This window comes from Rhizobium sp. YTUHZ044, assembly GCF_051123975.1.
Taxonomy (GTDB): domain Bacteria; phylum Pseudomonadota; class Alphaproteobacteria; order Rhizobiales; family Rhizobiaceae; genus Rhizobium.
The window spans coordinates 173,015-288,357 of sequence record NZ_CP101429.1 but is presented as its reverse complement, the minus strand read 5'-3'; the positions used below and the strand labels follow the sequence as shown (position 1 = coordinate 288,357).

The following is a 115,343-nucleotide window of genomic DNA, read 5'->3' as shown; positions in this document are numbered from 1 at the left end:
GCGCAAGCAGCTGCGTTGGCACCGAAGGCAGGCTTTGAACTTGCTTAATGATATCCAACCTATCGTGGAGCACAAGATCGAGGCCCATCTCAGGGCAAGCGATGCCGAGCGGAACCGGGGGCCGAACTCGACACGCCGTCCCGCGCTGTCGATTTATCAAGTGCTCAAGGCCCGTGCGAACCTGGCAACATTGCTGCGGCGGCCGTATGTTGAGGGCAGCAAGTCTGATTTGCGTGTGAGGCGCGACGAGCTGCAGTCCAAGACCAAGGAAATCCTGGACAGCACGCGCGAGCTCATCGAAAGCGACCTTTCCAGCATGAGTTGGAACTTGATCGCGCAAATCGAGGCTGAACGTCCGATCGATGCGCTCGACACGTTCGTGGCGCAGAATGCCGCAACGGTCCAAGCCCAACATTCGGCGTCCGTCTTCGACGTCCATCAGGTTCTGCGAGCCATGGACCATGAACCCAGAGCGCCGCAGGGTGAGGCGGGATTGATGCGATTGCCGGTAGTCGACATGCAGGGCCGGCAACTGGCCACGGACCCCGAGACGCGCTATTCGATCTTTTATCGCCTGACCTCGGGGGCAGTGAAGATGGTTGCGGTGCAACTGCCAGGAAAGCCGAGCCCGTTTATGCTGGCACGCACGTTAACCGTCGAGGGCGTGCCATACCGCATGGATCTGTTCGGCGGAAGCAAGTTAAAGCCGCCGCGAAAAACCCTTTCCCAGATCGCGGCCAAACTTCCAGGTCGGGGGGAACCAGAGCCTTCCGGCGGGAAGCTGCTGGCGATTCCCTATGCCGAAACCGCACCAGGCACTTCCTTTGAGAAGCTGTCGCGCGCCTGGGCACCTTTCAAAGAGGCATATTATTACACTCAGCGTCGGGGTTTTGCCGCGCCGCCGGCTCTCAAGGACTTAGGTCCTCACGATTATGCGCTGGAAGGCGCATTCAAACTGTCGTTGCTGCCGGACCGCCCTGCCAGTGAACATCCCTTCAAGCTAACTGGGCGGGAAGGTCCGATTGCGTTGCGACCGCATGACGGCTGCGGCTTCATCAAGGCTTCGCTGGCCACTCGTATGAAGGCTGTTCGCCTGGCCGGTGGGCAGGAAGGTGCTGCTCGGGTGCCTGCGTTTGGTGAAGGAAGGAGATCGTCCCTGCCTGCCACGGCGCTGCAACATTATCCGCGAAGCGAGATGGTGGCAAATGAGGTGCGAGAGAAAGCTAAGATTTGGCTCGATAGTCGACAGGGGCAACGACTGACGGCCGAGGAGTTGTTTCGAACCCTGACTAGCGGACATATCGACGGTCCAGGCGCGGTTGCGGTACCGTCCGGTGATGAATGTCTCCATGTGCCGACGCTCAAAAGCGAGACCTTAACGGGGACGAACGGCGTGCTGATCGGGCGCTCGCCGTACGATAAGCCCAACCTGCGGCCAATCGCCACCGACCTGGTCAGGTCAGCCGCTGGTGGGGACCCGACAGCAGTGTTCCTAGGCGCGTGTGTGGCCATGCAATACAGCTTTAATGTCGCCCAGAAATCGGGCGAGGAACTCGCGGCCGACGATCCGACTTTCTTTGCTAAAGGCATTCTGATCGTCGTGCCGGACGAGATGTGGCCGGCGAACTACGCCGATCGTGCGCTGGTGATGTCTGCGGAGGACGTCAAGTGCCATTCGCAGTGGACGACAGGCAAGGACCGCGTCAAGGAGGATACGGCACTCGACTGCCTCGGCGTCCTGCAGGCCACCGAGGTGTTTGCCCCGGGGTCGTTGATCGCCGTGCCGACCGGTGAACAGAAAAAACTTGACGGCGACTTCGACGGCGACACCGTCATCATCATCGGCGACCGGCCGCAGCTTTATGAGCATGTGCGTGAATTCGATGAAAAGGAGCAAGCTCTCGGACTTCCATCCCTTAAGCCGCCAAAGTCGCATACCCCAGCACTTGACGGCGACACCTACCAGTTTGGTCGCGCCAGCCAGATTCTCGCTGCCACCCAGGATGTCTTGGAAACTTACAGCGGTCTACAGCGAAACTTTCTGGCTCAGTCTCATGAATCACGGCGCTGGTTTGCGGAGCGCGCCATCTTTGGCACCTACGAGGGCGTCCACCATGAACTCCGACGCGACATTGGTCAGTTGCTAGGCCGGGAAGAGGTGAGCGGCCAGGATATCGAGAACCTGTTTGCGAGAGCGAGGCGCGAGATCGAGATCGCTCAACATCCGGTTGCTCGCGAAATGGCCGAGTTGCTCGTTGCCGACCTTGAAGCATGGGCAGAGGGGCATGAGGTGGAGCCAGCGCCCGAGACAGTCGAACACGCGGAGGGCACCGAAAGCACGACGCTCAGCGCAGCTGTCTCAGATCTTCTCCCGGATTTGGCGGATTCCTATCCGGCAACTTCTCAACCAAGAGACCGCATTCGGGCTTTGATCGACAACTATCCGGCGCGGATCGAACCTCGCCCGGACGGTTACAATCCGGATGACCTGGTGCAAAGCGCAAACAACCTCCTGAGCCTCGGCATCAAGGTCGGCACCGACGCCTACAAATCCAATACTGGCGCTCAGCTGTTTTCGAAGAAGAGCGGGGACCTTCAGCGGCTGCTGCATACAACGCCTGGCTTGAGGTCCGTGCCATACGTCAAGGGCTTGGCAGCGTCTCTCAACCATGGAAGGTTTGACTTCAGGGCAGCCTTGGAGGATCTGGAGGACAATCCCACGCTGACGGCTTCAGTCATGCAAACCTCGATCAGTCTCGCTGTGGACGAACGCATCTTGCGCGAGTCCTCGGGCTTGCCGTCCGCAGCAGCGAATTCCGATGAGACGATTACGCTGACCCGCGAGGAGGCCTCGGAGCGTGCTAGAACTGAGGCTGCCCGCGCAATGAAAGAAGAGGGCAAAATCACCGCAGCGGCACTCAACGTCGCTGCAAGCCTCAGAAAAATGGGCATTCAGGTGAAAATGCCTCATTTGGAGCGCCGGCTGAGGTCGGAACGCTCCATAGGAGAGCAGCTCGCCGGAACGAGCGTTTCATCCGACAGCACCCAACAGCTGATCAGCAGTGCGGTACGTCACGTCTTCGAGATTCCTGACAAGGATTTTACACGTGCCTTCAAGGCAGCCATTCTGGCGTTCGAGGAGCAGGATTACACCGAAATTGAGGTGACCAACTGGTTCAAGTTCGAGCGTCCCACTTATCTCGGCATCCACGCGGTACTTGCCACAGCAGCAGGCTATCGCTTCCAGATGGAATTCCACACCCCGGCCAGCTACAGCGCCAAAGTTGACAACCACGATACTTATAAAGAGCTGCAGCAGCTGAAGCGCCGCGATGCTCCTGAGAAGACAGAGGAACTCGAGCAGAAGGTGACAGAGAGCTACAAGGCCGTTAGCAGACCCCATGACGTGCTGAGCATAACACACTGGAGCGATGGTAAGGGTAGCGTCGCAGTCGCTGGATTGCGAGCTGCGGGACAATCAAGAAAGGCGGAGATCGCCAGGCCACCGGAGGCTACGTACGACGATATTCGTTCTGCGCCGACGCCGACGCCCCCCACCTTCGATGCTCGGATCGGGAGGTCCGATGCGCCAGCTTCGAAACGCCCTGAGGCGTCGGTGCTCGGTACCACCGAGTGGCTGAGCGATGCCCATATTCAGACGGATTACGATTTCCTCGAGCAGCAGCTGCAGGGGATCGATCCAACGCTTGCCGCCAGCATAAGGCTGGTGGATCCGTCGGTATCCCATCTGCTGCGCCACATGGAGCTGCAACACGCGCGAGGCATGCTGCAGTCGATCTATAATCGAAACGCCGCCCCGGCCGACTTCCTGTTCCTTCCAGTGAACAATGGCACCTTTGATGGCCGCGGCACCCATTGGTCGCTGCTGCTCGTCGATCGCCGCGATCCGGAGCGGCAGGTCGCCTATCATTACGATTCCCTCCAGCAAAGAAGATATAACGACGAAGCCGCAACACAGCTGGCAGAACGGCTGGACGCCACCTTGGTGCCAGCCCGCATGGCCGCACAGCCGAACGACTACGATTGCGGCGTCTTTGTCGTGGACGGCACGCGGGCGTTGGTCAAGCGATTGGTGGACGGGGAGCGGCCAGCCCACGAGCCACTGCACCTCCACACCCTCATCGCCGATCGACAGGCGCTGCAAAGCAGACTGACGATGTATTGATACGCATGCTGGAAACAGCACGCCAAGCCAGTCGAATTTGCCAAATCTAGTCTTTGCGACAGGATTGAACGAAGCAGCCGCTGGCGCGCCAGTCGCGCCGAGCTAAGAGCAGTCGAGTGAGCCAAGACCTACCAGGCGACCATGCGGTGTTTCGTTCACAGCACCAGAGCAAGAGAACCAGTGCAGTAGCGAGCGGTACATCGACTGAGCTAGTCGGCGAAGGCCCCTTCCCGCGCCGGGCTTGTTCGTATCCGCAATACGCGCGGCCATCAGGTTGCGGGGGTCTCAGATCCCGCAGCTCCCCGTTTGATCCGTACCCCTCCGGTGATGCTTGCAATTACCCACATCTGAGTGTCGCTGCTATTTCGGTTCCGAGGCGAATGTCTGTCAGCCGGCTGAGGCCGCGCCAGTCGACTGTATTTCCCGGTGGCGGATCTGATGTTCTTGCAAGGTAACCACCTAAACGAGCGAGTTTGGTGAGATAGAAATTTAACGATCCCGGCGTCGCCTGCCGGTTACCTGCGTTGCTGACCATTTGATCGAGGATTTCAATTTCCTGTTCGGTGAGTGCCGCAGTTGGCGGTGTTTCGGGTGCAGTGCGCGCGAGCATTGTCAACCAGAGCACTCTCCAGCTCATAATGCAGAACACGGCGACGAGGTTTGCCAGTCGATCGGCCGTTCGTAATCTTGCGTCTTCAGCCCGACAACCAGACTTGAGGATCTTATGGAAGACCTCGATCTTCCAGCGCATCGCATACCATTTGATCTTTTCGACGGCCTCCTCGCAGCTATTCACCTCAAGATCGGTCAGCAGCTTCCATTCGATGCGCTTGCGGCCGGCCGGAGGGTTGGGCTCTACCGCGTGAATGACGGTAAGATCCAATGCAGGGTATCGCTTCTTCTTGCCGATGGGCGGCAGCACCCGGATCCGTTTGAAGCGGATATCCAGGTGGACTTTGGTGACCTCGTCGGTATCGGCGCGAACTTCGATAAGGTGCTGTCCGGCAGTTTCAACATCGCGCATTTCAGCCGATATTGTGTGATCCCCGTTGCCAGCCAGCCGGTCGACGACGGTCCGCACGACGAAGTGCGTGCCAAGCTCCTTGGTCAGGCAGTAGAGCTCGTAGATATCACTTTCGCGGTCGCCGACATGAATACATCGGTCTGGCTGGCCGAGAAGGTCGACGGATTGACGCAGATTTTCAAGCCAACGGATGCTTTCCTTGGTTTCGATCGGAACACGTGTCGGGTTGATCTTGCGTTTGAGCTGGGCGGTCCCCTTGAACTTGTCGCGGCTCCAGAACTTGACGGCCGCCAACCCTAAGGGCAGCCCATCCAAGGTCACCGCAAGGCTCGAATGCATCAATATCCCGCAGACCGTATGGTGGCGCAGCCGCTCCTGTTTGTCTCGGCCACTGTTGACGCTCTTGGTAAAGCCAACGGCATGCGGATTGCGGCGCTGATAGGTAAACTCGGTCGTGTCCTGCAGCACCAAGATCGGACCATTGCAAGCATCGTAGCGTTGGGCGGTCGCGGCAAAGTGGCCGTTGAGGATATCGCCTTCCTCAACATTCGGATTGGAGAAAAAGCGATACGCCGCTTTGGTACTGGCCCAGTCCTGGCAGGCAAAAGGAATAGAGCCGCCCATATGCTCTCCAAGCTGTCGTAAAAGCTCCGAGCAGCGTCGTCCAAGACGCGCATCTTTGAAAGACCCGGCGTCTATTTCCTGCTTGCTCCAATGGCCGTCATTATCAGCCATCAGATCGTCTCGAACCGACATAAAGCACCGCCTTAAACGAATCAGGTGCTCGACACAGAATCACAAGCGATTCTTTCGATTCAAGATTTCACTGAAAACTTTCCGTAAACGAGTCAGCTACTTATCCCTTATGGGTAATTGCAAGCCGGTGATGGCCGCCTTGCCGAGGTAGGCTGAAGATTGCAAGTCCTAGTGCAAGCACTAGGAGTAGTCCTATGACGAAGCATCAGATTGAGGTGATTACGTCGGTCGAGCGGCGTCGGCGTTGGTCTCGCGAGGAGAAGTAGCGGCTGGTCGCGGCGACGCTTGAGCCAAGCGCAAGTGTTTCGGAGATTGCGCACTCGGCCGGCATCCATGTGAGCCAGCTCTTCCGCTGGCGCAAGGAGCTCTGCCAGATCTCCGCGCCGTCCGTCCCGCAACTCGTTCCGGTGGAGGTCATCGAAGCGCTGCCAGCGCCAGCGACCCCGGCCGAGCCGCCGCCGGTCTCCCGGCCGCGCAAAAAAGCAAGCATGGTGATGATCGAGCTTGGCGGCGGCCGTCGCCTTCGGGTCGAGAGCGACATCGATACCGAAGCCATGGCACGGATCCTCGATGTTCTGGAGCGGCGATGATCCCCGTCCCGAGCGGTGTGAAGGTGTGGCTGGCCACTGGCTATACCGATATGCGCAGGGGCTTTCCCGGCCTGTCGCTGATGGTGCAGGAGACGTTGAAGCGCGATCCCATGAGCGGCCATCTCTTCGTCTTCCGCGGTCGGAGCGGCGGGCTGATCAAGGTGATCTGGCACTATGGCCAGGGTGCCTGCCTGTTCACGAAGAAGCTCGAGCGCGGCCGCTTCATCTGGCCGTCGGCGGCCGACGGCACGGTGGTGATCACGCCGGCGCAGCTCGGCTATTTGCTCGAAGGCATCGACTGGCGAATGCCGCAAAAAACTTGGCGTCCGACGTCGGCGGGATGAGCAAAACCGCTGGCACGGCGGGAGCGAATATGATTCCATCCCACCATGACCGATGCGGCTGATCAGCTTCCCGACGACCTTGCCAGTGCACATGCGATGATCCTCGCCGAGCGCGCTGCCCGCCGCGAAGCCGAGGCGCTCGCCGCTCGCGCCCAGGCAGTGAACTCGCATTCGGATAAACTGATTGCCCGGCTCCGGCTGGAGATCGAGAAGCTGACGCGCGACATCCATGGCAGCCGCTCGGAGCGCAAGGCCCGGCTTCTCGAACAGATGGAGCTGCAGCTCGAGGAGTTGGAGGCCGACGCTGGAGAAGACGAACTGGCGGCGGAGATGGCGGCGCGCTCCTCGGCGGTCCGGGCCTTCGAGCGCAAGCGTCCATCGCGCAAGCCTTTCCCCGAGCATCTGCCGCGCGAGCGCGTCGTCCTTGCCGCTCCATCAAACTGCCCGTGCTGCGGCTCTGCCAAGCTGGCGAAGCTGGGCGAAGACATCACCGAGACGCTGGAGGTGTCCCCCGCGCCAGTGGAAGGTGATCCAGACTGTACGCGAGAAGTTCTCTTGCCGCGAATGCGAGAAGATCACCCAGCCGCCGGCACCCTTCCACGTGACGTCGCGCGGCTTTGCCGGACCGAACCTCTTGGCGATGATCCTGTTCGAGAAGTTTGGTCAGCACCAGCCGCTGAACCGGCAGAGCGAACGCTATGCCCGCGAGGGCATCGACCTCAGCCTGTCGACGCTCGCCGATCAGGTCGGGGCCTGCGCCGCGGCATTAAAGCCGGTGCATGCGCTGATCGAAGCGCATGTGCTGGCCGCCGAACGGCTGCATGGCGACGACACCACCGTGCCGATCCTGGCGAAGGGGAAGACCGATACGGGTCGCATCTGGACTTATGTCAGAGATGACCGGCCGTTCGGCGGGCAATCGCCACCGGCGGCGCTCTATTATGCCTCGCGCGACCGGCGGCAGGAGCATCCCGAGCGTCATTTGAAGAACTTCACCGGCATTCTGCAGGCCGACGCCTATGGCGGCTACAATCCATTGTTCAAGGTGGATCGCGATCCCGTTCCGCTGACGCAGGCGCTGTGCTGGGCCCATTCTCGGCGCAAGTTCTTCGTGCTCGCCGACATCGCCAGCAACGCCAAACGCGGCAAGAATGCTGCCGCGATCTCGCCGGTTGCACTGGAGGCGGTCAAGCGCATCGACGCTCTCTTCGACATCGAGCGCGACATTAACGGTCTTTCGGCCAACGAGCGGCTGCAACGACGTCAGAAGGACAGCCGTCCGCTCGTTGATGCGCTTCAGGCCTGGCTTCGATCTGAGCGAACAAAGCTGTCGCGCAGTTCACCGGTCACCGAGCCGATCGATTACATGCTGAAGCGCTGGGACGGCTTCACGACCTTCCTCGGTGACGGCCGGATCTGCCTCACCAACAACGCCGCCGAACGGGCGCTGCGCGGCTTTGCCCTCGGCAGAAAGTCGTGGCTCTTTGCCGGCTCCGATCGTGGTGCCGATCGCGCCGGCTTCATGGCGACGCTAATCATGACCGCCAAGCTCAACGATGTCGATCCGCAGGCGTGGCTCGCCGATGTGCTCGCGCGCATCGCCGACATGCCGATCGCACAGCTCGAACAGTTGTTGCCGTGGAACTGGTCTTCTTCGAAAGTGGCTGCCGACAAGGCTGCCTGACCGAAAATTGGACCGACAATGGGATACCGCAACACTTCTCTCTACACGCTCAAATACGTGGCCGAAATGCTCGAGGAGGACGAGGACTTTCTCCACGACTGCTCCATCGGAATGTTCTCCGAGGACGGGCGACTCAGCGCCTACGACAGCTTCCCAGCCTCAGAATTGAGCGAGCCCATCGTTGTCTTCACGGAAGATGGCATCGATAATCTTCGGCACATCATCAACGTCCGCAGAGAGATGGGTGACGCACCGCCCAAGGCTGTCACAAAGGCCAAAGGTTCGGAGCAGTAATACCCGCGGTCCTCACCGGACGGATACTTTGATCCGGCACAGGTTAACGAAGCAGGAAGAAGACAATATTGGGTGAGGACACGCCGCCGGCGGCTTAAGTAGCGGAAACTCTCCCTAACGCACGGCGCGTCCAACGACAGCAATGTTCGCCGTCGCGCTTCAGCCAGTCTGTCAGCACTGCGCGGCGAGACTATGCTGGGGCCGAGCATGCTGAGCACGCCTGTGAGCTGCTGGTCCGCCGATGGCGACCAAGAAGACCGAAGCGGAGCACGGACCCGACAAGGTGGAACGGCTGCAAAGCCTATGATGGCACTTTCAATCTCAGCGCGGCTCTATGCAACGTGGTGGTCGGTGTCAATATAGCACCTAAGCGACAAAGCGCTTGGTCGATGTTATGGATTCACCAGCATGCATTCGGCATGCGGCGACTTCTCACCGAGGCTGCCGCTCGCCCGCATATTCCGATGAAGCCGGCCATTTTTGAAGCTTTTAAAGATCACGACATTTGATCCGGTGTCTGCAGTAGAAGCGCACGCCCTCACCACACTTCCGCGAGAAAGTGACGTTAGATCGAAATCTGCTTCAACAGGAGACGTCAGATCGCCCGCAGCCGTGATCTATCACGGCGCTATTTTTTTAAAGCTCGTCAGCTTGTCGAAAGGTGACGACTTTAGTTTGAGGAGGTGGATGCAGAAGACAGCATCGCCGCCCATTGACAAATAAAGATAAACGCCGGAGTACCTGATGGTCGCAGTAAATGGAAGTAGTAGCTTCGGTGCTCTCTTGGCCCGTACAGGAGGTCATGAACGTTCGAACCGACAACCGTCGCACGCACCTGATCATAAAAAACCGGCCGATCCTAGCGCGCAGCCAGACCCCAAGAGGTCCGAAAGGGCGCACGATCGCACGGACATTCCGCCCAATTCTGGCGACGGCGGGGCTGCATCTCAACAAGAAGCCTTTCAGCTGGCTCTCAACGCCGTAGCGTTAACTATCATGAACGATGTCATGGCTGATGCCGAGGAGGCTATGGCAGAGACAGAAGAGGATACCTGATGCTGGATAGATGGTCCTCGTCAGGAACCGGCGTGTCGTTGATGACGGCACAATTGAAGAAAGGAAAGCAATATGTCAAGTAAAATTGGGTCTAATAGTAGCAAAGGTAGTTCAGGCGCCGCGGGCTCTACAAATACAAAGGCCAAGAATGATGGGGCTGATGCGTTCAAAGCTCAAATGGAGGAGCTGGCGGCGGTTAGCACCGAGGCTACGAATAGGAGTATGTTGCTGCGCACTGTTACAACGCAACTCTCGACGGTCAAGAAGGTCGCCGACGAGCGCGTTCAATAATGTTTGAAGCGTGACTTACGTAGTCTCGATCGCACCATTTGGTAACGCGATGTGGAACTGAAATGAGTCGCACGGCAATTGCCGTGCGGCTTCTATCCTTGTCTGGAAGAATATCCTTGAGTGACGCGATTTCTCTTCATTTCGAAGTCCTGTCAGGCCTCTATTGCGGGCTGACCGGTGTACTGTATCCAGAAGCGAAAGTAATCGGTAGTGGCCTCGACGCCGACATAATCTTTATCGAGCAAGGATTAGCGCCTCAACATCTTCGCATCACTTTTCTTGCAGATTCGATCGATGTCGAAACCCTCGCAGCCGGAATTAGCGTTCAGGGCAAAGGGGATATTGCCGCCGGCGAGCGTGTTGTGCTTCCTCTTCCGGTCGTGATCGACGTAGGCGCGATGTCCATGCTCTGGTCGGCAGAGGGTGCAGCGCCCGCTGAATCAGTCGACACACCACGCCTCTCGATCCGCATACTGGCCTTCGTACTATTGGGCTCCGTCGGGATCGGCGCGCTCTCAATGATTTTCTCCTACTACGTTAGCGCCGATGTATCGAGCGCCAATTCACCTGCTGCTATCCCTAAACCCAAGCTGACTGAAAACGCTGACAATCAGATGGCTGTTGCAGCGGCCAGAGATCTGCAACTGGAAGCGGCTAGAGCGGGCCTGCTCAATATTAAGGTCGACTGGGCCAAGGGGGTTGTTACAGCTGAAGGCACCGTCTCGTCTGCATCGGCTACCAGTTGGCAGAAGGTTCAGGAGTGGTTCGATCATCGCACGAATGGAGCTCTAACACTGGTCAATAAAGTGATCACCAAAGAGGAGAAGGCGCCGTCGGCAATCGCGATTGAAGCGGTTTGGCGCGGGTCCTCGCCGTATGTTGTTATTGACGGAGAGAAGTACTTCGTCGGCGCCCTTTTGGATGGTGGATGGACAATCGATCGGATCGAAGACAGCCGCGTGCTGCTGAGCCGGAATGGCCACGTTGCTTCTCTCCCCTATTAAGTGCTTTCCGGTTCGCAGGCTTAGGAGAACTCCAATGCTCAAGCTGCCCCACCTGCCCTGTTGCACTCGGTATCATCCGGAAATGCAGGAATAAATTGTTGTCCCGTTACGGCGGGTGCTCCAGCTCCAGCAGATCGGGCCCCAGCTTGATCAAGGGCGAGACGATAGCGGCGCAGGACCCAGCGTGAACGACGAAGGTCTCCGAAGCAGGTGGTGTCGCGCGCTTATCCCCAGGCAAGGCGCGATTTCCTGTGCTCCCTCTTTTACGTCTGCCTCGCATGTGGAAAGAGCGCAGGAAACTTGCCCCGGTTGCGGCACCTACATCCGATCATTTTCGGGATGTTCAACTGCTGCGACTTCTCGCCTCTGCGCTCGTAACGGCCGATGTTGGCGGTGGAGCCTGACGGGCCTGGACACGCTGTATACACCCGGGGCCACCGCTTTCGCAGTCTCAGTCTCGAGCGTCGCCATGCGCTGGTGGACCTTCGAAAGCTGCGTAAAAGCAGAGCAATTCTCAAACGATAACAAGGGGCCTCCATGGGTAATATCATTCGTAACCTCATCGAGCGCGCGCCGGCCAGCCCGGACTTAATGGTTGCGCTGATGCTGCTTGTGGCAGTGGCTATGATGGTGATGCCAGTACCAACCGCAGTGATCGACACACTGATTGGCTTCAATATGGGTTTGGCCATACTGCTGCTAATGGTTGCTTTGTATATCAGCACACCCCTTGAATTCTCTTCTTTGCCAGGCGTCATCTTGATTTCCACGGTCTTCCGTCTGGCGCTCACCATCGCAACGACGCGATTGATCCTGGCCGAAGGCGAGGCGGGCAGCATCATCCACACGTTCGGCGATTTCGTAATCTCAGGCAATATCGTCGTAGGTATCGTCATATTCCTAGTCGTGACCATGGTGCAGTTCATGGTCCTCGCGAAGGGCGCTGAACGCGTAGCAGAAGTGGCCGCCCGCTTCACGCTCGACGCCCTGCCGGGCAAGCAAATGGCGGTCGACGCAGAGTTAAGGAACGGCGATATAGATGCCAGCGAATCTCGCAGGCGGCGCGGCGCATTGGAGAAGGAAAGCCAACTTTACGGCGCTATGGACGGCGCGATGAAGTTCGTGAAGGGTGACGCGATCGCCGGGCTCGTCGTTATTTTCATCAACATGCTGGGTGGGATTTCGATCGGTTTGCTTTCGAAAGGTATGCCCTTCGGCGAGGTGCTGCGACATTATACCCTTCTCACCATCGGTGATGCGCTAATCTCGCAGATCCCGGCCCTGCTGCTCTCAATTACCGCGGCGACCATCGTCACTCGTGTAACTGGGGCCGGGAGCCTCAACCTTGGGACCGACATAGTTAATCAACTCACGGCGAGCAGGCGAGCATTACGGTTGGCGGCTTCCGTCTTGGTTGCGATGGGGTTCATTCCTGGCTTCCCTCTACCCGTCTTTTTTATCTTGGCCGCGGTATTCGCCGCGGCAAGCCTTCTCAAGGGTGATGTGCTGGGCACCGGCGGTGTCGATGCTACACCTGCAGCTCCAGTGGAGCCTCAAAACCAAACGATGCCTGCGGAGGCATGTCCAATCGCTCTCTTCCTTGCGCCGAACGTCATGCAAGCCATCGACCAGGTCGAACTAAAACAGCATATTGCACGCGTGTCGCAATTGGTCTCAGCCGATCTTGGCATCATTGTTCCCCGCATCCCTGTTGCGGTCGATCAGCAGCTGCCCGAGTCGAAATTCAGGATAGATATCGAGGGCGTGCCGGTAGAACAGAATCTGATTGATTCGACACAGCTAATGCTTAAAGACGATCGGGCGAACATTCAGTCGAGCGGCATCCCCTTTCGCCAAGATTCTGAAAAGGACATAATCTGGGTCGAACAATGCCATGCGCAGGCTCTTAAGGCTGCCAGCATCCGACATCATCGCCCCAGCGAACTCCTCGCGTTGCGTGTGCAAGGGGCGTTAACCCGCTATGCACCGCGCTTGGTCGGCATTCAGGAGACCAGCCAATTGTTGGGGCGGATGGAGCAGGAATATGCTGATCTGGTAAAGGAGGTGCTGCGCACGACACCGATTCCTCGGATTGCCGACGTACTGCGCCGTCTGCTGGATGAAGGTATCCCGATCCGCAACACCCGCGTTGTCTTGGAGGCATTGGCCGAACGGAGCGAACGTGAGCAAAATGTCGCCCTTCTCACCGAGTACGTTCGTTCTGATATGAAGCGGCAGATCTGTCACCGCTATGCCAATGAACACGGAATCGTGCCCGCGTTCATCATCGAACGTGAGACTGAGGATGTGGTGCGCAGCGCGGTTCGGGAATCGGCTGCGGGGCCCTACCTCGCCCTAGAGGATCGGCAAAGCGAAGCACTACTGTCACAGATGCGTCAGATCCTATCCAGCACAGCGCCTGATCAGACCCGGCCTGTCGTATTAACTGCAACGGATATCCGACGCTTCGTCCGCGGCTTTCTCGCACGAAATCAGATTGATCTTGCTGTGCTGTCTTACCAGGACCTCGCGCCCGACTTCACCATCCAGCCCGCCGGATCCGTTAAGCTCCGCCTTGAAACAACAGTGGACCGTCAGGGGCTCGCGATTTCCGCATTGCCGCAAGTTGATAGCCAAGACCTCGATGATAGGTGAGAACTGAAGATGACTTCGCATAAGAATACAGTCGCTGCAACATCAGTTTCATTTCGATTGAACTCAGTCCTCTTCGCTGTACTCGCCATCCTGCCTCTCGGCGGTTGCGCCAGCTGGAATAAGCCAGCTCTTTCGGTGAAGGAGACGTCGCCCCCAGCGTTGCTCGGCGCCAATCATATCGACCCGGCAATGCGCGAACGCATATTGAGCGCAGTTGGTAAGATTTCTGAAGAGCAAGCGTTACACAATCTGAAGCAGCATCCAGATAATGTTGATGCGGCAATCAGTTTTACCAAGATATTGCTGGCGCAGAAACGAGAACATGAGGCGCTTCAGGTACTCGACGGAGTGCTTGCTACGGATCCAAGTAATCTGCGTGTATTGAACGCGAAAGGAGTTGCCTTGGATCTTCAGGGCCGGCATGACGCCGCACAAGTACTATATCGGCAAGCTCTCAAAGCAGAGCCAGACAATCAGATGTTGCAACACAATTTGAACCTGTCCTTGGATACAGACGGGAAGTCCGATCCACGTGCGTTGGCACCGTAGCATAACTGTGCGCAGCACAGCCTCGATGCGCATGTCGAAAGTGGTTGAAACGGGCCCTTATTTATCAGATAGAAGCCAACTAGCTCTTTGCCAAACCGGCTTGCCTAAACTACCTTCCTTGTCGAGCAGCCAGCATTTGCCGGTGCTCCGTGTGGGCAAACGGATGACGCGGGTGAACGCTGTGGAAAGCTTGCCGCGGTAATTGCAACGCAAGCGTCCTGCCGCTTCCGATTGTAGCCCCGCTTTTCATTAGACTTAACGTGATAGGCGGTGAAGGCGGCGTCATACAGCGTTGTCAGCTGACGGGCATGCATCGGCCCGCCCGCGTGGGATTTCGACTGACGCGCTTGGAAGACGGTCCTTTGCTCATCAGCAAGATCGATCTGCAAAAGTTCGTCCAAGCGCGCGAGTAGCTGGCCCAGGGTCTCCGCCGAGGCCGGCCATGGAGCGATGGCTGGCAACTCCGGCTGCAGTTCTAGGAGGTGGACGACCTCTCCGCAGTGATCCACGCACCGTCTTCGATCTGGCCCAACAGATCTAATGGAGGTCGGCAGTTGTTCGGTGGTCGCTTAGCTTTGCGAGCAGACCGTGCGACACCGACGCAAACTCCGATAGCCTCTCTAAGACCCCTTCCAAATCGGCGCAGCGCTCTGGCTCGAGCTGCCGCCCCCTTGCTCAACATTACAGCTTCGTCCGTCGAGATGAATGCCGGGAAAACGTCGTCTATGGAGGTTGCCAGCGGACGAACATGCCCGTTCTGACGCGAGAGGATTTCCCCGACGGGTGCTTCGAACCCGTTCGCCTGCGGGCTCGTCTTGACTTGCACGGGAGCGATCTGCGATTGCAGGTGCATGATCGTGGTATCGATTAGCCAGCCGGTGTGCAACTGTAGCGTGGCCTGATGGAGTACAATGCGGAGCCAGGCAAACTTCCGCACGATGACGCGCGTGCGGCCCAGTTTGCTCAGAGCATGGGCGAGAGAAGTCCCGCTTTATTGGTCAGACCGCCGCGACGTCGCCCGTGCCTTAACTTGCGGCTAAAGGTTTGGCGGATCTTGCTTTGCTCGCCGACAATCCCGGAACTGCGCGCGTGCCTAACCTGCGCAAATATGTTCATCGCGTTTGCGTCGAATAGACGGACTTAATTGCTGATACAGCACTAGGCCAAGCCACGCGCCAAGTGCCGGTCGTTAAGCAACAATGCCCGTTGCCATGGGGCGAATGGCTTTCGTATTGCCGGCGACGGTATGGCGCGCTGTTGCGGACGATTTTTTCGCCCGGCCTCCAAATAGCCCTTTCCGTTCGGCCGGTTTCGACCAGCAGCCGCATCCCGTCGGGATCGATCCCGCTGACCAGAAGGCTGGCGTACAGCCCCGAGCAGCGTGTGGACAGCAGCTCACGCTGGGATAGAGCCTGCGGCATGCATCCACCCCCTGAATGTAACTGATTGAAAGAATGGATTTTTCTAAACCGCTTCTCGAAGATAGCCCTTTCAGCCATCCGAACGATGGGCACCTGGACAATGCCGGAGCTCGTAGACCTTGGGCCGCACTGAGGAGAATTGATGCTAGAAAAAATCATCAGCGAGGTTGGTAGTGTTTTGGGCCCGCCGACCGACGGTTCCGATCCAATAGTCTTCACATGCTGCTGCCCGCGAGCTTTTCGGCGTTTGCATGCTCGTGCCAAGGCAACGAGTTGCGTGAATTCTGCTGTCACCTTAGCTCAATAGCCGGCGGCGACCTGCTCCGATTCTTCAAGTTTTATTATGAGGCGAAATGCGAACGCTACTCGTTGATCATCATGCGGAACTTGCACGCGCGGTACTTGCTGCGCTCGCGGATAGCGGGTTTGCCGTTGATGTAGCTTGCACTCTCGAGGAGGCCTCGTATGCATTTCATTGTGCGAGCTATGAAATTCTCCTGCTGGAGTTGGTTCTGCCCGATGGCGACGGCTTAGGCTGGTTGAAGCAACTAAGAAGCGAGGGCCACTCAGTTCCCGCCGTCGTTATGAGCTGCTTCGACGATCGCGAGAAGCGAATTGCCTCTTTCAATGGTGGCGCGGACGATTTCCTGCGCAAGCCCGTCTCTCCTGTTGAGCTCATCGCTAGAATGCGGGCCATTCAGCGCCGGGCGATACAGTTGACCGATCCCATCCTTGTATTTGGAAATCTCAACTTCGACCCAATCAGTCGAGCGCTTACCGTTGCAGGTGATCGGCTGACGATCGCACGTCGGGAGCTATGTATTCTTGAGCATCTACTTAAGCGTGCCGGCCGCATCGTGCCGCGTGCGCAGCTGGAAGGTCACCTCTATTCGTTCAACGAGGAGGTGACTACCAACGCGCTCGAAGTCGGGATTTATCGCTTACGTGGACATCTGAGTAGGTCAGGTGCGACGCCACAGATAAAGACTGTCCGCGGCATTGGCTACATTCTTGAATTGCCTGGCGCGGTATCAGCATGATTGGTCGAATATGAAAGAAAGACTGCCTTGAATATTGTTCCAATTCGTCATCCTGACACCCATCGGCCGCTGGCTCTCATCGAAGGACCGAGGCCCCCTAGTCGTCTTTACTTGGGCCCTCTCATCTGCGCGCTCATGCTGTTATCTCCGCTTTCTACCGCGGCCCAAAGCAGCGGGGATGAAGGGGCGCTGCGTGCCACTTCCAGTAGTATCAATGCCACGCTAAACCTCTCCTCTTCGCTCGGCCAGACAGTCCGTCTCCCCGCGCCAGCCGCGACGATCTTTGTTGCCGACCCGACGATTGCGGACTACCAGGCACCCTCGAGCGAAACCATCTTCGTCTTTGGCAAGAAACCCGGGCGGACTACCCTGTTCGCCTTGAACGACAGAGGCGTGGCTCTCGCCCAGATGCAGATCATCGTTACGGATCCAATCGGCGAGCTGCGAGCCATGTTGAGGGATCAGGTCGGAGACTATCCGATCCGTGTCAAGTACACCCCGCGCGGCGCGATTCTTAGTGGTACAGCGCCCGATGCCGAAGCAGTCGACACTGCGAAAAGAATTACCGAGCAATTCCTCGGTGACGGTGCGCAGGTGGTCAATAAGATCAAGGTCGCAGGGTCGCTGCAGGTGAATCTCAGTGTGCGGGTAGCGGAGGTCTCCCGTGGCGCGATGAAGGAGCTTGGGATTAACCTGTCGGCCCTCGGGCAAATCGGAAGTTTCAAGGTGGGTTTGTTAGGCGGCGGCGGTAGAGGCGCCAGCTCTGGTGCCGCTAGTGGTGGTGGTACAGCAGAAATTGGATACAATGATGGTAATATCAACATCGGCGGGGTTCTCGACGCGCTGGCCAAGGAGCACGTCGCTTCCATCTTGGCGGAACCGAATCTCACTGCGATGTCCGGCGAAACCGCCAGCTTCCTCGCTGGCGGGGAATTCCCCGTTCCTGTCCCACAGGAAAATGGGCAAGTCTCAATTGAATTTCGTCGCTTCGGCGTTAGCCTGGAATTCCTACCCACCGTTCTCAGCAACAACCAGATAAATATTCGCGTAAAGCCGGAAGTCAGTGAACTCACGTCACAAGGTGCCGTTCAATTCAGCGGAATTTCCGTGCCCGCAATTTCTACCCGCCGAGCCGATACAGTCGTTGAACTCGCCAGTGGGCAGAGCTTTGCAATTGGTGGGCTCATCAGGCATACCGTAACCAATGATATCAGTGCATTTCCCGGACTCGGTCAGGTGCCGATCCTTGGCGTCCTATTCCGTTCGTCGTCGTTTCAAAAAGAGGAGTCGGAATTGGTTATTCTGGTCACTCCTTACATCGTCAGACCAGGGTCAAACCCGGACCAGATGAGCGCACCCACGATGGCGTCGCCCTTGGATGGGGGGGCCACTGGATCGAATTCGCTACGTCTGCCGCGGAGCCGCGCTACTGGCCGCACTGGCATGCCAAGCGGCAAGAGCAGTGTCGGCTTTATCATCGAATGACGTTCCGGGTCAAAGTTCACCTAGCCGCTCTAACAGCAAGCCTGAGTGGCTGCGCAAGCCCGCCGATCCATGTCGAGCCATCGACACCCATCATAATCCAGCAGGAGACCAGCGTCTTGATTCTAGAGAGCCTTCGCGCCTCCGAACTGCAGCGCTTGCGTATTTTCCTTGGGAGGGCCAGCGGTGGTCGGCGCGACGCACTTCATCTGCTAATCAGCGGGTCGCCCCCGCTCAGCACAGAGGCAGTGCATCAGGCAAAACAGATGGGCATCTACGCTTCCAATATTCAGTTGTTTAACCAACACGAGGGCGGCCATTCAGCGCGAATAGAGGCGATCGTCTATGATGCGAGACCTTCTGACTGCCCGTCATTGTCCAGCACTTTGCCCAATGACGTTGACCAGCCGCTGGGCTGTTCGACGCGCCATAACCTCGCGGTGATGGTCAACGATCCGCGGGATTTGTTCGGCAATCAAGTTATCAAGGCAAGCAACGGCGAGCGCGCGGCCATACCAGTTGCCAAATACAGGACATTCACGGCAGACAAAAATGAAGAATAACCCGCGGCTAATGCCGGGAGCTGACCTGCGTTTGAAGACATGAACCTCTACCGGCAAGTGACTAACAGCGTCCTTGACCATTACTGTCGCAGCTTCAACTTCCCCAACGAATGGGCGACCGGTGTTGTCGCCGATGACTGCTGTACGGGAGGAATCATCGTCAGTCCGATGATCAGCCCCTCGAGATACTGCAAAGTAGTTAAGACCGACAGCCGGACTTCCACAGCCGCGCCAGAAGCCGATCCAGTGCCCGAGAGCCGAATAGCAAGGTTGAGCGCCCATGTCGCCGAGGCGAGTTTGACGCCATGCGCGACCGCAAGATGAGACGCGCGAAAACGCTTGCCGTAATGGGAAGAAGGATAATTGTTCCTGGTGCTTCGGTTCCCTACCCTTTAGCATGGCCCGCCCGGTCGCTGACAAATATCATCCTCCGGCTGCTTTTCCTCTCGATTTGACGAGCATCAAAGAAGCGGGCGCAGCATGTCTTAAAAGGTGTTCAAGGGGCTAAACCGACTTGAGAAACAGGAGACATGCAATGCGTTTGAAATTCTGTCCGATCGCTGCTACGGCAGTCTTGATTGCTTCGGCCGCGCCGTCGATGGCGGCCGACCATCAGATTCAGATGCTGAACAAAGGTGCGGATGGCGCAATGGTGTTCGAGCCGGGCTTCCTCAAGATCGCTCCCGGCGACACCGTAACCTTCATTCCAAAGGACAAGGGCCACAATGTCGAGACCTTCAAGGGCCTCATTCCCGACGGCGTCCCTGAATTTAAGTCCAAGTCGAGCGAGCAGTACCAGACGAAGTTCGATGTTCCGGGCGCTTACGTGCTGAAATGCACTCCGCATGTCGGCATGGGTATGGTCGCGCTGATCCAGGTTGGCGATAACCCGGCCAGCCTCGACGTGATCAAGAACGCGAAAGTGCCGAATATGGTGCGCAAGCGGCTCGATGCCGACCTTGCGCAGATCACGCAGTAATTATATCGGCACTGCGGATGGCGGCGCTCGCCTGCCATCCGCCACCGGCTGTAAGATGAGCCAGAAGCGCAAATTCTCTATTTCCTGAATTCTTGTCTGGGCTCTAATAGGTTGATTGATGGAAGGCCCGTCGATCCGGGCCCCAGCGTTCTGAAGACTGCCTCGACCGCATTTGCGACGGTGTGAACACGCCGGTCGTCACCATTCCTGGCCATCGTCAAAAAGCCGACCGAAAGCCCTCCATTTAGAGCGGATCATTGCTTATCGGAATCGGTTCTGGATTCCCAAATCAGCAGATTTGTGATTCATGCTGGATGCTGGAATGGAGGCCAGCATCCATGACGCGACCCTATTCGAATGATCTTCGCGAGCGAGTCGTTGCAGCGGTTGTGGACGGTCAGAGCTGCCGGGTGGTGGCGGAGCGGTTCGACATAGCTGTCTCATCCGTGGTGAAGTGGTCACAGCGTTATCGGGCCACCGGCAGTGTGTCACCGGGCAAGATGGGCGGCCATCGCCGACGTGTGCTGGAGCCGCACCGCGCCTTCATCGTCGAGCAGATCGAGCAGACATCGCATCTGACGCTACATCGGCTGAAGGATGAGTTGGCCGCCCGCGGCGTGAGCGTCTCCCACAATGCCATCTGGCAGTTCATGCGCCGCGAGGGCTTGAGCTTTAAAAAAAACACTGTTCGCCCTTGAGCAGGGCCGCGCCGACATTGCCCGGCGCAGAGCCCGCTGGAAAGCCTGGCAAGACCGCTTCGATCCGAAGCGGCTCGTCTTTATCGACGAGACCTGGATCCGCACCAACATGGCGCCGTTACGCGGCTGGGGGCCGAGGGGCAAAAGATTGCGCGGCTTTGCCCCGCATGGCCGCTGGCGCACCCTCACCTTCCTCGGCGCCCTACGCTGCGACAAGCTCACTGCGCCCTGCGTCTTCGACGGTCCCATCAATGGCGAATGCTTTCACGCCTATGTCCGCCAGCAGTTGATCCCGACCCTCAAACCTGGCGACATCGTCATCCTCGATAATCTCGGCTCTCACAAAGCCATCCGCGACGCCATCAGGGCCGTCGGCGCCAGGCTCTGGTTCCTGCCAAAATATTCCCCCGACCTTAATCCGATCGAACAAGCCTTCGCCAAGATCAAGCACTGGATGCGCCAGGCCCAAAAGCGAACCAGCGAGGAAACCTGGCGCCATCTGGGCTTACTCGCCGACACCATCAAGCCAGAGGAATGCGCCAACTACTTCTCAAATGCGGGCTATGCTTCCGTCAAAACATGAAAGGCTCTAGTACTACAGTTGCGTTTGATGCCTTGCTTTGTAGTGAGAAAGCATTGCGGATGCTTGATGCCTGCGTCGCCAGAGTGACCATGCCAAGATGAGGCGAACTCTAATCGGGGGCTGTAGCAGGAGGCGTTTGATCAGATAGCGGATCTCTGCGACGCTGGGCACGAAGGCCATGGTGTTGGTCAGGCGGCGATTGGCGGGTTTGGACTCGTTTCGTTCGGTTTGCCAGCAGCGGTGCGGCGTAGATCGGCGCCGAGTTTGGCGAGGAATGCAGCGGCTGCCATGACGAGCGTCATGTGCCGCTTCCAAGCATGCCAGGATCGCGCTTCGCAATGATCCAGGCCGAGATCGTCCTTCGCACGCTGGAAGCATTCTTCCACGGTCCAACGCAGCCCGGCAGCGCCCGCCAATTCGCTCAATTCGGTACCGGCGGGCGCAAAGACAAAGTAATAGGCGCGCGCATCGGGTTCGCGTCGGCTGCGCCGGATCAGAAGCCAGCGCTCCCATTGTGGATCCGGGCGAGAGCTGAGAGGAATACGGGCCCAATCATAAAGCCGAAGACCCTTGGCACCTTCGCCTGCTGCATGGCTCTGCCAAACCTCCGGTTTCAACTCATCAGCCATCGTTTCGGGATCGGTCTGCTCGATCCCTTGCTCACGCACAAAGCGCAGGCAATGATTGGAGCGCACTGCCAGAACATAAGGCTGGCCACGGCTTTCCAGCATCCGGCGCAGCTTGGAATCCGAACCATAAAGCGCATCCGCCAATACCCAGGCACAAGGCACGCCGGCATCCAGCGCATCGGCAATGAGCTTGGCTGCAATGGCCGGTTTGGTCGCGAAGGCTTGGGACTGGGGGACGTGAGCCGAAGCACGGCGGGCTTCATCCTCGGCCCACTCCTTCGGTAGATAAAGTTGCCGATCGATCAGGGTCTGACCGTAGCGGCTTGCATAGGCAAGGAAAACACCGATCTGACAGTTCTCGATCCGGCCGGCCGTGCCGGAATATTGTCGTGCGACACCGACTGAATGGGCGCCTTTCTTCAGGAAGCCGGTCTCATCGACCACAAGAACGCCGTCCGCGTCACCGAGAGACTCTATTGCATAAGCGCGAACCGTATCGCGCAATGCGTCAGCATCCCAATGGCTGCGCCCCAGCAGCGATTGCATCCGATAAGGGCGCTCCAGTCCTGCCTGTTCCGCCATCAGCCAGCCAGTCTTGCGCTCTACTCCCGACAACAACCCATCCAGAAAGGCACCGCACGATGCGCGCAATTCTCGGCGACCAAAGACCGAGCCCAACCGCACCTTCAAGGCATCGAGCTCACGATGCCACGCCAGAACCGACCCGGACCAACCCGCAACCGACATTGAACTTCCCTCCCGCCAAATGCGGGAAGTGAATCATGATTTCCGGTAAACCGCAACTGTAGTACTAGCTGACATGGAACTGTCGCCGCGCAGCAATCGAAGAAGTTGGCGGGATCGTTATTTCTGCCGATCGTGAACTCGATCCTCTTTGCTTGGTCCGGGTCCGAAAGTGACGAAACCAGGGCTGCGACCAACGGAACTGTTGGCATCAACAGCACTTAACGGAGCGGGCAATCGGTCCGAGCGGCCGCCATCGATCCGTAAGCGACTGCGGCGGCGGCGCCCGAAGAAGACCCTCGACTTTGAAGTCTGAGAGTCGTCGCCGCGGACGCCGAGCCGAAAAGCGCGACATTGGTGATTCCCGATCGGGGCGAAAATCCTCTTCCCGCGGCACAGTCTTTGCTCCCCGCTTTTGGATGGGGACAATTGATCTGCTTTTCGCACGATGTTTAACATGGGTGGCATTGCGGCGTCACCAAGTTGGGAAACGGTCTGTAACAGGCATTGGCGTGATGGATGGACGATGGCAATACCTCGGCATGGTGCACATCTTCTCGTCGTCGACGACGATCCGCGCATTCGAAAGATGTTGACGCGCTATTTCGAAGAAGAGGGTTACGCTGTGTCTTCCGCCTCCGACGGGATCGAGATGCGGGTATATCTGCGTCATCAGAATTTCGATGCCATCCTGCTCGATCTCGTCCTTCCCGGCGATTCGGACGGCTTTGATCTGGCCGGCGAAATTTGCGCCCAGTCCGATGTCCCGATTATTATGCTGACATGCTCGGACGATTACATGACGAAACCCTTCCACCTCCGGGAAGTCCACGCGTTTGAAGTCGATCCTGCGTCAGCGGCAATCGTCGGCACGCAATGCCGAGCCCGTCAGCGACCAAGTCATCGGTTTCGCGGGTTGGAAGCTCAATCTCAATCGCCGCCAGCTACTCGACCCGAGGGTGCGGAGGTAGAACTGACCACCGGCGAATTCGAGACGCTGACGATCTTTGTTCGGCATACGGGCGGGGTTCTCGGCCGCGACCTGCTGGTGGCTTTAACCAGGGGCCGAGACCTAAGCTTTCGATCGGACGATTGATGCCCAAATTGTCCGGCTGCGCGAAAGATCGAGACTGATCCGAAGAGGCCGCAATTCATCAAAGCCGTGCGCGGCGTGGGCTACGTCTTCACTGCTAAGCTGGATTGATCTTTTGGTATCAAAGCCAATGGCGGCTCCGCAACTCCCGTGTATGGGCCTAGTGCGGGCCGCTTTCTCGCTTAGCTGTGATTGCTCGATGGCGATCAAGCCGCGTCGAGCACGGCCGCCCCCGGTAAGCCGACCGGCACTTTCCACTGGCGCGCCTAGAGATCGTCGAGGGCTTTGCGAAGCTTCTGATTTTCTTCTTCGAGCTTCAACAGATCAGTAAAGGCATCGACCTCAAGCGGTGCCGATTCAACCTCGCGTGGCCGCTTGGCTGCGCCTTCGCCGCTGCAGTTTTCTTTCCTGGGCGCGGGTCTACTTCGCGATTGGACTGACAGACGTCACAGCAGCAGCTTTGGGCGCAGCATGGGGCTTGCGGAGCGTGCGAACCTCCTCTTTCGCTGAAGGGAGGCGATCTGCTACGCCCGGCGCGCAAGGACATTGCAGGCTGCCTCCATGGAGGTGAGTTTCTGCAAAATGCAGTCGCGGCCGTCTCAAGTCGCCAACAGCGTTTGTTGCGATGGGGACGGTTTGACTTCAATCGGCACGATCAATTGATTATCGAAAACTGTGACCTCTGAGAGCATCTGAGCTTGCCAACCGCTAGCGAGGAGTGAGTTTATCAGCTTCGGGTGCGTTTGTGCGATGAGCGATGAAATGCCGGCGGCACGGCAGAATTCCAGCACCCCAACCATCAGGACGCGTGACGCGGAAACGCCGTCAATCATCTCCTTCGCATCTGTGACGGCACATCGCGTCCATTCGAAAACATCATGCGAGCGTGGCCAGTTCCGACCTTTCATGATCTGGGGATAAACGTTTGAAAGAAGGTGCGGCTGAATAGTAGGAAGTAATCGAGAATACCCTATTATCGTATCGTTCTTGAGGAGCGCAAAATGTATCGCGCTGTCGTGATCAAATTGATCGATTTCTCGCCCATCACTCTTACGCAGTGCTTCCCAGCCCCGTCGTTCGACGAACTGTTGATGCCGGAATCGCCAGATTTCCTCCATCAAGGCACTGTTCGCATCCGACTGCCCAATGCAAATCTTGATCATCGCTCCACCTCACATCGGAAGTCAGTGTGTATGATCTCTTTCCGCTGAAAAATGAGTAGAACTACTCAGTTTCAGAGTCTGATGAATTTTGCACGACCGACAACGTAGCCTGCATGAGCGTCCACCAGATGAAATCTGGGCTTACGATGCTGTAAGCCGCCAGAGAGTAAATCTACTCATTTACCTCATGCAGCAATGATTATAGCAAATAGCTTGTGGCTACAGAGAATGAGCGCTCGACAGAGTTGAAGTCGAGTGACGCGCTAATGTCAATTTATATGGAGCCGACTTGATCGGCCCAGCGTCAAACGGACAATCCACACAGAAAGGACAATGAAATGACCTTGCACGTCAGTTATGCCAACAAAGAAATAACCGATCAAGCTCGTGCATCGCAGTCCGCAAGTGCAGCGCTCGCCCAGGGCACGCAATACTCTCTGCTACTCAAGAACCAATCGGCCCAGCCATGGACCTTCTACGTATATCAAAAAATGCCGCAGCCGTCCGCCGACGTTTTCTCCTTGGCTTGGTTTTGCTCTCCGTACCAGATCCGCGTCGGGAACCAGATCAAGTTTACCTGGGAAATCGCATATAATTTCGTCTGGAGCGACACTGGGGAACTGATAGCCGGGGTGGATTTTCTCGCTTCCGGCGTTCAGGACTGCAGCCCCGACGGTCAGAACACGACAACGTTTTCCTTGAAGGGTGGCCCCGGCCTCTCCAATTCGGTCAAGGGTCCGCCTTCCGGATCCCTACTCATCAACGACGACTCAACTGTCCCAAACAGTCGGTTCTCAGTCGGCATCGGAATGTCCGGAACGGGAACGTATGTCGTTCAAGCAGGTACCAATCTGCAACACACCTTTACGCCGACTCCGAGCTATTGGATCGCCGCAGGAACGAATGTCAAAGTCGGCACAGTTCTCAGCATCGACACCATTACCCAAACAAAGGAGGCCAAATTTCCCTCCGCTGTGTTCAATCTTGTAGGGGTTCTGGATGAAACCAATACCTGGGATATCAGTCCGGCCTGACGGCCGCTGCGGTTAGGTGTCGCTCCGTAAATTGGACGGAGCCCCAGGGAAGGGAGTGCCAGCTCCTGATGCAATTGGCGTAGGCACTCGCTTCCGAACAAGCATCTTAATCAAAGGACGGAACAATGTTCTCAGGACCCCCTATCGGTACTGTGTGCCCTTTTGCAGGCCAAGTCGATCCGGTGTCGGGTTCGCAGAACACGATCTGGGCAAATGCGGCCTGCGCAAGCTCGGGCGCAACGGCGGGAACAAAGGCCAACGCTCCTCTCAACTACGTCGAGGCTCAGGGCTGGATGCTTTGCGACGGGCGCTATCTTAGTACGCTCGCCTATCCGGAACTCTATTCCGTGATCGGGGGTCTCTATGGAGAACGGAATTCGGGGACGGGTCTGGAGTTTCGTATCCCGGACTATCGCGGGCTGTTCCTACGTGGCTTTGATGCCGGCGCGGGAATAGACCCTGATGCAAAACAGCGACTGGATCCGACCGGCAACAATGTCTCAAACATTGTTGGGTCGCTTCAGTGCGATGCAATGCAGACCCATTCGCATTCCTACGGGGTGACGACGCCGTCGGGAATTTCGCAGCAGGGGAGTGCCGCGGGAACATCCATTTCCAGCAAGTCTACAGGCTCACCGGAATCCCCCGCGCGTACAGCTTCTGAAACGCGCCCCAGGAATGTTGCCGTCAATTACCTCATCAAGTTTCGGTAAATCGCGATAAGACTTCACTAAGTCTTTCCTTTTCACGAAGCGTAAGTGGCAATGGATCGCATTCGACCGATCCGTAAAGAGGAGAAATTGTAATGTTTCCGACAGTAAGAATGCTAGGATTCGCTTGGGTTTTTGGGCTGGCCGTCACCGCAGCGCAGACAGTCGCAGCAGCAGACCATCACAAGGCAAAGATCGGCGTAAATCCCGTGACCACGGGAGTGGTTATACGCGGCGTCACACTCGCCGGCCCGGTCGGTGCTCCGGGCACGCCAACAGGCAAGACATGCGACTTCAGCGGTGAGCCTGTGGATCCGTCTGGGCGCATGGAAGGGGCAAGCGTCAACTGCAGGCCAAACGGCAATCTTGCCAATACACTGCTTGGACTGCCCGCACGGTTCAACGCCTATTGCATGATCCAGGCACCGGTTAAGAGCGCGAGACTCATTCAAGCCTCGCGACCGGATAATGCCAACCACTGCGATCTCTCCGGCATCACTCCGAAGGATGCAACGGGCCAATTTAGAGGTGCCGTCTGGCGATAAGCAATAACTCGCGAACCCCGCGCGGCACGCAACAGCGTCCGGGCACATCCTGTCTCCTAGTAGTGTGGATGTGCCCTGATCCGACAGGCAACTGAACTCCTGTTTGCTCTGGTCCTTAGTAGGCGGATCCACCTCAGAGGAGTCGGCATCTACTCGCCGTTTAATATAGGCCAGCCCGGAACTTGCTCCATCAATTGCGCACAGATTCACTGATAGCGTCAAAACTAAGCGTCACTCCATATAGTGTGAACCGCGCCGGGTTTGCCGAAGGCCGTTTGGTTTAAGTTATGCAGCCATGGCTGGTTCGTCCAGCATGGCATAATACTGCTCTTCGGCTTCGGCTGGCGGGATGTTGCCGATGGGCTCCAGAAGCCGTCGATGGTTGAACCAGTCGACCCATTCCAGGGTGGCGAATTCAACCGCTTCGAAGCTCCGCCATGGTCCGCGCCGATGAATGACCTCGGCCTTGTAGAGACCGTTGATCGTCTCGGCGAGCGCGTTGTCGTAGCTGTCGCCAACGCTTCCGACGGAAGGCTCGATGCCTGCCTCGGCCAGTCGCTCCGAATACTTGATCGACACGTATTGAACGCCCCTGTCCGAGTGGTGAATCAGGCCGCCGCCATGAACGGGACGCCGCTCATGCAGCGCCTGTTCCAAAGCATCGAGGACGAAACCGGCATGCGCCGTCCGGCTCACCCGCCAGCCAACGATGCGGCGGGCGAAGGCGTCGATGACGAAAGCTACGTAGACGAAACCCTGCCAGGTGGCCACATAGGTGAAATCGGAAACCCAGAGCCTGTTCGGCGCAGGAGCCTTGAACTGGCGGTTCACCCGATCGAGCGGGCTGGGAGCCGTCTTGTCCGGGATCGTCGTGCGGATTGTGACCTGCCACTGAACTTTCATCCGGCTGCGATTAGAGGTCCAGCGTTTTCTGATACGCCGAATGGCGCGTTGGTAGCAACCGGCGGAAACGCGTAGCTTTCATCTTGCGCAGCGTTGGAGCCGGTTGCGGCGATGGTCCCGGCATAGACTGCCGGGGTTTGGTATCCGAGCGACGAGTGTGGCCGGAAATTGTTATAATCGTCGGCCCATTCGGCAATGGCACTACGAGCATGATCGAGGCCGAAGAACAGACTTTCGTTGAGCAACTCGTCGCGCATCCGGCCATTGAAGGACTCAACATAGCCGTTCTGCATAGGCTTTCCCGGCGCGATATAGTGCCACTCGACCTTGTGGTCCTTCGCGAGGATCGCATTCGAGGTGAGTTCCGTGCCGTTGTCGGAAACGATCATGCCGGGCTTGCCGCGTCGTTCGATGAGTGCTGTCAGCTCTCGGGCAACGCGACGTCCCGAGATTGATGTATCGGGGATTGCCGCCAGACATTCACGTGTCACGTCATCGACGATATTGAGCACCCGAAATCGTCGTCCGCAGGCGAACTGGTCGTGGACAAAATCCAGAGACCAGCGGGCATTAGCCTTGGCTTCGACCAGGATCGGCGCACGCGTACCCACGGCACGCCGTCTGGCTTTGCGCTTGCGAACGGAAAGGCCTTCCTCCCGATACAGCCGGTAGATGCGGTTGACGCCGGACAGCTCTCCATCACGCCGAAGCAAAATGAACAGTCGTCTGTATCCGAAACGCCGCCGCTCATTGGCCAGATCGCGCAGCTTCGTTCGCAATTCGACCTCCGGCGGTCGGCAGGACCGATAGCGGATCATCTTGCGATCAGCCGACACAATCTGGCAGGCCCGCCGTTCCGAAAGACCCATAATGTCCCTCAGATGCGCAACGGCGTCACGCTTGGCGGCAGGCCCTACCATTTTTTTGCGAGAAGCTCGCGGAGTGCGGCCACATCCAGCATCTGTTCGGCCAGCAGTTTCTTCAGCTTGGCATTCTCCTCTTCGAGCGCCTTCAGTCGCTTCGCCTCGGAGACTTCCATGCCGCCGTATTTGGCTTTCCAGTTATAAAAGGTCGCGTCTGAAATCCCGTGCTTGCGGCACAAGTCGGCCACCTTCGCGCCCGCCTCCTGCTCCTTCAGCACCAAAATAATCTGCTCTTCTGTAAATCTCTGCTTCTTCATGTGTCCGTCCTCAATTGATCTGAACCCTTCAAACTGGACCAGTTTTGGTTAGAGTTTCCGGTGCATTTTCCTGGCTGGGAAAGGAACGGAAGACGATGAAGGCATCGCAGTTTTCGGACGCCCAGAAGGCGTTCATTCTGAAGCAAGGCGACGAAGGTGTGCCCGTTGCAGAGATCTGCCGCAAGGCGGGGATCAGCCAGGCGACCTATTTCAACTGGAAGAAAAAATATGCCGGCATGTTGCCGCCGGAGATGAAGAAGCTGAAGCAGCTCGAGGACGAGAATTCGCGGCTGAAGAAGATTGTCGCGGACCTGACGCTCGATCGTGAGATGCTGCAGGACGTCATTCGCCGAAAGCTCTAAGGCCTGCTCGCAAGCGGGAGATGGTGAAGGGCATGTGCCGGGATTGGGCGATCTCGATCCGGCGTGCCTGTGGGGCGCTGAACTTCGATCGGTCAACCTACCACTACACCTCTCGTCGTGCCGATCAGGCCGGTCTGGAACGTCGTATCCGTGAGATCTGTGAGACCCGTGTCCGCTACGGTTATCGTCGTGTGCAGGTACTGTTGGAACGCGAGGGTTGGGGTACCAACATCAAGCGGACCTACCGCATTTACAGGGACTTGGGCCTGCAATTGCGTAATAAGACACCGAAACGCCGGGTCAAAGCCAAGCTGAGGGAAGGTCGGCAAATGGCAGTCGGTCCGAACGATGTCTGGGCTATGGACTTCGTTCACGACCAACTCGCGACCGGCAAGAAACTGCGGGTGCTCACGGTGGTGGATACCTTCTCACGCTATGTGCCGGTGCTCGATCCGCGTCACAGCTATCGAGGTGAAGATGTCGTGCAAACCTTGGAACGAGTATGCCGGAACGTTGGCTATCCCAAGACGATCCGTGTCGATCAGGGGACCGAGTTCGTGTCTCGCGATCTCGATCTCTGGGCCTATGCTAAGGGCGTCACGTTGGACTTCTCACGCCCTGGAAAACCGACCGACAACGCCTTTATAGAAGCGTTCAACGGCCGCTTCCGCGCCGAATGCCTGAACCAACACTGGTTTCTGACCCTTGCGGATGCCCGCGAAAAGATGGAGGATTGGCGTAGATACTATAACGAAGAACGGCCTCATGGCGCGATCGGCAACAAGGTGCCGATATCGCTGATAAATTCGGGAAGCGCAACCAGCCCGCCTCCCTGAAAGAAGCCGGAAAACTCCAGCCTTCGCTGGTCCAACGTTTGGGGGCGGTTCACAATGGGCCGGACTCTAATCCATTCTGGAGGAAATTACCCGTGGCAGGTCAATTGGCTTGCCCCGGATGATACCCTGAAGTCCCATCGATCGCATGAGCCGGGCGACGGTGCAGCGGGCTATGTCGAAGCCCTCCCGCTTCAATTGCCGCCAGACCTTGCGCACGCCGTAGACACGGAAGTTCGCCTCGAAGACGCGGCGTATCTCGATCTTCAATGCAATGTCGCTGCGGGCGCGGACCGACAACCGGTCCACGTCCAGGCGTTTGGCAACGTTCTCGTAGTAGGTTGATGGGGCAATCGGCAGCAGCTTGCAGATCGGCTCGACCCCGAATACCGAGCGGTGTTCGTCGATGAAGAAGATCATCGCTTCAATGGGCGGTCGAGCTCCGCCATCGCGAAATAAGCGGACGCTTTGCGCAGTATCTCATTGGCCTGTCGAAGCTCGCGGTTCTCCCGCTCCAGAGCCTTCATCTTCTCGGCCACTTCGCTTGGGAGCCCAGGCCGGGAACCATCGTCCACTTCCGCCTTCTTCACCCATTCATTGAGCGTCTGCGCCGTGCAGCCGATCTTGGCGGCGATCGAGGAAACCGTTGCCCATCGCGAGGAATATTCGCCTTCGTGATCCAAAACCATCCGCACAGCACGGGCGCGGACTTCAGGTGAAAATTTGTTCGTTGTCTTGCTCATATCGGCTCCACCTTCTCAGAAGTTGGAGCCTCCGGCAAACCCGGCGCGGTTCAGCGCCTTGGGTATCGCCGCATTTGAGCAGTTGTGCCTCTGGCATTGACTTTAGCGAATTATTCCGAACCGAAAACTTTCGGCGACCATCTGAGGTGTATTTACGACATCGAGCTTTCGTTGAACGTTGAAAACCTCATTTTGAATTGTTCGATGCGATCGCCCCAGGATCTTAGCGATCTCTATCGCCGTCTTACCAGCGGCGCACCAATGTATGATCTCGCGCTCTCTTGCTGTAATCCTAGGAAGTTCTTTAGCCTTTTGTTTCGCGTCTTTCACGATCTGATCACGAAGCAAACTATGCGCGTAAGCTGATAACACATACAGAGCTCTTCTAGCGGTGTTCGATAAGTCGACCTTTTCAGCTCCAAAGCTGACTATCGACTGAAATCCAGCGGCGGTATGCAAAGGAATGGTGTAGCCATCGATCATCTTGAATTCGCTAGCCTCGTTCATGACCCGCCGGCCCTGTCGATCGAGCTTTTGATTTATCAGAACCTCCGACCATATAAATGCGCGATCGCATGTTTTGCTGAGGTGGACCACTGGGTCGATGTGTACGAAGTTGCCTTCCAAATAGCGGTCGAACCACTCCCCTGACCAATCGCTGAAAAACAAATAGGGATCGATACGCTCGTTAGGCGATGGTATCCCGGAGATCGCAAAGCTGGTAAATCCAAAGTATCGTGAAATCTTGCCAAATGATAACAACAGGGCATCCTTGCTTGTCGCGCTAGATGTCTCTGAAAAAAAATCCGACATTACATTTGAGATCGCCGAGATTTCTCCGTTCACTTTGAGCTCCATCGCGTTGTTCCACTAGCTGCGTGGTGACGTGTGTATTCCAGTGAGACTGTAGGTCGTTCAGAATTCGCGAGGCGGTGGACTCGCCGATCGCCTCTTTCCGTAGCCCGATCTCACGTAGCACTCACATGTTCCTCCCCTCCTCGGCCCATCAATTGGAGTTCGGCGATATAAAACAGCTCGGCAACTCGCCGCCGCCGATTGGAAGATTCAAGGCTCGTGCCAATTACGGCTGCTTTAGTCAAATCGAACGCTTTATGGTTACTTTTCGGCCGGTTGGCTCAATAATCAGGGAGCGCGTATCACATACGCCTGCGTCTCAATACAGACAAAGGCGACAGGAGTATCGGACATGTCGATGACGGGCGGACCACGACAAAGCGGAACTGCACAATCGGCGGCGCTACGAAATTTACACAGATCGCGCTCGTGATACTAGACTGCGCACTTCCACTGGTCATCCGCGCGGAGCAAAACCTGACCAAGCAGCGAGATCGCGACCGCGCCGGAAGGTGGTTGCGCATCACCAATCGCTACGGCGAGCTCCGTCCATTACGCGGCGCGCCGTTTCGTCATGCCTTGCTTCAGGCAGGGAGAATTTCCTCTCGCGTCAGAAGAGTGTTAGCTGAGGGGGCGTGTTGGCGACATGCTGCAAGCATTTACTCAGCTCGATCAACGGATCGGCGCCTTCGATGCCGCGACGAAGCCCCCGCACGCGCCGACTCCCCCCTCAGCGGCTTGGTCCAATCCTCCCACGCTTCAATTGCAGAATGATCCAGTCATGACACAAATTAACTCGCCGCCCCGTGCGGTCAGGTCACTGGCGTTACAGCAACCCTGCCTGCTCAGCCTCGCGGCGGAGATTTTGCCGAGGGCGGACGGATCTGTTGAATAACGAGTCCTGCCGCCAAGGATCGCAGATCACCGCAATCCTTGAGGCTACGCCCGCTCGTATAGCCGTAGAGGAAGCCGGCAGCGTAGAAGTTCCCGGCGCCCGTCGTGTCGACCAGTTCTGTGATGTCCGTCGCCTTGATGATCACTGTCTCCTTCCCGTAAACGATCAATGATCCTCTTTCGGCGCGTGTCACAACGCCAATGTTGCAATCCCTGCGAACGGCATCGAGCGCTTCCTCGAGCCGCCGCCGATCCGCGAACTCAGATTCCCCCAAGCAGCTTGCTTCCTTTCGCCCGAAGCGGGCTCGACCATATCTCTATTCGAGGAAGACATCCAACGCCTCCTGTCGGCCGCTCTGGAGATGCCGTCGATATACCCGCTGCAACCTCAGGCCATGGACATATTATTGTCTGTTCGGTCTGCTGAGCGTTTCCGGTTTGCGGCTCGGCGAGGCGCGAAACCTCAAGCTCGCGGACGTTGATTTCGACGCTGCGGTGTTGACGATCCGCGGAACGAAGTTCAGAAAGTCCCGTCTTGTACCGATGCACGCATCGACACCTCAAACAACTCCGCGGGAGAATGCGAGCGTCACCGCGATATTCAATCGCCTGCTGCACCAATCAACGTTGAATACCATCCGCGGCGACAGCTACCTTCTCGAAAAGCGCCGCTCTGGCCTCTGCATCAGGTCGGAGCGGCGCTTGAAACTAACGCGACCGCAAACCAGTGAGGGCGCAGTTCTTCAATTCGTCAAGGTTGCAATCCCTTGAGGGGAGCACCTCTGGAGCCCACGGCGCAGCTCTGACTCATCGAGATCTCGACCAATCAAGACGATCTCGGTGAGGCGGGGATCTTTCCTCCATGGTTTTCCAGCACGCAATTCGCGCATCAGATAAACGCCGTTCAAGACATAACGGTAGGCTGCGCCAGCGAAATTCACCACCCCTTTTATACGCAGCATGTCGGTTCCCTTCACCTGCGCGAGGTGGTTCAGCCAGCTATCGAAGGCTGTCGGATCCAGCGGTTCCGCTTGCCGCAGCGCGACACAAGAAAGGTTTTGGTCATGTTCATGATAATGGTTCTCGAGGATGAACGGCGCTTTCGACAAGACGTTCTTGAGATCGAAAGCGCCAATGTCCAAGACAGCGCCCATAGAGACTTCACAATCCTTCGTCTGAAGGAGCCGAGCCAGCGGATTAAGCTGTCGGACGCGTCTCTCAACCACAGCAAGCTCGTTGCTGGAGACGCGGTCGGTTGTATTGAGTAGGATGACATCGGCAAGGCTAATCTGCAGAGTGGCTTCGTCGTGGCCGAACTGCCGACTGACATGACGAGCATCGACCACAACGACAATCGCATCGAGTTGAACATACTTCGACAAGACCTCGTCCACTACGAAGGACTCGATAACAGGCGCGAGCCAGGTCAAACCCGAGGTTTCGATGACAATGCGATCGAACATGCGATCGGACGCGAGGATATCGTGAAGTGCGCCGATCAGGTCGTCAAGAACCGTGCAGCAGATGCAGCCGTTGTTCAGTTCTACAACTTCCGCCGTTGTTTCGATGACAAGCCTGCCATCGATACCGACGTCACCAAATTCATTGATGACCACGGCAATGCGTTCGTCATGCCGCTCGGCCAGAATTCGGTTGAGCAGCGTTGTCTTGCCAGCCCCAAGAAAGCCGGTCAGAATGGTCGCCTTGAGTCTTTCCATGACAGCCTCCAATACTGCAGCAACATCCGATCTGCCCGATCGGAGGCGCATTGTGGGAGTCCGAGGAATGACCGATATCATTCCTCGCTGTTTGCGTTCTCTGCCCTGTCCTGGATGCCGAGCAGATTCGGACGGCATGACAGGCGGCTAAGTGCCGGGCAACCCGCGCGGCTATTCCGAAGCCAGGGAGGATGTGTCGAACATTCCTCTCAATGAGTTGTTTATGTCTATCAGAAATTTCGACGCTATGGCCTGAAAATCTCTCGCATGGCCGAAGGCTAGTTCGAGTCGTTCCCGGGCGAACTTCGATTGGAGTTCGAAAGTCTGAGAGGGCGTTTTTGCTGCAGCTAACGCCTGAAGGTGACCTAGGTCGGCCTCGATAGTCGCTTGCAGGGCTGCTGTTGATCGCAACGATAGTTCCTTGCCGGCCCGAACTGTGATTTCTGAGATCTGTCTCTGCATTTCTTGACCTGCGCGAGCGCTTGAGGTGAGGGTCTGAATGCCGCCCTCCAGGCTTGCGGTTGCGCTCGTGGCAGCGACGCGAGGGTATCCAGTCGCTTCAGGGGATCGGCTGTCGATTCTTTCAGTGGGGTTGTCTGAGGTCCTGACCATAGACTTATCTCCGATGAATGACCAAAAGGGAGGAAACGGTCGTGACTGTTTCCCGTTTTTTGCCTTTTTGTGATCGGCGCACCGCCGATCGGCTCACCATATACTTCAAGACTTGTGCCAACGCGTGAGACTGAGAGCAGGAATAGGATTTTTGCTTTGATATCAGCCTTTCGCCGCAGACACGTAAGTCAATCCTTGCGGCGGAGAGCCGACAAACACGACGCATGTGTAGCATCTCAGCCAAGGTGTAAGCCTGACGTCTTTGACCTGAGACCCATCGTCCCTCCAGCTTTCGGGAGAGTCTTGGGTTTTCTGAACCGCCCCCAAACGTTGGACCAGCGAAGGCTGGAGTTTTCCGGCTTCTTTCAGGGAGGCGGGCTGGTTGCGCTTCCCGAATTTATCAGCGATATCGGCACCTTGTTGCCGATCGCGCCATGAGGCCGTTCTTCGTTATAGTATCTAAGCCAATCCTCCATCTTTTCGCGGGCATCCGCAAGGGTCAGAAACCAGTGTTGGTTCAGGCATTCGGCGCGGAAGCGGCCGTTGAACGCTTCTATAAAGGCGTTGTCGGTCGGTTTTCCAGGGCGTGAGAAGTCCAACGTGACGCCCTTAGCATAGGCCCAGAGATCGAGATCGCGAGACACGAACTCGGTCCCCTGATCGACACGGATCGTCTTGGGATAGCCAACGTTCCGGCATACTCGTTCCAAGGTTTGCACGACATCTTCACCTCGATAGCTGTGACGCGGATCGAGCACCGGCACATAGCGTGAGAAGGTATCCACCACCGTGAGCACCCGCAGTTTCTTGCCGGTCGCGAGTTGGTCGTGAACGAAGTCCATAGCCCAGACATCGTTCGGACCGACTGCCATTTGCCGACCTTCCCTCAGCTTGGCTTTGACCCGGCGTTTCGGTGTCTTATTACGCAATTGCAGGCCCAAGTCCCTGTAAATGCGGTAGGTCCGCTTGATGTTGGTACCCCAACCCTCGCGTTCCAACAGTACCTGCACACGACGATAACCGTAGCGGACACGGGTCTCACAGATCTCACGGATACGACGTTCCAGACCGGCCTGATCGGCACGACGAGAGGTGTAGTGGTAGGTTGACCGATCGAAGTTCAGCGCCCCACAGGCACGCCGGATCGAGATCGCCCAATCCCGGCACATGCCCTTCACCATCTCCCGCTTGCGAGCAGGCCTTAGAGCTTTCGGCGAATGACGTCCTGCAGCATCTCACGATCGAGCGTCAGGTCCGCGACAATCTTCTTCAGCCGCGAATTCTCGTCCTCGAGCTGCTTCAGCTTCTTCATCTCCGGCGGCAACATGCCGGCATATTTTTTCTTCCAGTTGAAATAGGTCGCCTGGCTGATCCCCGCCTTGCGGCAGATCTCTGCAACGGGCACACCTTCGTCGCCTTGCTTCAGAATGAACGCCTTCTGGGCGTCCGAAAACTGCGATGCCTTCATCGTCTTCCGTTCCTTTCCCAGCCAGGAAAATGCACCGGAAACTCTAACCAAAACTGGTCCAGTTTGAAGGGTTCAGATCACCTATTGGGACAAGCTGGCCCGGCCGCAAGAGCTTCCAAAATACGGACTCGGCTTTCCCGGCGTGTGGTGGTGGAAGAGCGCTGCCAGTTTGCGCTCGGGAGGCCGCGCTCGGCTACGCCGACACGGCCTTTAGGCTGGCAGAACTGGCGCTCAACTCTTGCTGGTGTCTGTCGAGATCCTGGCGTGCTGCCCTATCGACGGGTGTCTTGAACGTCACCATCCACCAGATTTTTCTTGCCGCCGTTATTTAGTGCTTTGACATGAGATGGCCCAAGACTGTCCCGATAACCCTTGAGGCATCGCAACCATCATCTCCTCGCCAGGCGACGATCTGGTCAGGACGAATGAGCACTATTGGCTCACCGTAGAGCTCAAAAAGTTGCTCGTTGTCGATGTCTAAGATCGCCAGGTCCATTCCGGCTTTCCTTGCCGCGGTGATCAATGCATCACCAGTCGACGACAGGCGAAGTCTCAAAAGCGTCCATTCAAATCCAAAACGGTCGAAGAGCGAGGTGTGGGTATCGAGCCAGATGTGCGGCGCTCTTCCACCAGGCGCGGCATTGGGCACATAGACATCCGGAAGATCCGGTCCGGGGTCATTCTGCTCAGAGAGGATTGTCGGCGAATTGTCATAGCGCGAACCGAAGGTCACGCCGGGTATGTTGAATTCGGATCTCCCATGCGCCTCGAGATAAGCGCCAGCTTCGCGACGCAAGTTCGCCCCAAGATCTGAATCCGCCTCAAGATCAGGCTTCGGCAAATAGTTTCCGATAGACTCAGCGAACGCCTTCGCGAAGCCTGTATTCCTAATCGCAACTGGACGCCGCTCCAGTTCATAGGTATCGAGTAGAGATGGTGGTGCAACTCCTTTGACCACAGATGCAAGTTTCCAACCAAGATTGACCGCGTCGTCAACGGCAGTATTGTATCCGAGCCCGCCCGCAGGCGTGAACAGATGCACCGCGTCACCGCCGAGAAAAATTCGTCCGGCCTGGAACTTCTCAGCTACAAGGGCGAAACCCGCCGTCCAACTGCCGCGAGAAAGAATTTCGGCCTCCACGGGATAACCGACAACTGATCGAAAAATTTCCAATGCCAGTGCGTCGGAAATATCCTCTTCGCTTTCTGCGTCCTTCAACTGCGTGTGGAAAGCGAATTCCCCCTTGCCATCTACCGCGGCCATGAAGGCTCGACGTTCGCTATTGAACGCCACGTTCATCCATGCCGGCGCAAACGGGACGACCTCGTAGAACTGCGGGCACCGGAGATAGAGCGCAAACATTTTTCCGCCAAAGAAATCTCTGACGGCACCGCCATCGCCTTGATACCGGATACCAAGCGTGCGTCGTATGAAGCTCTTCGCTCCATCTCCTCCAATAAGATACTTTGCGGTTGCGAAGCGGGTGTTCTCTGTTCCGACTTCAGTCGCAGACACGGTAACAGCGTCGCCGACGTCTTTGAACTGGGTGACTCGCCAGCCGTAGTTGACGGAGATAGTCGGCAGAGATTCTGCATGCTCACGCAGAACACGCTCTACGAATTTCTGAGAGACGCGGTGAGGTAGTTCTGCAGCGTTCCACGGCCCGGTCATCGTTTTGATCTTCTCGCGCGCTTCCTTGGCCGAGGGCAGTCGAAAGCGAGCTAGCTCGTGGTGAGCGTACCGAGTGAAGTAGGCTATGTCTGTTGGAAAATCCTCGGGCATGCCAAGCGCTCGAATCTCATCGGCAATACCGAGCCGCCGAAAATGCTCCATGGTTCTCGCTTGAGTGGCGTTAGCTTGCGGGTTGAAGGCTGTCGAGGCCTTTTCGTCAAAGAGGACCGCAGAAACGCCTCTGCGTCCAAGTTCAAGCGCCAGTACCAGTCCGAACGGACCGCCGCCGGCGATCACGACATCGAAAACTTCGTGAGCCACAGAAAAACCTCCCAGATCCTTTGGGAGGGAAATTAGTAAGGAAACCAGACCAATGTCAACCGAATTGATCGCTGTCTTTTCGAGTTTGTCCCTCTACATACTTTCCTAGAGCCTCCACGATCAGGTCGACCAGTGCCGGGCCCAAATGGTCACGCATTTCGCGTTCTGCCACTTCAAGACTTTGATGAAACGCCTCTAGCCAGACGAGACCCTTGTCTGTGAAGCAGACGAGCTTGGCTCGGCCGTCGGCAGGATCGCGGCGCTTTTCGATGAGCCCCGTCCGCTCTACCTGATCCACCAGCTCGCTCATCGACTGCTTTGTCAGAGAGGCGCGGCGGGCGAGCTCCGTCAGTCTGGTCCCGTCCTCGTCCAGGTTTCGGGTCAGGTTGATATGGGCTGCAGTGAGTTCATCGTGTCCCTTCGCTTTGAGATTATCGATAATTCTGTTCTCGAAGATCCGCACCGCTTCGTTCATCCGGCGGCCGATGTTGTTCCTGCGCCATACGTTTCGGAAAATCATTTTGTACCACCCCTGAGTGCTGTCATTTACACGAGTAAGCCTGCCGCAACTATTTTTCCAGCCCGTTCCTTAAACTGATTGACATAAGCCAGCTCGAATCGATATGGTCAGGTTACCGTACTAAATGGGTGCCTTGGAGGAAGGTGTGCGGAGGGTGAGCCGTGGCTTCGATAGGTGTGAAGCTGGTAATGCTTCGGCATCCCAGGTGCATGTTACTTCGGGCAAGCTGGCTTTACAGGCACGTCATCAAGACACAATGAAATTGCTCGGCAGAGCGAATTACCGGGAGGATGCTCGAAAAATGGTGAAGGCGAACGGCGGACGATCACTACAGGCTCTGGTCGATGAGAAATCCAATCTCGTTGAATATTTTCATAATGATACTCTTGCCCCTCATTACCGTGCTCGAACGGGTCTTACCGCGGCATTCATCCCGCCTGAGTTTACCAATTGGCGGGATGAGCAGCGCGCATGGCGTGAATCTGCCATTCTGTTCGATCAGTCGCACCATATGCCCGAACTGATGCTTCGTGGGCCTGATGCATTTCGGCTGCTCGAGAAGCTCGGCATCAACAGCTTGGCGAATTTCACCATTGACCGGGCCAAACAATTTGTCGCCTGCACGCCTCGTGGCCATGTGATCGGTGATTGCGTCGTCTACAGACTTGCCGAAGATCTATTCGAACTCATCAGCGGCATGCCCGTCCTAAACTGGGTACAGTACAACGCAGAAGCCGGAGGCTACGACGTTACAATCGAGCGCGACGACCCCACCCCTTATAATCCGACCGGCAGACGCTGGTTCTATCGTTTCCAGTTGGAAGGGCCCAATGCAGGTCTGATATTCAACGAGGTGGTCGAAGGGGGTGCCCCGGAAATTGCTTTCTTCCGGACAGCGAAGGTCAAGATCGACGGATGCAATGTACTCGTCCTGCGTCACGGCATGGCAGGTCACCTCGGCGCCGAGCTGTCCGGTCCGTACGAAGATATGGAAAAGGTACGGGCCGCTTTCCTACGGGCCGGGAAGAAGCACGGTCTTAAGCAGGGTGGCACGAAGACCTATTTCAGCACCATCTTCGAATTTGGCTGGATGCCTTACCCCCTGCCGGGGATATATACTGGTGAGGAATTGCGCGGATTCCGCGAATGGTTGTCTGGAAATGGTTGGGAGGCGAACGCCCAACTCGGTGGGAGTTTCGTCTCGGACAATATCGAGGATTACTATGTTACTCCATGGGATTTGGGCTACGGACATATTCTGAAGTTCGACCACGATTTCGTGGGTCGTGAAGCTTTGGAAGCAACCGCTGCCGAGAAGCGTCGCCAGAAGGTCACGCTGGTATGGAACCGAGACGACGTTGCAGCAATCTTTGCGTCCGCGCTTGGGGACGGGCCGCGATATAAAGCCATCGATTTGCCCGTCGCCTACTATGGCTGGCCTCAGTTCGATGAAGTTTGCTCCCTGGATGGCGCGCTCGTCGGTCACTCCTGCCATTGTGGATACAGCAACAACGAAGGCGAGATGCTGTCTCTTGCCATGCTCAGCACTCCGAGTGCTGCCCCTGGAACTGAAGTTACGATTACGTGGGGTGAGCCAGGGGGCGGATCGCGCAAGCCGCATGTCGAGCGGCACCAGCAGTTCAAGGTCAGGGCGGTCGTGGCACCCGTTCCTTATGCAAGTTCGGTGCAGAAAATGAAACGGGCAGCAATTAGCTGATAATTTGCTCGATGTTCGCTCGGCGCGCGTTCGAGCGAACATCGGATCTGCTTCAGCAGGTCCGCGCGAAGACTCTGCTACTGCCGAAACACATGACTCCTCAATGCAATGGCGCTTCTGCTGTGCGTTCACAGGCGGAATAGGGTTCATTTGGCTATGTCACACGCAATAGATCTTGGTCACCAGAATGATGTGCTGCCTGGCATTTCGCTGGAGGTCACGGCCAAGGATATCCATGATTTGACGGTTTTATCCAATGCAGTCCCAAAGGGTACAATCGTTTCTGTGCCCTTCCTCTCGAAGGAGAGCGACCACGACCGGGTTGCTGCGGCCAGAATAGTTCGCCAGGCGGGCTACGAGCCCGTGCCCCACATAGCCGCGAGACGACTAAGTTCGGAGAACGCACTATCACGAATGTTGTCCGCTCTTGTGAGCGAAGCGCAGGTCAGCCGACTGCTCATTATCGCGGGCGATGCCGATCCTCCCAATGGCCCGTTCCGGGATACCGCTACAATCTTGCGTAGCGGTATCCTTCAACATCATGGCATCAGGCATGTCTCCATAGCCGGGCATCCGGAAGGACATCCGGTCCAAAGCGCTGCCGCACTCCGCGAGGCGCTGCTGGAAAAGCGACAAATCCTGGAAGCGGCGAAAATCGAGTGGTCGATATTCACTCAGTTTTCCTTTGCTTCTGAACCCATGCTTACGTGGATCGATGGGCTCCGCCAATTGGGTATCGACAATCCGATCCATGTTGGCATTCCGGGACCGGCAAATGTGAAAACCTTGTTGAAATTTGCGGCGCTCTGCGGCGTCTCCGCTTCAACGGCTGTGCTCAAAAAATACGGGCTGTCGATTGCTCAATTGCTGTCGAATGCGGGTCCCGATGCCCTGGTGCGCGAATATAACGGCGCATTGAGAGGCGGTGCCTACGGGGATGTGGGCATGCATTTCTATCCATTTGGGGGAGTGAGCAAGACCATCACGTGGATGAGGAACTTCCGAGGGTGATCACCCCTTATTTAGTCAGGAATGTGTACCAGTCTGCGTGATAAAAAGCCCGGAAAACCTGGCAAGGTGATTGCCCTTTGCGTCCATGCTTGACCAAGTAGTACGGAAACCGTACGAATTAAATAGGAGGAAATGACGCTGCAGCGTCAAGCGTCCGGACGCTTTTCCGGTTGGGAGGAACCACATGAAAGTTTCGAAATTCACGCTCTGTCTCGTAGCGACTGCAGCGTTTTCCATAACTGGTGCGGCCGTTCGCGCTGAAACCATAAAGGTAGGGGTTATTGCCACTTTTTCAGGGCCGAATGCAATTTGGGGCAAGCAGTTTCGCGAAGCCATTGACGTATACGTGGCCCAGCACGGGGACCAGGTTGCTGGCCACAAAGTTCAATTCATCTACAAGGACGTAGGAGGCCCCAATGCAGACGCCAGCAAGGCGGCCGCTCAGGAACTTCTGGTTCGTGAAGGGGTAAAGTATCTTGCGGGCTTCGACTTTACCCCCAATGCTGTCGCGGTCGCTCCCCTTACCAAGCAGGCCAAAGTGCCTGCGGTGATTTTCAATGCGGCGACATCATCAATCAACAAACAGTCGGAATTTTTTCTCCGCACCAGTTTCACGCTGACGCAGATCGCTCAGCCGGCAGCAGAGTGGGCGGCGAAAAACGGCGCGAAAAAGGTGGTGTCTGCCGTTTCCGACTACAATCCCGGCATTGATGCGGAAACCGCCTTTTCCGCCTCGTTCGAGAGAGGTGGCGGGGTCGTTGTTGAAAAGATCCGCATGCCGCTCCAGACAAATGACTTTGCACCGTTCATGCAGCGCATCAAAAGCTCCGGCGCCGATACCGTGTTTACGTTCCTGCCGGTGGGGCCGGCAACGTTCGCTTTTACCAAAGCTTACAATGAAAATGGCTTGAAAGCAGCCGGCATTTCTTTTCTTGGCGGTGGCGAGACCGACGAGACCACGCTGGATGCGCTTGGAGATCAGTCCATTGGGCTCGTGACCGCATACCATTATTCGGATGTCCACGATTCCGCGCTTAACAAAAGCTTTGTCAAAAAGCTGGAGGAGCTGCATCCAGGTTCTCGCGCCAACATGGCGTCCATCGGTGCCTATGACGGAGTGGAATTGATCTATCGTATGATCAAGGCTGCAGGGTCTGACGGAGCAAAGGCGATAGAGGCGGCAAAGGGCATGGAGTGGGAGAGCCCGCGGGGACCCGTCAAGATGGATCCCGTCTCCCGAACAGTGGTGCAGAACGTCTATCTTCGACGCGTCGAAAAAGGCGTGGACGGCAAACTGGTCAATCGCGAGTTTGCGACGGTTCCGAATGTACCTGACCTTGGATTCAATCCCTGACCCACGGTGTGCGTGGCGGAAGGATCCGCCACGCAAAGTCCGACCCCTCGATTTTAGGTTAGAGAATGTCTCTCATTCTAAGTATCGCCGTGGATGGCGTCGCGTATGGAATGATATTGTTCATGATTTCCGTCGGACTTTCGATCACGATGGGCCTCATGCGCATCATCAATCTTGCGCACGGCGGGTTTGCCCTGTTCGGCGGCGCGGCCGTTCATATTCTCACCACACGCTTTGACGTCCCGTTCATTGCTGCTCTCCTGGGAGCCGTGCTCGCGGTTGTTTTGATCGCCGTGCTTCTGGAACGGCTCTTCTATCGACACATCTATGGTTTCAACGAGTTGGGGCAGGTGCTGGCGACCATTGGAATAGTCTTCATCATGATCGCAACTGTTAATCTTTTCCTAGGCTCCACGATCCTGTCACTCGGTGCCCCGGCTATCTTCGCGACGCCGATCGATCTTGGATTCAGAACATTGCCGTTCCACCGGCTGATCGTGATCATTTGCGGCTTGTCAGTTCTGGCCGGGCTCTGGCTCCTGATGGAAAAAACAAGGTTAGGCATCTATTTGCGGGCAGCCGTCGACAACAAGACTGCGGCAGCTTCGCTCGGCATCAACACGCCGCTCGTCTATCTTGGCGCATTCGCCCTTGGCGCCGGTCTTGCGGCGGTCGGAGGCATCCTCGGTGCGGAGCTGCTTCCAATCGAAGCTTATTATCCGCTTCGCTATATGGTGCTGTTCCTGATTGTTGTCTCTGTCGGCGGACTCGGAAGCATACCCGGCTCCTTCTGGGCTTCGATTGGCCTTGGGATCCTTGATACGGCAGGACGTTACCTGTTGCCGGGCATCGGTACCATCTTCTTTTTCATGGCGATTGCGGTGCTACTTGCTCTTCGACCCAACGGTCTGATGGGGAAAGCGCAATGACGGCTCATATTTTCCCCACGCTACCAAAGCGCGCAACTTACGCCTTGAGCCTCCTCGCCTCGTCCATTTGCGTTGTGGTCGGTGCGACGCTTGCCTTCTTGGTGTTTCCCTACGACCTTTCTTTCTTGACCCGTATCGTGATCATGATGATATTCGTCGTATCCTTCGACCTGATCCTGGGCCAGGCTGGAATAGCGACGCTTGGTCACGCTGCCATGTATGGCTGTGGTGCTTACGCCGCAGGACTGATCGCCCTTCATCTCTCACCCGATCCGTTGCTAGGGATTGTGGCGGGCGGCGCAGCCGGCGCGCTGATGGCTTGGATTTCGGGACTTGTCCTCCTCAGAACGCACGGCATTTCGCTGCTGATGATTTCAATTGCCGTGACCATGGTGCTTCAGGAGATCGCATCCCAGGCCAGGTGGCTGACAGGCGGGGCCGACGGCTTGGCCGGAATTTCGGTTCAACCACTATTGGGGTTGTTCGAATTCGATTTCGTTGGTCAGGTTGCCTTTATTTACAGCGTATGCGTACTTGTAGTGGTTCTGCTGCTCTGCCAGGTTCTAATAAATTCTCCGTTCGGGCTCGCGCTTCGTGGCATTGACGGTAGTGCCAGCCGGATGCGGGCAATCGGCACGCCAGTCTATCGACGGAAGGTGACGATCTACGTCCTTGCTGGCGCTATTGCCGGGACTGCCGGGGCGCTTGCTGCACAAGTGACCGGACTGGTCGGCATTGAAGTATTCAATTTTTCCTTGTCTGCCGAGGTCATGGTGATGCTGATCCTCGGAGGAGCCGGGCGGCTCTATGGGGCGCTGATCGGTACCTTGCTGTTCATGGTGGTCCATCATCTCGCGGCAAGCGTGGATCCGTTCAACTGGCTCTTCGTGATCGGCATCATGCTTATCCTCGTCGTATTTGTCCTTCCGAAGGGCCTGATTTCGCTGCCCGCTCGTGTGAGCCAATTGCTGAGGAGGACATGATGGGTGACGGACTCGTCATTGCTGGACTTACCAAAAGTTTCGGAGGCCTGCAGGTCGCCCGGGATCTGACCCTCACACTACCGCAAGGCTCCCGCACCGCGCTGATCGGACCTAATGGTGCGGGCAAGACCACCTTTGCAAATCTCCTCACAGGTGTACTGAAGCCGACATCAGGTAAAATCATGCTGAATGGCCAGGACATCGGCTCCCTGAACGAAGCTGCTCGGGTGAGGGCGGGTATCGCGAAAACCTTCCAGATTACTAATCTCTTCCGCGACCTGAGCGTTCGCGAGAACCTGCGGCTTCCGATACTGGAACGGGAAGGGCGCACGCGTCAAATCTTCTGCCGTGCGGACGGGTGGAGCGAAATCGAAGCTGAAATCGTCGGATTGATGCAACACCTTAATATCTTGTCGTTGGCCGACAAGCCGGTGCGCGACTTGGCATATGGGCAGCAGCGACTGGTGGAACTGGCACTGACACTCGCTGTCAAGCCGAAGGTTCTTATTCTCGATGAGCCAGCAGCAGGCGTGCCCTCAAGTGAAAGCCATCTGGTGGTGGAGGCGATCAAGCGGCTTCCCTCTGATCTCTCGGTTCTTATCATTGAGCATGACATGCAACTTGTATTTGAGGTCGCTGACCGCATTATCGTCCTGGTGAATGGAGCAATCCTGATGGAGGGCACGTCCGACGAGGTGGTCGCAAATGATCAGGTTCGGGAACTCTACCTGGGAGCGGGGCATGTCTGACATCCTTTTGGAGATGGAGGGAGTGGTCGCGGGCTATGGTGACACGCATGTCATCCGCAATATCTCGCTGCGGATACCGAAAGGGGAGCGGCTTGCGATCGTGGGAAGAAACGGCGTTGGTAAGACCACCTTGCTTTCCACAATCATGGGTCAGACGCGGCAACACGCTGGAACTATCAGCCTTAAAGGGACGACCATCAACACGCTCGCCTCGCATCAACGGGCCCGACTGGGGATTGGTATCGTGCCACAAACCCGTGACATCTTTGGATCGTTGACGGTCGAGGAGAACTTGGTCGCCGGACTTCGCAACGGGTCCACCATTGAAGAGGCTTATGATCTGTTTCCCCGCCTAAAGGAGCGCCGATCTAATGGCGGACGTCAGCTCTCCGGCGGCGAGCAGCAGATGCTGTCCATCGCCCGCGCCCTCTTGGGAAAACCGGAGATTATTTTGCTTGATGAGCCGCTCGAGGGGCTGGCGCCTGTCATCTGTGAAATGTTGATGGAGGTGTTTCACAAGCTTGCAGACAAAGGTCACACGATCGTGCTGGTGGAACAGCATGTCGGCCTCGCGCTCAAGTTCGCAGAGCGGGTTATTGCGCTCGATCAAGGCAAGATTGTCCTTCAGGAAAAGACGGCAAAGCTGACCGGCGACCGTAGCAAACTCGACCGACACATCGGGCTTTCTGCGCGCTAGCCCAGGCGGGGCGATAGATCACGTATGGCAGCTTTGAGGGATTCAGAAGGCTAAAGCGCCTGACGGAAACGGCCGAGAATGTTCCTAAGGGCCACAACAGATACGGGGATGGGATGAAGAATTACGTCTTGACGGTTTCCTGCAGTACGACCCGCGGCATCGTAGCTGCACTTTCGGGTTACCTGGCGGAGAAGGGTTGCAACATCGTGGACTCATCGCAGTTCGATGACTTCGACACAGGCCGATTCTTCATGCGCATCTCCTTCATCTCGGAGCAGGGCGTCGGGCGAGATGCCGTGATTGAAGGTCTTAACCCTATCGCGCAGAAGTTTTCCATGCAGGCCGATATCTTCGATTCCGCCGAGCGCATGAAGGTGATGCTGATGGTCTCTCGCTTCGGCCATTGCCTGAACGATCTGCTCTACCGCTGGAAGATCGGCGCGCTGCCGATTGATATCGTCGGCGTGGTGTCCAACCACTTCGATTACCAGAAGGTCGTCGTGAACCACGATATTCCCTTCCACCACATCAAGGTGACGAAGGAAAACAAGCCGCAAGCGGAATCACAATTGATGAATGTGGTGGAGCAGACGGGCACGGAGCTTGTGGTTCTCGCCCGTTACATGCAGGTTCTTTCCGATGACCTTTGCAAGAAGATGTCCGGCAAGATCATCAACATCCACCATTCCTTCCTGCCGAGCTTCAAGGGTGCCAACCCTTACAAACAGGCCTATCAGCGCGGTGTGAAGCTGATTGGTGCGACTGCCCATTATGTGACGGCTGATCTCGACGAAGGTCCGATCATCGAGCAGGACACAGTGCGCGTGACACATGCGCAGTCGCCCGATGATTACGTGTCGCTTGGGCGTGACGTGGAAGCTCAGGTTCTGGCGCGGGCCATCCATGCCCATATCCACCATCGCACTTTCATCAACGGAAACAGGACCATTGTCTTCCCGCCAAGCCCTGGATCCTACGCCTCCGAGCGCATGGGGTAATGACGATGACTGTGATCATCGACGGAAAGGCAGCCGCCGCTTCGGTGATAGAGGCGGTCACCTCCGCAGCAGCAACTCTGCAAGATTCAGGTCATCGCAAGCCCGGTCTCGCGGTGATCATCGTCGGGGATGATCCGGCGAGCCACGCCTATGTCGGCGCCAAAAGCCGCACGGCCAAGCAATGCGGCTTTAATTCGGTCCAGCACACGCTGCCCGAGGAAACGTCGCAGGAAGATCTGATGGCGCTGGTCGCGTCGCTGAATGCCGATCCCGAGATTGACGGCATCCTCGTCCAGTTGCCGCTTCCAAAGCACCTCGAGAGCGAACCCGTCATCCAGTCGATCCTGCCGGAAAAGGATGTCGACGGCCTGCACATTGTCAATGCCGGCAAGCTCGCCACCGGCGATCTGAAGACCGGTCTCATCTCCTGCACACCGGCGGGTGCCATGATCCTGGTGTGCCAGATCCACGGCAGTGACCTCTCCGGCCTAAATGCGCTGGTCATCGGCCGTTCGAACCTGTTCGGCAAGCCAATGGCGCAGCTCCTCCTGCACGCCAACGCTACCGTGACCATGGCTCATTCGCGAAGTCGCGACCTGCCATCTTTCGCACGTCGGGCGGATATTCTTGTTGCTGCTGTTGGACAAGCAGAGATGGTACGGGCAGACTGGCTAAAGCCCGGCGCGACCGTCATCGACGTCGGCATCAATCGGGTTCCCGCGCCGGAGAACGGTCAGGGAAGGTCACGATTGGTTGGAGACGTAGCCTTCGACGAATGCGCCGCTGTCGCCGGAGCCATCACTCCTGTTCCAGGTGGGGTAGGGCCCATGACGATCGCAATGCTCATGGCAAATACGTTGACCGCAGCCCGCATTCCCGCACGCGAGTGAACCTAACAGGACCGGAGACAAGAAGAACATGCGCGAACCCTTTATCTACAAAGGCACTATTCCTCGCATAGTGTTTGGTGCCGGAACCGTTGCTAAGGTGACTGACGAACTAAGTAACCTTGGTCGGCATAGGGCTCTGATCCTATCCACTTCCAATCAGGAAGCGGACGCGAGAAGGCTCGCAGAGCGATTGGGAACAGTCTGTGTGGGCGTCTTCAGCGGTGCCGTTATGCACACCCCTGTGGATGTGACGAACAAAGCCCTTGATGCTTACTCCGAAGCAGGTGCCGATTGCTTGATTTCGTTCGGGGGAGGTTCAACGATTGGTCTTGGTAAGGCCATCGCATATCGGAATGATGCCCCTCAGCTCGTCATCGCTACCACCTATGCAGGATCCGAGGTGACGCCGATCCTTGGTCAGACAGAGAACGGCATAAAGACCACGGTTCGTGATCCTTCGGTTCTACCGGAGACCGTAATCTACGACCCAGAGCTCACCTATAGTCTTCCAGCCAACATGAGCGTAACGAGCGGCTTGAACGCGATGGCACACGCCGTCGAAGGACTCTACGCTCATGATCGGAACCCGCTTTCCTCGATGATGGCGATGGAAGGCATCGCAGCGCTGCGCAAGGCGCTGCCCAACATCATTGGTAGTCCCGAAGATCCAGTGGCCCGTGCGGATGCACTGTACGGGTCTTGCCTCTGTGGTGTTGTATTGGGTGCTGTCGGAATGGCGATGCATCACAAGATCTGCCACACGCTGGGCGGCAGCTTTGATTTGCCGCATTCGGAAACTCACGCCATTCTTCTTCCGCATACGGTGGCTTATACGGAAGAGGCTGTCCCTAATCTCCTTGCACCAGTCGCTGAATTGATGGGGACGGAACGCGCGGCTGCGGGCCTCTACGATTTTGCGCTCTCGATCGGGGCACCGACGAGGCTTCAAGACTTAGGATTGACCGCCGAGGACTTGGATAAGGCGACAGATAAATGCATGCAAAACGCCTACTGGAATCCACGTCCAGTAGAAGCCACGCCACTTCGCAAGATGCTTCAGATGGCATGGGAAGGGGCGAGGCCTGGTTCGCGATGATCCTAAACGATCCTGAACAAAAACCGAGTCCCGCCGTCGCAGCAGTCAAGTATTCGGAAGACGGCGGCGCAAATTCTCACATGAGAGGAAACGGCATGGCAGAGTATTTCAGCGAAGAAGCTTCGGTCGAGATCGTTAACGGCCGCATGGCCGCCGATGTCGATCCTCGCATGCGGGAGATCATGAGCTTGCTTGTGAAACATATGCATGCCTTCATCAAGGAAGCTTGCATTTCTCAGCAAGAGTGGGAAACGGCAATCCGGTTTCTGACCGATACCGGACAGATTTGCTCTGACGAGCGCCAGGAATTTATCTTGCTGTCTGACACACTTGGCGTCTCCATGTTGGTGGATGCCATCACCAACCGGCGTCAGCCGGGTGCCACTCAGAATACGGTCCTTGGACCATTCCATGTTGCCGGGGCCCCCAATCGCCGGATAGGCGACCGCATAACGCTCGACGGCAAGGGGGAGAGCTGTGTCTTCGAAGGCACCGTGGTCGATCTGGAAGGACACGCGATTGAGGGAGCGATCATAGATGTCTGGTCGGACAATGCTGAAGGCTTTTACGATGTGCAACAGCCCGATATTCAGCCAAGGTGGAATAATCGCGGGAAGTTCGTAACCGGCGCAGACGGGCGCTACAGATTCATCGGGATCAAACCGGTTTCCTACCCCATTCCGGCCGATGGCCCTGTAGGTCGAATGTTGAAGCATCTCGGCCGGCATCCATACAGGCCGGCACACATGCATTACATCGTGACAGCCAGCGGGTTTCAAAAGCTTGTTACTCACACATTCGTCGGTGATGACGAGTATCTTTCATCTGACGCCGTCTTTGGTGTCAAAGACACGCTGATTGCGCCATTGGAGCGTATTCAAGGCGGCGAAGCGGAATGGCGTTCGCGGTTTGACTTTGTTCTTAACCCGCTGTGAGGTCATAGTCATGCCGAACATGAAGATCCATGTCGATCGGTCGTTGCCAGAACGAGCTCATCGCGACATCGAGGCTGCCTTGGGACCACTAAGCATGCTCTTGTGCGAGAGGCTGAACGTCGACATTAGCGCTTGCCAGTTTGCCGTTATTCAGGTGTTCGGGATGGTCAACCAACCTGCCGTGAACGTCGAGCTTTCCATCCTGCCGAACGTAGATAGGACGCGTCAAAAACTCATGGACCTTGCTAGCGAAATCCAAGTGTTGGTCGCGGCGGCAGCGAGCAGCGGAGTTGCGGTTCGGATATCGCAACTCGATCCGGCCACTTATGTCGCCGCGAAGGGGCCGTGCACCGTATGATTACCACTGGGTTCTGAAAGGCTGGCGTGCGCGAATAGGATAAGGCCTAAGCCCACAATTATGGCTTGCCACTTTCAACAGCGGTTAGATACGCGCAAATATGGTCACGAAAACTGACGAATCTTTTCGACGGATTTGGTGTAAGTCGCCAAATAGCGTCTGCAGTGCGCTGCATTATCAGGCGTTACGTTGACAGGCAGGATGCAATATGGTCAGCTATCCGAACTAAATTGCGTGGCGATGCTACAGGGGGACAATTGTTTCCCATATGTCGGCGTGCGGATGCGAGCCAGAAATGGCGGCTTAGATACTAGGGGAGAAGTACGATATGAGCAGCATACTTGCAGATCCCGACCGAGACAAGGTTCTCGAAACTGGGCTTTTTATCAACAATCAGTTCAGAGGCGCGTCGAACGGGGCAGTCTTCGAGCGGGGTAACCCCATCAGTGGGGAGATAGTGAGCACGGCGCCTGCCGCGACCGAGGCGGATGCAATCGCTGCAGTGAGGGCAGCGCACAGCGCGTTTGCGCGTTGGGCCAAGCTCGGACCTCACGAGCGGCGCAACATGCTGATGAAGGCTTCGGCCGGCATCCGCGCTCGGCATACTGATTTTGCCGATGCGATGAAGGCTGAGATCGGCGCGACCCACGTCTGGGCCGATTTCAACGTGCATCTCGCAGCTGACATGTTGGAAGAAGCCGCGGCTATGACGACCCAGATCGGTGGCGAAGTCATTCCTTCGGACGTGCGCGGTTCGCTGGCGATGGCAGTACGGGTGCCTGCAGGTGTTACTGTGGGCATTGCGCCCTGGAACGCGCCGGTCATCCTCGCTGTCCGGGCGATTGCGGCGCCGCTTGCTTGCGGCAATACTGTTGTTCTCAAAGGTTCGGAGCAGTGCCCCCGCACCCACGGCCTAGTCATCGAGGCGATGGCCGAAGGTGGACTGCCTCCTGGGGTTGTCAATTACATTACCAACGCACCTGCCGACGCCAGCCGCATCTTTGAGGCGATGGTCGCTGATCCGGCGGTGCGGCGGGTGAGCTTCACCGGTTCAACGAAGATCGGTCACGCGGTTGCCCTGACCTGCGCGAAATATCTGAAGCCCGTTGTGCTTGAGCTCGGTGGCAAGGCCCCCCTTATCATTCTCGACGATGCCGACGTGGATGCTGCGGTTCAGGCGGCAGCTTTCGGCGCATTCATGAACTCGGGCCAGATCTGCATGTCCACGGAGCGGATAATTGTCGACGAGAAGATCGCCGACGGCTTTGTTGAGAAGCTGGTGGCGAAGACGAAAACGCTGCCTGCGGGCGATCCCCGTCGAGGGCCGGTCGTCCTAGGTTCGGTGGTCAATCACTCGACGGTGGAGCGCTGCAACGAGCTAATCGACGATGCAGTCGCCCGTGGGGCTACGGTGATTATTGGCGGTAAGAGCAATTCGACGCTGATGCCTGCGACCCTCATTGACCATGTCACGCCGGACATGCGTATCTTTCGGGAGGAAAGTTTTGGGCCAGTCAAACCGATCCTACGGGTGAACGATGTGGAAGAGGCGATTGCGATTGCCAACGATTCTGAGTACGGCCTCTCGGCTGCTGTCTTCGGTGCTGACATTGCACGGGCCTGGCAGGTGGCGTTGCGGATCGAAAGCGGTATTTGCCATATAAACGGTCCGACCGTTCACGACGAGGCGCAGATGCCACTCGGCGGTGTAAAGTCATCTGGCATCGGCCGTTTCGGCGGACGGGCAGGCATCGCTGAATTCACTGATTTGCGTTGGATGACGGTACAGACCTTAGAACGTCATTACCCGTTTTGATTGCACAATACGGCCAGGTCAATGGTACTAACTGCTGTGGCCAATGCCAATAATGCCTTCACATAACCTCTTGCCAAGAGATTACAGAGCGCAATTCAATGACCGCGCGGCCGGATACAAGAGGTGGCTCGGTGCTCACGCTGAAGCAGTCTCGTAACGACCATCTAGAGGCAGTTGCGGGCGTGCTTCTGAAGCATGAACCGATCACCGACAATACAAAACTCTCGAACCGGCGACCGATCAAGTGGCTGCTTTTCACAGTCGCTTGATTATTTCCCTTCAGACGATCTGGTCCTTTGGCTGATGAACAATTCCTTACGGCGATTGAAGAGCAATCGCAGGCGATCCCATCCCGACCAAGACGTCTCTGAGACAGAAGGTTGCCAAGCAGCCGGTTCAGCTTCATGAAAGGGCTTGAAGATAACGAACGGTCCGTCCGCCGCTTACGGCTTGAGCTGCGTGCATGATCGCATTTGTATCAAGACCATGATGCCGATAAAGGTCGGCAATTGTGCCGGTCTGGCCGAAATGTTCGACCCCCAGCGACTTGACACAGTGACCATAGACGCCTCCAATCCAGGAGAGCGTGGCTGGATGCCCGTCAATCAACGTGACGATCCCGCAATCGCGTGACAAAGGCGCCAGCAGGCGCTCGATGTGGCTCATCGCCCCGACCGCTCCACGTTGTCGGGCGCGTTCAGCAGCTTGCCAGCCGGCATTGAGCCGGTCCGCGGAGGTGATCGCCAGCAATCCGACGTCCCGTCGATCTTCGGCGAGCAAACCGGTTGCGGCGATCGCCTCGGGTGCGACGACGCCCTGATAGGCAATGATCACGCTGGCATTTGGCCCAGGCCGCCGCAACCAGTAGGCCCCATTGATGATGTCTTGCTCCAGCTCAGGAGCCATTTGGCGCGCTGGCTGCTCGAGCGGGCGCGTCGACAGGCGCAGATAAACGGATCCACCGGTCTGATCGCGCAACCACGTGGTTTCATCGGGGTCACCTTCGCCGTCGCGCTGCATGTAGTCGAAGGCGAAGCGCATGATGACCGAAAGCTCGTCGACGAAGGCCGGCTCGAAAGAGCACAGTCCGTCCTGCGCCATACCAATCAATGGCGTGCCGATCGACTGGTGCGCGCCGCCTTCCGGCGCTAGCGTTACGCCGGACGGTGTTGCAACCAGCAGGAAACGCGCATCCTGGTAACAGGCGTAGTTCAACTGGTCGGCCGAGCGGTAGATGAACGGATCATAGACGGTGCCGATGGGCAGCAGCCTGGCGCCGTTGATCGAATGGGAAAGACCAAGTGCACCAAGCATGATCATCAGGTTGGATTCGGCAATCCCCAGTTCGAGATGCTGGCCTTTAGGACCGAACTCCCAGTTGTAGGTCGACGGAATCCGCTCCGCCTTGAAGAGGTCGGACATGCTCTCACGGGCAAACAACCCGCGCCGATTGACCCAGGGGCCGAGGTTGGTTGACACAGTCACGTCCGGAGAGGTCGTGACAATGCGCTCGGCAAGCAGTGTGTCACCACGCGCGATATCGTTCAGAATCTGGCCAAAGCCCATCTGGGTTGAAAGCAGCTTGCCTGGCTGCCCAGGGAAGGGAAGCGCAGGAGGAACCGGGATCGCCGGCGAAGACAGTCTGCGGCGGCCCTCGCTGAAGAACGGCATCTGAGCGACGAACGCGTCGAGCTCAGCATCCGGCATGGTAGCTGCGGACCATTTCTCCCATTCCTGTCCCTGCTTTACGCCCATCTGCTGGCGGAACCCCTCCATTTGCGTGGGAGTCATCTGACCGGCGTGGTTATCCTTGTGGCCTGCAAGCGGCAAGCCATATCCCTTGATCGTATAGCAGATGAAGCAGACCGGGCGGTCGTGCTGCGAAGCTTGTTCAAAGGCCTCGAGCAGGCTTGGCAGATCATGCCCTCCGAGATTAACCATGAGCGCTTGCAGTTGCTCATCGGAACGTCGCTCGATCAAGGCGGTCACGGGCCCCTGATCACCGATCTCGTCCAGCAGTCGCTTTCGCCACGCCGCGCCGCCCTGGAAGGTCAGGGCGGAATAGAGCTGGTTCGGACACGTCTCGATCCACTGCCGCAGCTTGTCCCCGCCGGGCTCGGCAAACGCGGCTTCTTGCAAAGAGCCATGGCGCAGGATCACGACGTCCCAGCCGAAGTTTCTGAATATCTGTTCAAAACGCTCCCAGAGGCCTTCGCGAACGACGGCGTCCAGCGATTGACGATTGTAGTCGACGACCCACCAGCAGTTTCTCAGGCCGTGTTTCCAACCTTCGATCAAGGCCTCATAGATATTGCCTTCGTCCATCTCGGCATCGCCGATCAAGCTGACCATGCGTCCTTCAGGCCGATCGTTCATCCATCCATGTGCGGAGACATAGTCCTGGACCAATGAAGAAAACAGCGTCTGCGCCACGCCGAGACCGACCGAGCCGGTGGAGAAGTCGACGTCATCGACATCCTTGGTCCGTGACGGATAGCTCTGTGCGCCCTTGAAACCGCGGAAGTTTTCGAGCTTCTCGCGGGTCTGGTTGCCTGCCAGATACTGGAGAGCATGGAATATCGGTGCTGCGTGGGGTTTGACCGCGACCCGATCCTGAGGACGAAGCGCCGAGCAGTAGAGCGCGATCATGATGGTGCTGAGCGAAGCCGACGAAGCCTGGTGCCCGCCGACCTTCACCTCGTCCGCTTCGCGGATATGGTTCGCGTGATGGATCGTCCAGGCGGCGAGCCAGGAAACGCAGCGTTCAATTTCCTGCAGGTAGCTGATCTTGGAGCTCATCCTCTGCCCCTTCTTTTACAGGTCGAGTTTCAGAACGCCCGTCGCGCGCGACACGCACGGGATAAAGCGATAGTTACGGGCTTCGTTTGAAAGCACTGCATCGCGATGTATTGGCTGTCCTTCCAAATACCCGCACTCGCAGGTTCCGCAGACGCCGTTCTCGCAGGACGCCATCAGCAACACGCCGGCGGCGCGAATGGCCGATAGCGCTGACTCGTCTGCAGGTACCGGAACGACTGTCCCGTTACGAAGAAGGATCGTGAACGGTTCGGGTGGCGCATTATCCCGGACCGGCGGCTGAAAGGCTTCGAAATGGACCGTGCCATCCGGCCAGTGGCGTGAAGCTTGTGCAACGGCGGCCATGAAGCTGGGAGACCCGCAGTAATAGAGCTGCGCACCATCGGGCCGCGCCAACAACAGGCTATGAATGTCCTGCCGGGTTTCGACTTGATCGTCGAAGTGGAGCCTCAGACTTTCGGAGCCGATGGTGTCCTCCAAGGTCCCCAGCAAAGGTGCGAAGTTCCGGCCTCGCGCAAAATAGTGGAGTTCGAAGTGCTTGCCCTGCCGACACAGAGCCCGAGCCATCGCAAGAATGGGTGTGATCCCGATACCGCCTGCCAGCAAAAGGACCGGCCCGTCACCCTTCCGGAGCGGGAAATGATTGCGCGGGGCGGATACGGGCAGCTCGGCGCCTGGTGCGATAGTTTCGTGGATCCATGCCGAGCCGCCCCGGCCACTGGTTTCGCGCTTCACCGCTATCGTGTAGCGGCTGAGATCTTCCGGATCACCGCAGAGCGAGTATTGGCGTACCTTTCCGTCGGGGAGATGAACGTCGACATGCGATCCTGGTTCGAAGGCCGGCAGAAGAGGCCTGCGCGAGTGCCTCAGCTCGATCACGCGGACGTCGCCCGGCTCGTCGTGGACGCCGGCAACGATCAGTTTCATGATGATACGCGGAGATCCCATGTCGCGTCACTCGTCCATTGGCAGGATCGGGTCGCCAGGACGGATGATACCACCGACCTCGATCGAACAGTTGAGACCGGAACGGTTCAGCAGCCCTTCGTAGAGGCCCGGCATGCCGAGCAGCTCCTCGATGTATTTGCAGGGAAAGTTCATTCGTGCCGCTCGCAGAACCGTCTCACCGACCCGGAAGCGCTTGCCGACGAGGTGGCCGAGCGGAACGCCGCGGGTCGTTAGATTGCGCCTGTGATCTTCGGGCGCGAGCGTGCCCTTGAAACCGGGAATCTTCGGCTCTCCCTTGGCAATCGCCTCCAGGACCTCAGCCTCGATCAGCGTGACTTCACGGACGTCCGGCTTGGGCGAATACGTACCGGTCCCGAGGTAATAGCGGTCGCCCAAAATACCGCGGCCAGCGATGAGCTGCGCCTCCGCCAGTTCTTCCATCTCGTAGGAAGCGGCCGGCGCGATGTGAATGTGGAGCAGACTCCCCTGCCAAGTCATGTATCGGCTCCCGCTTGCCTTCGATCGACATGGATCTCCGCGCCAGTGGCCTACTGCTCTCATCATGGGATCATCCCATGTCTCACCAGTCCCGGCTGATGGGGAAATCTGCCGTGGAACTGGCTTCGTCAACAGTGCCAGTTTATCAGCATGTTCCTAGTCCAGTTCGGCGAAGGTAGAGGCTTGCCACGAGAGGATGCAATAAGATGCTCGGCGAGCCGGGTCTTGCTGTCAGCCCGCACCCTTCACCGCATCGACGGCCGAGGCGACAAGTTGAATGCCCTTCTCGATCTGCCTCGGTGTCAACGCCGAATAGCCCATCACCAAGCCGAGCCGCTCGCGTGGCGCCTCAGTTGCCCCTGGTTCAGAATCGTAGAGCGGTGAAATACCGTAGAGGCCGACGCCGCGTTGGCGCGCGGCATCCATTAGGGCGATCTCAGCTGATCCGGGCAGCCCATTGAACCAGACGACGACATGCAATCCGGCATCCGCACCCTCGACCGTGACGCGGTCGCCGAATGCAGTTTCAAGAGCGCTCAATAATGTCTCACGGCGCTCCCTATTCAGTCGTCTGACGCGACGCACATGGCTCTCATAGGCGCCACTTTCGATCAGTGAGGCGAGCGCCTCCTGCTCGGTCATGGGTGTATGGCGGTCGGTCAATTGCTTGGCGGTTGCGAACACCTCCTGCAATTGTTTTGGCACCACGAGGTAGCCAATGCGCATCATCGGCGACAGTGTCTTTGAAATGGTGCCCAGATAAATGACGTTGCGCCCGTCCGCCAGGCTCTGGAGGGGCGGAACCGGGCTGATGTCGTACCGGTACTCACTGTCGTAGTCGTCCTCAACCACATAGGCGTCTCTATCCCGAGCCCAAGCGAGAAGCTGGTGGCGACGGCTGATCGGCATGACACCGCCCAAGGGAAACTGATGGGATGGTGTTACATAGGTTATCCGGGCGTCGATTCCTGATAAGTCCGGGGTCTTCAGGCCGCCCGCGTCCGCGTCCACTGCCACGGCGGAAGCCCCGGTGCTTGAGAAGATCTGGCGAGCCATTCGGTAGCCGGGATTCTCCATCACAAATGCGCTGTTCGCGTCGAGGAGGATCCGAGCGCAGAGATCCAGCCCTTGCTGGGAACCATTGACGACGATGATTTGTTCAAGATCGCATTGCAACGTCCGTGCCCGCCAAAGGTAACCCTGAAGGGCTTGCCGCAGGCGCCGGGATCCTCGTGGGTCCTCATAGGCCAGCCGCCCGGGTCTTCGGGCAATCACCGAATTGATAGCGCGCTTCCACGCCAGTGCCGGAAAGTCAGATGGGGCAAGATCGCCGTATCGAAAATCAACCGCCAGGTTGGTTGGCAGATAGTCGAGCCACGGCGAAAGCGCCCGAAGTCTTTCGCCGTAAGCAGAAAGCGGCCCGAACGCCTCCTGTGTGGTGTCGGATTCTCGCGGCCGCTGTCTCAGCTCCAGCGCTGTCACACGCGGGCGGGCGCCTTGGCGCAGCTCCACAAAGCCTTCAGCGGCAAGCTGTTCATAGGCAACTGTAACCGTTGTCCGCGACACATGCAGTTCATTGGCCAGGCTGCGTGAGGATGGCAGTTGACTTCCCGCTTCATAGACACGGCCAAGGATCTGACTCTTGAGCGCCTCGTAAATCCTGCGTGCGCCCATCCTGGGCGCGTGCGCTGCCGCCGCTTGGTTTTCCGACTGGACCATATTCTTTCTGCCAAACTGGATGTTTCATGCCGGCCAGTATGATGCCAGTCTGGGCCAAAGCAAAGAGGATACGATCCAGCTATGACAGGCGGCAGCGAGCATGACAAATGTCAGAAGCAATCTGACCACTTTCACGCGGCAAGCTACGCATTCGACACGCGAGCCATTCATCATGCGTTCAGCCCGGTGGACTACAAACGGGCAGTCCAGCCGCCAGTCTTCCTGACCTCGACCTACGGCTTCGAGAGCGTCGAGGCGAATGACGCCGCAGCAGCGCTCGGCGGCAGACTTTATGCGCGGGAATACAACCCGACCACAGAGATTCTCGAGCAGCGGCTTGCGAATCTGGAGGGGGCTGAGGCGGGCCTTGTCGTATCGACCGGAATGGCCGCCTTCGGCACTCTGATCCTCTCATTGCTGTCGCAGGGCGACGAGCTTCTCGTTCACAAGACGCTTTATTCGAATACTGTCGCGATGGTGGAGCAAGGTCTGCCGCGCTTCGGCATCAAGGTCGTTTCCGTGGACCTCTCTGATCCCTCGAACCTCGACGCGGCGATCACGGAAAAGACCAAGCTCGTCTACTTCGAGACACCCGTGAACCCGCTCAGCAGCATTCTCGACATTGCCGCAATCTCAGAGCGCGCGCACGCGCATAGGGTGAAAGTCGCGGTGGACAGTACCTTTGCTTCTCCCGCACTTCAGCGGCCGATCGAGCATGGCGCCGATATCGTGCTTCACTCTCTTACGAAATACATCAACGGCCATGGCGACACCTTGGGTGGGGCGCTACTCGGCGACGCGGAAACGCTCCACCGCTTGCACGAAACCGGTTTGCGTTACATTACCGGTGCGACCTTGGCGCCGCACTCGGCCTTTCTGATCATGCGCGGTCTGAAAACACTCTCGCTTCGGATGGATCGGCACAGCGCCTCGGCTCTGGCGATCGCCCGTACGCTCGAAGCGCATCCCGCCGTGTCCTGGGTGAGCTATCCCTTCCTGGAATCGCACCCAGACCAGGCTATCGCGCGCAAGCAAATGACACAGGGGTCGGGCATGCTCGCCTTTGGGCTTCATGCCGGCTTTGATGGCGCAAGAAATATGCTCGATCGCTTGCGACTGATGACACGCGCAGTGAGCCTCGGCGACACCGACACCCTGATCTATCATCCGGCCAGCATTACGAGGGCGCGGCAATCGATCCGAAAAGACGCCCATATGGTCTCGGGGGTTGGTGACGACCTCATCCGTCTTTCTGTCGGTCTTGAAGACGTGAATGACCTGATTGGCGACCTGAGGCAGGCGCTCGCGACCTTGTGACGCCCGCATTGACGACTGCGAATATAGAAGCACAGAACCGGATCCGGAGCATCGAATGGCTTTCCTGAGCGGGCTTTCCGCATTTCCCATCACGCCGAGTGACCTAGACGGTCGCGTCGACACTGCCGCTCTCAAGAGGCTTGTGGCGCGGCTTTGCATCGCAGGCGTCGACTCCATCGGCCTTCTCGGCAGCACCGGAACCTACATGTATCTGTCCCGCGAGGAGCGGCGACGAGCCCTAAGCGCGGCGATTGAGGAAACCGGCGGGGCCATACCGGTCGTGGCAGGCGTCGGCGCCTTGCGGACCGACGAGGCGGTCAGACTGGCGCAGGACGCCAAGGCCGCAGGCGCGACCGCAGGTCTACTTGCCGCCGTTTCGTACGCGCCGCTGACGGAGGATGAAGTCTTCGAGCATTTTTCCACCGTTGCTCGAAAGAGCGGCCTTCCCATCGTGATCTATGACAATCCGGGGACGACCCATTTCCGCTTCACGGCTGTCCTGGTGGAACGGTTGGCTCAGGTGCCTGGCATCGTGGCGATCAAGAATCCGACGGAAAAACCCGAGGAGATCGCGAGCCACCTGGGGCAGCAGAGATCCGTCACACCCAAGAGCTTCTCGATCGGCTATAGCGGCGACTGGAATGCTACCAAAGCCATGATCTGTGGGGCCGATACCTGGTACAGCGTGCTCGCTGGCATTCTTCCGGACGTGTGCCTGCGCCTCGTGAGAGCAGCTCAGAACGGCGATGCTGAAGAGGCACTCCGGATCGATGCAAGTCTTGCCCCTATCTGGGAGCTCTTCAAGCAGTTCTCCAGCCTGCGAACCGTTTACTCGATGACCGATCTGCTTGGCGTCTGCCGGGCCGAGCCGCCTCGCCCCATTCTCCCTCTGCCGCCGCTTGCAAAGGAGAAGGTGGCACACTGCCTGACCTTGCTCGAGCAGGATCTGGCCTGACCCTGGCAAGGTCAGGCGCCGCCGGAGGGTCTCGACGGAATTGCTTTACATCGTCTGGGCATTGCCCGCGCTCATCGTCATCGGCCTGCTGGCAAGCGGTCGGGCTTCCACGCTCGTTGCCGCAAGCATCGGCCTGCTGGTGGCTATCGTTGTCGCGCTTGGCGCGGCGCCCGGCGAATTTCAGTTGCGCGACGGCGCCAGCGCGCTCTTTCGCGGCGCATGGATCGGCTGGATCGTCGTGCCATATATACTGGGCGGGCTGTTATTCTGGCAGATGGCTATTCGGCCTGGGGATGCAGCGATGCCCGTCGAAAGTCTCCGGCAGAACAGGCAGTCCAGGCGACGTCTGCTGTTTGCTGCGTGCTTCCTGATCGGCCCGTTTTCAGAATCCGCGACCGGCTTCGGCGTCGGAATCGTCGGGACGATGCTGTTGTTGCGCAGGCTCGACCTGCAACCGGTCTATCTCATGGCCTTCAGCCTGCTGAGCCAGACAATGATCCTGTGGGGCGGCATGGGCAACGGCGCGATCGTCGCTGGCGCCTTCTCTCGAAGCGATCCGACCATGCTCGCTGTCAATGCCAGCTTTTTTCAAGTCGCCCTGAATGCGCTCTGGTTGCCACTCTACTGGAGGATGGCCGAAAAAGCAGGCGTCGGGGCTCCATCCCGCGAGTGTCTAAGCGAGGTCGTCTGGCTCGGCGGAAGCCTGCTTCTGCTGATTGCCGCAACGCGAGCTCTGGGGCCTGAAGTTGCGATGCTCTGCGCCTATGGGCCGGTCATCGTGCTGCGTTATCTTGTCGATGAGCGCCCCAATGCAGACCAACTCCTTGACGCCCTACGGAGAATGGCGCCCTTCGCGATCCTCATCACATGGCTCATGGCAACCCGGCTGATCTCGCCCCTGAGCGAATTCCTGCTGCAAACTGGGCGGCTCGAGCCGTTCGTCGGAGCCCCGGCCTGGTCGCCGCTGTTTCATGCGGGCACGTGGTTGGCTTTAGGCGCTGTCATCTGCGCATTCGTCTATGGTCATGTTTCCAGCTTGGGATCGCAAGTCCTCACAGCCTGGAAAACCGGACGGCTCGCAATTCTTGCCATCATCATCTTCTCGATGATGGCAGAGCTGCTATCCAGCTCCGGGATTGCCGCGGCATTGGGAGAGGGGATACATTCCGCAGCCGGCGGAGGCGCGTTGACATGGCTTGCTCTTGTCTCGGCAGTGTTCGGAGCGCTTGCAAACAGTGGTAACGCCGCAAACGGCCTGTTCATGAGTTCGCAGGTCAGTCTTGCGAAGGAAGCGGGCCTCAATGTCGCGGCCGTGATTGCCCTGCAACATACCGCCGCCCTGGCGCTCAACCTGATTTCACCAGTTCGCATGTCTATTGTTTGCAATATGGCAGGTTGTCGTGGACAAGAGCCCACAGTCTACCGGGCCATGTTGCCGTTTGCCGCCGCGATCATAGCCGTTTTGCTGACGGGCTCGCTGATGATCACGTATCGTGTGCTTTAGCCGAACCGGTCCTTGTTGTGGATCAATCCAGCCTCTGTGGAACAAGGCCAGTCAATTTCTCAGTTTCTGAATGAGCCCCATTAAAGGGAGATCGAGCATGTCCGAATTCAAACTGCATTGCTTTGCAATGTCAGGCAACTCCTACAAGGTGGCATTGTTTCTCGCCTTGGCGGAAATGGATTGGACGCCGGTATTCGTCGACTATTTCGGTGGGGAAACGCACCGAGAGCAATGGCGACAGGAGGTTAATGAACAGGGCGAGGTTCCGGTTCTCGAGCACAAGGGGGCAAGGCTCAGCCAGTCGGCGCTCATTCTCGACTATCTGGCTGAGGCGACTGGACAATTCGGTCCCGAAAACGTCCGGGAGAAACAGGAAATCTGGCGGTGGATGTTGTTCGATAATCACAAATTCACCAGCTACTATGCCACCTTGCGCTTCCTGTATGGCATCAAGAAAACCGGCGAGACGGCGGTGACGCAATTCTTGAGGGAACGTGCAATTGCGGCCCACCGCATCGTGGATGATCACCTGCAGCAAACACCATTCCTTGTGGCTGCTCGGCCCACCATCGCGGACCTGTCTCTTGCAGGCTACGTCTACATGCCCGAAGATACGGGCCTGCCTCAGGAGGAGTTTCCTCACATCGCCAAGTGGAAGGACAGGATCCGGAATCTGCCAGGATGGCGACATCCTTACGATCTGATGCCTGGTCCGACATCGCTATAGTGTGATCGCAAACCAGCTTTGAATTTTCTGCTGTCGGCGGGCTTATACGCCGTCCTTTGACCAAGCTAAGGCCCTGCCGATTGTACCTTAGGGTCTATCAGGCTTTTCGAACGACGGAGGAGAGCGCGAATGCCGTGAGAGTGTCGCGTACCCCGGGGAGTTCGGATATTTGCTGCCAGATCTGGCGAATACGATCGGCTTGCGAAGACTCGACCCTCACCACCAGGTCGAAATCGCCGGTCATGACGTCACAGGCGACAACCTCCGGAATTTTGCGTAGGACGTTGATGACGTCACCGCCTTTCATGCGGTCATGGCGATAGACGAACATGAGTGCGGTGGTCACCTGGCGGTCGTTTCCGCCCTCGCCAGTGACGATCGTGTACCCTTTGATGAAACCTTCTCGTTCGAGCCGCTCGATGCGCACCCGCACGGCGTTTCGGGACAGGTTCACCTTTGCCGACAATTCCGCGTGCGAAATGCGGGCATTGTTCTTGAGTTCGGCAAGTACCAGTTCATCTATTCGGTCCAGAAGATATTTCATCCCGTTGCCGCCTCTATTGGTCGAACATATCTGGCGTGACCGAATGATAGGCAACAAGGGCGCACTCAGGGACTGACGTCCTTCTCGCGCCCAGGGCGGCGCGCTTGGCTGTTGAGGCAAGAACGAACGCAGGCAAAGCTGTTTTTTCTGCTGCCGAGAGCTTTCTGATGGCTTGATATCCGCTCAAGAGCGCATGGGCTTTGCGCCGGTCCAAACCGCCGTCGGGCACGCCTGTCCAGTCAACGAGAACGTCGGCGATCTCAGCGATAAGGGCGTCATCATGGCGAAGCCTGAAGTTGATGACGCCGCTGACTTCATCGCCAAGAAAAAAGACATTCGCGAAGACCAATGCACCATGTACGGGCCCCGATGGTAAGTCAGGCTGGCGGTTGAGCCCACTCTGCAAGCTCATGTGTATCTGGCCCATAACGCGACCCACACTCCCACATTTGGCTGGCGAAGGGTCACTTGTCGATGACCCGGACACGAAGCTTACGATGGCTACAAGCCGACCCGCAGCCTGAAACGTGGCATTGCCGTCGACGGTGCGCCTGGGCTCGGGGCAGGGAACACCCGCCCTGTGCAGCGTTTCCATCGTTGTGAAAGCGCGCTCGAGGTCGAGCGGCTCCGCCCCGTTTTCAAACAGGGTCACGATGAACTCCCCTTCGGCAGACCGGAACAGATAGGTCGTTTCGCGATCGCCGTCGGCGATGCCGATAACGGAGGACAAACCTGTCAAGCCGTAAGCTTCCACGATCGCGTGGCGGTCTTCGTCAGACAGTTCGGTAAATACCGCCATGGCTTCCCCTCATGCGGACGTGCGCTGCGGGGCGTTTGCAAACGCCGCGTAGTCGCTGAAGATTTCCTCGATCTGCCGTTTGGTCAGGCATCCGTCTTCCTCGACGATGGAGCGCAGACTTCTCTTTTCAGATAGTGCTCTCTTCGACAGCCAAGCCGCCTTGGAGTAGCCGATCAGCTTTGCTAGCGGGGTGGCCAGAACGAGAGACTGGTCCAACAAGGCCTTACAACGATCCTTATCGACCTCGATCCCCGCCACACACCGGTTGGCGAAGATTTCCATCCCTCTGGTCAGCATGCGTATTGACAGCAGGATGTTCAGGACAATGACCGGCTCCATCGCATTGAGTTGCAGTTGTCCGGCACTTGCGGCAAGCGTCACCGTCAGGTCATTGCCAATCACCTGAAATCCGATCTGATTCATCATTTCCGGAATGACCGGATTGACCTTGCCGGGCATAATCGAGGAGCCTGCCTGCATCGCCGGCAGCCGAATCTCACCCAGTCCCCCGATCGGGCCACTGCTCAAGAGCCGCAGATCGTTGCAGATCTTCGTCATCTTGACGGCGATTCGTTTGAGAATGCCTGAGAAGGCGACAAACCCGCCTGTATCCGATGTCGCTTCCACCAGGTTACGAGCTGTCATGAGCGGCAGACCGGAGATCTCGGAGAGCTTTCTGCACGCAACGCTCGGAAAGGCCGGCGGCACATTGATCGAGGTTCCGATTGCAGAGCCGCCAAGATTGACCTCCTGAAGAAGTTTCTTGGCAGACTGCACCTGGATGATGTCCTCGTCGATCAGTTCCGCAAAGGCTTCGAACTCCTGGCCGACAGTCATGGGCACGGCGTCCTGGAGCTGCGTGCGTCCAACCTTTATGACATCCGCGAATTCAGCACCTTTCCGACGGAAAGTGTCCCGAAGAATGACCTGCGCGGCGATGAGCGCGTCGCAGGTGCGCAACAGGGTCAACCGGATCGCTGTCGGGTAGACATCGTTAGTCGACTGCGAGAGGTTGACGTCGTCGTTCGGGTGAAGCGTGGAATAGTCTCCGACGCTGGCGCCCAGCTTGAGAAGAGCAAGATTGGCCACGACCTCGTTGACGTTCATGTTGGTGGAGGTGCCCGCTCCGCCTTGCATCATGTCCACTGGAAAATTGTCATCAATCGCTCTTAGTTCGATGAGATCTTCGCACGCCTCTGCGATCGCAAGAGCTTTCTCAGAAGACAGCAGTCCGAGTTCCATATTGGTCAGCGCCGCGGCTTGCTTCACCATCGCCACCGACTGGATGAGCTCGGGAAAGTCTCTCAGGCGGAAGCCTGTGACGTTGAAATTCTCCTCCGCGCGCTGAGTATGCACGCCAAACAGCTTACCCGCGGGAATGGAGAGAGGCCCGATGAGGTCAGTTTCTATACGATCGATCTTCATCGGTGACCTCAACTCAAGATGCCAGCGTGGAGCATCGCCCGATCGATCTGTTCGCGAACCGAGCTGCTTACGGGAACAAGAGGCAATCGCAGGTCCCGACGGATGCGGCCCAGCCGCTCCAGGGCATATTTTGGTCCAGCGGGGTTTGTTTCCAGGAAGAGCGCCCGGTGCAATGGCATCAGACGATCCTGGAGCTCCAAGGCCGAGGTGAAGTCGCCCCCAAGGCAGGCGCGCTGAAATTCAGCGCACAGGCGCGGTGCAATGTTGGCGGTCACAGAAATGCACCCGTGCCCGCCGTGGGCCATATAGCCGAGGGCTGTGCCGTCTTCCCCGGTCAGAAGGTTGAAGTTCTTGCCGCAGGTCATGCGCTCCAGTGAAGGTCGCAGAAGATTGCCGGTGGCGTCTTTGACGCCGCTCACATTTTTGCAGTCGCAAAAGATGCGCGCCAGCGTCTCCACCTGAATGTCGATCACACTGCGACCCGGAATATTGTAGACGATGATCGGGATCTCGGCCTCCGCATCTATGGCTCTGAAATGCTGATAGATGCCCTCCTGCGTCGGCTTGTTGTAATAGGGCGAGACGACCAGCAATCCATCGGCGCCGGCTTCCTGTGCATGGCGAACGAAGTCGATTGCCTCTGCCGTGCTGTTCGAGCCTGCCCCTGCAATGACCGGGACGCGGCCGCCGGCCGTTTCGACCGTAATCTCGACAACTTGCTTGTGCTCGGCATGCGTGAGTGTCGGACTTTCGCCTGTCGTTCCGCATGGGACCAGCCCGGATGATCCCTCCTCGATCTGCCAGTCGATAAGGGCGCGCAGCGCGCCTTCATCAATACGCCCATCAGCAAAGGGTGTAACAAGTGCGGTGATGGAACCTTTGAACAAAATGGTACTCCTGATGTTGCTGATGGGCTTTTTGGCTGGTGATCTATTGCCGTTTCAGCCTGTTGATGCAGACGACCTTTGGCTGGGTCATGTCTTCAAAGGCAAAGCGCACCCCTTCACGGCCCATGCTGCCATACTTGAAGCCGCCGAACGGCATAGCGTCGAACCGGTAGTCGGAAGAGTCGTTGATCATGATCCCTCCGGCATCAATCCCGCTGGCCGCCTCGAGGGCTCCCTCGAGGTCATTTGTGAATATACCGGCGTGCAGACTGTAATCTGGCGCATTCGCAAGGCGGATGGCATCGCAGAGCGCATCGAAGGGTTCGAGGATGACGACCGGGGCGAACACCTCTTCGCTCCATAGGTCGCAACCGAAGGGAACATTTTCCAAGACCGTCGGCGGGTAAAGGTTGCCCGCCGGGCTGTGGCCACAAAGAAGGTTGGCGCCAGAAGCCATGGCGCGGTCGACCATCGCCGTTGCGCGTTGAACGGCCCGTTCCGAAATCATCGGGCCGACATCGGTGTCGGGCTCAAGTGGGTTTCCGGTCTTGAGCATTTTTGTGGCTGCAACGAACTCCGACTTGAACCGCTCATAAATAGAGCGCTGGATCAGGATCCTCTGGGTGCCAATGCAGTTCTGACCGGCCGCCCAGTAGGCTCCAGACACGCAGCCGTCGACCGCAGCGACAAAATTGCAGTCCTCCATGACGATGACTGGTGCATTGCCTCCCAGGTCCATCGCCAGCTTCTTGATGCCTGCAGCCTTGGCGATTGCCTCCCCCGTGGCAAATCCGCCCGTGAACGAAATCATTCGCACATCTCTTGCCAAGACGAGTGCCTTGCCAAGTTCAGCGCCACCAATGACAACCGTCACGATCTCTTCTGGAAGGCCGCTTTCCACCAGAACGTCGACCAATTTGAGCGCCGACAGGGGAGCAAGCTCAGACGGCTTTAAGAGCACGGCGTTTCCACCGGCAATCGCCGGCCCAAGCTTATGGGCGACCAGGTTCAGCGGGTCATTATAAGGGGTGATTGCCGTAATGATCCCGAGCGGCTCCCGGGTGTACCATCCCTGCCGGGCCTCGGACCCAGCATAGGACTCGAACGGAATGACCTCGCCGGCGTTGCGTTTGGCCTCATCGGCCGAGAGTTTTATGGTGTTGACGCATCGGGTCGCCTCTTTGCGGGCTTGGGTTATCGTTTTGCCGGCCTCTTTGACGATCAGAAGCGCGAATTCTTCATGCGCCGCCTCGATGGCGGCGGCTGCCTTTTCGAGGATCGCAGCTCGCTTGTGGCGCGGCAGAGCTTTGGCGGCCTCCGCTCCGCGGCGGGCACGTTCGATAAGGCTGCTCACGCAAGAAGCATCGCTGCTTGGAACGGTTCCGACGACCGATCCGTCGAAAGGGTTGCGCACGACGATCTCATCGCTTGAGAAGGGTGCGTTCAGGGCGAGGCCGTGCATCATGCGGCCTCCTTTGCAAGGGCGGAGGTGCTTTGGGTATGAATTGCCACGACGTCGGACAGAAGAGCATAGGCGGTCTCAATTCGCCCCGCACCGGGTCCGGTAACCGTCACGGAGCCGAGTAGCTTCGTGCTGAACGAAACTGCATTGGTTGGACCGTTGACTGCGGCGAGAGGGTGCTCCAACGGCAGTTGCTTCGGCATGACACTTCCTATGACGCGGCCGTCTTCGCCCCGGGAGGCGGAACCAATGAGTTTCCAGCGCCTGTTGGCCTCGGCTGCATCCCTGATGTCAGAAGGCGAAAGCTGCGAAATGCCCTTGCAGGAGACATCATCCGGTTTGAGTTGTGCGCCAAGCAGCTCATTGGCAAGAATGACAACCTTCAGGCGGACGTCGAAGCCTTCGACATCCGCCGTGGGATCGGCTTCTGCGTAGCCGAGCTCCTGTGCTTGCCTGACGGCGGTATCGAAATCCAGGCCACTTTCCATCCGTCCCAGGACGAAGTTGGAAGTGCCGTTCAGGATCCCCTCGAAACCATCGACCTCGGCGCCTGCGAGTGTCTTCTCGGCCATCCGGATCACCGGCGTCCCGCTCATCACGGAACCCTCGTACTCGAACCGGACGCCATTCGCCTTGGCGAGGGCCTTCAGCTCCGACGCGGCAAGTGCCACCGAACCCTTGTTCGTCGTGACCACATGCTTGCCGCTTGCAAGCGCTGAGCGGCAATGGGAGACTGCGGGCTCGCCATCGGTTGGGTTGGTGAACGTAGCCTCCACGACAATGTCTGCCGGCGCGGTCCTGATGATCGTTTCGTTGTCCGCTCCCGCACTGCCGCCTGAGAGTTGGCCGAACCCACCCTTGGTGAACTTGGCGTCAATCAGCGTCTTCGCGTCGAGCCCGTTTGGCGAGATCACGGAGCCCAGATAAAGATCGCTCACCGCGACAATGTTCAGACGAAACCCGAGCTCCTGTTCCCACAGCGGGTTCCTTGTCGCAATAAGCTCGGCCAAAGCGCGGTTTACGCCGCCAAAGCCGATGAGAGCAATGTTGTAGACGGTCATGACAATCCTCCAATGACACCAATGACGTTTTCTGCTCGCCGAGAATGCGAGGCAGACCGCTCAGTGGGAACGGCGCAAATTGGCCAAAGGAGGAGGCATTTTGCCCAAAATGCCTGCGTCTTGATGCTTGCGCTCATCGCTTCTCTTGCGAGCAATCCGTGGAGCTGCTGGGGGACCTGCAACAACACTGACATCTATGAAATTCCGCCCAGTTTAAGGCTTTGCTGCGCAAGACGAACAATGGCCGCGGTCAGCCCCGCCAGCTGGTGGACTGCCACGCGATGAACCTGCCATTGCAGCGGCAGGTCGATACCTGTCCCTGTAATCAGTTCTCTCAGAGTGCCGGAGCTGAGATGGGCCGCAGCAAGGTGAACCGGGACGATGCCCCATCCGAGGCCCGCGAGGGCTGCATCGAAGATACTTGCGCGCGAGGGCAGCCGATGCACCGGGAACTCGAGACCATCGCCGAGTGCAACTTTGACCCATCGCTTCGCAAAGGGGTCCGTCGGCCCCAGGGCCAGACCAGGTGCTTTGACCATCGCCTCGGGGGTCACCCCTTTCGAAAAGTGGCGGCTGCTATAGCCCGGTGTTGCCACGGCTACGAGGCGCAGGCTGCCCAACGAATGGCTGTCGTGATCCTCAAGCAGTTCCTCGCCTGGGGTGACCGCAGCGACAACCTCGCCGGCCCGCAGCCTGTCGAGCATCGCAATTGTCTCATCCAGAACAAGATCGACGAGAAACGGTGCGGTTTGTACGAAGTCGGAGACAGCATCCAGGATCCAGCTCCCGATCCACTCCGGATTGGCGGCAATCCTGACGGTCGTGCGTTCAGGCAGCGCGCCAGGGCCGGTGAGACCGGGCATGCAGGTGGCCAGTTGGCGCTCGAGCAGTTCAATGCGCTCGAAATGGTGGACGAGCTGCGCACCCGCCGTTGTGGCGGAACACGGACTTCCTCTGACGATCAGCGCGACGCCGAGACGTTGCTCCAACTGCTTGACCCGCTGCGACACCGCTGATGGTGTTACGCTGAGTTCGCGCGCTGCTTTGTCGAAGCTGCCCAATCTGATGACGGAAACGACGGCCTTGACTGCCTGGTAGTCTATCATGGCTCGAGTCCAGTCTGCATTTGGCGGTTGGCGAAGTCTGTTCTTGTCCGGGCTTGGGCGCGTAAAGGCTGGGGCCGCACCGCGCGAACGCCCGTCGCAAGCCTTCTATTCATCCGGCGTTCGACAGCTTCATCATCAGAAGACCGGAGAGTATCATGGCGCCGGCGACAATACGCATCGGGGCAGCGGGCTCGTTCAAGACAAGGACGCCAAGCAGGAACGACCCGACGGCTCCAATTCCAGTCCAGACGGTATAGGCTGTACCGAGCGGAAGAACCCGCATCGAGAATGAGAGCAGCACGCCGCTTGCAATCATCGCGGCGACCGTGATTGCGGACGGAACGAGCAGTGTGAAGCCTTCGGACTTTTTCATATAGAAGGCCCAAACCACTTCGAGCAGCCCGGCGATGAGCAGAATAATCCAATGCATAGTGTGTTTTCCTTGAGAACGTCGCTGATATAGCGGGAAGATCCCAAGGAGAGGGCTTCCCGCTGCAGCTAGCGTCTGAATTCGCGTCTTCAGGACCGGTCGAAGGTCTCGTCGAGAGCGTTCTTGATGTCAGCGATGAGGTCCTCGGGATCCTCCAGGCCGATGGAAAGACGCAGATGGCCATATTTCTGGAAGTTCAGCGGATAGCGTTCGGCGCCTCCGCGGCCGCTCCCCCCGACGTGCACGATCAGGGTCTCGTCGTGACCGAGCGAGACGGCCGAGGTGATCACCTTCAGATTGGAAACGAAGCGGTTCTGGGCGTCCGGGTCCCCCTCGACTGCGAAGGCCATGACGCCGCCATAACCCTTGCCTGCAAATTGAGCCTTTGCCAGTTGGTGCTGGTCGTGGCTTTCGAGCCCGGGATAAGTGACGTAGGCAACCCGCTCGTCCCGGACAAGGTTATCCGCAACGACCTGTGCTGTCGCGAACTGCTGCTTGAGGCGCAATGGAAGCGTGACCGAGCCGCGGGTGATTAGCCAGGCATTGAAGGGGGAGATCGTTCCGCCGAGATCGACAAGGGCGTCTGCCTTGACATGATGGATGAGCTCCTTGGAACCGACCACCACACCGCCCATCGCATCACCATGGCCATTGATGTACTTGGTCAGGGAGTGGATGACGAGATCGGCGCCGAGCGCCAGCGGCCGGAAAAAGGGGGGAGGCGTAAAGGTGGAGTCGACTGACAGAAGCGCGCCAGCTTGTCTGGCGATTAAGACCAGTGTCCCGATATCGGCAACCTTTGTGGTCGGATTGGCGATTGTTTCCGTATGGATCAGCTTCGTGTTGGGCCGGACGGCGGCTCTGACTGCGTCCATGTCGCCCATATCGACGAACGTTGCCTCAATCTTGTAGCGCTGTGGCAAGAGCTCGGCGAAGAGCCGCCAGACGGCTTCATACGTGACATCGCCGACGATCACATGATCGCCGCTTTTCAGGAAGGTGAAGAACACGGCGTGAAGGGCAGCGACACCGGTTGCGAAAACGGCTGCGTCCTCGCCACCTTCCATGGCCGCCAGCTTGCGCTGCAGGCAGATCTGGTTATGACCGGAATTGCGCGTATAGGAAGGCGCCTCCGTATCCGACCAGTCCATGGTCGAGGGGTCGTAGGGCAGAAGATAGGAATTGGCCATGACGATCGGTGTGCGGATCGCGCCGGAGGTCTTGTCGATCTCGTTGCCGCCATGCACCGAAAGCGTGTTGAAGGAGAGCGTCGAAAGCTCGTGTTTGTCTGGTCTGGACATGTCGTGGGCCTCTGATTGTTCTGGGTTTAAGGGCCGCGCTAGCGGCGCGTCGGCACAGCATTTTCGAGCTTCTGGAAGGCCTGGGTGATGAGAAAGGTCAGACCGACATAGAAGAGGGTGACGAGGAGCAGCGGTTCATAGACAAGCAGCGTGTCCTGGCGGATCTTGTAGGCGGCGCCATAGAGGTCCATGACCGTCACCGAAAATACGATCGGTGTGGCCTTGAGCTGAAGGACCACTTCTCCGGCGAAGGTGGGCAAGCCGATGCGGATTGCACGGGGAAGCCAGATCCGGCGCAGGATCATGGCAGGCGACATGCCAACGGCGCGAGCAGCCTCCAGTTCACCCTTCGGAACCGCCAACATGGCGCCTCTGAGGATCTCACCTTGATAGGCTGCAAAATTCAGGGTCAGCGCAAGGGCGGCGAAGAACAGGCCCTCTCTCAATATCGGCCACAGGAAACTTGTCCTCAGTCCCGGCACATAGGGCAGATACGTGCCCAGGCCGTAGTAAATGAGCCAGAGCTGGATCAGAAGCGGTGTGCCGCGGAAGAACGTGCAGTATCCCTTCGCAAGCCAGCGTGCGACGGGGTTCTTGCCCACCTGGGCGATCGCAAGGAGGACCGCCAGGCCAAAGCCGCAGGTCACCGAGATCACAAGCAGCAGGCAGGTGAGGAAAGCACCCTGCAGGATGAGCTCGCGATAAGGGAAAATCCAGCTGAAATCCATGTCCGCTTCCCTTACGCATTCGGTCTTTGTCCGCGACGGAAGTAGGCTTCCAGCGCAGCGAAGAGCATGTTCGAGACTATGGTGATGACGAGGTAGAGCACCGCAGCAGCCAGAAAGAACACCATGTATTCCTTGGTGTTGCTTGCTGCGACACGTGCGGCAAGCGCCAGTTCCTGGTAGCCGACGACGGCGATCAATGCGCTGTCCTTGATGACCGACATCCATAGATTGGCAAAGCCCGGCAGCGCGTTCGGGATGAGGCCTGGCAAAACGATCCTGCGGAAGCGCAACGCCGGACGCATTCCGAACGCTTTCGCGGCTTCCAGTTGCCCGACAGGGATTGCAAGGATTGCACCGCGCAGCACCTCGGTCATGTAGGCGCCCTGCACGAAGCCAAGGACCGCAACAGCCGCGACAAGACCGTTAATTTCGATAGGCCCCAGTCCCGCCCAGGCGAGGATACGGTTCAGGCCATCAGTTCCGGCGTAATAGAGGGCAACGATCAAAATGAGCTCGGGTACGGCACGAATGATCGTGGTATAGGCATTAAGCAGGAATTGGAGCAGCCGAAACCCACTCAGTTTTCCGAGCGCGCCGAACAGTCCGATTAGCATCCCGACCAGATATGCTCCGGACGAGATCAGGACAGTGGCCAGGGCACCCGCAAGGAGCACGCCTCCCCAGCCGGGAGGAGCGATGGACAGAAGATCCAGCGCTGAATGTGTGGGGTTCATGGGAAGCCTTCCAGTCAGGGCAGGGGATCGCCACACAGCTGTGTGGCGATCTGCAACCGCTTCGCTCTCAATAGGGGTCGTAGTCGAAGTACTTCTTGCTGAATTCGGCATACTTGCCGCTGTCCCTGACGGCCTTGATGGCGGCGTTCAGTCTTTCGCGTAGCGCGTCGTCGCCCTTGCGCACACCACCGCCGACCCCCGCCCCGAGGATGGTGTCGTCCGGCTCGACATTGCCCTTGTACTCGCAGCACTCCTCTCCGAGGTTGGTCTTCAGGAACTCCTTGAGCGGGCCGGTGTCGGCAAAGACGTAGTCGATGCGTCCGGAGGCAAGGTCCTGGAAGGACTCATCGACCGTCGCATAGCTCTTCTCGCTCGCGACGTCGGCAAAGTGTTTCTTGAAATAGGCGGATTGGGTGGTCGAGACGGCAATGCCCACCGTCTTGTCCTTCAGCTCCTTGGCCGTGACCCCCATGGCGCCGTCCTTCGGGCCGATCATCCCAGCCAGCGCCGAATAGTACTTGTCGGTGAAGTCGATCCGCTTCTTGCGTTCGTCGGTAATCGACATGGAGGACCAGATCACGTCGATCTTCTTGCTTTCCAGCGCCGGGATGAGGCCATCCCACGCGACGTCAACGATCGTGCAATTTTCCTTCAGCTCCTCACAGACAGCGTCCATCAGGTCGATTTCCCAGCCGATCGCTTTGCCGGAGGCGTCCTTGGTCGTGTAAGGCGGATAGGCCTCATTGACGATGCCAAAGCGGATTTCGGCATGCGCATTTGCCGCCATCATGAACATGCCGATGGCCAGAGCTTTTCCCAGATGCTTCATTTGCATTCCCCTTTTTGCTGTTGAAAAGATTGAGTGGTCAGTGCGAACCGGCTGCAACGAATTCTTTGCAGCGAGCGCTCGTGGGCGCGCCGAAGACCTGTGCGGGGGAACCTTCCTCCTCAACCTGGCCCTGGTGCAGAAACATGACGCGCGCCGAGACATCGCGAGCGAACTTCATCTCGTGGGTGACCATAATCATGGTGCGGCCCTCCTCGGCGAGGCCGCGGATGACCTTCAGCACCTCCCCGACAAGCTCGGGATCAAGGGCGGATGTCGGCTCATCGAACAGCATGACGGCGGGATCAACGCAGAGTGCGCGAGCAATAGAGGCGCGTTGCTGTTGTCCGCCGGACAGGAAGGCCGGGTAGGCGTCCTTCTTGTCGTAAAGGCCGACCTTGGCCAGCAGCGCTTCGGCCTTCTCGATGGCTATAGCCCGCTCGACCCCGAGCACATGCACCGGCGCTTCGATGACGTTCTCAAGGATAGTCATGTGCTGCCAGAGGTTGAAACTCTGGAAGACCATGCCCAGGCCGGTTCTCAGCCTTTCGATCTGACGCCAGTTCGCGGGTTGCGATTTTCCACCGCGCCCGCTTCGGAACGCGACTTCTTCGCCATTGATGCGGAAGGAACCACGATCCGGAATCTCAAGGAAGTTGATGCAGCGCAGGAAGGTGCTCTTGCCCGAACCTGACGATCCAATAATCGAGACGACATCGCCCTTCTCGGCCGAGAGGGAAACGCCCTTAAGGACCTTATGGGCTCCGTAGCTCTTGTGAACTTCACTCACGACCAGAGCGGGCGCGTGTTTCTCAGTGCGCATTGTTCCTCCTTTGCGATGCGACGAGCGCCCGCTCCTCCGGGCAAAGCTTCGCCGCCGCCGCGTCGCCGCGGTGAAAAATTGTTCGATGTGTCAGTGAATGACGCCGGTTGTCAGCTGGCTTCCACCAACGGTCAGCGGCCAAAGGTCAATATACTGACTTTCGTCACTTGCTCTGCAGGCGCCACCTATGCCGGAAGAAGGTTCTGGCGGTAGATTTCGCACCGCGGCGCCAGTTGCCGAAGACCGTTGACCAGCATGTTGGCCGCCTCCTCCAGTGCCTCCTCTGGCATTGTTCCGAGGCTCTCCAGGATGAACCACATTCGACCACCGATGGAATCCAGGCGCGTGCGCGTTCCCTGGCGCCAATTCCACCGGCGGCATGTCACGCCGATATCGTCGCGCCAGATCACCTCACCAACGGACGGATGCTCGATGATCGCCTCGCCATTCGCGACCCTGTCGAAGGCTTCCGTGCCGTCGGCAATCGACAGCCGCGGCTTGCCGACATAGGCATCAAAATTCTCGCCCCCGACGGGCACAGCAAAACGCAGGCTGACGGCATTATAGAGGTCGACCAACGGATTGATGGAGGGTAGGCGACGGTCCTTTTCAACCCGCTTCTTAAGCGCCTGTGCAGAGCATGGCGTCCGGTTGGGCTTGGCCCCGAAACGGCTATAGACGTCTGCCCAACTGGCAAGATGCGCGTCGCCCCATTGTGGTCCACCGGCGCGGACGAAATCACAGGCTTCCCCCAAGACGTCGCGCGCCATTGGCCCGCGGGTCGGATCGCTGGCATCAACCAAGATGCTGATCGCACGGAAATCCGGCGCTATTTCTGCGACAGACCTGTCGATGAGCGGAAAATCCAACATGCCCTCTAGCTCCCATTGACCAATTTAGTTTATAATACCGACCATGGAAGAGAAAGTCAATATATCGACCGAAGCGGTCGCTGATGTCGAGCGCGTCAGCGCAACCGTCTCGCAGAACCTGAAAACCTTCAGGCGCCAAAGCGGGCTGACGCTCGACGAACTGTCCCGCAAGTCCGGCGTGAGCAAGGGCATGCTTGTCGAGATTGAGAAGGGAACAGCCAATCCCAGCATAGCGACGCTCTGCCGGGCCGCCACCGCCTTGGGTGTGTCGGTTGCGGATTTCGTCGGCGTCGCGTCGAGTGTTCCTGTTCGCATCGTCCCACCACAAGACGCATCGACCCTGTGGCACGGTCCGAAGGGCGGAAGCGCGACACTTCTGGTGGGAACCCACGGGCCGGACGAGATCGAGCTGTGGCGCTGGACGCTTTTCCCGGGCGAGATATTTGAATCTCCCGGCCATTCGCCTGGCACACTCGAGCTCCTTAACGTCGAAACGGGTGAGCTCACGCTGAGGCTTGCAGACAGCGAGCACTTGGTTCATGCGGGGTCGTCCGTTCTGGCGCGAACCGAAGACAAGCATGCCTACATGAATTGTGGAAACGATGAACTGCGGTTCGTAATGGCTGTGGCGGAACTGCAGCGACCTCGGGTGAGGACGGGTCTTTAGCGATCGACGATCGGGGCGCAGATGAGCAGCAAAATAACGGCAGATCCGCCAGTTTCGGGCAAGGCCTCGCCTGACGTCAATGATCTCGGCTTTTCGACCCGCTCCATACATGAGCCGTTCCCGTCTACTGCGATTGCCGCTCTTCGTAGTGGATCATCGGCTTCTGTCTGCGGTCGGACCACACTTGTCCACCCAGGCGGCGCGGACGGAGACCGTTCGGCGACATGGCTGCTCGAGCACAAGCTTGCCCGTCTTGAAGGAGCGGAGGCCGGGCTTGTCCTCTCCTCAGGTCTGGTTGCCTTTCGCACCCTTGCCCGGTCATTTCTTGCTGCCGGAGACGAGATGATTGTTCACAGGCCGGTCTGCACCGACACAGCTTACCTGATGCGGGAGATCGTTTCGGCGGTCGGCGCAAGGCTCGTGGCTGTGGATCTTTCGGAGCCGGACGTGATCGGCCGTTCGATCGCCGACCGGACAAGATTGGTGTATTTCGATACGCCCACCAATCCACTGAACAGCGTTCTGGATGTCGCGGCCATTTCTGAACACGCCCACGCGTTTGGCCTCAAGGTGGCAGTTGACAGCACATTTGCAACGCCGGCCCTCCAAAGGCCGCTTGAACATGGGGCTGACATCGTCCTGCACGCACTGTCGAAATACATGAACGGGCACGGTGATACGGTTGGCGGAGCATTGCTTGGGACGGCGGCGGATATTCGAAAGTTGCGCGACGAAAGCCAGCGCGAGCGCCTTGACGCCGCCATCTCACCGCAAGCTGGGTTCCTGATCCTGCGCGGGCTGAGCACTCTGGCGCTCAGAATGTATCAGCATTGCAATACCGCGCACGCCCTTGCTCTGACGCTCGAGGCCCATCCTTCGGTTGCCTGGGTGAGATATCCTTTCCTCGCATCCCATCCCGATCATGAAATCACACGCCGTCAGATGTCGGGCGGCTCGGGGATGCTTGCCTTTGCGCTTGAGACGGGCCCGGAGGGCGCCACGGCAATGATCAAGAGACTGAGCCTGATCAAGTCAGGCGGAGATCTGGCGGAGGTCGGTAGCTTCATTTGCAGTTCAGCTCGGCTCACCAGTGCCCGTCATCTGTCTCTTGTCGGCAGCCAATTCTGCATCAACCTCGGCGAGGACGTAATTCGATGCTCGGTCGGCCTCGAGGACGCCGAAGATCTCGTTGAAGATCTTCTGACCGCGCTCGAATTTGCATAACCTGATTCGGACCAACCGCTCCTCAGGCGCAAGGCGGCTTAAGCCTTGCGCGACGAAAGGGCTCCTTGCTAGGCTGCGCCTTGCTCTTTCAACAGCCGATAGAGTTGCGCCCGGCTGATGCCGAGTATCTCGGCTGCACGTTGCTTGTTGCCTCCGGCCTGCTGGAGGGCGGCGCGCAGGGCTGCATGGGCTTCGGATTTCATGCGACTCTTCAAGTCGCTCTTCGCATTCGCGGAGGGTGACGGGTGACGACTATCGAGCGATGCAGTGGATAGATGCCCCGTCACGATCATGCGCGTGAGGGCATTCTCCAGTTCCCGGACGTTACCCGGCCACGTATGAGCGACAAGCCGGTCATGATCCTCAGCTGTCAATACTGGCGCCGGGACGGACAGTCGCGTGGCGATGCGTGCAAGGAGGTGTTCGGCAAGATGAGCCAGATCGCCCCTTTCTCTCAGGACCGGGACCTCGATCGGCAGAACGTTGAGCCGGTGATAGAGGTCCTCGCGAAAACGCCCCGTCTGCACCAGTTCGACGAGTGGCTTGTTGGTAGCGCAGATGATGCGAAGATCGATGCCGACCGGGTTGGTGCCGCCGACGCGGACGATCTCCCCGGTCTGGAGCACGCGCAGAAGACTGCCCTGCAGGGCGAGCGGCATGTCGCCAATCTCGTCAAGGAAGAGCACGCCGCCAGTCGCCAGTTCGAACTTGCCAGGTTTACCTTGGCTGCGCGCACCCGTGAAAGCCCCGCCCTCATAGCCGAAAAGCTCTGCTTCGATAAGTTCGCTGGGAATGGATGCGCAGTTGACCCACACGAATGGCCCGGTAGAGCGGTCCGACAAGGAATGGATTGCCTGCGCGGCCAGTTCCTTGCCGGTGCCTGTCTCACCGCAGATGAGAACCGGCAGATCATACGCGGCCGCCAGTTTAAGTGCGTCGCGATGCGCTTCCATCAACGGACCAGTCCCGATGACATCGTCGAGACCGAACTTCGACTGCCAAGCTTTCGGCTTCGAAGGGATGGCGAGTTCCGCCTTCGAAATCCGGCCGTAGGTTTTTTTTAGGGCATCGTAGTCGGAGAACAGCGCCAGACCCACGGCGCCGATGATCCTTCCGTCCTTGTGCACAGGGACCTGCTTCGTCACCAGCTTATGGCCGCGCACTTCGAGCGGATAACCAATATGAGTGCCAATACCCCGCGCGACGAAATGAAGTCTGGTTTGCGGCCCTACCACATCGGTGATGTGCCGTCCGAGAAATTCCTCGGCCTCACCGCCAAGGAGGCGGCAATAGGGGTCGTTGATCAGGACGATCGTTCCTTCCGTGTCGACGGCGACAAGACAATCGGAAACGTGATCGAGGACAAGCCGGAGGAATCCGGCTTCCTCGGAAGAACCTGCTAGCCATTCGGGAAGGGTCATAACTGCTGCCTGACTGTTCTTGGGATATCGCAAATCGAATGTTAGCGGATTTTGTCTCAGATGCGAGAATTTTTGTACCGCAATCGAGACAAAGAGACGGAGTTACAACGCCAGCAAGACAGTGGCCGTCCACCTTGCTTTCCTAATAACCGTTTGTCTTGAAAGCGTTAGATCGATCAACACTGGCATACGCGGAACTGGCCCATGGCTTGCGATGCTCCTTGGCGTAAAAACCGAAAGGGGAGCAGATATCATGCATATAGAAACACTTGAGATAGGCGATACGATCGTCCGGGTGTCGGGCGCGGGCCAACCGCTCGTCTTCGTGCACGGATTTACGACGACCGCGGAATTCTGGCGCGGGCAAGTCGAAGCCTTCTCATCCCGCTACAAAGTCATCCGTATCAACCTGCCGGGGCACGGCGTGTCGCCAAGACCTGCCGGTCGCAGCTATACCATCGACGCCTTCGCAAACGACGTGCTCCAAGTCTTCCGCAAGCTCGACATCCGCCAGGCCGTCCTTGTCGGCCTCTCGATGGGCGGAACCATCGCACAAAGCTTTACGCTGGCGCATCCGGAGCGCGTACAGGCGTTGGTGCTCGTCGGAGCGACGCCGCATGGACTTGGAGAGGACGTCAATGTCGATAATGTTCTGAAGGCGATTGACGACCTCGGCGTTGTCCAGGCCAGCCAGAACGTCATTGATCGGTCGTTCGGCAGCGCGGCCAGTCAGGAACTCCTGAACTTTGCCAGGCAGGAGGTCGCACAGACCCCCGATTTCGTGGCGCGCGAAGCGATCGCGTCACTGAATGCATCCGACAGTCGTTCGCGTCTTGGTGACATCAGGGTCCCGACCCTGGTGGTCGTCGGAAACGAGGATATCATCACGCCGCCGGCGGAGTCGGTGATCCTGGCTGAGGGCATACCGGACAGCAGGCTGGAGGTGGTCGAGAATGCGGGGCACTTCCCGATGCTCGAGCAGCCTCACAAATTCAATGAAATGCTGGCAGCATTTCTGCGGGCCTGTGAAGATCCGGTTTCTCAGGCGAGCGGCCAAGGCCTCTCGCAACATGCCATCTAGGGGAGGGCTCGAAATGTCTGTTCATGAACTTTCGTCTGGAACCGTAGCAAAGGCCGAGGGCCTCGACCGGAACACAAAACGCACGGTCTTCGCCGCTGCGCTCGGGACCGTTTTCGAGTGGTACGACTTCTTCATCTATGGGTCGCTTGCCGCATTCTTCAGTACGCTGTTCTTCCCCAAGGGTAACGAGACCGCGGCACTTCTTGCGGCACTTGCGACCTTTGGCGCCGGCTTTGTCCTTCGGCCCTTCGGCGCGGTCGTCTTTGGACGGCTAGGCGACCTCGTCGGCCGGAAAAAGACCTTCCTCGTCACCATGCTGGTCATGGGCCTTGCAACGGCTGCCATTGGTCTCTTGCCGACCTACGAATCGATAGGCTGGGCTGCCCCTGCATTGCTGGTGGCCTTGCGTCTTCTCCAGGGATTGGCTGTGGGTGGCGAGTTCGGCGGCGCCGTGACCTATGTTGCCGAGCACGCCGATCACAATCAACGTGGTTTAACGACCAGCTGGATCCAGATCACGGCGACGCTCGGTCTCTTCCTGTCGTTGCTCGTGATTGTGCTGTGCCGCAGCTCGATGTCGCCCGAAGCCTTTGCAAGCTGGGGCTGGCGCTTGCCTTTCGTCGGCTCGATCGTGCTTCTGGTTCTTTCGCTCTACATCCGACTGAAGCTGCATGAGTCGCCTGTGTTCCAGGAGATGAAGGCACAGGGTAAGGGCTCGAAGAATCCGATCGCCGAAACCCTCGGTGATAGTCGGAATCTTCGGCTGATTATGGTTGCGATCTTTGGTGTCGTCGCAGGCCAGGCTGTTATCTGGTACACAGGCCATTTCTACAGCCTCTACTTCATGACGACGACACTGAAGATGACGCATGATCAGGCCAACTTTTACCTCCTGATCGCGCTGACGCTCGGCACGCCCTTTTTCCTGTTCTTCGGCTGGCTTTCCGATCGGATCGGACGCAAATGGATTGTCGTGACAGGTTGCGCACTGTCGGCGTTCCTGATCATGCCACTCTTCCAGGCGCTGGGGACCTACGGCAACCCCACCCTTGCAGAGTTCCGCGCTAAGACCTCGGTCACGCTCGCTGGAAACGACTGCGACCACGACCAATCCTTCGTCGGGCAATTGTTCAGTCCCCAGGCGACGACTGATTGCCAGAAGGCGAAGGCGCTTCTGACAGCCCGGGCGGTCCCCTACACGGTCAAGACCGACGCAGAACCCCTGCGGGTTCAAGTGAACGGCGGCGAGGCGAAGCCGTATAACGAAGCCGAACTGCTCGCGGCTTTGACTGCAACTGGCTTGCCTGATCCGAAAGCACCCGTTCAACCGAACGGACCCGCAGTGATCGGCATCTTGTTCTGCCTCGTGTTCCTGGCCACGATGGTGTACGGCCCTCTCGGAGCGCTTCTTGTCGAGCTCTTCCCTGTCCGTATCCGCTATAGTGGTGTTTCCGTCGCCTTGCAGCTCGGGAACGGCTGGATCGGGGGATTCGCTCCCTTTGTCGCGACGGCGGTGGTGATCGCCACCGGCAACATCTTCGGTGGACTTTGGTACACCGTAGCGTTTGCCGGACTGACGGCCGTGATCGGTGCGCTTCTCCTGCCTGAAACGCGAGGCCGCGATCTGAACAGCTGACGCGGCGAAGTGGTTCACTCGGCAAGTCGCCTGGTTTCCTGAGCCACCAACAGATCGACGTAGACGAAGTCCGGGCAACTCGCCCGGACTTCTCTTAGGGGCCCGCCGAACGCCCCGTCAAAAGAGTCTCATCAACTCACAAACAAGGCGGACCACGAGTTGAGCTCTGGCCGGTGCAGCCGCGGGCCCTCGAATGCTTGAACATCTGCGAGGACATCCTGCAGCGGTCTCGTGCAGCGACCACAAAGCAAGCTGCAGGGGGCTCCTGAGATCCACCCTCCAATGAAGTGCCTGATGCTTCAGCAAAATTGCCAATCTATGAGGAGGAGTTCATGTCAGCCAAAACCTATCCGGTGCTGAAGTCCGCAAAAGTTCGCGCTCTGATCGATGATGAGAAGTACCAGAAGTGGTATCAGGAGAGCATCGAGGATCCCGAGAAGTTCTGGGGCAAGCACGGCAAGCGGATCGACTGGTTCAAGCCCTATACGAAGGTCAAGAACACCTCCTTCAAGGGCAAGGTCCCGATCAAGTGGTTCCAGGACGGTCTGACCAACGTCTCCTACAACTGCATCGACCGTCACCTGAAGACGCATGGCGAACGCACCGCCATCATCTGGGAAGGCGACAATCCCTATATCGACAAGAAGATCACCTATAACGAGCTCTACGAGCACGTCTGCCGCATGGCGAACGTCCTCAAGAAGCACGGCGTGAAGAAGGGTGACCGCGTCACCATCTACATGCCGATGATCCCCGAAGCGGCTTATGCGATGCTCGCCTGCGCCCGTATCGGCGCTGTCCATTCGGTGGTCTTCGGTGGCTTCTCGCCTGAGGCGCTCGCAGATCGCATCGTCGACTGTGAATCGACCTTCGTCATCACCTGCGACGAAGGCGTTCGCGGCGGCAAGCCGGTTCCGCTCAAGGAAAATACCGATATCGCGATCGACATCGCTGCCAAGCAGTATGTGATCGTCAACAAGGTGCTCGTCGTGCGCCGCACGGGCAGCAAGATCGGCTGGGCGCCGGGCCGCGACATCTGGCACCACCAGGAAGTGCACACGGTCAAGGCGGAATGCCCGCCGGTGAAGATGAAGGCGGAAGATCCGCTGTTCATCCTCTACACCTCGGGTTCGACGGGCAAGCCGAAGGGCGTCATGCACACGACCGGCGGCTATCTCGTCTATGCGTCGATGACGCATGAATATGTCTTCGATTATCATGAGGGTGACATCTACTGGTGCACGGCCGATGTCGGCTGGGTCACCGGTCACTCCTACATCGTCTATGGACCGCTTTCGAACTGCGCCACGACGCTGATGTTCGAGGGCATTCCGACCTTCCCGGATCAGGGCCGCTTCTGGGAGGTGATCGAGAAGCACAAGGTCAACATCTTCTATACCGCACCGACGGCCATCCGCTCGCTGATGGGTGCGGGCGACGAGTTCGTGAAGCGCTCGGATCGTTCGTCGCTCCGTCTTCTCGGCTCGGTGGGCGAACCGATCAATCCGGAAGCCTGGGAGTGGTATTACAACGTCGTTGGCGAGCAGAAGTCGCCCGTCGTCGATACCTGGTGGCAGACGGAAACCGGCGGCATTATGATCACGCCGCTGCCGGGTGCGACCGCGCTGAAACCCGGTTCGGCCACGCGACCCTTCTTCGGGGTCAAGCCGGAGCTTGTGGACAATGAGGGTGTCGTGCTGGAAGGCGCGACCGACGGTAACCTCTGCATCACCGACAGCTGGCCGGGCCAGGCCCGCTCCGTCTACGGCGATCACGATCGCTTCGCGCAGACCTACTTCTCGACCTACAAGGGCAAGTATTTCACGGGTGACGGCTGCCGGCGCGACGAAGACGGCTACTACTGGATCACGGGTCGTGTGGACGACGTTCTGAACGTCTCCGGTCACCGTCTGGGAACGGCCGAAGTCGAATCGGCGCTCGTCTCGCACCACCTCGTTTCCGAAGCGGCCGTCGTGGGTTACCCGCACAATATCAAGGGCCAGGGCATCTATTGCTATGTCACCCTGATGTCGGGTCACGAGGGCAATGGCGCGCTGCGAGCCGATCTGGTGAAACATGTCCGTACGGAAATCGGTCCGATCGCGACGCCGGATAAAATCCAATTCGCGCCCGGTCTGCCGAAGACGCGTTCCGGCAAGATCATGCGCCGTATCCTGCGCAAGATCGCCGAGGATGATTTCGGCGCGCTGGGTGATACCTCGACGCTCGCCGATCCGGCTGTCGTCGACGACCTGATCGCAAACCGTCAGAACAAGGTGCCACAGTGAACTCAACGTCACTGGTACGTATAGGGAGAGGGCCGGTCACCATTGGCTCTTTTCATCCGACAAATTCCAAGACCCAATTGCCCCTCCCGTGGTTTCGCAGAACATAGCCTCGCAGTTTGAGCGCTGTTTTGCCCCGTCGGTGGTCCAGCGCCCTCCGGCGGCACGAAGCCGCCGGAGGCAGTGAAGTCTCATTTGCGGTAAAAGCAGTTCATTCACCGAACGCGCTCGCGCCTTACGCAGCCTCATAAAGGAGAGTGTCACGATTGCTGGCTTCGGTTTTGAAGTTGGCAATCAAGCTGAGCAGGCCTTCGGTATCAGTTGCCAAAGCCGCCGCAATTTCGGTCGATGCCTGCGCCATGGCAGCATTTTTCTGGGTTGCCACGTCAAGTTCATTGATCGAGCTCGCCACGCTGGAGAGCGTCGTGTCCTGTTCTTTGGCGCTACGGGCAATACTTGTTACGAATTCATCGGCTTCTTCTATCTGTCTCGATATTCGCTGGAGCGCCTGACCGGCATTGCCGACAAGGCTCACACCTTCGGTAACCTGTAGCGTCGACTTGGAGATTTGATCCTTGATCTCTTTCGCAGCAGAGGCTGAACGCTGTGCTAGCTCGCGCACTTCCTGGGCAACAACTGCGAAGCCCTTACCGCTTTCGCCCGCTCGAGCGGCTTCGACGCCAGCGTTTAGTGCAAGGAGGTTGGTCTGGAACGCAATCTCATCGATGACACTGATGATATTGGAGATCTCTCTCGCAGAATGTTCGATTCCAGCCATCGCGCTGATTGCTTTCACGACAATTGCTTCGCTTTGGGTAGCTTCCTGGCTGATGGCGCTAACCTTGGCTGCTGCGCTATGCGCTCCCTGCGCTGTTTCCCGGACGGTAACCGCCAGTTCGTCAATCGCAGCTGAAGCCTCCTCAAGGTTCGCTGCCTGAAGCTCGCTGCGGCGTGCAAGATCGGCTGACGCGCGATAAATTTCATCCTTACTCATCGAAATGACCTGGCCTTTTTGGTTGACGACAGCCAGGGCCAGTTCGAGTTTCTCCATCGCAGTATTGAAGTTCAAGCGCAGGGCAGCATATTTCTCGCCTAGATCACCGCACCTTACGGTAAGATCGCCGCGGGATAATGCTTCCAGTGCCCCACTGATTGTGGATACGACATGCGATTGGACCGACCGCTCGGCCTCTTCGAGCTGCAATCGCTGCTCCCGTTCGGCTTCTAGGGCGAGTTTGTTCTCCGCATCGCGACGCTCCAACTCCAGCCGCCTTCTCACTCTGTCTTGAAGGGTCTTGATCGAAGTGGCCATCATGCCGATCTCACTTGGCTGATCAGTGTAGGGGATTTGATAGGAGATGTCCTGCGCGGCTATTGCGCCCAGTGCCTTGCGGATCTCCGAAAATGGCACCGTGATGCTTCTCAGCAAAGCGACCGCAATAGCCACGCTGACAGCAAGCACTGATAGGCCGATAATCGCAGCATTCTTGTAAATCTGGTAGTTCTTGCCGTCGATATCGTCCATGTAGGTACCTGTCCCCAGTACGATCTGCCATGGCGCAAAATCCCGCGCATAAGCCGTTTTCACGACTTGTTCCTCGGCAGGAAGTCCCGGCTTTGGCCAGTAGTACTGCAATAATCCACCACCATTGCGAGCAAGCTCTATCAATGTTTTGACGACGGGGACCCCGTTTTTGTCCTTGATGCCAATAAAGTTCGTCCCGACGTCCTTCTTGTCCGGCATCAATACGCGCACACCATTGTAATCGTACCCGAATATGTAGCCGGTTGGTTCAAAGCGGATCGCTTCAATTGCGTTGGCAGCCGAGGACAGTGCCGCTTCATGACTTAACGTTCCCGATTTCTCGGCTTCATAGAAGTGATTCATGATCGAGTAGGCAATATCCACCTGGCTCTTCAACGCCTCGATCCGCTCACGAGAGACATTGTCCATGGCGGTCTTGACCAAGCCGGCCGCCGTTAAGGACAACGCGAATGCCAGGCCACAGATGAACAGAACCAGCTTATTCTGCATTGAAATATTACGCATCCTTCTCTCCGGGTATTGAACGGGTTTTAAGACTCTCGGGGCCTGATGATTATTGTTTGCCGCGCACTCCCTACTTGGATGCGATGTCAACAGATCGAGCCCGACATGTTGTGGATTTGAGTCGCAGAGTATTAACAGTGTTATAGAGACGAGATCGACGTGAATGGTTCGCGGCGTTATCTGGACAATGTTCGCAATATGGACACAGATGGCTGTCGCCAGGTCGTATTCTTCCTCGAGCGGAATGAGTGGCGAGCTCCCCCGCCGGCTCGAACCGGCGGAGTTTCACTTGGCGCTCCCGTTCGACCGCGGTCGCCCGGCTGCATACTTCAGGATCGGTTTGTAGGGACTCCGCCTCCGGCAGCTCGCCTGACTGTTTCAGCAATGATACTGCGCGTCTCAAATGTGGGACATGCTGTCAGGAAACTCGATCCCGGAGAGGCGCTTTCCGAGATCATTACGCAATTATTTCAAGGTAGTAACAAACGGCTCCGAGTTGGCCTGAGGATTGCTGGAAGATCTTCGATTGGTTGATAGTTGCGGGCGGGAGACTGTGCGTCGCCTGCCTCCGCGACTATTTGCTTGGCGGAGGGCGATTGTGCGGCTTGTTGAGATTACTGCTACCGGATGTGGGCAGCCTGGGTTTCATGGCCGATCGGGTCTCAATCAGGGCACAGTCCAGCTGGGAGGCCAGGAACACGAGATCGCGATCACGGGGAACAGATTCTTGATTGGCCGAACCGGTTCGGCCGGCGAAGACTGTGTTTCAGAAATCATAAACATTCTGAGTAAGGCGTCCGGTCTTTGTATCCTTTGCTTGCCAATAATCGACGCGGATAAAGCAGCCGGCGACCTCGCATCCGCTACGATGACGCAAGCCCGCGGTTTCTTTTCAAGTAGCTGGAGCGCCACCAGAGAGCGCCTGCTGGTCGATGGGGTCAACCACTTGGTTTTTGCATTCGAGGCGGCCACGCTAAAGAAGGCCTTGGGTGCGCTCCTCGGGAAATCTGCACTTTCAGGTTCCGAATTGGATGGAGAGATCGACCTGAGCTTGCCGACCGGAACACACTTGGCAGGGCTTGTCGATCTCATCTGGAATTGTATCGATGCCCCGGAAGCACATCAGCTTGGGTGCGAGGCTATCGACTGCCTCGCCCAATCCGTTATCACCGCCCTCTGTTGGGTTATCGTTGCAAGTCCTCTTCGACGAGAGGGGCGACCTGCGTCGCCCGCAATGCCTTGGCACGTAAAGCGCGCTATCGGATATATGCGCGCCAATCTCGGGCACTCCATGACAGTGGCATCCATTGCGCGCGAGGCTGGGATAAGCGTCAGGGCCTTGCAGCTCGCGTTCAGGCGGTTCAAAGGCACTACACCTCTCAGCTATCTCCAAGCGATGCGGCTCGCGGCTGCACGCGAGGAGTTGCTAAACAGCACGTCCCCTCCATCGATTTCTGCCGTGGCGCGGAAGGCTGGATTCACGCACATGGGACGGTTTGCTGCAGCCTACAGTGAAGCGTATGGGGAGACTCCATCGGAAACGTTTGCTGCGCCAGGGCGCATCGTCACGAAAGGCGATCGACAAGCTCGCGAATATCCACCTCAATGAATGCCAGCTCCCCAGAATGGGCTGATACCGATGCTTCAAGTCAGATGGTGCGAGACTCCGCCGTCCGTCGACGTTCTTTGAGGGCCGCCTCCGTGAACTGGTTTTGGGCAGAGCGGCGACCGACGCGTAAGCGGGTTGATCTCGCAATCCACGTACTCCCAGAGTTATTCGGCATGCTACAGCGCATTGGCAATCGGGTAACAGTATCTCAGCCAACCAACGCTCACATTTTGCTCATGTGCTCAAATATTAGCCGTGTGTATATTTTGGGCACAGATTGGCGTATTCTGCATGTGATTTGGCTGAAACTGCATCCATGGGCCCGTTGTAAGCCGGGCAGCTTCGTATTGTAATCATCGCCAACACTGCAATCCCGACAGGCTTATTGACCCTACCATCTGAAGCCATTCTCCGGATCTCACGGGATCGGGCTGGTCGAGTGTTGTCTTGAGCTGGAGACTAACGTGAGAAAAATCAACGCGACCATTCTGACCGGCTTTCTGGGTGCGGGCAAAACAACGCTGCTCAACCGTCTTCTGACCGAACGCTCTGAGGAGCGTATCGCAGTCGTCATCAACGAGTTTGGTCAGGTCGGCATCGACGGCAAGCTCGTCATCGAAACAACGGAGGACGTCGTCGAACTGAATAACGGCTGCATTTGCTGCACGGTGCGCGACGACCTGATCAGCGCCCTTCGCAATCTTCTGGCGTCAGATCGCGCCTTCGATCGCATCGTCATCGAAACGTCGGGTCTCGCCGATCCGGCGCCCGTCATCCAATCCGTCGTTCTGGACGAGGTCTTGTCCAGCCATGTTCAACTGGACGCGATCGTCACGGTTGTCGATGCCTGCCACGTCGATCGGCAGCTCGGTCAGGATGAAGCCGTGGAGCAGATCAGCTTTGCCGATCTCATCCTGCTCAACAAAACCGATCTGGTGTACTTGGATGAGTTGGCCGTGGTGGAGAGACGTATCAGGCAGCTCAATCCGCTGGCTCGGCTCGTTCACACCAAAGACTGCGCTATTCCGATGAGCTCGGTTCTCGACCTTGGTGCCTTCGACCTCAAGAACATCTTGTCGATCGATCCGGCCATCCTCGAAGATCATGAACATGAACATGACCAGTCCATTTCCTGCGTCGCATTGCAGCGTGCAGAACCTCTGGACCCGGCCGCCTTCAATAGCTGGCTGAACCGCCTCGTACAGGCGAGCGGCGCCGATATCCTACGGATGAAGGGGGTGGTGAACTTCGCCGGCGAAGCGCGCCGCTATGTATTCCACGGCGTTCATATGACGCTCGAGGGCCGCCCGGGAAAGCCATGGATGGGCGATCCCCGCCTGAGCGAGATCGTCTTCATCGGCCGCAATCTCGACGAGGCAGAGCTTCGCCGCGGCCTCGAAAATTGTGTTCCTTGCGCCCTGGCCGTGGCGCCTTAAGAAGTCCCTCACCAGAACAAGGAGAAGCCTCATGCCACCTCTTGTCGCTGCAATGATCAGTCTCGGTGTTCTTGGTGCACTCGACACCTACATCACGGCGACCGTGTTTCCGGTTCCGGTCTGGGTCACCTTTATTGCCTGGGCATCGTTCTTCGCTTGTGGAGGCGGCCAAGCAGGACTGATCAAATCGCTCGCCTCTAACTGGGTGGGTGTCGCGATTGCCTCAATCACCCTGCTGATCGTCGAGTTTGGCCCCGCCCATCCCGTGTTCGGAGCCATCCTCGTCGGTGCTGGAACGTCCCTCATGGTTCTCGCCTCCGCGGTGCCTATCTTGAATTTCACGCCTGCTGTTGTGTTTGGCTTTGCCTCCCTCGTCGGCACGTCGGCGGCAACCGACACCACCATCGTCACGTCCGGACTGTCCCATCCAACGCTGGTGACCATGGCCGCCATGCTCCTTGGAGCGATCTTCGGTTTCGTCTCAGAGCTCGGCACGCGTCTGCTCGCCGGTCCAAAGGCGATGGCGGCCTGACTCATCGTCCTCTCTAACTAGGATAAGATCATCATGAAACTCCAACATTATCTTGGCGGACTGGAAGGACTCGGTCCGGTCAACACTGAAACAAGGGTCTTTGTTGAACCTTGGGAAACGCGAATTTTCGGGATCCACACAGCGATGATGGCTCTGTCGGCTCAATTGCCGCTTCCCCAAACGCCATCAGCCTTCCATACGATTTGGACCTGGGCCGATCTGCGCAAGGGGGCCGAAAGCCTCAATCCCTTCGACTATTTCAAGTATCGCTATTACGAGAAGTGGCTGGGCGGAATTTCGGGCTACTTTATTCAGCATGGCTACATCACTGAGGAGGAACTCGACGCTCTGACGGAGGAGTATTACGCCGACCCCTCGAAGCCCCTGCCAAGCGCAGGCCACGCTGCCATCGATGACCGTGTCGTCCAGTATCTGGTCGAAGGCGATAGTCCAGCACGCGACGTGCCGGTGGCAGCCGAGTTCTCGGTCGGCGATGTGGTCCGGATCGCGAATGTCCCGAGCGTCGAGCATACCCGTCTGCCTGGCTTCCTGAGGAGTGGGACGGGAGTCGTCGAAACCGTGTACCCCGGCGCTTACACCTATCTCTGCGACACTGGCCCCGATGGTATCGGCGAAGCGATGACCGTTTACTGCGTGCGCTTCGATCCGAACGAACTGTGGCCGGGCAATGCTGAACCGAACTTCAGCCTCTATGCCGACCTTTACGCGCGCTACGTCGCTCCGGTCGATGTTCCGCTATCGGTCAAGGCCGCCTAATCAATCCATCAGGGAGAAACAAATGTCTGAACGTTTCAAGTATCGCGATGACCGCGAAGCTTACAGTGCGGCGCGCGTGCGGGCTCTCGAAGCCTTACTCATCAAGAAGGGCATTATCACCGACCGGACCGTCGATACGGTGCTCGAGTTCTTCGAGACCAAGATGGGGCCTTTCAATGGCGCAAAGATCGTCGCCCGCGCCTGGGTGGATCCAGCCTTCAAGGAACGGCTTGTCGCAGATACGCCAAAGGCGATCGCTGAACTCGACCTGCCGGACGGCATGGCCGGCGCGGAAGGCGAGCACATGCGTGCCGTCGCAAATGCTCCGGGCGTCCATAATCTGATCATCTGCACGCTTTGCTCCTGCTACCCTTGGCCAGTTCTTGGGCTGCCGCCCTACTGGTACAAGGATCCTACCTTCCGTAGTCGTGCTGCCCGCGAACCGCGCGCGGTGCTTTCCGAGTTCGGCTTGCCGATCTCGGAGGATGTTGAGGTCAAGGTATGGGACTCGAGTGCTCAGATCCGTTGGTTTGTCGTGCCTGAGCGGCCAGCAGGAACCGAAGGTTTGTCGGAGACAGAACTTGAAGCTCTCGTCACACCGGAAGCCATGATGGGCGTTGCCGTAGCCAAGGCGGCCTGAGGTCCCGATGCTGACGCAGTTTGAACACTTTGCCGTCACCGAAATGCTGGGCCAGCCCGACAGTCCACCTCGGGCGAATGGCACTCTTTGTTTTGGGTCCGACTGGGAGCGCACGTCCTTCGGGATTGCGCTCGCGCTCGCAAAGGAAGGCTATTTCGAATGGGACGATTTTCGCGATGAACTGATTGCCTCGATCAAGAGGTGGGAAGATGAACATCCCGCGGATTATTCATCGTGGAATTATTACGATCAATTCCTGACGGCGCTTGAGAGCGCCGTCGTCAAGACCAACCTTCTGACCGCCTCGGAACTGCGTGAGTTCTTCTCTCTCGGCGATCAAGTCAACCAGTAACAGCTTTCACGGAGACACCAACATGCATATCGAACCTGGTATCGTGGACGGCGCCAAGATCGTCCTGAGTTATGCCACCGCCTCCGGCGCTGCGCTCTTTATCCTAAAATCTGCGCGCGCCGAGCTCCGGCGTCGGGGGCCGTCCTCACTTATGGCGCGAAGCGCCATCGCAACGGCGCTTGTCTTTTCCTTCTTCGAGATCCTTCCGCATTATCCGGTCGGCGTGTCGGAGGTGCATCTGATCCTTGGATCGACGCTCTTCCTGCTGTTCGGCGCAGCGCCGGCCGCAATCGGCCTTGCTGCCGGATTGCTGCTCCAGGGAATGTTCTTCGCGCCGTTCGACCTGCCCCAATATGGTATGAACGTCACGATCCTGCTCGTGCCGCTGTTCGCGCTGCAGGTCATTGCAAGCAAGGTCATCACGCCGAATACCCCTTATGTCGACTTGAAATATCGACAGGCGCTGACACTGTCGGCAGCCTATCAGGGCGGTATCGTTTCCTGGGTGGCGTTCTGGGCGCTTTACGGTCACGGTTTCACGATCGAGAACCTGCTGTCCATCGGGAGTTTCGGTCTTGCTTACATGACAGTGATCCTGATCGAGCCGCTTGTCGATGTCATGGTGCTTGCGGCCGCCAAGTCCGCCAGGGACATGTCGCGCAGCGGCTTTTTCGACGCCCGACTGACCTCGGCCAAGTGATTTCTGAAGGTGACCATCGCCCGAGCCCGGGCGGTGGTCTTTTGTTGGCAGGAATTTTGCTTCGGAATTCAGATAGACAAACGTGTTCAAGGGTACGCCAATGCGGATCGTTATTCTCGCGCCACCGGGCGTCCAATCCTTGGATGTTGTGGGTCCTGCAGAGGTCTTCTGGGAGGCCGCGCGGCGCTGCGGCGACGTGGGCAGATACGACATCCAGATCATGTCCACCGGCCAACCTTCGATCGGAGGCACCGGCCGGTTGCGGTTCCTTGCAGATCGTACGATCTTTGACAGCGATGAACCAATCCATACCTTGCTGGTCGCAGGCGACCCGTCGTTTCAGGCGATCGATCCGAAGGTTATTTCCTGGCTGCGCCGACGCGTGCCCACCGTCAGGCGATATGGATCAATCTGTACCGGCGTCTTCCTGCTTGCTGCGGCAGGACTGCTGGAAGGAAAGCGGGTCACGACCCACTGGGAATGCACGCCACGCTTCCGCAAGGAATACCCCCACATCCATCTTGAACCGGATTCCATCTATATCCGCGACGGCAAACTCATCACTGCCGCCGGCGTCACCGCCGGCATCGACCTTGCTCTCGCGCTTGTGGAGGAGGATCTTGGGCGCGAGGTCGCACTGGCCGTGGCCAGATACATGGTTATGTTCGTGAAGAGGCCCGGCGGTCAATCGCAGTTCAGCACGCACCTTGTCGGCCAGATGTCAGAAACGAGCTTCATTCAGAAGGCGCAAGACTTCATACTGGCCAATCTCGAAAGGGAGCTGCATGTCGATGCAATCGCCAGGAATGTCGGAATGAGCACGCGCAACTTTGGCCGCGTATTTAGACATGAGCTCGGAATGACCCCGCTCGACTTCATCATCGCTGCGCGGACCGATGCTGCTCGCCGGCTCCTTGAGGATACAGAGCGCCCGCTTCAGGCAATCGCCAAGGCATGCGGTTTCGCTGATGTCGCAGCCATGCGGCGGGCTTTCGCCAAGACTATCGGCGTTACTCCGAACGAATACCGCGCCAGATTTCAGATTCTGCGCGACCACAGGTCTGCCTTCCGGACATCTGACAATGCTCTTGCGGCGCAACTTCTTGGCGCCGACAACCTGTCGAAAGCTGCCATTGTGAGCTGAGCTGCCTTAAAGATCACGTCGTCAATCGCGGCAAAAAGCCTGAGCATACAAAAGACGTCCACGATGTCGTGACAGAGGTGACCATCAAGACTTGGCGAGAACGCGTGCGACATCGAACAGGAGGTTGGCACCCGCAATCAGATCAATGTCACGAGTAAGTTCGGCTGGGTTGTGACTGATACCGTCGACGCTTGGTACGAAGATCATGGCGGTTGGGGCAATCGTCGCAATCATCTGCGCGTCGTGTCCAGCTCCCGACGTCATCCGCCGATAGGATAGACCGCGCTTGTTCGCCGCGCCCTCTATGACGGCGACAATCTCCTGATCGAACGCGACGGGAGTTGAGCGCGCCAGTCGCTCGGTGCTGATCGACAGTCCCTCGTCGGCGGCCAGCCGCCCCAGGAACTCCGACAGCGCTCGTTCTTCTTCCAGCAGCCGATCTTCGACGGGGTGGCGAAGATCGATGGTCAGGGTCGCTCGAGACGGGATGACGTTGATTGCGCTGGGCTCGAATTCAATACATCCCACAGTCGCGACCATCGGCGAGTTGGAGGCCAGAGCCCGCTCCCTCAAGTAGGTGACGACGCGCGCAGCGCCGTATCCCGCGTCGCTGCGCATGGTGATTGGCGTGGTTCCGGCATGATTGGCGGTACCGTTGATTTTGACCCTCTGCCAGGAGATGCCTTGCAGGTTTTCGACAGCACCGATGTCGATACCCTCACGTTCAAGGACTGGCCCCTGTTCGACATGAAGTTCCACATAAGCAGCGGGTTTAAGAAACCCCGGCTCCTTTGCTCCGGCGAAACCAATCCGGCGTAGTTCATTGCCGAGAAGGGCCCCGTCGGTTCCGACCGTAGCCAAGGCTGCGTCGGTGTCCATCCCTCCGGCATAGACGAGGGAGCCCATCATGTCGGGTGCGAAGCGAACGCCTTCCTCATTGGTGAACGCGGCCACGACAACTGGACGAGACGGAACGAAGCCCTTGTCCTGCATGGCTTCGATCACTTCCAGCGCCGCAATGACACCGTAGCATCCGTCATAGATGCAAGCGTTAATGACGGTGTCGATATGGGAGCCCATCATCAATGGAATTTTGCCTTCGCAACCGCGAGGCTCCCAGATGCCGAAGATGTTGCCAATGCGGTCCACCGCCACATCGAGGCCCGCCGTCCGCAGCCAGGAAACGAAGAGGTCTCTTCCGAGCTTGTCGGCGTCGCTGGCGGCGAGGCGCGCCAGGCGGCCGTCACCGTCTTGGCCAAGATTTCCGAGTTCCCGGATCCGGCCGATCAACCGCGCGCCGTCTGTCGAAATGTCGGTCATGTTCATTCCTTCCGATCAAGTCGGTCATTTTTAAGCGGTGGCTAATCAGGCATTGCCGTGGATCAAATCCGGACAAACTCTGCGATACGGCCATCTTGCTTTCTGCGTTCCTCCAGCAGTGCTGGAGAGCCGTCGAACACGACTTTGCCTTTTTCCATGAAGATCACCCGGTCAGAGACTTCCATCGCGAACTTCATTTCGTGGGTGACGATCACCATGGTCCGGCCGGACTTGGCGAGGGCAGCCATGATGCGGAGCACTTCGCCAACGGTCTCGGGATCGAGTGCCGAAGTCGGCTCGTCGAAAAGTAGAATGGAGGGATGCATGGCCAGCGCCCTGGCGATAGCAACGCGTTGCTGCTGTCCGCCGGAGAGCTGGTGCGGGTACTTGTTCTCGTGGACGAGCATGCCGACCTGGGCGAGAAGCGACCGTGCGTCTTTCCGAATGTCCGAAAGGCTGCCGCGATGATGGTAGAGCGGCCCCATCATGACGTTTTCAAGAGCCGTCTTATGGGGGAACAGGTTGAAGTTCTGGAACACCATCCCGATCCGCAATGCGTCACTGCTGTTATGTCGAATGGTTTTAGCAAGCTTCTCGCGCGTCCCCGCGAGGAACGGCTTCTCTTCGAGATAGACGACGCCATGCTCCAGCGTTTCGAGACCGTTGAGCGAGCGGATTAGCGTCGTCTTGCCGGAGCCGGACGGCCCGAAGATTGAGACGACTTCACCAGGTTTGACCGACAGATCGAGGTCCTTGAACACCTCATGGATGCCGTAGGACTTTCCCGCCCTTCTCGAGGCGGATCGCTGGTTCGGCGGCCGAGGTGCGGACGTCGTCCTCGATCTGCTTGGTAATCGAGCCGCTGGGTTCGGCCTCCTCCGTCGTCAGTTCCGCGAGACGGCGCGAGAAGTCGAGGCGGCGTTCGAATGCCTTGAGCGCCGTGTCGAAGACGGTCACGATCAGGACGTAGTAGCAGGCGACTGCGACCATGGTCTCAATTACCTTGAAGTTCTGCGTGTAGTAGCGTTGCCCCACGAGCAGGATTTCGGCAAGCGAGATCACCGACACGAGCGACGTCAGCTTCACGATGGAGACGAATTCGTTTCCGAGCGAGGGCAGGGCGATGCGTAGCGCCTGCGGGATCACGATGAGCCGCTGGACGCCCGTGCGCGAAAGCCCAAGGACCTTTCCCGCCTCATATTGACCCTTGCCGACCGCCACGAGCGCGCCGCGGTGGATTTCGGCGATGTAGGCCGTCTCGCTCAACACCATCGCCAGTAGTCCGGCGACGAAAGGAATGGACAGAACACCAGCGGTCGACGGGAAAGCCTGCGGGAGATTATAGACGAAGATGAGTAGAACGAGCAGCGGAAGGCTTCTGAAGAACCAGACGTAAAGTCCGGCGGCCCGCCGAACCACCATCAGGCTGGAGCGGTCCGCGAGCGCGACAAAGAAGCCGAGGACCACCGCCAGGACCCATGTCGCCACGCTGAGTTCGACCACCAGCAGGGTCGCATTCCAGAAGTCGCGGCTCCAGAAGAGCCCGATCGTATAAGACCAATCGAAAGCCATTGTCATTTTCCCGTGAAGTCGACCGGGCCGCGGGTAGCGGCCTCGTGGCCTTCATCCTGTGGGGCCGCGGCAAGAGAGCGCCCGTCGCGACGCGCGGATAAGTGACTATGCCTGAACGGAAACATTCTCGTGCTCGATGCCATCAGCGCAACTATTATTTCGCGTTTCCCCCGGCGTTTGCTCGCTTGCCTCGCATATTGTCCTTCGCGAAGCCGGACTAGCCTTTACGCCCGTGCGTGTTGATTTGCAGCTCAACACATTCGATGGCGTCGACTGCTACCCCGTAATAGGCGTGGCTATATTCCCCTGCTCGACTCGGCGACGGCGAACGTCTGACCGAGGTCGGCGATCATGCAGCGTGTGGCCGATCGGGATCAGGCCGTTTCCAGTGGATGACAGTGGATGCAGAGGTGCCTGGACCTCATCAGCGAGCTGCAGGTCTGGGAGATCACGGGGGTGTGATCGAGCGACCAGAGGTGAAGAGCGCCTGTACCCAGAATTGAGCGTATGAGAATGGAGTGTTCCCAAGCGCGCCGTTAGCATATCAAACGCGAGAGCGGCAGCCTTGATGTCTCGCGGGCGCTGTCGCAGCTGCAACGCCGTGACCCGCGGACGCGCGCCCTGGCGCAGTTCCAAGAAGCCTTCAGCGGCGAGTTGTTCATAGACGACCGTGACCGTTGTCCGCGACACATGCAGTTCATTCGCCAGCCTGCGTAAGGATGGCAGCTGGCTTCCGGCTTCGTAGACGCGACGGAGAATCTGATGCTTGAGCGCTTCAAAAATCCGGCGCGCACCCGTCTTGGGCGCGCGCCCGGTCGCCACTTGCTTTTCCGACTGGACTATCTCCTTTCTGCCAAACTGGATGTTTCTTACCGGCCAGTATGATGCCAATCTGGGCCAAAGCAGAGAGGATACGATCGACGTATGGCTGGGGGCCGGCATCCACCATGCCTTTGTAGCGGGAGCCGTGGTCGTCGCATCGCTTGTTTCGACCGTGTTCGGAGCGCTTGCCAACAGCGGCTGCTGTCAATGGCATCTCCATGAAATTGGTAGCCGAAAAAGATCCACAGCATGGATGGTTTCAAACGTGCGATTCAAAGGCCTTGATCTAAATCTTCTCGTCGCACTCGACGCGCTGATGACCGAACGGAATCTTACGGTGGCGGCACGCAACATCAATCTGAGTCAGCCCGCCATGAGCGCGGCCGTCGGCCGGCTAAGAGAATATTTTCGCGATGACCTGTTCACGATGAACGGTCGTGAACTTTGCCTCACACCCCGAGCCGAAGGACTCGCCCCGGCGGTGCGCGACGTTCTCCTGAAAATTCGATGCTCAATTATTTCTTGGGAGCCATTCAACCCAGCTCAATCCGACCGTCGGTTCAGGATCCTTCTTTCGGATTTCATGACGCTTGTTTTTCTTGATAGGGTCATCGCCCGTGTTGCGCGGGAAGCACCTGCCGTCAGTTTCGAGCTTCTGTCTCTCGATAGTGACCCGAACGAGCTCCTCCGGCGCGGTGAAGTTGATTTTCTCCTGCTACCGGATCTGTTTATGGCGAACTCGCATCCCACCGCGAAGCTCTTCGACGAGAAACTCGTATGCGTGAGTTGTCCAACCAACAACGCGGCACCGCGGGAGCTCACATTCGAGCAATACATGTCGATGGGACACGTCGCAGTTATGTTCGGGCGTTCGTTGAGGCCTTCGATCGAAGAATGGTACTTGCTCGAACATGGGATCAAGAGACGCGTCGAAGTCGTCATGCAAGGTTTTAGCTTGATACCACAGGTGCTGAGCGGCACAAACCGCATCGCCACTATGCCCTTACGATTGGTCAAGTATTTTGAGAAAACGATACCCTTGCGAGTCATGAATCTTCCGCTGCCGCTTCCTGCTTTCACGGAAGCAGTTCAGTGGCCCGCACTTCATAACGGTGATCCGGCCAGTATCTGGATGCGCCAGATATTGATCGAGGAGGCGTCACGCATGGCGGTTCCGGATAATGCATAGGAGAGCCTGCCTTCACATGCTGGCCATCAAGATCTGTACTTTTTCGTCGGTACTGATGCGGTGAGACCGCCACATAGGGCATTCAAGTTTCGATATGGCTACACGAACTGAAACACATCATTTCCGAATGGATATCGAGGGGCTGCGTGCCCTTGCCGTTTCGGGAGTAATCGCATTTCACTTTGGCATGACCAGTGTGCCCGGCGGCTTTGTCGGTGTCGATATCTTCTTCGTCATATCTGGCTATCTCATCACCAGGCACATCCAGCTGGAAATCGAGCGAACCGGCTCGCTCGACCTCCTGCGGTTTTACGCGCGACGAGCTCGCCGGCTTCTTCCTGCATCCTGTTTGGTCATCCTGGCGACGCTCTTCTTCGGCTACTTCATTCTTTCGCCGCCCGAGCAGCAGCTCTATTCCAAGGAGTCGTTCTACGCGTCCGCCTATATGATTAATATGTGGCTTATCAGCTGGGCCGCCGACTATTTCGCTCCGGACGCGTTTAACAATCCGTTCATCCATTTCTGGTCGCTCTCGATCGAGGAGCAATTCTATCTCGTCTGGCCGGCCCTGCTGCTGCTTTTCGCTCGGCTCCGCCGCGGCAGATACGGGCTTTGCCTCCCAATGGCGCTAGTGGGCGTCATCTCCTTCGCCTTCTGCTGGCGCTATACCGCCATATCCCAACCATGGGCATTTTACTTTTCACCGTTCCGGGCGTGGGAGTTCGCCTGCGGAGGACTCGCCTTGATGATCTCCCAGGAAGCGGCCAAGCGCTTTCGGCTGACGCCCGTCTTTGGCTGGACCGGAATCGGCCTGATCGTGACGGCCTATCTCGGCATGTCAGAGGACGTGCCCTTTCCAGGACTGACTGCTCTGGTTCCGGTGGCCGGCACAGTGATGGTGCTTCTCAGCGGCACGCGGCCCGGCCCGGCGGGACCGCAAGTCCTTCTTTCGCTACCGCCGCTGCAGTGGCTCGGACGGATATCCTATTCGCTTTACCTCTGGCATTGGCCGGTGATCGTCTATTCCAGCATCTTGAAACCCGAGCTCACTATCTTCGAACGATTCCTGTGCCTCGCGCTGATCCTAGGTCTCTCAGTCTTCAGCTACCGCTTCGTCGAAAACCCGATGCGGAGGAACCCCTGGCTGTTGGCAAGGACGAGCCGCTCTCTCGGTTTTGCCGCGCTTCTGACCGCGTGTGGCGCAGCGGCAGCCTATGGAAGCGCGCGGTTGGCCAATCACAACATCGATCCCCAGCAGAATCTTATCCTCCGAAGCGCTGAGCGCGATTCGTCCGCCCGGCAGTTCGACGATGGCTGTCTTCTCAACGCCCAACAGGTGCAGCCCAAACCCTGTGAATTCGGCGCCAAATACCCCAGTAAGACGATCGTTCTCTTCGGGGATTCACATGCCGACCACTGGTCGACGCCGCTGATCAGCATCGCCAAAAGCAACCAGTGGCAGTTGGTCACCTATCTGAAATCTTCCTGCCCGGCGGCGGACATCACGATCTGGAATTCGATGCTCATGCGGAATTACGAGGAATGCGATCGATGGCGGCAGCTCGCGATGCGCGAGATTGCCACACGCAAGCCCGACATGGTGATCATTTCGGAATATTCCTCGGCCTACGTCAAGAATGACGTCAACGTCATATCTGCCCACCAGATCGACGCCGCCACATGGGCTCGGGGGCTCCGCAGGACCGTGGACGCCCTGGGAAGCGTTGTCACAAAGATCGCCGTGCTCCGGGATGGGCCCGTGCACAAGACCTATCTCGACAAATGCGTCGCGCGCGCGCTCTGGCAAAAAAGGGCGCCCGAGACCTGTGACACGCCGCGCAGCGGGGCGATGGAAGAGACGATCCCGGACGCGGAAAGGAAGGCCATTTCGGATATCGGGAATGCCTCTTACGTCGACATCACCGACCTGTTCTGCAACAGAACGACCTGCCCCGCCATGATTGGCGGCAAGCTGACTTTCCGCGACCGCCACCACATCGCAACCCCTTTTGCGGCGACGCTTGCCACCCCGCTTCAGCGGGCGCTTTTTGGAACGATGAATGCCGGCACACCGACCAACTGAGGCAGGGGACACGCAGCCTGCGGTCGAGAATTTTTGCCGCGGGTGCTGGCGCCGTAGTTGGGCTGTTCCTCCTCCCGGTGCGGATGAGGCGGTCGTAAATCGGGCAACATCGGGCTCCGGCTAGTCTGCACACCCTTCCCGCCGGGTCGCTGTGCTTTGAGAGTGAAGTGGAGGTATCCATTGGATCGTTAGAGCCTGACCGAAAATTAAAGTGAGTGATTTCGGCTGGTGAAAATTCGCTGCGGTTAGCAAAGACTGCGGAGAATCGGATGCCCTGGACCGGAACCACTCTGCCTCATAAGACAAACCCGAACTATGTCGTGCAAGTGATTGCACCCACGGGGCATGGCGATTGTCGCGCCTTTTCTGGCGCGCTGCTGCAAGGTCGGACGTCTATGTATGCGACGATTTGCTATGGAATGCAATTCAGTGTCTTGCCGCGTCGGGCTGTCAATGGCGGCTTCTGCCCAGGGATTTTCCGCCGTTTACGACGGTGCAGCGCCGTTTCTACCGCTGGCCGCGACTGCGGTCTGCTTGCGTTAGTCAGCGAGTCACCGGTTGTCGCTAGCCGCTTGCTTGAGGGCTGGGCCACTCGGTGAAGGCGACTGGCGGCGGCACGCGCGGCCTTGATGCAGGCAAGAAGATCAAGGGGCGCAAGCGCCACTCGTCACCGATACGGCGGCCAACATGCTCGAGGGGGATCGTGCACGAGGCGAGCGTTCAGGACCCCGACGGCGCACCCGGCCCGATCGAGATTGCCACAACGAGCTTTCCACGGCGGAAAAGCTCTTTGCCGACAGCGCTATGCAGCGAGAATCCGGAAAACCGCGCTGCCCCATCGAAGGCTTGGTCCTTGAAAATCGTGAAGCGCTCGGACAAGGCCAAGGAGTTCGCCGTTTTGCCCAAGCGCTGGATCCTGGAGCGGACTTTCGCATGGCTGGGCCATGCCTGCAGCTCGATAAGGACTGGGAAGCGTCAATCGCCTCATCCGAGGCTTGGCTCTGATCGCATCAATCCGGCAAACGGCAAGAGCAAATCGCGCGAGCCGAGAAAGGATAACCATTGATTGAGCAAACTCTTAGAACTTCCGGCCCCGCTGGCCTGGTTGCCGAACTGATCAATCCGAAGATCCGCCAGATCAAGTAGTCCAGTGGTTTCGGTCGCTGGCCATTTTCGCTTCCTTCAACTGCTAGTTCCGTGCTGAAAACAATTCGCTTGTATCCATAGTGAGAATGCCAACCATCCAAACAATCAATTTTCCTGATCCTGTTCAATCTTGCATAGCAGAAGCTTCTAATGTGGTGAGGCCGCCCCGTCGAACCAGTTGGTCTCATCGCAACCAGGCAGATACTGAGTTCGGATCGGCCTTCCGACTGGACCATTTTTATGGTGCTCAACTGGATATTTTTTGCAAGCCAGCTTGATGCCATTTTGGCTCAAAGTGAGAGGATACTATGAGTGGCGGCAGCAAAGACGAGAAGGCTCATGTACACCCGAGTCCAGGTGACACTGGGACCATCGGGTTCGAGCCCCGCATCACCCACCACGCATTTGACTCCACGGTATTCAAGAGAACAGTTCGGCCGCGGGTGTTTACCGTCGCGCCCTATGGTTTTGAGCACGCCCGGGCAAATGATGTTGCCGCAACGCTCGACGGTAAGTCTGATGCCTGCGATGGGTTCGCCGATACCCATTGCGGGGGTGGCCAGACAGTGTCGGAAACGCCTATAGCTGAAGCGAGGTCCCTCAAGCACTACGTCAATGCATTTCGGCCGCACCAATGGCTGAAGAATGTGTTGGTGTTCTTGCCGACCCTCGCTGCACATAAACTCGATTGGCCGACGCTCCTCTTATCACTGGAAGCGTTCGTCTGCTTCAGCTTGGTGGCTTCTAGCGTTTATGTCATGAACGATCTCCTTGATGTCTGCGCAGATCGGGCGCATCCGCGCAAGCGGTACCGCCCGTTTGCCTCACACAGCATCCCCACCGCACACGGAACCTGGATGGCAGCGGGGCTCATTCTTCCAGGCGGACTGATAGCAATGTTCATCGGCTGGGGCTTTTTCCTGGTGGTGGCGGGATATTTCCTTGTGACCACGGCCTATTCCCTGCATTTGAAACGACGCATTGTCATCGATATCTGTATTCTCGCAGGTCTCTACACCATTCGCATCGTTGCCGGTGGAATCGCGACATCAACTCCGTTATCGGTCTTGCTCATTGCCTTTTCAGTGTTCTTTTTTCTGTCGTTAGCGGCGGTGAAGCGACAAAGTGAATTGGTTGACGGCGCCGAGCGTGGCAGTCTGCAGGCTACGGGTCGAGGTTACCACGTCAACGACCTGCCAATCATCTCCATGATCGCGGTTGGGGCAGGATACGTATCTGTGCTGGTGATGACATATTATCTGAATTCGCCTGTCGTAATGGAGCTCTATCCCCATCCTCAAATGCTGTGGGGCGTCTGCGCAATCCTGCTCTATTGGATCACCCGCACAGTGATGGTGTCGCACCGCGGCAACATGCATGACGACCCGGTGATCTACGCCGCGAAGGATCGGACCAGCCAGGTATGCCTAGCGATCATTCTGGTCTTCGTTGCAGGCGGAGTGCTGAGGTGAAACGGCAGGGTCTAGCGTTACGCTATGCGGCATTCGCCGCCATCGCAATGGTGGTCAATGTCACCATGCAACATTCCGTCCTTCAGTTCGGGAATACGAGCGCCATTTTTGTGCTTGCCATGAGCGTGGGCACCATTGCCGGGCTGATGATCAAATACCTGCTCGACAAGTTTTGGATTTTCGACGATCAGGAAATCGGCCTCAAAAACGATGGGTGGAAGTTCTTACTCTATACGGCAGTGGGCGCCCTCACCACAATCATTTTCTGGAGTGCTGAGGCGGCCTCCTGGTGGATCTGGAGAACTGAGCTGATGCGTGACTTGGGTGCTGCCATCGGTCTGACAATCGGCTATCTGGTCAAGTACCAGCTAGATACACGCTTCGTGTTTGCAGGTCACCGATTGAGGATTGCTCCATGAAGCTCTCGGGTTGGGGAAGGTCTCCGCTCGTGGACGCGCAAGTCTATGTGCCCCGTGACCTCGAAGCTCTCCAGAAGCTGCTAGCTTCAAAGCCGAGTGTGATCGCGCGCGGCTGCGGTAGGGCCTACGGGGACAGCGCCATCAATTCATCTGCAACAATTGATATGCGGCGTTTGAACCGAATGTTGGCCTTTGATCCGAAAACGGGACAGTTGATCGCGGAAGCTGGAGTTGTTCTTTGCGACATCATCGCGGCTTTCCTGCCCCGAGGTTGGTTCCCGATGGTCACGCCGGGCACGAAGTTCGTGACGTTGGGCGGCATGATAGCCGCCGACGTTCATGGCAAGAACCACCGCAAGCATGGAAGTTTTCGTGGATGCGTGGACTGGATCGATGTAATTGGGGCCGATGGCTCAATCCAGCGCTGCTCAAGCAAGAGCCACGTAGAGCTCTTTGAGCACACTCTCGGCGGCATGGGGCTGACCGGAATCATTTTGCGGGCGGCGGTCCGATTGCGCGCAGTCGAAACCGGATGGATCCGCCAGACAACAATACCCGCGCCGAACCTCAAATCAGCGATGACAGCTCTAGAACGGGCTCAAGATTCGACCTATTCGGTGGCGTGGATTGACTGCCTTGGGACGGGGAAAAACCTGGGGCGCTCCCTTGTCTTCCTGGGAGATCACGCGAACGCCTCTGATCTTCCAACATATCGGTCTCTGCACCCTTTCGCTACTCCGGCAAGACGCAAACTTTCGGTTCCGTTCAATTTTCCATGCTTTGCTATCAATCGGTTTAGTCTCCGGGCCTTCAACGCGCTATACTATCGAATTGGCGTTTGGAATCGAGGTCAGCAACTCGTTGATTGGGATAGCTACTTCTATCCCCTCGACGCAGTTGCCGACTGGAATCGGGTCTACGGGCGCAAGGGGTTCGCCCAGTTCCAGTGCGCCATTCCCATAAAGCGCTCGGAAGAAGGGCTCTCGGCCTTGCTGCAGACAGTCGCCAAGGCAGGCGCTGGATCGTTCTTGGCCGTTCTCAAGCGGTTCGGTCCGCAGGAGAGCCGCTTTTCATTCCCAATGGAAGGCTACTCCCTTGCTCTTGATTTTCCCATCACGACCAAAACCTCCCATCTATTGGCAAACCTTGACCGAATTACAATCGAGCACGGCGGGCGCTTTTATCTCGCAAAGGACAGCCGCATGTCTGCTGAAACGCTACGTGCCTCCGATGGCCGGGTTGCAAGCTTCGTTCGAGTGAGGGCGAAAAGCGGCTGGAAAAGCTCGTTCCAATCAGCGCAAGCGGAAAGACTTGTGCTGTGATGAAGCCGTCCGTTCTTATCTTGGGTGCACGTTCCGATGTGGGCAATGCCGTGGCGCACAAGTTTGCAGCGCTGGGCCACCCGATCCAATTAGCCGCGCGCCAATCAGAAACACTCGATGCTGAAAAGACCAATTTGCAGCTACGATATGGAATCCCAGTAACCCTACACGAATTTGATGCACTTCTGACGGAAACTCACGCCCAGTTCCTGGCCATGTTGCCCGAGTTGCCCGAGGTCGCCGTAAGCGTCGTCGGCTTCATGGGGAGCCAGGAACGAAGCGAGCGCGATCAGCTCCTCGCCAGTTGCATCATGCGTAGCAACTACGAAGGGCCTGCCAATATCCTGGCATTGTTAGCCAACCGGTTCGAAGAACGCGGATCCGGCACTCTGGTTGGCCTCAGTTCGGTCGCTGGAGCGCGCGGACGCGCGACCAACTACGTCTACGGCTCCGCGAAGGCGGGCTTCACTGCCTTTCTGTCCGGGCTTCGTAGTCGTTTGGCGAAACGCGGCGTACATGTTGTGACTGTGCTACCTGGTTATGTCGCGACCAAGATGACTGAAGGCATGAATCTACCAGCAAGGCTCACGGCGCAACCGAGTGAGGTTGCCGAAAGTATCGTCGTCGCCGTCGAGCGAAAGAAGAACGTTATCTACGTTCGTCCAGTCTGGCGTATGATCATGCTGATCATCAGACTTATCCCGGAGGGGCTTTTCAAAAGGGTAAGGATGTGATCCGCTTCGTTCCAACAAAAAAGCAAATAGAATACTTTATTGCTGGATCTTTCATCATTGCTGGAATGTTCGGCGTGATATGGATTTTCATTGCTCAAGAACCGTTCCGGATATCGAATGGCTTGGAGTGGGATGCAGTACATTATGACAGACTTCTTCGGTTCTTAGCTGCTGGGGGTAGCTCGCGGTTGCGCATCGCCTTTCCATATTGTGCTCGCGTTGGGACACCTTGGATCCTCGTGAACATTTTTCATAATCGCTTCGGCTTTTATGAGTTCAACTTGGTTGCCTCGGGGTTGTTCTCCGCCACTTTGCTTCTTGCAACACGCTCACTATGGCATGAGAGCATAAAAGGCTTGACGGCAGTGATTGCGGCGTCGTCCTTCCTGTATTTTGCGCCGGTAAAATTTACAAACTTCTATCCGGCTTACATGGACCCCCCGTTTCTCCTTGTCCTTTCGTTTTGTCTGATTTTCATCATAAAGAAGAACTATCTTCTCGCAAGTATTATATGCTTGGCAGGAATTCCATTCAGGGAAGCTAGTTTTTATCTTCTGCCACTGCTGGTAGGTTTCTATATCAAAACTGCACAAAGAAGCAGCGCCGCTTGGGTGACATCTATATCTATTATCATCTCTGGGTATGCTCTAAAAGAACTGATGCTTTTAGTATCTGATTGCGAATCCCAATCGCAACTCATTACCGCACTCTTTTGGTTCTATCGCTTTCTATCTGAGCCCGCGCATGTCTTAGGCTCGTTCGCTGCTATATCGCTTACTCTCGGTCCGCTGTACGTTGTTTTGGATAAGCGGACATTTAACCACATTAAATCGGACGACACCGTGATATTTTCCATCGTCGCATCAGTATACTCCGGGTTTTTGTCAATAGGTGGCGGATCGGACGTGACCAGGATATTTTATAGTTTTCTCCCCTTTTATGTACCTTTGTTGATAAAGTGCTTCAGGGTGTCAAGCCTGACGTCGTTTGCCCTTGCCTGTTTTGGCTGGCTGCTCACGAATCATATGCTCCACAAGTATGAACAGCCGATCTCCGAAGGGCTGAATAATGACATCTCAGGCTTCTTTGCTCAGTTTCCCGACTATGGACATCCCACTATAGCCTTGGTTGTCTTGGGAATATGGATCGTTCTGGCGACGTCGAGGAGACTAATTGAGCCACTAGAAGTTCATTTGGAGTGACTTGTGGCTTTGACGCCTCGGTGTTGATGAGTTGGGCCATCTTCCGTCGGGAGACCCCAACTTGCCGTATGTCGCCGTCTATCGCCATGACCCGTTGGCATGCGCGCATCCGCCTCAAAAAGGGCTCCGCCATCCAGGGCATGGATGGCTGAAATCTAAACAATAGATTTTCCTGATCCTAATCAATCCTGCATAACAACAGCAACTAACGCTCAGGTCGATGGCAACTTTCCATGGTTCCCGATGCTAAAAGATCCGGCCGGCGCTCATCTATCCATAATCGGCTTGATCGGCGGCACAAGCTTGCTGAGGCGCAATTCAGCACCGGGGTTCAGGATGAGGCGGCGTCTTAAGTTCAAACTCATGATGAAAGGAACAATATGTCTGATCAACTTACTAGGGAGGTTATTGCGATAATCAACAATCGAGCGCTAGCGGAGCAAGGCGCGTCGACAACCGCGACTCCGAGCGCCGAATTGACCATGGCAACGGAGTTGACTTCGCTCGGCCTCGATTCTCTTGCGTTCGCTGATATCCTCTGGGACCTTGAGCAAGCCCACAACATCAAGATCGAGATGAATACGGCGGATGCTTGGTCGAACCTACAGACGGTCGGCGATGTGGTTGTGGCTGTCCGAAGCTTGTTAGCCAAGGAGGCTTGAATGGATGGGCGCGTCGTTATCACTGGAATTGGCGGCTTATGCGGGCTTGGTACCGATGCCGCATCTATCTGGCGTAGGATGTGTACAGGCGTTTCCGCCATCGGGCCGATCGCCAATCCTCAGCTCCGTGAGCTGGCGGGTGTCATTGGCTCTGAGATCAAGACGTTGCCGAAGCACGACATCAGTCGAAGGCAGCTCGCGACCATGGACCGCTTCAGTCTTCTTGCCGTGCTTGCCGCGCGCGAAGCAATGCAACAGGCCGGGCTCTCCGGTGAAGAAGGAAATCCGCACCGCTTTGGTGCCGCCGTTGGCGTCGGTGTCTGCGGCTGGGAGGCGATTGAGGAGAATTACCGCGCACTCCTTTTGAGTGGCGCGAAACGGGCTGAAGTCCTTACGGCGCCAAAGGTGATGCCTTGCGCAGCTGCCGGTCAGGTCAGCATGCAATTCGGTCTGCGCGGACCAGTTTTTGGCGCCACGTCGGCCTGCGCTTCGGCTAATCACGCGATTGCTTTGGCGGCGGATCAGATCAGGCTTGGACGGGCCGACATCATGCTCGCCGGCGGCAGCGATGCGCCGCTTGTGTGGGGCGTGCTGAAATCATGGGAGGCGCTGCGCATACTTGCCCCGGACACTTGTCGCCCCTTCTCCGCGGACCGCAAGGGGGTGGTGCTTGGAGAGGGCGCAGGCATGGCCGTTTTGGAAAGCTATGAGCACGCTTCACGACGTGGCGCATCTATCCTCGCTGAGATCGCCGGGATCGGCCTTTCGGCGGATGCCTTCGACATTGTGGCGCCGGCGGCTGGGGGACCCGAAGCAGCGATGCGCGCCTGTCTCAAAGATGCGAGGTTGAATGTTGACGACGTCGATTATCTTAATGCGCACGGCACTGGCACCAAAGCGAATGACGAAGTCGAGACGGCAGCGATCAAGCACGTCTTCAGTAAGCGCGCATATTCAATGGCGATCTCGTCTACCAAGTCCATGCACGCACATTGCCTGGGTGCGGCGAGCGCCCTCGAAATGATTGCGTGTGTGATGGCGATCCGCGAAGGGATCGTTCCGCCCACGGCAAATTATAATGAACGCGACCCCAATTGCGATCTCGACGTCACGCCAAATGTGGCGCGTGAAAGGAAGATTCGAATAGCGCTAAGCAACGCCTTTGCCATGGGGGGCCTGAACGCAGTTCTAGCGTTCAGGGAAGTATAGCAACGACCGCGGGTTTACCATCTCGGCTTTACCGCAGCTAGGCTCAGGACTCGTTAGAGCCAGAAAATGACGGCTGCAGCGATGCAGATGGCTGAGAAGAAGGTGTGGGCGCATCGGTCGTAGCGAATTGCGATGCGGCGCCAGTCCTTGAGTTTTGCGAACAGGTTCTCGACCTTGTGACGCTGACGATAAAGGGCCGTGTCGTAAGCGTATGGGACTTTGCGGCTTCGGCTCGACGGGATGCACGGCTCGATGCCTCGTGCTTCCAGTTCCTCGCGGAACTGACCTGCCACTGAACTTTCATCCGGCTGCGATTAGAGGTCCAGCGTTTTCTGATACGCCGAATGGCGCGTTGGTAGCAACCGGCGGAAACGCGTAGCTTTCATCTTGCGCAGCGTTGGAGCCGGTTGCGGCGATGGTCCCGGCATAGACTGCCGGGGTTTGGTATCCGAGCGACGAGTGTGGCCGGAAATTGTTATAATCGTCGGCCCATTCGGCAATGGCACTACGAGCATGATCGAGGCCGAAGAACAGACTTTCGTTGAGCAACTCGTCGCGCATCCGGCCATTGAAGGACTCAACATAGCCGTTCTGCATAGGCTTTCCCGGCGCGATATAGTGCCACTCGACCTTGTGGTCCTTCGCGAGGATCGCATTCGAGGTGAGTTCCGTGCCGTTGTCGGAAACGATCATGCCGGGCTTGCCGCGTCGTTCGATGAGTGCTGTCAGCTCTCGGGCAACGCGACGTCCCGAGATTGATGTATCGGGGATTGCCGCCAGACATTCACGTGTCACGTCATCGACGATATTGAGCACCCGAAATCGTCGTCCGCAGGCGAACTGGTCGTGGACAAAATCCAGAGACCAGCGGGCATTAGCCTTGGCTTCGACCAGGATCGGCGCACGCGTACCCACGGCACGCCGTCTGGCTTTGCGCTTGCGAACGGAAAGGCCTTCCTCCCGATACAGCCGGTAGATGCGGTTGACGCCGGACAGCTCTCCATCACGCCGAAGCAAAATGAACAGTCGTCTGTATCCGAAACGCCGCCGCTCATTGGCCAGATCGCGCAGCTTCGTTCGCAATTCGACCTCCGGCGGTCGGCAGGACCGATAGCGGATCATCTTGCGATCAGCCGACACAATCTGGCAGGCCCGCCGTTCCGAAAGACCCATAATGTCCCTCAGATGCGCAACGGCGTCACGCTTGGCGGCAGGCCCTACCATTTTTTTGCGAGAAGCTCGCGGAGTGCGGCCACATCCAGCATCTGTTCGGCCAGCAGTTTCTTCAGCTTGGCATTCTCCTCTTCGAGCGCCTTCAGTCGCTTCGCCTCGGAGACTTCCATGCCGCCGTATTTGGCTTTCCAGTTATAAAAGGTCGCGTCTGAAATCCCGTGCTTGCGGCACAAGTCGGCCACCTTCGCGCCCGCCTCCTGCTCCTTCAGCACCAAAATAATCTGCTCTTCTGTAAATCTCTGCTTCTTCATGTGTCCGTCCTCAATGGGCCGGACTCTAATCCATTCTGGAGGAAATTACCCGTGGCAGGTCAGCATCCGCAAGGGTCAGAAACCAGTGTTGGTTCAGGCATTCGGCGCGGAAGCGGCCGTTGAACGCTTCTATAAAGGCGTTGTCGGTCGGTTTTCCAGGGCGTGAGAAGTCCAACGTGACGCCCTTAGCATAGGCCCAGAGATCGAGATCGCGAGACACGAACTCGGTCCCCTGATCGACACGGATCGTCTTGGGATAGCCAACGTTCCGGCATACTCGTTCCAAGGTTTGCACGACATCTTCACCTCGATAGCTGTGACGCGGATCGAGCACCGGCACATAGCGTGAGAAGGTATCCACCACCGTGAGCACCCGCAGTTTCTTGCCGGTCGCGAGTTGGTCGTGAACGAAGTCCATAGCCCAGACATCGTTCGGACCGACTGCCATTTGCCGACCTTCCCTCAGCTTGGCTTTGACCCGGCGTTTCGGTGTCTTATTACGCAATTGCAGGCCCAAGTCCCTGTAAATGCGGTAGGTCCGCTTGATGTTGGTACCCCAACCCTCGCGTTCCAACAGTACCTGCACACGACGATAACCGTAGCGGACACGGGTCTCACAGATCTCACGGATACGACGTTCCAGACCGGCCTGATCGGCACGACGAGAGGTGTAGTGGTAGGTTGACCGATCGAAGTTCAGCGCCCCACAGGCACGCCGGATCGAGATCGCCCAATCCCGGCACATGCCCTTCACCATCTCCCGCTTGCGAGCAGGCCTTAGAGCTTTCGGCGAATGACGTCCTGCAGCATCTCACGATCGAGCGTCAGGTCCGCGACAATCTTCTTCAGCCGCGAATTCTCGTCCTCGAGCTGCTTCAGCTTCTTCATCTCCGGCGGCAACATGCCGGCATATTTTTTCTTCCAGTTGAAATAGGTCGCCTGGCTGATCCCCGCCTTGCGGCAGATCTCTGCAACGGGCACACCTTCGTCGCCTTGCTTCAGAATGAACGCCTTCTGGGCGTCCGAAAACTGCGATGCCTTCATCGTCTTCCGTTCCTTTCCCAGCCAGGAAAATGCACCGGAAACTCTAACCAAAACTGGTCCAGTTTGAAGGGTTCAGATCAATTGAAGGACGGACGCATGAAGAAGCAGAGATTTACGGAAGAGCAGATTATTGCGGTGCTGAAGGAGCAGGAGGCTGGCGCGAAGGTGGCCGAGCTCTGCCGCAAGCATGGGATTTCGGACGCGACATTTTACAACTGGAAAGCCAAATACGGCGGTATGGAGGTCTCCGAGGCGAAGCGTCTGAAGGCGCTCGAAGAGGAGAACGCCAAGCTGAAGAAGCTGCTCGCCGAGCAGATGCTGGATGCCGCCGCAATAGGTCCTGTGCCTAGAGTGGCAAGACATCCATGCGCAGCTCCGACTGGACCATTTGTATTCGGAAAAAGTTTGATGCTTGATTGACCAAAGCACTCAGGAGCTGCAAGTGGAGAAGAAACCGATCGCAGGCCAAACGGGTTCTGCACATATTCTCCATCCACGGGATGGATGCGTTTCATCCAAACAATCGATTTCACTGATTGCAGCCATTACTGCATAGAACTAATACCACTGGTTATCCAGATGCTGCATACTAGACGCGTCCGGATAACTGCAAGTTTTGCCAGAAGCATAGAGAGACAAAAATGCCTGCTGACGTGCGATGGAAACTTTGTTGGGAAAATGAGCTGCAAGTCGACGATCACGCAGAACTTTCTGCATTCTTTCGTAATACCTACGGGCCGACAGGCGCGTTCAATGCAATGCCCTTCGAAGGTGGCCGGAGTTGGGCCGGAGCGCGGCCTGAAATGCGCGTGATTGCTTACGACTCGCATGGCGTTGCCGCCCACATGGGCATGCTGCGGCGTTTCATCAAGGTCGGGGAGGTGGATCTCCTGGTGGGGGAACTGGGGTTGTGGGGAGTGCGTGCCGATCTTGAAGGACTTGGGCTTAGTCATTCAATGTTTACGCTGTATCCGGAGTTGCAGCGGCTCGGCGTCCCATTCGCGTTCGGCACGGTTCGGCACGCGCTGTACAAGCACGTTGAGAGACTGTGCCGCGGCGGTATTGCGACCATCCTCCCAGGGGTCCGCGTCCGCTCCACTCTCCCAGAGGTCTACCTCGATCTGCCAGCCACGCGAATTGAGGATCCCCTCGCCGTCGTGTTTCCCATAGCGCGCTCGATGGACGAGTGGCCTTCCGGCACGCTAATTGATCGTAATGGCCCAGAGCTATGAAACAGCTGGATTATAGTTGCAAAGTCTCGGGCAACAGCGCCAACCGTAGTGTTTATCTGACGTTCGACGACGGACCAAACCCATATTGCACGCCTGATATCCTCGATGTTCTGGCGGAGCAACGCGTACCCGCTACGTTCTTCGTCATCGGTGCTTATGCCGCGGATCAACCAGAACTTATCCGACGAATCGTTGCCGAAGGGCACGAGGTTGGCAACCATACTATGACCCATCCGGATCTGACGACATGCGGACTAGAGGAAATAGAATATCAGATCACCGAAGCAAGAGAGGCCATTAAGTCGGCCTCTCCTCAGGCTGAACCCAAGTTTATCCGCGCTCCATACGGGGTCTGGAACGAAAACGTGCTAAGCATCTCAGCGCGCGTGGGGCTCCAAGCGGTACATTGGTCCGTAGATCCGCGGGACTGGTCGCGCCCTGGTGTCAACGCCATTGTTGATGCAGTGCTGGCTTCAGTCGAGCCAGGCGCCATCGTGCTGTTGCACGATGGGTGCCCCCCTAACGAGCTTGTAGGACACAAGCTTTCTGGCTTGCGCGACCAGACGCTGATGGCGCTTTCCCGTGTCATTACCGGGTTGCACGACCGTGGTTTTGTCATCCGAACGCTCTCCTAGGATAATTAACGGACGGTATCTGCATGGATCTATTTGGTACAGCCGGCACGGTGGCAATTTCGTTGTATGCGCTTCTTTCTGGCGTCTATAAGGGCATGCAGGTCCTGTATGCTCCAACGGCAAGTTCTTTTTCTGCCTCTCCCGGAAGCCCGCTCAACGCGCTGGCAAGCGTCGACGTGATTGTTCCCTGTTTCAATGAAGACCCGGACATTCTCTCGGCGTGCCTCGAGTCTATCGCAAATCAGGATTATGCCGGGCGGCTGCAGGTTTTTGTGATAGATGATGGTTCTACAAACCGCGAGGACCTCGCACCCGTACACAACACATATGCGGGAGATCCGCGGTTCAACTTCATTCTTCTGCCTACAAATGCCGGAAAGCGCAAGGCGCAGATCGCCGCAATACGCCGCTCATCCGGTGACTTGCTTCTAAACGTCGACTCAGACACCACGCTTGCGCCCGACGTGGTCACGAAGCTCGTCCACAAGATGCGCGATCCATCGATAGGCGCGGTTATGGGACAATTGGTGGCCAGAAATCGCAGCGACACATGGCTGACACGACTGATCGACATGGAATACTGGCTGGCCTGCAACGAGGAGCGGGCGGCGCAGGCACGTTTTGGTGCGGTGATGTGCTGTTGTGGTCCATGCGCCATGTACCGCCGATCTGCACTGCTTTTGCTGCTCGACCAATACGAGACGCAACTGTTTCGCGGCAAAACAAGCGATTTTGGTGAGGACCGTCATCTTACAATCCTGATGCTCAAAGCTGGTTTTCGGACCGAGTATGTTGCGGATGCCATTGCAGCCACAGTCGTGCCAGACCGGCTCGCACCGTATCTGCGACAACAGTTGCGCTGGGCGCGCAGCACGTTCCGAGACACGTTGCTAGCGCTGCGCTTGTTGCGCAGGCTTGACCGTTATCTAACATTAGACGTGATCGGGCAGAATCTTGGGCCGCTGCTTCTTGCCGTGTCGGTATTGATGGGGCTTGCGCAGATTGCGGTGGCAGCCACGATACCGTGGTCGACGATAACGATGATAGCATTCATGACGGTGGTGCGCACCAGTGTGGCTGCGCTTCGCGCTCGCCAGGTTCGATTTCTAACATTTGCTGCCCACACGCCAATCAACCTTTTCCTCATTCTTCCCCTTAAAGCATATGCGCTGTGTACGTTAAGCAATAGTGCTTGGCTCTCTCGCACTGATGTCTTGCAAAGACCCCCCCGCAGCGCGGAAACATCATCGCTTAAATCTCTACCGATGGATTAACCTTTTCGCGAGCATCCGAAGTCTTGGTCGGCTTTGGATGTTGCAGCTGACGGCGAGGCCGAAGGCGGACAAACCTAACATCAGTTGCGGGATTAGCCACAAGAGGTGCAGGAAGTTGAACCAGAAAAAGCACTATCAGTTGCTGCATGATGAGTTGGCTGAAGACGATCCATGGCGGCTTGACAGCAACCCGTTCGAGCAGGAGCGACATAGGCAAATGCTGCGGCTGGCGCTTGCGCAGCAATCAATCACAAACGCGCTCGAAGTCGGATGCGCAGCCGGGGCGTTCACCGAAAGACTTGCGCCGCATTGCGAGCAACTCACCGTAATTGATGTGGTGCCCCATGCGCTCGCTCGAACGCGTCGACGACTAAAGGATCCGCCGAATATCTCCTGGATAAGCTGCGATATCCTCCAGTTCTCGGCACGAAAACCCTTTGATCTGATCGTGGTAGCTGAGGTGCTCTATTACCTTGAGAGCGTTGCTGAGATGCGAACGGCTGTCCGCAACTTGGCACAAATGCTCGCGCCATCCGGCCATCTAATATTCGGATCGGCAGGTGATGCGAGCTGCCAACTTTGGGGTCACGTGGCTGGTGCCGAAACCGTCATTACGATCTTGGATCAGGAATTGGTCCAAATTGATCGTGTGCGATGCGTCGGCCAAACCACCAACGAAGACTGCTTGCTTACCCGATATCGCCACCCCGTTTCTCAATGATCCGGCTACCGCGTTAGATATGGAGATCTTATG

Annotated in this window: 96 protein-coding genes, 10 pseudogenes and 1 other annotated feature (2 of these 107 running past the window's edge); of the genes and pseudogenes, 66 read left to right on the top strand and 40 right to left on the bottom strand. The window is 57.6% G+C overall.

Annotated features, from left to right (window positions below):
- Positions 1-4,186 carry the 3' end of a XopAD/skwp family type III secretion system effector gene (gene xopAD / locus NL154_RS29190; protein WP_430961984.1) on the top strand. Its footprint begins 4,379 nt before the window's first position, so only the last 4,186 of its 8,565 coding nucleotides appear in the window; the start codon falls outside the window, past its left edge; the stop codon is at positions 4,184-4,186.
- A gap of 337 nt (positions 4,187-4,523) precedes the next feature.
- Here xopAD and NL154_RS29185 read toward each other — a convergent pair whose 3' ends face one another.
- On the bottom strand, positions 4,524-5,945 hold the full coding sequence (locus tag NL154_RS29185) for an IS4 family transposase (RefSeq protein WP_430961983.1): 1,422 nt from the start codon (positions 5,943-5,945) through the stop codon (positions 4,524-4,526).
- Between the two features lie 290 nt (positions 5,946-6,235).
- Between NL154_RS29185 and tnpA the strand changes: the two genes are divergently transcribed.
- From tnpA to NL154_RS29125, 12 genes are all read left to right on the top strand, one after another.
- Positions 6,236-6,556, top strand: coding sequence for an IS66-like element accessory protein TnpA (tnpA, locus tag NL154_RS29180; RefSeq protein WP_430961989.1), 321 nt, complete (start codon positions 6,236-6,238; stop codon positions 6,554-6,556).
- Entirely contained in the window at positions 6,553-6,900 is a 348-nt protein-coding gene (tnpB, locus tag NL154_RS29175; protein WP_430961085.1) for an IS66 family insertion sequence element accessory protein TnpB, read from the top strand. The genes tnpA and tnpB overlap by 4 nt, the downstream gene beginning before the upstream one ends.
- 45 nt (positions 6,901-6,945) lie before the next feature.
- A protein-coding gene (gene tnpC / locus NL154_RS29170; protein ID WP_430961982.1) for an IS66 family transposase occupies positions 6,946-8,584 on the top strand; the annotation gives its coding sequence in 2 pieces (ribosomal slippage) (positions 6,946-7,410 and positions 7,412-8,584; 1,638 coding nt in all).
- Positions 8,585-8,602: 18 nt separating this feature from the next.
- Entirely contained in the window at positions 8,603-8,878 is a 276-nt protein-coding gene (locus NL154_RS29165) for a hypothetical protein (RefSeq protein WP_430961152.1), read from the top strand.
- A gap of 1,463 nt (positions 8,879-10,341) precedes the next feature.
- The gene (locus NL154_RS29160) at positions 10,342-11,229 is read left to right on the top strand and encodes a SctD/MshK family protein (protein WP_434734543.1); all 888 of its coding nucleotides are present in this window, start codon (positions 10,342-10,344) and stop codon (positions 11,227-11,229) included.
- A gap of 537 nt (positions 11,230-11,766) precedes the next feature.
- A complete protein-coding gene (gene sctV / locus NL154_RS29155; protein ID WP_430961981.1) occupies positions 11,767-13,884 on the top strand; it encodes a type III secretion system export apparatus subunit SctV in 2,118 nt (705 codons plus the stop codon).
- 9 nt (positions 13,885-13,893) lie between these two features.
- Positions 13,894-14,433, top strand: a complete 540-nt coding sequence (locus NL154_RS29150; protein ID WP_430961149.1) for a tetratricopeptide repeat protein — start codon at positions 13,894-13,896, stop codon at positions 14,431-14,433.
- A gap of 1,774 nt (positions 14,434-16,207) precedes the next feature.
- Positions 16,208-16,894 carry a response regulator gene (locus tag NL154_RS29145; RefSeq protein WP_430961148.1) on the top strand — a complete coding sequence of 229 codons (687 nt, stop codon included), beginning with the start codon at positions 16,208-16,210 and terminating at the stop codon, positions 16,892-16,894.
- Between the two features lie 27 nt (positions 16,895-16,921).
- Entirely contained in the window at positions 16,922-18,379 is a 1,458-nt protein-coding gene (locus NL154_RS29140) for a type II and III secretion system protein family protein (protein ID WP_430961147.1), read from the top strand.
- Positions 18,376-18,939, top strand: a complete 564-nt coding sequence (locus tag NL154_RS29135) for a CpaD family pilus assembly lipoprotein (protein WP_430961146.1) — start codon at positions 18,376-18,378, stop codon at positions 18,937-18,939. Before NL154_RS29140 ends, NL154_RS29135 begins: the two co-directional genes overlap by 4 nt.
- Positions 18,940-19,474: 535 nt before the next feature.
- Positions 19,475-19,918, top strand: a complete 444-nt coding sequence (locus NL154_RS29130) for a pseudoazurin (protein ID WP_430961145.1) — start codon at positions 19,475-19,477, stop codon at positions 19,916-19,918.
- A gap of 338 nt (positions 19,919-20,256) precedes the next feature.
- A protein-coding gene (locus NL154_RS29125; protein ID WP_430961980.1) for an IS630 family transposase occupies positions 20,257-21,199 on the top strand; the annotation gives its coding sequence in 2 pieces (ribosomal slippage) (positions 20,257-20,592 and positions 20,594-21,199; 942 coding nt in all).
- Between the two features lie 188 nt (positions 21,200-21,387).
- Here NL154_RS29125 and NL154_RS29120 read toward each other — a convergent pair.
- Complete coding sequence (locus NL154_RS29120; RefSeq protein WP_216755744.1) at positions 21,388-22,575, bottom strand: IS701 family transposase; 1,188 nt, start codon at positions 22,573-22,575, stop codon at positions 21,388-21,390.
- A 523-nt stretch (positions 22,576-23,098) separates the two neighbouring features.
- On the opposite strand from NL154_RS29120, the pseudogene NL154_RS29115 reads away from it, so the two are divergent.
- Positions 23,099-23,776: pseudogene (locus tag NL154_RS29115) on the top strand (response regulator).
- A 488-nt stretch (positions 23,777-24,264) separates the two neighbouring features.
- Here the strand turns inward: NL154_RS29115 and NL154_RS29110 are convergent.
- On the bottom strand, positions 24,265-24,828 hold the full coding sequence (locus NL154_RS29110; RefSeq protein ID WP_416068691.1) for an acyl-homoserine-lactone synthase: 564 nt from the start codon (positions 24,826-24,828) through the stop codon (positions 24,265-24,267).
- Positions 24,829-25,166: 338 nt separating this feature from the next.
- Between NL154_RS29110 and NL154_RS29105 the strand changes: the two genes are divergently transcribed.
- The 3 genes from NL154_RS29105 (at position 25,167) to NL154_RS29095 (ending at position 27,117) form a co-directional block, all read left to right on the top strand.
- The gene (locus tag NL154_RS29105; protein ID WP_416068690.1) at positions 25,167-25,862 is read left to right on the top strand and encodes a protein rhiA; all 696 of its coding nucleotides are present in this window, start codon (positions 25,167-25,169) and stop codon (positions 25,860-25,862) included.
- Between the two features lie 125 nt (positions 25,863-25,987).
- The gene (locus NL154_RS29100) at positions 25,988-26,575 is read left to right on the top strand and encodes a phage tail protein (protein WP_430961190.1); all 588 of its coding nucleotides are present in this window, start codon (positions 25,988-25,990) and stop codon (positions 26,573-26,575) included.
- Between the two features lie 92 nt (positions 26,576-26,667).
- Entirely contained in the window at positions 26,668-27,117 is a 450-nt protein-coding gene (locus NL154_RS29095; protein ID WP_430961189.1) for a protein rhiC, read from the top strand.
- Between the two features lie 285 nt (positions 27,118-27,402).
- Here the strand turns inward: NL154_RS29095 and NL154_RS29090 are convergent.
- Together NL154_RS29090 and NL154_RS29085 are read right to left on the bottom strand one after the other, a co-directional pair.
- Positions 27,403-27,999: pseudogene (locus NL154_RS29090) on the bottom strand (IS3 family transposase); the annotation flags it as partial.
- 17 nt (positions 28,000-28,016) lie between these two features.
- A protein-coding gene (locus NL154_RS29085) for an IS3 family transposase (protein WP_434734537.1) occupies positions 28,017-29,200 on the bottom strand; the annotation gives its coding sequence in 2 pieces (ribosomal slippage) (positions 28,017-28,948 and positions 28,948-29,200; 1,185 coding nt in all).
- 95 nt (positions 29,201-29,295) lie between these two features.
- On the opposite strand from NL154_RS29085, the gene NL154_RS29080 reads away from it, so the two are divergent.
- A protein-coding gene (locus NL154_RS29080; protein WP_430961217.1) for an IS3 family transposase occupies positions 29,296-30,398 on the top strand; the annotation gives its coding sequence in 2 pieces (ribosomal slippage) (positions 29,296-29,557 and positions 29,557-30,398; 1,104 coding nt in all).
- 102 nt (positions 30,399-30,500) lie between these two features.
- Here the strand turns inward: NL154_RS29080 and NL154_RS29075 are convergent.
- The 3 genes and pseudogenes from NL154_RS29075 to NL154_RS29065 all read right to left on the bottom strand — a co-directional run.
- Positions 30,501-31,138, bottom strand: a pseudogene (locus NL154_RS29075) (IS3 family transposase); the annotation flags it as partial.
- Positions 30,741-30,857, bottom strand: a sequence feature (AL1L pseudoknot). Its footprint overlaps the pseudogene before it by 117 nt.
- Positions 31,139-31,240: 102 nt before the next feature.
- Entirely contained in the window at positions 31,241-31,984 is a 744-nt protein-coding gene (locus NL154_RS29070; protein ID WP_416068773.1) for a helix-turn-helix transcriptional regulator, read from the bottom strand.
- 835 nt (positions 31,985-32,819) lie between these two features.
- A pseudogene (locus tag NL154_RS29065) lies at positions 32,820-33,126 on the bottom strand (PfkB family carbohydrate kinase); the annotation flags it as partial.
- Between NL154_RS29065 and NL154_RS29060 the strand changes: the two are divergent.
- A complete protein-coding gene (locus tag NL154_RS29060) occupies positions 33,089-33,658 on the top strand; it encodes a tyrosine-type recombinase/integrase (protein WP_430961191.1) in 570 nt (189 codons plus the stop codon). The pseudogene NL154_RS29065 and the gene NL154_RS29060 sit on opposite strands and share 38 nt — an antisense overlap.
- Here NL154_RS29060 and NL154_RS29055 read toward each other — a convergent pair.
- The 5 genes from NL154_RS29055 to NL154_RS29035 all read right to left on the bottom strand — a co-directional run bounded on the left by NL154_RS29055 (position 33,631) and on the right by NL154_RS29035 (position 39,153).
- Positions 33,631-34,605: a CobW family GTP-binding protein gene (locus NL154_RS29055; protein WP_430961192.1), complete on the bottom strand. Its 975-nt coding sequence runs from the start codon at positions 34,603-34,605 to the stop codon at positions 33,631-33,633. The two genes, NL154_RS29060 and NL154_RS29055, sit on opposite strands and share 28 nt — an antisense overlap.
- Before the next feature lie 171 nt (positions 34,606-34,776).
- The gene (locus tag NL154_RS29050) at positions 34,777-35,067 is read right to left on the bottom strand and encodes a phasin family protein (RefSeq protein ID WP_434734542.1); all 291 of its coding nucleotides are present in this window, start codon (positions 35,065-35,067) and stop codon (positions 34,777-34,779) included.
- Between the two features lie 515 nt (positions 35,068-35,582).
- Positions 35,583-36,685, bottom strand: a protein-coding gene (locus NL154_RS29045) for an IS3 family transposase (RefSeq protein ID WP_434734541.1) whose coding sequence is annotated in 2 segments (ribosomal slippage) — positions 35,583-36,424 and positions 36,424-36,685 — 1,104 coding nt in all. Because the reading frame shifts where the segments join, the coding sequence is not laid out codon by codon here.
- 328 nt (positions 36,686-37,013) lie between these two features.
- Positions 37,014-38,678: an FAD-dependent oxidoreductase gene (locus tag NL154_RS29040; RefSeq protein WP_430962012.1), complete on the bottom strand. Its 1,665-nt coding sequence runs from the start codon at positions 38,676-38,678 to the stop codon at positions 37,014-37,016.
- Between the two features lie 55 nt (positions 38,679-38,733).
- Positions 38,734-39,153: a MarR family winged helix-turn-helix transcriptional regulator gene (locus NL154_RS29035; protein WP_430961114.1), complete on the bottom strand. Its 420-nt coding sequence runs from the start codon at positions 39,151-39,153 to the stop codon at positions 38,734-38,736.
- A gap of 346 nt (positions 39,154-39,499) precedes the next feature.
- Here NL154_RS29035 and NL154_RS29030 point away from each other — a divergent pair, with 346 nt between their 5' ends.
- The 13 genes from NL154_RS29030 (at position 39,500) to NL154_RS28970 (ending at position 52,731) form a co-directional block, all read left to right on the top strand.
- Positions 39,500-40,915 carry an aminomethyl transferase family protein gene (locus NL154_RS29030; RefSeq protein WP_430962013.1) on the top strand — a complete coding sequence of 472 codons (1,416 nt, stop codon included), beginning with the start codon at positions 39,500-39,502 and terminating at the stop codon, positions 40,913-40,915.
- A 156-nt stretch (positions 40,916-41,071) separates the two neighbouring features.
- The gene (locus NL154_RS29025) at positions 41,072-41,926 is read left to right on the top strand and encodes a methylenetetrahydrofolate reductase (protein ID WP_430962014.1); all 855 of its coding nucleotides are present in this window, start codon (positions 41,072-41,074) and stop codon (positions 41,924-41,926) included.
- A 184-nt stretch (positions 41,927-42,110) separates the two neighbouring features.
- Positions 42,111-43,280 carry an ABC transporter substrate-binding protein gene (locus NL154_RS29020; RefSeq protein ID WP_430961103.1) on the top strand — a complete coding sequence of 390 codons (1,170 nt, stop codon included), beginning with the start codon at positions 42,111-42,113 and terminating at the stop codon, positions 43,278-43,280.
- A gap of 65 nt (positions 43,281-43,345) precedes the next feature.
- Entirely contained in the window at positions 43,346-44,209 is an 864-nt protein-coding gene (locus NL154_RS29015; protein WP_430961104.1) for a branched-chain amino acid ABC transporter permease, read from the top strand.
- The gene (locus NL154_RS29010; protein ID WP_430961105.1) at positions 44,206-45,192 is read left to right on the top strand and encodes a branched-chain amino acid ABC transporter permease; all 987 of its coding nucleotides are present in this window, start codon (positions 44,206-44,208) and stop codon (positions 45,190-45,192) included. The genes NL154_RS29015 and NL154_RS29010 overlap by 4 nt, the downstream gene beginning before the upstream one ends.
- On the top strand, positions 45,192-45,941 hold the full coding sequence (locus tag NL154_RS29005) for an ABC transporter ATP-binding protein (RefSeq protein WP_430961106.1): 750 nt from the start codon (positions 45,192-45,194) through the stop codon (positions 45,939-45,941). Before NL154_RS29010 ends, NL154_RS29005 begins: the two co-directional genes overlap by 1 nt.
- Positions 45,934-46,638, top strand: coding sequence for an ABC transporter ATP-binding protein (locus NL154_RS29000; RefSeq protein ID WP_430962015.1), 705 nt, complete (start codon positions 45,934-45,936; stop codon positions 46,636-46,638). Before NL154_RS29005 ends, NL154_RS29000 begins: the two co-directional genes overlap by 8 nt.
- Before the next feature lie 113 nt (positions 46,639-46,751).
- A complete protein-coding gene (gene purU / locus NL154_RS28995) occupies positions 46,752-47,636 on the top strand; it encodes a formyltetrahydrofolate deformylase (protein WP_430961108.1) in 885 nt (294 codons plus the stop codon).
- A 5-nt stretch (positions 47,637-47,641) separates the two neighbouring features.
- On the top strand, positions 47,642-48,526 hold the full coding sequence (folD, locus tag NL154_RS28990; RefSeq protein WP_430962016.1) for a bifunctional methylenetetrahydrofolate dehydrogenase/methenyltetrahydrofolate cyclohydrolase FolD: 885 nt from the start codon (positions 47,642-47,644) through the stop codon (positions 48,524-48,526).
- A 28-nt stretch (positions 48,527-48,554) separates the two neighbouring features.
- Entirely contained in the window at positions 48,555-49,622 is a 1,068-nt protein-coding gene (locus tag NL154_RS28985; RefSeq protein ID WP_430961110.1) for a maleylacetate reductase, read from the top strand.
- 95 nt (positions 49,623-49,717) lie between these two features.
- On the top strand, positions 49,718-50,557 hold the full coding sequence (locus tag NL154_RS28980) for a dioxygenase (RefSeq protein WP_430961111.1): 840 nt from the start codon (positions 49,718-49,720) through the stop codon (positions 50,555-50,557).
- Between the two features lie 10 nt (positions 50,558-50,567).
- The gene (locus tag NL154_RS28975; RefSeq protein WP_430961112.1) at positions 50,568-50,915 is read left to right on the top strand and encodes a hypothetical protein; all 348 of its coding nucleotides are present in this window, start codon (positions 50,568-50,570) and stop codon (positions 50,913-50,915) included.
- 328 nt (positions 50,916-51,243) lie between these two features.
- Positions 51,244-52,731, top strand: a complete 1,488-nt coding sequence (locus tag NL154_RS28970; RefSeq protein ID WP_430961113.1) for an aldehyde dehydrogenase — start codon at positions 51,244-51,246, stop codon at positions 52,729-52,731.
- Between the two features lie 402 nt (positions 52,732-53,133).
- On the opposite strand, the gene NL154_RS28965 is transcribed toward NL154_RS28970, so the two are convergent.
- The 4 genes from NL154_RS28965 to NL154_RS28950 all read right to left on the bottom strand — a co-directional run bounded on the left by NL154_RS28965 (position 53,134) and on the right by NL154_RS28950 (position 58,713).
- Positions 53,134-55,530: a transketolase gene (locus NL154_RS28965; protein ID WP_434734540.1), complete on the bottom strand. Its 2,397-nt coding sequence runs from the start codon at positions 55,528-55,530 to the stop codon at positions 53,134-53,136.
- Between the two features lie 15 nt (positions 55,531-55,545).
- Positions 55,546-56,475, bottom strand: coding sequence for a PDR/VanB family oxidoreductase (locus NL154_RS28960; protein ID WP_430961179.1), 930 nt, complete (start codon positions 56,473-56,475; stop codon positions 55,546-55,548).
- A gap of 27 nt (positions 56,476-56,502) precedes the next feature.
- Complete coding sequence (locus NL154_RS28955; protein ID WP_430961180.1) at positions 56,503-56,994, bottom strand: MOSC domain-containing protein; 492 nt, start codon at positions 56,992-56,994, stop codon at positions 56,503-56,505.
- A 231-nt stretch (positions 56,995-57,225) separates the two neighbouring features.
- On the bottom strand, positions 57,226-58,713 hold the full coding sequence (locus tag NL154_RS28950) for a PLP-dependent aminotransferase family protein (RefSeq protein WP_430961181.1): 1,488 nt from the start codon (positions 58,711-58,713) through the stop codon (positions 57,226-57,228).
- 81 nt (positions 58,714-58,794) lie between these two features.
- On the opposite strand from NL154_RS28950, the gene NL154_RS28945 reads away from it, so the two are divergent.
- From NL154_RS28945 to NL154_RS28930, 4 genes are all read left to right on the top strand, one after another.
- A complete protein-coding gene (locus tag NL154_RS28945) occupies positions 58,795-60,030 on the top strand; it encodes a trans-sulfuration enzyme family protein (RefSeq protein WP_434734539.1) in 1,236 nt (411 codons plus the stop codon).
- A gap of 55 nt (positions 60,031-60,085) precedes the next feature.
- Positions 60,086-60,985, top strand: coding sequence for a dihydrodipicolinate synthase family protein (locus tag NL154_RS28940; protein WP_430961212.1), 900 nt, complete (start codon positions 60,086-60,088; stop codon positions 60,983-60,985).
- A gap of 40 nt (positions 60,986-61,025) precedes the next feature.
- Complete coding sequence (locus NL154_RS28935) at positions 61,026-62,489, top strand: L-lactate permease (RefSeq protein WP_430961971.1); 1,464 nt, start codon at positions 61,026-61,028, stop codon at positions 62,487-62,489.
- Positions 62,490-62,586: 97 nt separating this feature from the next.
- The gene (locus NL154_RS28930; protein WP_430960893.1) at positions 62,587-63,216 is read left to right on the top strand and encodes a glutathione S-transferase family protein; all 630 of its coding nucleotides are present in this window, start codon (positions 62,587-62,589) and stop codon (positions 63,214-63,216) included.
- A 97-nt stretch (positions 63,217-63,313) separates the two neighbouring features.
- Here the strand turns inward: NL154_RS28930 and NL154_RS28925 are convergent, their stop codons facing one another.
- From NL154_RS28925 to NL154_RS28860, 14 genes are all read right to left on the bottom strand, one after another.
- Positions 63,314-63,760, bottom strand: coding sequence for an Lrp/AsnC family transcriptional regulator (locus NL154_RS28925; protein WP_430961972.1), 447 nt, complete (start codon positions 63,758-63,760; stop codon positions 63,314-63,316).
- Positions 63,761-63,773: 13 nt separating this feature from the next.
- Entirely contained in the window at positions 63,774-64,559 is a 786-nt protein-coding gene (locus NL154_RS28920) for a homoserine kinase (protein WP_430961973.1), read from the bottom strand.
- A 9-nt stretch (positions 64,560-64,568) separates the two neighbouring features.
- Positions 64,569-65,984, bottom strand: a complete 1,416-nt coding sequence (locus NL154_RS28915) for an aspartate ammonia-lyase (protein WP_430960891.1) — start codon at positions 65,982-65,984, stop codon at positions 64,569-64,571.
- 8 nt (positions 65,985-65,992) lie between these two features.
- A complete protein-coding gene (dapA, locus tag NL154_RS28910) occupies positions 65,993-66,871 on the bottom strand; it encodes a 4-hydroxy-tetrahydrodipicolinate synthase (protein ID WP_430960890.1) in 879 nt (292 codons plus the stop codon).
- A gap of 43 nt (positions 66,872-66,914) precedes the next feature.
- Entirely contained in the window at positions 66,915-68,336 is a 1,422-nt protein-coding gene (locus NL154_RS28905) for an aldehyde dehydrogenase family protein (RefSeq protein ID WP_430960889.1), read from the bottom strand.
- The gene (locus NL154_RS28900) at positions 68,333-69,394 is read right to left on the bottom strand and encodes a homoserine dehydrogenase (protein ID WP_430960888.1); all 1,062 of its coding nucleotides are present in this window, start codon (positions 69,392-69,394) and stop codon (positions 68,333-68,335) included. The genes NL154_RS28905 and NL154_RS28900 overlap by 4 nt, the downstream gene beginning before the upstream one ends.
- Before the next feature lie 194 nt (positions 69,395-69,588).
- On the bottom strand, positions 69,589-70,500 hold the full coding sequence (locus tag NL154_RS28895; protein ID WP_430960887.1) for an ArgP/LysG family DNA-binding transcriptional regulator: 912 nt from the start codon (positions 70,498-70,500) through the stop codon (positions 69,589-69,591).
- A 109-nt stretch (positions 70,501-70,609) separates the two neighbouring features.
- On the bottom strand, positions 70,610-70,930 hold the full coding sequence (locus NL154_RS28890) for a DMT family transporter (protein WP_430960886.1): 321 nt from the start codon (positions 70,928-70,930) through the stop codon (positions 70,610-70,612).
- Between the two features lie 89 nt (positions 70,931-71,019).
- Entirely contained in the window at positions 71,020-72,231 is a 1,212-nt protein-coding gene (locus NL154_RS28885) for a trans-sulfuration enzyme family protein (protein ID WP_430960885.1), read from the bottom strand.
- A 38-nt stretch (positions 72,232-72,269) separates the two neighbouring features.
- Positions 72,270-72,959, bottom strand: coding sequence for an ABC transporter permease (locus NL154_RS28880; protein ID WP_430960884.1), 690 nt, complete (start codon positions 72,957-72,959; stop codon positions 72,270-72,272).
- Between the two features lie 11 nt (positions 72,960-72,970).
- Positions 72,971-73,693 carry an ABC transporter permease gene (locus tag NL154_RS28875; RefSeq protein WP_430960883.1) on the bottom strand — a complete coding sequence of 241 codons (723 nt, stop codon included), beginning with the start codon at positions 73,691-73,693 and terminating at the stop codon, positions 72,971-72,973.
- A gap of 67 nt (positions 73,694-73,760) precedes the next feature.
- Positions 73,761-74,522, bottom strand: a complete 762-nt coding sequence (locus NL154_RS28870) for a transporter substrate-binding domain-containing protein (protein WP_430960882.1) — start codon at positions 74,520-74,522, stop codon at positions 73,761-73,763.
- A gap of 37 nt (positions 74,523-74,559) precedes the next feature.
- Entirely contained in the window at positions 74,560-75,342 is a 783-nt protein-coding gene (locus NL154_RS28865; RefSeq protein WP_430960881.1) for an ABC transporter ATP-binding protein, read from the bottom strand.
- A gap of 185 nt (positions 75,343-75,527) precedes the next feature.
- Positions 75,528-76,214: a B3/B4 domain-containing protein gene (locus NL154_RS28860; protein WP_430960880.1), complete on the bottom strand. Its 687-nt coding sequence runs from the start codon at positions 76,212-76,214 to the stop codon at positions 75,528-75,530.
- 43 nt (positions 76,215-76,257) lie between these two features.
- Here NL154_RS28860 and NL154_RS28855 point away from each other — a divergent pair, with 43 nt between their 5' ends.
- Both NL154_RS28855 and NL154_RS28850 read left to right on the top strand, forming a co-directional pair.
- Complete coding sequence (locus tag NL154_RS28855; protein WP_430960879.1) at positions 76,258-76,881, top strand: helix-turn-helix domain-containing protein; 624 nt, start codon at positions 76,258-76,260, stop codon at positions 76,879-76,881.
- Between the two features lie 21 nt (positions 76,882-76,902).
- On the top strand, positions 76,903-78,105 hold the full coding sequence (locus NL154_RS28850; protein WP_430960878.1) for a PLP-dependent transferase: 1,203 nt from the start codon (positions 76,903-76,905) through the stop codon (positions 78,103-78,105).
- A gap of 68 nt (positions 78,106-78,173) precedes the next feature.
- Here NL154_RS28850 and NL154_RS28845 read toward each other — a convergent pair whose 3' ends face one another.
- Positions 78,174-79,232 (bottom strand): sigma-54 interaction domain-containing protein, encoded by a 1,059-nt coding sequence (locus tag NL154_RS28845; protein WP_430960896.1) that lies wholly within the window; start codon positions 79,230-79,232, stop codon positions 78,174-78,176.
- Between the two features lie 108 nt (positions 79,233-79,340).
- Positions 79,341-79,526 (bottom strand): annotated as a pseudogene (locus NL154_RS28840) (PAS domain S-box protein); the annotation flags it as partial.
- Between the two features lie 121 nt (positions 79,527-79,647).
- On the opposite strand from NL154_RS28840, the gene NL154_RS28835 reads away from it, so the two are divergent.
- From NL154_RS28835 to acs, 3 genes are all read left to right on the top strand, one after another.
- Positions 79,648-80,607: an alpha/beta fold hydrolase gene (locus NL154_RS28835; RefSeq protein ID WP_434734538.1), complete on the top strand. Its 960-nt coding sequence runs from the start codon at positions 79,648-79,650 to the stop codon at positions 80,605-80,607.
- 13 nt (positions 80,608-80,620) lie between these two features.
- Positions 80,621-82,243, top strand: a complete 1,623-nt coding sequence (locus tag NL154_RS28830; RefSeq protein WP_430960876.1) for an MFS transporter — start codon at positions 80,621-80,623, stop codon at positions 82,241-82,243.
- Positions 82,244-82,575: 332 nt separating this feature from the next.
- Entirely contained in the window at positions 82,576-84,531 is a 1,956-nt protein-coding gene (acs, locus tag NL154_RS28825; protein ID WP_430960875.1) for an acetate--CoA ligase, read from the top strand.
- 232 nt (positions 84,532-84,763) lie between these two features.
- Here the strand turns inward: acs and NL154_RS28820 are convergent, their stop codons facing one another.
- Positions 84,764-86,578, bottom strand: a complete 1,815-nt coding sequence (locus tag NL154_RS28820) for a methyl-accepting chemotaxis protein (RefSeq protein WP_430960874.1) — start codon at positions 86,576-86,578, stop codon at positions 84,764-84,766.
- A 727-nt stretch (positions 86,579-87,305) separates the two neighbouring features.
- Between NL154_RS28820 and NL154_RS28815 the strand changes: the two genes are divergently transcribed.
- The 8 genes from NL154_RS28815 (at position 87,306) to NL154_RS28780 (ending at position 93,768) form a co-directional block, all read left to right on the top strand.
- Complete coding sequence (locus NL154_RS28815; protein ID WP_430961975.1) at positions 87,306-88,187, top strand: helix-turn-helix transcriptional regulator; 882 nt, start codon at positions 87,306-87,308, stop codon at positions 88,185-88,187.
- 464 nt (positions 88,188-88,651) lie between these two features.
- A complete protein-coding gene (locus tag NL154_RS28810; protein WP_430960872.1) occupies positions 88,652-89,623 on the top strand; it encodes a CobW family GTP-binding protein in 972 nt (323 codons plus the stop codon).
- A gap of 31 nt (positions 89,624-89,654) precedes the next feature.
- A complete protein-coding gene (locus NL154_RS28805) occupies positions 89,655-90,155 on the top strand; it encodes a DUF1097 domain-containing protein (RefSeq protein WP_430961976.1) in 501 nt (166 codons plus the stop codon).
- Positions 90,156-90,188: 33 nt separating this feature from the next.
- Positions 90,189-90,932, top strand: a complete 744-nt coding sequence (gene nthB, locus NL154_RS28800) for a nitrile hydratase subunit beta (protein ID WP_430960870.1) — start codon at positions 90,189-90,191, stop codon at positions 90,930-90,932.
- 22 nt (positions 90,933-90,954) lie between these two features.
- Positions 90,955-91,572 carry a nitrile hydratase subunit alpha gene (gene nthA, locus NL154_RS28795; protein ID WP_430960869.1) on the top strand — a complete coding sequence of 206 codons (618 nt, stop codon included), beginning with the start codon at positions 90,955-90,957 and terminating at the stop codon, positions 91,570-91,572.
- A 7-nt stretch (positions 91,573-91,579) separates the two neighbouring features.
- Complete coding sequence (locus tag NL154_RS28790) at positions 91,580-91,924, top strand: nitrile hydratase accessory protein (protein ID WP_430960868.1); 345 nt, start codon at positions 91,580-91,582, stop codon at positions 91,922-91,924.
- Positions 91,925-91,946: 22 nt separating this feature from the next.
- On the top strand, positions 91,947-92,624 hold the full coding sequence (locus NL154_RS28785; RefSeq protein ID WP_430960867.1) for an energy-coupling factor ABC transporter permease: 678 nt from the start codon (positions 91,947-91,949) through the stop codon (positions 92,622-92,624).
- A 100-nt stretch (positions 92,625-92,724) separates the two neighbouring features.
- The gene (locus NL154_RS28780) at positions 92,725-93,768 is read left to right on the top strand and encodes a GlxA family transcriptional regulator (protein ID WP_430960866.1); all 1,044 of its coding nucleotides are present in this window, start codon (positions 92,725-92,727) and stop codon (positions 93,766-93,768) included.
- An 84-nt stretch (positions 93,769-93,852) separates the two neighbouring features.
- On the opposite strand, the gene NL154_RS28775 is transcribed toward NL154_RS28780, so the two are convergent.
- The 3 genes and pseudogenes from NL154_RS28775 to NL154_RS28765 all read right to left on the bottom strand — a co-directional run bounded on the left by NL154_RS28775 (position 93,853) and on the right by NL154_RS28765 (position 97,602).
- Positions 93,853-95,088 carry a Zn-dependent hydrolase gene (locus NL154_RS28775; protein ID WP_430960865.1) on the bottom strand — a complete coding sequence of 412 codons (1,236 nt, stop codon included), beginning with the start codon at positions 95,086-95,088 and terminating at the stop codon, positions 93,853-93,855.
- A 62-nt stretch (positions 95,089-95,150) separates the two neighbouring features.
- Positions 95,151-96,660 (bottom strand): annotated as a pseudogene (locus NL154_RS28770) (amino acid ABC transporter permease/ATP-binding protein).
- A 276-nt stretch (positions 96,661-96,936) separates the two neighbouring features.
- Positions 96,937-97,602 (bottom strand): GntR family transcriptional regulator, encoded by a 666-nt coding sequence (locus tag NL154_RS28765; protein ID WP_430960862.1) that lies wholly within the window; start codon positions 97,600-97,602, stop codon positions 96,937-96,939.
- A gap of 145 nt (positions 97,603-97,747) precedes the next feature.
- Here NL154_RS28765 and NL154_RS28760 point away from each other — a divergent pair, with 145 nt between their 5' ends.
- From NL154_RS28760 to NL154_RS28710, 11 genes and pseudogenes are all read left to right on the top strand, one after another.
- Positions 97,748-98,671, top strand: a complete 924-nt coding sequence (locus NL154_RS28760; RefSeq protein ID WP_430960895.1) for a LysR family transcriptional regulator — start codon at positions 97,748-97,750, stop codon at positions 98,669-98,671.
- Positions 98,672-98,765: 94 nt separating this feature from the next.
- A complete protein-coding gene (locus NL154_RS28755) occupies positions 98,766-100,754 on the top strand; it encodes an acyltransferase family protein (protein WP_430960861.1) in 1,989 nt (662 codons plus the stop codon).
- Positions 100,755-101,106: 352 nt separating this feature from the next.
- Positions 101,107-101,322 carry a transposase gene (locus tag NL154_RS28750; protein ID WP_430960860.1) on the top strand — a complete coding sequence of 72 codons (216 nt, stop codon included), beginning with the start codon at positions 101,107-101,109 and terminating at the stop codon, positions 101,320-101,322.
- A 279-nt stretch (positions 101,323-101,601) separates the two neighbouring features.
- Positions 101,602-101,759 (top strand): annotated as a pseudogene (locus NL154_RS28745) (transposase); the annotation flags it as partial.
- Positions 101,760-102,208: 449 nt separating this feature from the next.
- Positions 102,209-103,372: a UbiA family prenyltransferase gene (locus tag NL154_RS28740; RefSeq protein ID WP_430960858.1), complete on the top strand. Its 1,164-nt coding sequence runs from the start codon at positions 102,209-102,211 to the stop codon at positions 103,370-103,372.
- Entirely contained in the window at positions 103,369-103,791 is a 423-nt protein-coding gene (locus NL154_RS28735) for a GtrA family protein (protein ID WP_430960857.1), read from the top strand. Before NL154_RS28740 ends, NL154_RS28735 begins: the two co-directional genes overlap by 4 nt.
- Positions 103,788-105,113, top strand: a complete 1,326-nt coding sequence (locus tag NL154_RS28730) for an FAD-binding oxidoreductase (protein WP_430960856.1) — start codon at positions 103,788-103,790, stop codon at positions 105,111-105,113. The genes NL154_RS28735 and NL154_RS28730 overlap by 4 nt, the downstream gene beginning before the upstream one ends.
- Positions 105,113-105,847 carry an SDR family oxidoreductase gene (locus tag NL154_RS28725; RefSeq protein ID WP_430960855.1) on the top strand — a complete coding sequence of 245 codons (735 nt, stop codon included), beginning with the start codon at positions 105,113-105,115 and terminating at the stop codon, positions 105,845-105,847. Before NL154_RS28730 ends, NL154_RS28725 begins: the two co-directional genes overlap by 1 nt.
- On the top strand, positions 105,844-107,049 hold the full coding sequence (locus NL154_RS28720) for a hypothetical protein (RefSeq protein ID WP_430961977.1): 1,206 nt from the start codon (positions 105,844-105,846) through the stop codon (positions 107,047-107,049). Before NL154_RS28725 ends, NL154_RS28720 begins: the two co-directional genes overlap by 4 nt.
- A gap of 380 nt (positions 107,050-107,429) precedes the next feature.
- A complete protein-coding gene (locus NL154_RS28715) occupies positions 107,430-107,711 on the top strand; it encodes an acyl carrier protein (protein WP_430960853.1) in 282 nt (93 codons plus the stop codon).
- Positions 107,712-108,920 carry a beta-ketoacyl-[acyl-carrier-protein] synthase family protein gene (locus NL154_RS28710; protein ID WP_430960852.1) on the top strand — a complete coding sequence of 403 codons (1,209 nt, stop codon included), beginning with the start codon at positions 107,712-107,714 and terminating at the stop codon, positions 108,918-108,920.
- A gap of 53 nt (positions 108,921-108,973) precedes the next feature.
- On the opposite strand, the pseudogene NL154_RS28705 reads toward NL154_RS28710, so the two are convergent.
- The 3 genes and pseudogenes from NL154_RS28705 to NL154_RS28695 form a co-directional block, all read right to left on the bottom strand.
- A pseudogene (locus NL154_RS28705) lies at positions 108,974-109,225 on the bottom strand (transposase); the annotation flags it as partial.
- Positions 109,221-110,404 (bottom strand): IS3 family transposase gene (locus NL154_RS28700; RefSeq protein WP_434734537.1). Its coding sequence is split into 2 segments (ribosomal slippage): positions 109,221-110,152 and positions 110,152-110,404, totalling 1,185 coding nucleotides; the frame shifts between segments, so codons are not numbered across the junction. The pseudogene NL154_RS28705 and the gene NL154_RS28700, both read right to left, overlap by 5 nt.
- A gap of 61 nt (positions 110,405-110,465) precedes the next feature.
- Positions 110,466-111,448 (bottom strand): annotated as a pseudogene (locus NL154_RS28695) (IS3 family transposase); the annotation flags it as partial.
- 96 nt (positions 111,449-111,544) lie between these two features.
- Here NL154_RS28695 and NL154_RS28690 point away from each other — a divergent pair.
- From NL154_RS28690 to nodU, 6 genes and pseudogenes are all read left to right on the top strand, one after another.
- Positions 111,545-111,784 (top strand): annotated as a pseudogene (locus NL154_RS28690) (transposase); the annotation flags it as partial.
- A gap of 305 nt (positions 111,785-112,089) precedes the next feature.
- On the top strand, positions 112,090-112,680 hold the full coding sequence (locus tag NL154_RS28685) for a NodA family N-acyltransferase (RefSeq protein ID WP_069457973.1): 591 nt from the start codon (positions 112,090-112,092) through the stop codon (positions 112,678-112,680).
- Positions 112,677-113,315, top strand: coding sequence for a chitooligosaccharide deacetylase NodB (nodB, locus tag NL154_RS28680; protein ID WP_430961116.1), 639 nt, complete (start codon positions 112,677-112,679; stop codon positions 113,313-113,315). Before NL154_RS28685 ends, nodB begins: the two co-directional genes overlap by 4 nt.
- 23 nt (positions 113,316-113,338) lie before the next feature.
- Positions 113,339-114,589: a chitooligosaccharide synthase NodC gene (gene nodC / locus NL154_RS28675; RefSeq protein ID WP_430961117.1), complete on the top strand. Its 1,251-nt coding sequence runs from the start codon at positions 113,339-113,341 to the stop codon at positions 114,587-114,589.
- Positions 114,590-114,704: 115 nt separating this feature from the next.
- Positions 114,705-115,310 carry a nodulation methyltransferase NodS gene (gene nodS / locus NL154_RS28670; protein WP_430961118.1) on the top strand — a complete coding sequence of 202 codons (606 nt, stop codon included), beginning with the start codon at positions 114,705-114,707 and terminating at the stop codon, positions 115,308-115,310.
- A gap of 30 nt (positions 115,311-115,340) precedes the next feature.
- Positions 115,341-115,343, top strand: partial view of a nodulation protein NodU gene (nodU, locus tag NL154_RS28665; RefSeq protein WP_430961119.1) — the beginning only. Its footprint extends 1,722 nt past the window's final position; the window shows 3 of its 1,725 coding nt (coding positions 1-3); its start codon is at positions 115,341-115,343; its stop codon lies beyond the right edge, outside the window.

What these genes read in the sequence shown, in the direction of transcription:
- NL154_RS29185 (WP_430961983.1), bottom strand. Translation starts at nt 5,945, where the DNA reads ATGGCTGATAATGACGGCCATTGGAGCAAGCAGGAAATAGACGCCGGG.
- tnpB (WP_430961085.1), top strand. Translation starts at nt 6,553, where the DNA reads ATGATCCCCGTCCCGAGCGGTGTGAAGGTGTGGCTGGCCACTGGCTAT.
- NL154_RS29165 (WP_430961152.1), top strand. Translation starts at nt 8,603, where the DNA reads ATGGGATACCGCAACACTTCTCTCTACACGCTCAAATACGTGGCCGAA.
- sctV (WP_430961981.1), top strand. Translation starts at nt 11,767, where the DNA reads ATGGGTAATATCATTCGTAACCTCATCGAGCGCGCGCCGGCCAGCCCG.
- NL154_RS29150 (WP_430961149.1), top strand. Translation starts at nt 13,894, where the DNA reads ATGACTTCGCATAAGAATACAGTCGCTGCAACATCAGTTTCATTTCGA.
- NL154_RS29145 (WP_430961148.1), top strand. Translation starts at nt 16,208, where the DNA reads ATGCGAACGCTACTCGTTGATCATCATGCGGAACTTGCACGCGCGGTA.
- NL154_RS29135 (WP_430961146.1), top strand. Translation starts at nt 18,376, where the DNA reads ATGACGTTCCGGGTCAAAGTTCACCTAGCCGCTCTAACAGCAAGCCTG.
- NL154_RS29130 (WP_430961145.1), top strand. Translation starts at nt 19,475, where the DNA reads ATGCGTTTGAAATTCTGTCCGATCGCTGCTACGGCAGTCTTGATTGCT.
- NL154_RS29120 (WP_216755744.1), bottom strand. Translation starts at nt 22,575, where the DNA reads ATGTCGGTTGCGGGTTGGTCCGGGTCGGTTCTGGCGTGGCATCGTGAG.
- NL154_RS29110 (WP_416068691.1), bottom strand. Translation starts at nt 24,828, where the DNA reads ATGATCAAGATTTGCATTGGGCAGTCGGATGCGAACAGTGCCTTGATG.
- NL154_RS29105 (WP_416068690.1), top strand. Translation starts at nt 25,167, where the DNA reads ATGACCTTGCACGTCAGTTATGCCAACAAAGAAATAACCGATCAAGCT.
- NL154_RS29100 (WP_430961190.1), top strand. Translation starts at nt 25,988, where the DNA reads ATGTTCTCAGGACCCCCTATCGGTACTGTGTGCCCTTTTGCAGGCCAA.
- NL154_RS29095 (WP_430961189.1), top strand. Translation starts at nt 26,668, where the DNA reads ATGTTTCCGACAGTAAGAATGCTAGGATTCGCTTGGGTTTTTGGGCTG.
- NL154_RS29060 (WP_430961191.1), top strand. Translation starts at nt 33,089, where the DNA reads ATGTTGCAATCCCTGCGAACGGCATCGAGCGCTTCCTCGAGCCGCCGC.
- NL154_RS29055 (WP_430961192.1), bottom strand. Translation starts at nt 34,605, where the DNA reads ATGGAAAGACTCAAGGCGACCATTCTGACCGGCTTTCTTGGGGCTGGC.
- NL154_RS29050 (WP_434734542.1), bottom strand. Translation starts at nt 35,067, where the DNA reads ATGCAGAGACAGATCTCAGAAATCACAGTTCGGGCCGGCAAGGAACTA.
- NL154_RS29035 (WP_430961114.1), bottom strand. Translation starts at nt 39,153, where the DNA reads ATGAACGAAGCGGTGCGGATCTTCGAGAACAGAATTATCGATAATCTC.
- NL154_RS29030 (WP_430962013.1), top strand. Translation starts at nt 39,500, where the DNA reads ATGGTGAAGGCGAACGGCGGACGATCACTACAGGCTCTGGTCGATGAG.
- NL154_RS29025 (WP_430962014.1), top strand. Translation starts at nt 41,072, where the DNA reads ATGTCACACGCAATAGATCTTGGTCACCAGAATGATGTGCTGCCTGGC.
- NL154_RS29020 (WP_430961103.1), top strand. Translation starts at nt 42,111, where the DNA reads ATGAAAGTTTCGAAATTCACGCTCTGTCTCGTAGCGACTGCAGCGTTT.
- NL154_RS29015 (WP_430961104.1), top strand. Translation starts at nt 43,346, where the DNA reads ATGTCTCTCATTCTAAGTATCGCCGTGGATGGCGTCGCGTATGGAATG.
- NL154_RS29010 (WP_430961105.1), top strand. Translation starts at nt 44,206, where the DNA reads ATGACGGCTCATATTTTCCCCACGCTACCAAAGCGCGCAACTTACGCC.
- NL154_RS29005 (WP_430961106.1), top strand. Translation starts at nt 45,192, where the DNA reads ATGGGTGACGGACTCGTCATTGCTGGACTTACCAAAAGTTTCGGAGGC.
- NL154_RS29000 (WP_430962015.1), top strand. Translation starts at nt 45,934, where the DNA reads ATGTCTGACATCCTTTTGGAGATGGAGGGAGTGGTCGCGGGCTATGGT.
- purU (WP_430961108.1), top strand. Translation starts at nt 46,752, where the DNA reads ATGAAGAATTACGTCTTGACGGTTTCCTGCAGTACGACCCGCGGCATC.
- folD (WP_430962016.1), top strand. Translation starts at nt 47,642, where the DNA reads ATGACTGTGATCATCGACGGAAAGGCAGCCGCCGCTTCGGTGATAGAG.
- NL154_RS28985 (WP_430961110.1), top strand. Translation starts at nt 48,555, where the DNA reads ATGCGCGAACCCTTTATCTACAAAGGCACTATTCCTCGCATAGTGTTT.
- NL154_RS28980 (WP_430961111.1), top strand. Translation starts at nt 49,718, where the DNA reads ATGGCAGAGTATTTCAGCGAAGAAGCTTCGGTCGAGATCGTTAACGGC.
- NL154_RS28975 (WP_430961112.1), top strand. Translation starts at nt 50,568, where the DNA reads ATGCCGAACATGAAGATCCATGTCGATCGGTCGTTGCCAGAACGAGCT.
- NL154_RS28970 (WP_430961113.1), top strand. Translation starts at nt 51,244, where the DNA reads ATGAGCAGCATACTTGCAGATCCCGACCGAGACAAGGTTCTCGAAACT.
- NL154_RS28965 (WP_434734540.1), bottom strand. Translation starts at nt 55,530, where the DNA reads ATGAGCTCCAAGATCAGCTACCTGCAGGAAATTGAACGCTGCGTTTCC.
- NL154_RS28960 (WP_430961179.1), bottom strand. Translation starts at nt 56,475, where the DNA reads ATGAAACTGATCGTTGCCGGCGTCCACGACGAGCCGGGCGACGTCCGC.
- NL154_RS28955 (WP_430961180.1), bottom strand. Translation starts at nt 56,994, where the DNA reads ATGACTTGGCAGGGGAGTCTGCTCCACATTCACATCGCGCCGGCCGCT.
- NL154_RS28950 (WP_430961181.1), bottom strand. Translation starts at nt 58,713, where the DNA reads ATGGTCCAGTCGGAAAACCAAGCGGCGGCAGCGCACGCGCCCAGGATG.
- NL154_RS28945 (WP_434734539.1), top strand. Translation starts at nt 58,795, where the DNA reads ATGACAGGCGGCAGCGAGCATGACAAATGTCAGAAGCAATCTGACCAC.
- NL154_RS28940 (WP_430961212.1), top strand. Translation starts at nt 60,086, where the DNA reads ATGGCTTTCCTGAGCGGGCTTTCCGCATTTCCCATCACGCCGAGTGAC.
- NL154_RS28930 (WP_430960893.1), top strand. Translation starts at nt 62,587, where the DNA reads ATGTCCGAATTCAAACTGCATTGCTTTGCAATGTCAGGCAACTCCTAC.
- NL154_RS28925 (WP_430961972.1), bottom strand. Translation starts at nt 63,760, where the DNA reads ATGAAATATCTTCTGGACCGAATAGATGAACTGGTACTTGCCGAACTC.
- NL154_RS28920 (WP_430961973.1), bottom strand. Translation starts at nt 64,559, where the DNA reads ATGGCGGTATTTACCGAACTGTCTGACGAAGACCGCCACGCGATCGTG.
- NL154_RS28915 (WP_430960891.1), bottom strand. Translation starts at nt 65,984, where the DNA reads ATGAAGATCGATCGTATAGAAACTGACCTCATCGGGCCTCTCTCCATT.
- NL154_RS28905 (WP_430960889.1), bottom strand. Translation starts at nt 68,336, where the DNA reads ATGATGCACGGCCTCGCCCTGAACGCACCCTTCTCAAGCGATGAGATC.
- NL154_RS28900 (WP_430960888.1), bottom strand. Translation starts at nt 69,394, where the DNA reads ATGACCGTCTACAACATTGCTCTCATCGGCTTTGGCGGCGTAAACCGC.
- NL154_RS28895 (WP_430960887.1), bottom strand. Translation starts at nt 70,500, where the DNA reads ATGATAGACTACCAGGCAGTCAAGGCCGTCGTTTCCGTCATCAGATTG.
- NL154_RS28890 (WP_430960886.1), bottom strand. Translation starts at nt 70,930, where the DNA reads ATGCATTGGATTATTCTGCTCATCGCCGGGCTGCTCGAAGTGGTTTGG.
- NL154_RS28885 (WP_430960885.1), bottom strand. Translation starts at nt 72,231, where the DNA reads ATGTCCAGACCAGACAAACACGAGCTTTCGACGCTCTCCTTCAACACG.
- NL154_RS28880 (WP_430960884.1), bottom strand. Translation starts at nt 72,959, where the DNA reads ATGGATTTCAGCTGGATTTTCCCTTATCGCGAGCTCATCCTGCAGGGT.
- NL154_RS28875 (WP_430960883.1), bottom strand. Translation starts at nt 73,693, where the DNA reads ATGAACCCCACACATTCAGCGCTGGATCTTCTGTCCATCGCTCCTCCC.
- NL154_RS28870 (WP_430960882.1), bottom strand. Translation starts at nt 74,522, where the DNA reads ATGAAGCATCTGGGAAAAGCTCTGGCCATCGGCATGTTCATGATGGCG.
- NL154_RS28865 (WP_430960881.1), bottom strand. Translation starts at nt 75,342, where the DNA reads ATGCGCACTGAGAAACACGCGCCCGCTCTGGTCGTGAGTGAAGTTCAC.
- NL154_RS28860 (WP_430960880.1), bottom strand. Translation starts at nt 76,214, where the DNA reads ATGTTGGATTTTCCGCTCATCGACAGGTCTGTCGCAGAAATAGCGCCG.
- NL154_RS28855 (WP_430960879.1), top strand. Translation starts at nt 76,258, where the DNA reads ATGGAAGAGAAAGTCAATATATCGACCGAAGCGGTCGCTGATGTCGAG.
- NL154_RS28850 (WP_430960878.1), top strand. Translation starts at nt 76,903, where the DNA reads ATGAGCAGCAAAATAACGGCAGATCCGCCAGTTTCGGGCAAGGCCTCG.
- NL154_RS28830 (WP_430960876.1), top strand. Translation starts at nt 80,621, where the DNA reads ATGTCTGTTCATGAACTTTCGTCTGGAACCGTAGCAAAGGCCGAGGGC.
- acs (WP_430960875.1), top strand. Translation starts at nt 82,576, where the DNA reads ATGTCAGCCAAAACCTATCCGGTGCTGAAGTCCGCAAAAGTTCGCGCT.
- NL154_RS28820 (WP_430960874.1), bottom strand. Translation starts at nt 86,578, where the DNA reads ATGCGTAATATTTCAATGCAGAATAAGCTGGTTCTGTTCATCTGTGGC.
- NL154_RS28805 (WP_430961976.1), top strand. Translation starts at nt 89,655, where the DNA reads ATGCCACCTCTTGTCGCTGCAATGATCAGTCTCGGTGTTCTTGGTGCA.
- nthB (WP_430960870.1), top strand. Translation starts at nt 90,189, where the DNA reads ATGAAACTCCAACATTATCTTGGCGGACTGGAAGGACTCGGTCCGGTC.
- nthA (WP_430960869.1), top strand. Translation starts at nt 90,955, where the DNA reads ATGTCTGAACGTTTCAAGTATCGCGATGACCGCGAAGCTTACAGTGCG.
- NL154_RS28790 (WP_430960868.1), top strand. Translation starts at nt 91,580, where the DNA reads ATGCTGACGCAGTTTGAACACTTTGCCGTCACCGAAATGCTGGGCCAG.
- NL154_RS28785 (WP_430960867.1), top strand. Translation starts at nt 91,947, where the DNA reads ATGCATATCGAACCTGGTATCGTGGACGGCGCCAAGATCGTCCTGAGT.
- NL154_RS28780 (WP_430960866.1), top strand. Translation starts at nt 92,725, where the DNA reads ATGCGGATCGTTATTCTCGCGCCACCGGGCGTCCAATCCTTGGATGTT.
- NL154_RS28775 (WP_430960865.1), bottom strand. Translation starts at nt 95,088, where the DNA reads ATGACCGACATTTCGACAGACGGCGCGCGGTTGATCGGCCGGATCCGG.
- NL154_RS28765 (WP_430960862.1), bottom strand. Translation starts at nt 97,602, where the DNA reads ATGCCGGCCCCCAGCCATACGTCGATCGTATCCTCTCTGCTTTGGCCC.
- NL154_RS28755 (WP_430960861.1), top strand. Translation starts at nt 98,766, where the DNA reads ATGGCTACACGAACTGAAACACATCATTTCCGAATGGATATCGAGGGG.
- NL154_RS28740 (WP_430960858.1), top strand. Translation starts at nt 102,209, where the DNA reads ATGAGTGGCGGCAGCAAAGACGAGAAGGCTCATGTACACCCGAGTCCA.
- NL154_RS28730 (WP_430960856.1), top strand. Translation starts at nt 103,788, where the DNA reads ATGAAGCTCTCGGGTTGGGGAAGGTCTCCGCTCGTGGACGCGCAAGTC.
- NL154_RS28725 (WP_430960855.1), top strand. Translation starts at nt 105,113, where the DNA reads ATGAAGCCGTCCGTTCTTATCTTGGGTGCACGTTCCGATGTGGGCAAT.
- NL154_RS28715 (WP_430960853.1), top strand. Translation starts at nt 107,430, where the DNA reads ATGTCTGATCAACTTACTAGGGAGGTTATTGCGATAATCAACAATCGA.
- NL154_RS28710 (WP_430960852.1), top strand. Translation starts at nt 107,712, where the DNA reads ATGGATGGGCGCGTCGTTATCACTGGAATTGGCGGCTTATGCGGGCTT.
- NL154_RS28685 (WP_069457973.1), top strand. Translation starts at nt 112,090, where the DNA reads ATGCCTGCTGACGTGCGATGGAAACTTTGTTGGGAAAATGAGCTGCAA.
- nodB (WP_430961116.1), top strand. Translation starts at nt 112,677, where the DNA reads ATGAAACAGCTGGATTATAGTTGCAAAGTCTCGGGCAACAGCGCCAAC.
- nodC (WP_430961117.1), top strand. Translation starts at nt 113,339, where the DNA reads ATGGATCTATTTGGTACAGCCGGCACGGTGGCAATTTCGTTGTATGCG.